The organism is Pantoea sp. SGAir0183, assembly GCF_043545505.1.
Window position 1 is genome coordinate 4,246,789 of sequence record NZ_CP028053.1, and the last position, 115,343, is coordinate 4,362,131.

The 115,343-nt window shown below is 53.1% G+C and carries 99 protein-coding genes, 5 tRNA genes and 1 other RNA gene (2 of these 105 only partly in view); 31 read left to right on the top strand and 74 right to left on the bottom strand.

Features of this window, described 5'->3' with window-relative positions; all coding sequences use genetic code 11:
• Positions 1-581, bottom strand: partial view of a 4-hydroxy-3-polyprenylbenzoate decarboxylase gene (gene ubiD, locus C1N59_RS19750; RefSeq protein WP_006121480.1) — the beginning only. The gene continues 904 nt to the left of window position 1, outside the view; 581 of the gene's 1,485 nt are visible here — the first part of the coding sequence; its start codon is at positions 579-581; its stop codon lies off the left edge, out of view.
• 303 nt (positions 582-884) lie between these two features.
• Between ubiD and rfaH the strand changes: the two genes are divergently transcribed.
• Positions 885-1,373: a transcription/translation regulatory transformer protein RfaH gene (gene rfaH, locus C1N59_RS19755; protein WP_006121479.1), complete on the top strand. Its 489-nt coding sequence runs from the start codon at positions 885-887 to the stop codon at positions 1,371-1,373.
• Here rfaH and tatD read toward each other — a convergent pair.
• The 9 genes from tatD to udp form a co-directional block, all read right to left on the bottom strand.
• Positions 1,370-2,152 carry a 3'-5' ssDNA/RNA exonuclease TatD gene (tatD, locus tag C1N59_RS19760; protein WP_006121478.1) on the bottom strand — a complete coding sequence of 261 codons (783 nt, stop codon included), beginning with the start codon at positions 2,150-2,152 and terminating at the stop codon, positions 1,370-1,372. The genes rfaH and tatD overlap by 4 nt on opposite strands.
• Positions 2,153-2,249: 97 nt before the next feature.
• A complete protein-coding gene (gene tatC, locus C1N59_RS19765; RefSeq protein WP_006121477.1) occupies positions 2,250-3,008 on the bottom strand; it encodes a Sec-independent protein translocase subunit TatC in 759 nt (252 codons plus the stop codon).
• Positions 3,008-3,643 (bottom strand): Sec-independent protein translocase protein TatB, encoded by a 636-nt coding sequence (tatB, locus tag C1N59_RS19770; protein WP_205950874.1) that lies wholly within the window; start codon positions 3,641-3,643, stop codon positions 3,008-3,010. The genes tatC and tatB overlap by 1 nt, the downstream gene beginning before the upstream one ends.
• 3 nt (positions 3,644-3,646) lie before the next feature.
• Positions 3,647-3,901: a Sec-independent protein translocase subunit TatA gene (gene tatA / locus C1N59_RS19775; protein WP_033737383.1), complete on the bottom strand. Its 255-nt coding sequence runs from the start codon at positions 3,899-3,901 to the stop codon at positions 3,647-3,649.
• A gap of 110 nt (positions 3,902-4,011) precedes the next feature.
• The gene (ubiB, locus tag C1N59_RS19780; RefSeq protein ID WP_006121474.1) at positions 4,012-5,649 is read right to left on the bottom strand and encodes a ubiquinone biosynthesis regulatory protein kinase UbiB; all 1,638 of its coding nucleotides are present in this window, start codon (positions 5,647-5,649) and stop codon (positions 4,012-4,014) included.
• Positions 5,646-6,251 carry a ubiquinone biosynthesis protein UbiJ gene (locus tag C1N59_RS19785; protein WP_006121473.1) on the bottom strand — a complete coding sequence of 202 codons (606 nt, stop codon included), beginning with the start codon at positions 6,249-6,251 and terminating at the stop codon, positions 5,646-5,648. The genes ubiB and C1N59_RS19785 overlap by 4 nt, the downstream gene beginning before the upstream one ends.
• 11 nt (positions 6,252-6,262) lie before the next feature.
• A complete protein-coding gene (gene ubiE, locus C1N59_RS19790) occupies positions 6,263-7,021 on the bottom strand; it encodes a bifunctional demethylmenaquinone methyltransferase/2-methoxy-6-polyprenyl-1,4-benzoquinol methylase UbiE (RefSeq protein WP_033737381.1) in 759 nt (252 codons plus the stop codon).
• A gap of 76 nt (positions 7,022-7,097) precedes the next feature.
• Positions 7,098-8,597: a DNA recombination protein RmuC gene (gene rmuC, locus C1N59_RS19795; RefSeq protein ID WP_033737379.1), complete on the bottom strand. Its 1,500-nt coding sequence runs from the start codon at positions 8,595-8,597 to the stop codon at positions 7,098-7,100.
• Between the two features lie 144 nt (positions 8,598-8,741).
• Complete coding sequence (gene udp / locus C1N59_RS19800) at positions 8,742-9,503, bottom strand: uridine phosphorylase (protein WP_006121470.1); 762 nt, start codon at positions 9,501-9,503, stop codon at positions 8,742-8,744.
• 302 nt (positions 9,504-9,805) lie between these two features.
• Here udp and C1N59_RS19805 point away from each other — a divergent pair, with 302 nt between their 5' ends.
• The 3 genes from C1N59_RS19805 to C1N59_RS19815 all read left to right on the top strand — a co-directional run bounded on the left by C1N59_RS19805 (position 9,806) and on the right by C1N59_RS19815 (position 12,551).
• Entirely contained in the window at positions 9,806-10,642 is an 837-nt protein-coding gene (locus tag C1N59_RS19805) for a dienelactone hydrolase family protein (protein WP_006121469.1), read from the top strand.
• Positions 10,643-11,069: 427 nt separating this feature from the next.
• A complete protein-coding gene (gene metR / locus C1N59_RS19810) occupies positions 11,070-11,987 on the top strand; it encodes an HTH-type transcriptional regulator MetR (protein ID WP_006121468.1) in 918 nt (305 codons plus the stop codon).
• An 84-nt stretch (positions 11,988-12,071) separates the two neighbouring features.
• Positions 12,072-12,551 (top strand): YehS family protein, encoded by a 480-nt coding sequence (locus C1N59_RS19815; RefSeq protein ID WP_033737377.1) that lies wholly within the window; start codon positions 12,072-12,074, stop codon positions 12,549-12,551.
• A gap of 188 nt (positions 12,552-12,739) precedes the next feature.
• Here the strand turns inward: C1N59_RS19815 and C1N59_RS19820 are convergent, their stop codons facing one another.
• Positions 12,740-13,603 carry a carboxylate/amino acid/amine transporter gene (locus C1N59_RS19820; RefSeq protein ID WP_006121466.1) on the bottom strand — a complete coding sequence of 288 codons (864 nt, stop codon included), beginning with the start codon at positions 13,601-13,603 and terminating at the stop codon, positions 12,740-12,742.
• Positions 13,604-13,960: 357 nt separating this feature from the next.
• Between C1N59_RS19820 and glpT the strand changes: the two genes are divergently transcribed.
• Entirely contained in the window at positions 13,961-15,301 is a 1,341-nt protein-coding gene (gene glpT / locus C1N59_RS19825) for a glycerol-3-phosphate transporter (RefSeq protein ID WP_058708542.1), read from the top strand.
• A gap of 41 nt (positions 15,302-15,342) precedes the next feature.
• Here glpT and yigL read toward each other — a convergent pair whose 3' ends face one another.
• Together yigL and pldB are read right to left on the bottom strand one after the other, a co-directional pair.
• Positions 15,343-16,143 (bottom strand): sugar/pyridoxal phosphate phosphatase YigL, encoded by an 801-nt coding sequence (gene yigL / locus C1N59_RS19830; RefSeq protein ID WP_033737375.1) that lies wholly within the window; start codon positions 16,141-16,143, stop codon positions 15,343-15,345.
• Positions 16,144-16,197: 54 nt separating this feature from the next.
• Positions 16,198-17,190 carry a lysophospholipase L2 gene (pldB, locus tag C1N59_RS19835; protein ID WP_006121462.1) on the bottom strand — a complete coding sequence of 331 codons (993 nt, stop codon included), beginning with the start codon at positions 17,188-17,190 and terminating at the stop codon, positions 16,198-16,200.
• 114 nt (positions 17,191-17,304) lie between these two features.
• On the opposite strand from pldB, the gene rhtB reads away from it, so the two are divergent.
• Entirely contained in the window at positions 17,305-17,928 is a 624-nt protein-coding gene (gene rhtB, locus C1N59_RS19840; RefSeq protein WP_033737374.1) for a homoserine/homoserine lactone efflux protein, read from the top strand.
• Between the two features lie 64 nt (positions 17,929-17,992).
• Here rhtB and rhtC read toward each other — a convergent pair whose 3' ends face one another.
• Genes rhtC through pldA form a run of 3 tightly spaced genes read right to left on the bottom strand, consistent with a single transcriptional unit; the run spans position 17,993 to position 21,354 of the window.
• Positions 17,993-18,616 (bottom strand): threonine export protein RhtC, encoded by a 624-nt coding sequence (gene rhtC / locus C1N59_RS19845; RefSeq protein WP_006121460.1) that lies wholly within the window; start codon positions 18,614-18,616, stop codon positions 17,993-17,995.
• A gap of 12 nt (positions 18,617-18,628) precedes the next feature.
• A complete protein-coding gene (gene recQ, locus C1N59_RS19850) occupies positions 18,629-20,455 on the bottom strand; it encodes an ATP-dependent DNA helicase RecQ (RefSeq protein WP_006121459.1) in 1,827 nt (608 codons plus the stop codon).
• A gap of 23 nt (positions 20,456-20,478) precedes the next feature.
• Positions 20,479-21,354, bottom strand: a complete 876-nt coding sequence (gene pldA / locus C1N59_RS19855) for a phospholipase A (protein ID WP_033737373.1) — start codon at positions 21,352-21,354, stop codon at positions 20,479-20,481.
• Between the two features lie 190 nt (positions 21,355-21,544).
• Between pldA and C1N59_RS19860 the strand changes: the two genes are divergently transcribed.
• The gene (locus C1N59_RS19860; protein ID WP_058708545.1) at positions 21,545-22,015 is read left to right on the top strand and encodes a thioesterase family protein; all 471 of its coding nucleotides are present in this window, start codon (positions 21,545-21,547) and stop codon (positions 22,013-22,015) included.
• 53 nt (positions 22,016-22,068) lie between these two features.
• Here C1N59_RS19860 and C1N59_RS19865 read toward each other — a convergent pair whose 3' ends face one another.
• Positions 22,069-22,542 (bottom strand): nuclear transport factor 2 family protein, encoded by a 474-nt coding sequence (locus C1N59_RS19865; protein ID WP_006121456.1) that lies wholly within the window; start codon positions 22,540-22,542, stop codon positions 22,069-22,071.
• A gap of 233 nt (positions 22,543-22,775) precedes the next feature.
• On the opposite strand from C1N59_RS19865, the gene C1N59_RS19870 reads away from it, so the two are divergent.
• Both C1N59_RS19870 and rarD read left to right on the top strand, forming a co-directional pair.
• Positions 22,776-23,153, top strand: a complete 378-nt coding sequence (locus C1N59_RS19870) for a winged helix-turn-helix transcriptional regulator (RefSeq protein WP_394550115.1) — start codon at positions 22,776-22,778, stop codon at positions 23,151-23,153.
• Between the two features lie 119 nt (positions 23,154-23,272).
• On the top strand, positions 23,273-24,172 hold the full coding sequence (gene rarD, locus C1N59_RS19875; RefSeq protein ID WP_054688544.1) for an EamA family transporter RarD: 900 nt from the start codon (positions 23,273-23,275) through the stop codon (positions 24,170-24,172).
• On the opposite strand, the gene C1N59_RS19880 is transcribed toward rarD, so the two are convergent.
• From C1N59_RS19880 to C1N59_RS19925, 10 genes are all read right to left on the bottom strand, one after another.
• A complete protein-coding gene (locus C1N59_RS19880; RefSeq protein ID WP_054688546.1) occupies positions 24,143-25,195 on the bottom strand; it encodes an AbrB family transcriptional regulator in 1,053 nt (350 codons plus the stop codon). The two genes, rarD and C1N59_RS19880, sit on opposite strands and share 30 nt — an antisense overlap.
• Positions 25,196-25,291: 96 nt before the next feature.
• Positions 25,292-26,245, bottom strand: a complete 954-nt coding sequence (corA, locus tag C1N59_RS19885; protein ID WP_006121454.1) for a magnesium/cobalt transporter CorA — start codon at positions 26,243-26,245, stop codon at positions 25,292-25,294.
• A 167-nt stretch (positions 26,246-26,412) separates the two neighbouring features.
• A complete protein-coding gene (ysgD, locus tag C1N59_RS19890) occupies positions 26,413-26,469 on the bottom strand; it encodes a YsgD/CorL family protein (protein WP_349887138.1) in 57 nt (18 codons plus the stop codon).
• 67 nt (positions 26,470-26,536) lie between these two features.
• Positions 26,537-28,699 (bottom strand): DNA helicase II, encoded by a 2,163-nt coding sequence (uvrD, locus tag C1N59_RS19895; RefSeq protein WP_039339236.1) that lies wholly within the window; start codon positions 28,697-28,699, stop codon positions 26,537-26,539.
• 54 nt (positions 28,700-28,753) lie between these two features.
• Positions 28,754-29,470, bottom strand: a complete 717-nt coding sequence (gene yigB / locus C1N59_RS19900) for a 5-amino-6-(5-phospho-D-ribitylamino)uracil phosphatase YigB (RefSeq protein ID WP_033737361.1) — start codon at positions 29,468-29,470, stop codon at positions 28,754-28,756.
• Positions 29,467-30,372 carry a tyrosine recombinase XerC gene (gene xerC / locus C1N59_RS19905; protein ID WP_033737359.1) on the bottom strand — a complete coding sequence of 302 codons (906 nt, stop codon included), beginning with the start codon at positions 30,370-30,372 and terminating at the stop codon, positions 29,467-29,469. Before xerC ends, yigB begins: the two co-directional genes overlap by 4 nt.
• Positions 30,369-31,073, bottom strand: coding sequence for a DUF484 domain-containing protein (locus C1N59_RS19910; RefSeq protein ID WP_006121450.1), 705 nt, complete (start codon positions 31,071-31,073; stop codon positions 30,369-30,371). Before C1N59_RS19910 ends, xerC begins: the two co-directional genes overlap by 4 nt.
• A complete protein-coding gene (dapF, locus tag C1N59_RS19915) occupies positions 31,070-31,894 on the bottom strand; it encodes a diaminopimelate epimerase (RefSeq protein WP_033737412.1) in 825 nt (274 codons plus the stop codon). The genes C1N59_RS19910 and dapF overlap by 4 nt, the downstream gene beginning before the upstream one ends.
• Before the next feature lie 29 nt (positions 31,895-31,923).
• A complete protein-coding gene (locus C1N59_RS19920) occupies positions 31,924-32,133 on the bottom strand; it encodes an LPS translocon maturation chaperone LptM (RefSeq protein ID WP_033737356.1) in 210 nt (69 codons plus the stop codon).
• Between the two features lie 135 nt (positions 32,134-32,268).
• Positions 32,269-34,827: a class I adenylate cyclase gene (locus C1N59_RS19925; RefSeq protein WP_033737355.1), complete on the bottom strand. Its 2,559-nt coding sequence runs from the start codon at positions 34,825-34,827 to the stop codon at positions 32,269-32,271.
• A 311-nt stretch (positions 34,828-35,138) separates the two neighbouring features.
• Between C1N59_RS19925 and hemC the strand changes: the two genes are divergently transcribed.
• The 4 genes from hemC to hemY are packed head-to-tail and all read left to right on the top strand — an operon-like array spanning position 35,139 to position 39,162.
• Positions 35,139-36,080 (top strand): hydroxymethylbilane synthase, encoded by a 942-nt coding sequence (gene hemC, locus C1N59_RS19930; protein ID WP_394550116.1) that lies wholly within the window; start codon positions 35,139-35,141, stop codon positions 36,078-36,080.
• The gene (gene hemD / locus C1N59_RS19935; RefSeq protein ID WP_394550117.1) at positions 36,077-36,805 is read left to right on the top strand and encodes a uroporphyrinogen-III synthase; all 729 of its coding nucleotides are present in this window, start codon (positions 36,077-36,079) and stop codon (positions 36,803-36,805) included. The genes hemC and hemD overlap by 4 nt, the downstream gene beginning before the upstream one ends.
• A 24-nt stretch (positions 36,806-36,829) precedes the next feature.
• Positions 36,830-37,963 (top strand): uroporphyrinogen-III C-methyltransferase, encoded by a 1,134-nt coding sequence (gene hemX, locus C1N59_RS19940; protein ID WP_375093958.1) that lies wholly within the window; start codon positions 36,830-36,832, stop codon positions 37,961-37,963.
• A 2-nt stretch (positions 37,964-37,965) separates the two neighbouring features.
• Complete coding sequence (hemY, locus tag C1N59_RS19945; RefSeq protein ID WP_033737352.1) at positions 37,966-39,162, top strand: protoheme IX biogenesis protein HemY; 1,197 nt, start codon at positions 37,966-37,968, stop codon at positions 39,160-39,162.
• Positions 39,163-39,964: 802 nt separating this feature from the next.
• Here hemY and C1N59_RS19950 read toward each other — a convergent pair.
• The 18 genes from C1N59_RS19950 to trxA form a co-directional block, all read right to left on the bottom strand.
• Positions 39,965-40,041 (bottom strand) — tRNA-Pro (locus tag C1N59_RS19950).
• 21 nt (positions 40,042-40,062) lie between these two features.
• Positions 40,063-40,149 (bottom strand) — tRNA-Leu (locus C1N59_RS19955).
• A gap of 16 nt (positions 40,150-40,165) precedes the next feature.
• Positions 40,166-40,241, bottom strand: a tRNA-His gene (locus C1N59_RS19960).
• Between the two features lie 95 nt (positions 40,242-40,336).
• Positions 40,337-40,413 (bottom strand) — tRNA-Arg (locus C1N59_RS19965).
• Positions 40,414-40,570: 157 nt separating this feature from the next.
• Complete coding sequence (wecG, locus tag C1N59_RS19970) at positions 40,571-41,311, bottom strand: lipopolysaccharide N-acetylmannosaminouronosyltransferase (protein ID WP_006121441.1); 741 nt, start codon at positions 41,309-41,311, stop codon at positions 40,571-40,573.
• 42 nt (positions 41,312-41,353) lie between these two features.
• Positions 41,354-42,697 (bottom strand): ECA oligosaccharide polymerase, encoded by a 1,344-nt coding sequence (gene wzyE, locus C1N59_RS19975; RefSeq protein ID WP_394550118.1) that lies wholly within the window; start codon positions 42,695-42,697, stop codon positions 41,354-41,356.
• Positions 42,694-43,761, bottom strand: coding sequence for a TDP-N-acetylfucosamine:lipid II N-acetylfucosaminyltransferase (locus C1N59_RS19980; protein ID WP_054634725.1), 1,068 nt, complete (start codon positions 43,759-43,761; stop codon positions 42,694-42,696). The genes wzyE and C1N59_RS19980 overlap by 4 nt, the downstream gene beginning before the upstream one ends.
• Positions 43,758-45,008, bottom strand: a complete 1,251-nt coding sequence (gene wzxE, locus C1N59_RS19985; protein WP_394550119.1) for a lipid III flippase WzxE — start codon at positions 45,006-45,008, stop codon at positions 43,758-43,760. The genes C1N59_RS19980 and wzxE overlap by 4 nt, the downstream gene beginning before the upstream one ends.
• Positions 45,008-46,138, bottom strand: a complete 1,131-nt coding sequence (rffA, locus tag C1N59_RS19990) for a dTDP-4-amino-4,6-dideoxygalactose transaminase (protein ID WP_205958934.1) — start codon at positions 46,136-46,138, stop codon at positions 45,008-45,010. Before rffA ends, wzxE begins: the two co-directional genes overlap by 1 nt.
• A complete protein-coding gene (rffC, locus tag C1N59_RS19995) occupies positions 46,125-46,832 on the bottom strand; it encodes a dTDP-4-amino-4,6-dideoxy-D-galactose acyltransferase (protein WP_039339221.1) in 708 nt (235 codons plus the stop codon). Before rffC ends, rffA begins: the two co-directional genes overlap by 14 nt.
• Positions 46,810-47,691, bottom strand: a complete 882-nt coding sequence (gene rfbA / locus C1N59_RS20000; protein WP_039339219.1) for a glucose-1-phosphate thymidylyltransferase RfbA — start codon at positions 47,689-47,691, stop codon at positions 46,810-46,812. The genes rffC and rfbA overlap by 23 nt, the downstream gene beginning before the upstream one ends.
• Positions 47,692-47,709: 18 nt before the next feature.
• On the bottom strand, positions 47,710-48,780 hold the full coding sequence (rfbB, locus tag C1N59_RS20005) for a dTDP-glucose 4,6-dehydratase (RefSeq protein ID WP_039339217.1): 1,071 nt from the start codon (positions 48,778-48,780) through the stop codon (positions 47,710-47,712).
• Complete coding sequence (wecC, locus tag C1N59_RS20010) at positions 48,777-50,036, bottom strand: UDP-N-acetyl-D-mannosamine dehydrogenase (protein ID WP_283788310.1); 1,260 nt, start codon at positions 50,034-50,036, stop codon at positions 48,777-48,779. Before wecC ends, rfbB begins: the two co-directional genes overlap by 4 nt.
• On the bottom strand, positions 50,033-51,163 hold the full coding sequence (gene wecB, locus C1N59_RS20015; protein WP_394550120.1) for a non-hydrolyzing UDP-N-acetylglucosamine 2-epimerase: 1,131 nt from the start codon (positions 51,161-51,163) through the stop codon (positions 50,033-50,035). Before wecB ends, wecC begins: the two co-directional genes overlap by 4 nt.
• A 10-nt stretch (positions 51,164-51,173) precedes the next feature.
• Complete coding sequence (wzzE, locus tag C1N59_RS20020) at positions 51,174-52,223, bottom strand: ECA polysaccharide chain length modulation protein (protein ID WP_033737408.1); 1,050 nt, start codon at positions 52,221-52,223, stop codon at positions 51,174-51,176.
• Positions 52,224-52,248: 25 nt separating this feature from the next.
• Positions 52,249-53,325 (bottom strand): UDP-N-acetylglucosamine--undecaprenyl-phosphate N-acetylglucosaminephosphotransferase, encoded by a 1,077-nt coding sequence (gene wecA / locus C1N59_RS20025; RefSeq protein WP_039339214.1) that lies wholly within the window; start codon positions 53,323-53,325, stop codon positions 52,249-52,251.
• Positions 53,326-53,604: 279 nt separating this feature from the next.
• The gene (rho, locus tag C1N59_RS20030; RefSeq protein WP_006121431.1) at positions 53,605-54,864 is read right to left on the bottom strand and encodes a transcription termination factor Rho; all 1,260 of its coding nucleotides are present in this window, start codon (positions 54,862-54,864) and stop codon (positions 53,605-53,607) included.
• A gap of 341 nt (positions 54,865-55,205) precedes the next feature.
• A complete protein-coding gene (trxA, locus tag C1N59_RS20035) occupies positions 55,206-55,538 on the bottom strand; it encodes a thioredoxin TrxA (RefSeq protein WP_006121430.1) in 333 nt (110 codons plus the stop codon).
• A 117-nt stretch (positions 55,539-55,655) separates the two neighbouring features.
• On the opposite strand from trxA, the gene rhlB reads away from it, so the two are divergent.
• Together rhlB and gppA are read left to right on the top strand one after the other, a co-directional pair.
• Positions 55,656-56,948, top strand: a complete 1,293-nt coding sequence (gene rhlB / locus C1N59_RS20040) for an ATP-dependent RNA helicase RhlB (protein WP_033737345.1) — start codon at positions 55,656-55,658, stop codon at positions 56,946-56,948.
• Positions 56,949-56,955: 7 nt separating this feature from the next.
• Positions 56,956-58,440, top strand: coding sequence for a guanosine-5'-triphosphate,3'-diphosphate diphosphatase (gene gppA / locus C1N59_RS20045; RefSeq protein ID WP_006121428.1), 1,485 nt, complete (start codon positions 56,956-56,958; stop codon positions 58,438-58,440).
• A 28-nt stretch (positions 58,441-58,468) separates the two neighbouring features.
• On the opposite strand, the gene rep is transcribed toward gppA, so the two are convergent.
• Positions 58,469-60,490 (bottom strand): DNA helicase Rep, encoded by a 2,022-nt coding sequence (rep, locus tag C1N59_RS20050; RefSeq protein WP_394550121.1) that lies wholly within the window; start codon positions 60,488-60,490, stop codon positions 58,469-58,471.
• A 141-nt stretch (positions 60,491-60,631) separates the two neighbouring features.
• Here rep and ppiC point away from each other — a divergent pair, with 141 nt between their 5' ends.
• A complete protein-coding gene (gene ppiC, locus C1N59_RS20055; RefSeq protein WP_394550122.1) occupies positions 60,632-60,913 on the top strand; it encodes a peptidylprolyl isomerase PpiC in 282 nt (93 codons plus the stop codon).
• Here ppiC and C1N59_RS20060 read toward each other — a convergent pair whose 3' ends face one another.
• The gene (locus C1N59_RS20060) at positions 60,914-62,974 is read right to left on the bottom strand and encodes an AsmA family protein (protein ID WP_394550123.1); all 2,061 of its coding nucleotides are present in this window, start codon (positions 62,972-62,974) and stop codon (positions 60,914-60,916) included.
• A 63-nt stretch (positions 62,975-63,037) separates the two neighbouring features.
• Complete coding sequence (gene pdeH / locus C1N59_RS20065; RefSeq protein WP_172913517.1) at positions 63,038-63,811, bottom strand: cyclic-guanylate-specific phosphodiesterase; 774 nt, start codon at positions 63,809-63,811, stop codon at positions 63,038-63,040.
• A 268-nt stretch (positions 63,812-64,079) separates the two neighbouring features.
• Here pdeH and C1N59_RS20070 point away from each other — a divergent pair, with 268 nt between their 5' ends.
• Positions 64,080-65,012, top strand: coding sequence for a 2-dehydro-3-deoxygluconokinase (locus C1N59_RS20070; protein WP_058701520.1), 933 nt, complete (start codon positions 64,080-64,082; stop codon positions 65,010-65,012).
• An 899-nt stretch (positions 65,013-65,911) separates the two neighbouring features.
• The gene (locus tag C1N59_RS20075; protein ID WP_394550124.1) at positions 65,912-66,784 is read left to right on the top strand and encodes an alpha/beta hydrolase; all 873 of its coding nucleotides are present in this window, start codon (positions 65,912-65,914) and stop codon (positions 66,782-66,784) included.
• Between the two features lie 4 nt (positions 66,785-66,788).
• Here the strand turns inward: C1N59_RS20075 and C1N59_RS20080 are convergent, their stop codons facing one another.
• The 20 genes from C1N59_RS20080 to C1N59_RS20175 all read right to left on the bottom strand — a co-directional run bounded on the left by C1N59_RS20080 (position 66,789) and on the right by C1N59_RS20175 (position 94,573).
• A complete protein-coding gene (locus tag C1N59_RS20080; protein WP_033737328.1) occupies positions 66,789-68,297 on the bottom strand; it encodes a M16 family metallopeptidase in 1,509 nt (502 codons plus the stop codon).
• Between the two features lie 246 nt (positions 68,298-68,543).
• Complete coding sequence (locus C1N59_RS20085; RefSeq protein WP_172677667.1) at positions 68,544-69,833, bottom strand: dicarboxylate/amino acid:cation symporter; 1,290 nt, start codon at positions 69,831-69,833, stop codon at positions 68,544-68,546.
• A 215-nt stretch (positions 69,834-70,048) separates the two neighbouring features.
• Positions 70,049-72,058, bottom strand: a complete 2,010-nt coding sequence (gene hmsP, locus C1N59_RS20090) for a biofilm formation regulator HmsP (protein WP_263757234.1) — start codon at positions 72,056-72,058, stop codon at positions 70,049-70,051.
• Between the two features lie 186 nt (positions 72,059-72,244).
• Entirely contained in the window at positions 72,245-73,252 is a 1,008-nt protein-coding gene (locus tag C1N59_RS20095; protein ID WP_283788326.1) for a glycosyl hydrolase family 8, read from the bottom strand.
• A 9-nt stretch (positions 73,253-73,261) separates the two neighbouring features.
• On the bottom strand, positions 73,262-73,708 hold the full coding sequence (bcsD, locus tag C1N59_RS20100) for a cellulose biosynthesis protein BcsD (RefSeq protein WP_394550125.1): 447 nt from the start codon (positions 73,706-73,708) through the stop codon (positions 73,262-73,264).
• Positions 73,708-77,514: a cellulose biosynthesis protein BcsC gene (locus C1N59_RS20105; protein WP_394550126.1), complete on the bottom strand. Its 3,807-nt coding sequence runs from the start codon at positions 77,512-77,514 to the stop codon at positions 73,708-73,710. The genes bcsD and C1N59_RS20105 overlap by 1 nt, the downstream gene beginning before the upstream one ends.
• 11 nt (positions 77,515-77,525) lie before the next feature.
• Positions 77,526-80,498, bottom strand: a complete 2,973-nt coding sequence (gene bcsB / locus C1N59_RS20110; RefSeq protein WP_394550127.1) for a cellulose biosynthesis cyclic di-GMP-binding regulatory protein BcsB — start codon at positions 80,496-80,498, stop codon at positions 77,526-77,528.
• Entirely contained in the window at positions 80,495-82,603 is a 2,109-nt protein-coding gene (gene bcsA, locus C1N59_RS20115; protein WP_006121414.1) for a UDP-forming cellulose synthase catalytic subunit, read from the bottom strand. The genes bcsB and bcsA overlap by 4 nt, the downstream gene beginning before the upstream one ends.
• Before the next feature lie 53 nt (positions 82,604-82,656).
• Complete coding sequence (bcsQ, locus tag C1N59_RS20120; RefSeq protein ID WP_054634734.1) at positions 82,657-83,460, bottom strand: cellulose biosynthesis protein BcsQ; 804 nt, start codon at positions 83,458-83,460, stop codon at positions 82,657-82,659.
• Entirely contained in the window at positions 83,451-84,029 is a 579-nt protein-coding gene (gene bcsO / locus C1N59_RS20125; protein ID WP_006121412.1) for a cellulose biosynthesis protein BcsO, read from the bottom strand. The genes bcsQ and bcsO overlap by 10 nt, the downstream gene beginning before the upstream one ends.
• A 594-nt stretch (positions 84,030-84,623) precedes the next feature.
• Complete coding sequence (gene dppF, locus C1N59_RS20130) at positions 84,624-85,646, bottom strand: dipeptide ABC transporter ATP-binding subunit DppF (RefSeq protein WP_033737317.1); 1,023 nt, start codon at positions 85,644-85,646, stop codon at positions 84,624-84,626.
• Positions 85,636-86,622, bottom strand: a complete 987-nt coding sequence (gene dppD / locus C1N59_RS20135; protein WP_006121410.1) for a dipeptide ABC transporter ATP-binding protein — start codon at positions 86,620-86,622, stop codon at positions 85,636-85,638. The genes dppF and dppD overlap by 11 nt, the downstream gene beginning before the upstream one ends.
• A 12-nt stretch (positions 86,623-86,634) precedes the next feature.
• Positions 86,635-87,537, bottom strand: coding sequence for a dipeptide ABC transporter permease DppC (dppC, locus tag C1N59_RS20140; protein WP_006121409.1), 903 nt, complete (start codon positions 87,535-87,537; stop codon positions 86,635-86,637).
• A gap of 9 nt (positions 87,538-87,546) precedes the next feature.
• On the bottom strand, positions 87,547-88,566 hold the full coding sequence (gene dppB / locus C1N59_RS20145) for a dipeptide ABC transporter permease DppB (RefSeq protein ID WP_033737316.1): 1,020 nt from the start codon (positions 88,564-88,566) through the stop codon (positions 87,547-87,549).
• A gap of 204 nt (positions 88,567-88,770) precedes the next feature.
• Positions 88,771-90,381, bottom strand: a complete 1,611-nt coding sequence (gene dppA, locus C1N59_RS20150) for a dipeptide ABC transporter periplasmic-binding protein DppA (RefSeq protein WP_006121407.1) — start codon at positions 90,379-90,381, stop codon at positions 88,771-88,773.
• A gap of 895 nt (positions 90,382-91,276) precedes the next feature.
• Positions 91,277-91,404: non-coding RNA, RtT sRNA (locus tag C1N59_RS20155), on the bottom strand.
• 33 nt (positions 91,405-91,437) lie between these two features.
• Positions 91,438-91,514: transfer RNA gene (locus C1N59_RS20160), tRNA-Pro, on the bottom strand.
• A gap of 125 nt (positions 91,515-91,639) precedes the next feature.
• Positions 91,640-93,331 carry a kdo(2)-lipid A phosphoethanolamine 7''-transferase gene (eptB, locus tag C1N59_RS20165; RefSeq protein ID WP_006121406.1) on the bottom strand — a complete coding sequence of 564 codons (1,692 nt, stop codon included), beginning with the start codon at positions 93,329-93,331 and terminating at the stop codon, positions 91,640-91,642.
• Between the two features lie 254 nt (positions 93,332-93,585).
• Positions 93,586-94,014 carry an organic hydroperoxide resistance protein gene (locus C1N59_RS20170; RefSeq protein WP_006121405.1) on the bottom strand — a complete coding sequence of 143 codons (429 nt, stop codon included), beginning with the start codon at positions 94,012-94,014 and terminating at the stop codon, positions 93,586-93,588.
• Between the two features lie 94 nt (positions 94,015-94,108).
• The gene (locus C1N59_RS20175) at positions 94,109-94,573 is read right to left on the bottom strand and encodes a MarR family winged helix-turn-helix transcriptional regulator (protein ID WP_033737315.1); all 465 of its coding nucleotides are present in this window, start codon (positions 94,571-94,573) and stop codon (positions 94,109-94,111) included.
• A 62-nt stretch (positions 94,574-94,635) separates the two neighbouring features.
• Here C1N59_RS20175 and C1N59_RS20180 point away from each other — a divergent pair, with 62 nt between their 5' ends.
• The 4 genes from C1N59_RS20180 to tnaB all read left to right on the top strand — a co-directional run bounded on the left by C1N59_RS20180 (position 94,636) and on the right by tnaB (position 98,708).
• Positions 94,636-95,229: an HD domain-containing protein gene (locus tag C1N59_RS20180; RefSeq protein WP_283788335.1), complete on the top strand. Its 594-nt coding sequence runs from the start codon at positions 94,636-94,638 to the stop codon at positions 95,227-95,229.
• Between the two features lie 365 nt (positions 95,230-95,594).
• Positions 95,595-95,672 carry a tryptophanase leader peptide gene (gene tnaC / locus C1N59_RS20185; protein ID WP_071988795.1) on the top strand — a complete coding sequence of 26 codons (78 nt, stop codon included), beginning with the start codon at positions 95,595-95,597 and terminating at the stop codon, positions 95,670-95,672.
• A 259-nt stretch (positions 95,673-95,931) separates the two neighbouring features.
• On the top strand, positions 95,932-97,347 hold the full coding sequence (tnaA, locus tag C1N59_RS20190; RefSeq protein ID WP_205950894.1) for a tryptophanase: 1,416 nt from the start codon (positions 95,932-95,934) through the stop codon (positions 97,345-97,347).
• Between the two features lie 113 nt (positions 97,348-97,460).
• On the top strand, positions 97,461-98,708 hold the full coding sequence (tnaB, locus tag C1N59_RS20195) for a low affinity tryptophan permease TnaB (protein ID WP_394550128.1): 1,248 nt from the start codon (positions 97,461-97,463) through the stop codon (positions 98,706-98,708).
• 101 nt (positions 98,709-98,809) lie between these two features.
• Here the strand turns inward: tnaB and C1N59_RS20200 are convergent, their stop codons facing one another.
• A complete protein-coding gene (locus C1N59_RS20200; RefSeq protein WP_006121400.1) occupies positions 98,810-99,103 on the bottom strand; it encodes an HTH-type transcriptional regulator in 294 nt (97 codons plus the stop codon).
• Positions 99,104-100,087: 984 nt separating this feature from the next.
• Between C1N59_RS20200 and C1N59_RS20205 the strand changes: the two genes are divergently transcribed.
• The 5 genes from C1N59_RS20205 to C1N59_RS20225 all read left to right on the top strand — a co-directional run bounded on the left by C1N59_RS20205 (position 100,088) and on the right by C1N59_RS20225 (position 105,494).
• A complete protein-coding gene (locus tag C1N59_RS20205) occupies positions 100,088-100,804 on the top strand; it encodes a DUF3053 domain-containing protein (RefSeq protein WP_394550129.1) in 717 nt (238 codons plus the stop codon).
• A 437-nt stretch (positions 100,805-101,241) separates the two neighbouring features.
• Positions 101,242-103,176, top strand: a complete 1,935-nt coding sequence (locus C1N59_RS20210; RefSeq protein ID WP_394550130.1) for a PTS mannitol transporter subunit IICBA — start codon at positions 101,242-101,244, stop codon at positions 103,174-103,176.
• 94 nt (positions 103,177-103,270) lie between these two features.
• The gene (mtlD, locus tag C1N59_RS20215; RefSeq protein WP_394550131.1) at positions 103,271-104,419 is read left to right on the top strand and encodes a mannitol-1-phosphate 5-dehydrogenase; all 1,149 of its coding nucleotides are present in this window, start codon (positions 103,271-103,273) and stop codon (positions 104,417-104,419) included.
• A gap of 7 nt (positions 104,420-104,426) precedes the next feature.
• Entirely contained in the window at positions 104,427-105,029 is a 603-nt protein-coding gene (locus C1N59_RS20220) for an MltR family transcriptional regulator (protein WP_394550133.1), read from the top strand.
• Between the two features lie 102 nt (positions 105,030-105,131).
• Positions 105,132-105,494, top strand: a complete 363-nt coding sequence (locus C1N59_RS20225) for a YibL family ribosome-associated protein (RefSeq protein ID WP_006121395.1) — start codon at positions 105,132-105,134, stop codon at positions 105,492-105,494.
• 9 nt (positions 105,495-105,503) lie between these two features.
• Here the strand turns inward: C1N59_RS20225 and C1N59_RS20230 are convergent, their stop codons facing one another.
• The 3 genes from C1N59_RS20230 to fdhD all read right to left on the bottom strand — a co-directional run bounded on the left by C1N59_RS20230 (position 105,504) and on the right by fdhD (position 108,398).
• Positions 105,504-106,466, bottom strand: coding sequence for a VirK/YbjX family protein (locus tag C1N59_RS20230; RefSeq protein WP_205955800.1), 963 nt, complete (start codon positions 106,464-106,466; stop codon positions 105,504-105,506).
• A 318-nt stretch (positions 106,467-106,784) separates the two neighbouring features.
• Positions 106,785-107,402 carry a superoxide dismutase [Mn] gene (gene sodA / locus C1N59_RS20235; protein WP_394550134.1) on the bottom strand — a complete coding sequence of 206 codons (618 nt, stop codon included), beginning with the start codon at positions 107,400-107,402 and terminating at the stop codon, positions 106,785-106,787.
• Between the two features lie 222 nt (positions 107,403-107,624).
• A complete protein-coding gene (gene fdhD / locus C1N59_RS20240; protein ID WP_226374606.1) occupies positions 107,625-108,398 on the bottom strand; it encodes a formate dehydrogenase accessory sulfurtransferase FdhD in 774 nt (257 codons plus the stop codon).
• Positions 108,399-108,872: 474 nt separating this feature from the next.
• Here fdhD and fdhE point away from each other — a divergent pair, with 474 nt between their 5' ends.
• The 3 genes from fdhE (at position 108,873) to C1N59_RS20255 (ending at position 111,588) form a co-directional block, all read left to right on the top strand.
• On the top strand, positions 108,873-109,796 hold the full coding sequence (fdhE, locus tag C1N59_RS20245) for a formate dehydrogenase accessory protein FdhE (protein WP_039339184.1): 924 nt from the start codon (positions 108,873-108,875) through the stop codon (positions 109,794-109,796).
• 39 nt (positions 109,797-109,835) lie between these two features.
• A complete protein-coding gene (locus C1N59_RS20250) occupies positions 109,836-110,447 on the top strand; it encodes a glutathione S-transferase (RefSeq protein ID WP_033737305.1) in 612 nt (203 codons plus the stop codon).
• 391 nt (positions 110,448-110,838) lie between these two features.
• On the top strand, positions 110,839-111,588 hold the full coding sequence (locus C1N59_RS20255; RefSeq protein ID WP_394550135.1) for a MipA/OmpV family protein: 750 nt from the start codon (positions 110,839-110,841) through the stop codon (positions 111,586-111,588).
• A gap of 210 nt (positions 111,589-111,798) precedes the next feature.
• On the opposite strand, the gene glyS is transcribed toward C1N59_RS20255, so the two are convergent.
• Positions 111,799-113,868, bottom strand: coding sequence for a glycine--tRNA ligase subunit beta (glyS, locus tag C1N59_RS20260; protein ID WP_394550136.1), 2,070 nt, complete (start codon positions 113,866-113,868; stop codon positions 111,799-111,801).
• A gap of 9 nt (positions 113,869-113,877) precedes the next feature.
• Positions 113,878-114,789, bottom strand: a complete 912-nt coding sequence (glyQ, locus tag C1N59_RS20265; protein ID WP_006121387.1) for a glycine--tRNA ligase subunit alpha — start codon at positions 114,787-114,789, stop codon at positions 113,878-113,880.
• A 281-nt stretch (positions 114,790-115,070) separates the two neighbouring features.
• Here glyQ and C1N59_RS20270 point away from each other — a divergent pair, with 281 nt between their 5' ends.
• Positions 115,071-115,343, top strand: partial view of an acyltransferase gene (locus C1N59_RS20270; RefSeq protein WP_054634747.1) — the 5' portion only. Its footprint extends 723 nt past the window's final position; 273 of the gene's 996 nt are visible here — the first part of the coding sequence; its start codon is at positions 115,071-115,073; its stop codon lies beyond the right edge, outside the window.

Genomic DNA, 115,343 nt, shown 5'->3' on the forward strand with positions numbered 1-115,343 from the left:
CGATGAGAAAGCCAGCGCATGATCAGGCGATTTTTGCCAATCACCTGCTGACGATAGATGCCTAAATTTTGTCGCTCTTTATGCGGGCCGCGCGTTACGGTTAATCCCCATGTAATCAGCGGGGCAGCGTCGCCGGGCCAGCATTTCATGACCGGGATTCGGGTCAGGTCGACCTCATCACCACTGAAAACCACCTCCTGACAGGGCGCATTGCGCAACCTTTTGGTCGGCATATTCAGTACTTGCTTAAACTGCGGCATTTTACTGAACAGATCGCGGAAACCTCTCGGTGGCTCAGGTTCTTTTAAAAAGGCCAGCAACTCACCCACTTCACGCAGTGCACTGACCTCTTCCTGGCCCATGCCCATGGCCACGCGTTTTGGCGTACCGAACAGGTTACACAGTACAGGCATGTCGTAACCTTTTGGGTTCTCAAACAGCAATGCCGGACCGCCTGCACGCAGGGTGCGATCGGCAATTTCGGTCATTTCCAGTTCGGGGTCGATCACGTGCGAGATACGCTTGAGTTCACCACGCTGTTCAAGCAGCGCAATAAAGTCTCTTAAATCCTGATATTTCATGCGGCTTCAACTTTCCGGCCAGAGTGAATTTGCCATTATAGGGCTGATTACATGAATGTGTGGAGCTTTATGCACCGCATGGCTTATCTTGCCCGTCACGGGCAACCATCAGACGAATAATGTCGCTTAGTTTTCGTGCTGAACCTTACCGCATAATGGCTATTTTTTCATTTTATGCGATGGCATTCGTCATTCAGAACAATCTTAGTTTATTTTCCAGGCAACGCCGCGTAACAGACCCCAATGCGCTATAACTCTGAGTGGAGGTTTGCTATTCTTAGCGTCCATTCATTGGGAGCAGTTATGGAATCCTGGTACTTACTCTATTGCAAACGTGGGCAGCTATTGCGTGCGAAAGAGCATCTTGAGCGGCAAGCCGTAAATTGCCTGAGCCCCATGATCGCGCTTGAGAAAATTGTGCGTGGCAAGCGAACTACCGTAAGTGAACCGCTGTTCCCAAACTACCTGTTCATTGAGTTTGACCCCGAAGCCATTCACACCACAACCATCAGCAGTACACGTGGCGTCAGCCATTTCGTGCGCTTTGGCGCGACGCCGGCCACCGTACCTGCTGTCGTTATTGATGCACTGCAGACTGATGTGCCACAAACGCTGATCGATCCTGAAACGCCGCAAAACGGCGATGAAGTCATCATCACCGAAGGGACGTTTGAAGGTCTGCGGGCTATCTTCTCAGAGCCCGATGGCGAAGCACGCTCCATCCTGTTGCTGAATCTGCTAAACAAACAGGTTGTCCGGAGCGTGGATAACCGACAATTCCGTAAAGCCTAACGCAGCCCGAACAGCGTGCGCGCATTATGATCCACCTGGGCTGCCAGCGCCTCTGGTTCCTCGCCTCGCCAGTTCGCGACCTGCTGCAGGATATGCGGTAAAAAACAGGGTTCATTGCGTCGGGAAGTTGGCCGTGGACGCATATCCCGCGGTAACAGATAGGGCGCATCCGTTTCCAGTAGCAACCGTTCGGCGGGAATCAACGGCAACATCTCACGCAGGGCAATTCCCCGGCGTTCATCGCATACCCAACCGGTAATGCCTACCGATAAGCCCATTTCCAGGCAGGCCGCTAACTCTTCCCGGGTACCGGTAAAACAGTGAATCACGGCGGCGGGTAATTTGGGCAACCAGGGCTCAAGTACCGCAGCAAAGCGTTCATGCGCTTCCCGACAGTGAAGAAACACGGGCATATTCAGTTCCGCAGCTAATGCCAGTTGCGCGTCAAACGCATATTCCTGCTGCTGATGTGCGGACAGGTTACGATTGAAATCCAGCCCGCATTCACCTATCGCCACAACCTGGGCTTTTTCCGCCAGCCGGCGCAGCGTATTCGCGACCTCTTGTGACCACTCACTGGCATGATGGGGATGCACGCCCGCGGTGGACCAGCAGTAACCCGGATGAGCCTCAGCCAGCCGCTGCGCCTGCTGACTTTCCAGCGCATTGGTACCGGTAATCAACATGCCGGTGACGCCCGCGTCACGGGCGCGCGTAATCACCTTTTTTCGATCGGAGGCGAACTGCGTGCTGGTCAGGTTTACACCGATATCAAACATATTTTTACTCTCTGTCAAAAACATCCTAAACAAAAAACCGCCTGACGGCGGTTTTTGGCTTGTGTCTCCCGCTTCTGCGGGTGTACTGAATACGACATCAGGATTCGGTGTTCTGTTCCTCATCCTCTGTCTGACGGCCTTTTCCCACATAGTACCGTGAAAAGAATACGCCGACTTCAAACAGGCAGTACATCGGAATAGCGAGCAAAGTTTGAGAAAAAACGTCCGGTGGTGTGAGCAGCATCCCGACAACAAACGCGCCGACCAGGATGTAAGGACGCTTCTTTTTTAAATCCTCAGGGCTGGTAATACCGGTCCAGCACAGCAGCACAATGGCTACCGGCACTTCAAATGCCACACCAAACGCCATAAACAAGGTCATGACAAAATCGAGATAGTTGGTGATATCTGTCGCGATAGTGACGCCCTGCGGCGCGGTTTTCGCAAAAAAGCCGAAAGCCAGTGGAAAAACAATGAAATAGGCAAAGGCCACGCCAACATAAAACAGTAGCGTACTGGAAAACAGCAGCGGCATGACCAGCTTACGTTCGTGGCGATAAAGCGCTGGCGCAATAAACGCCCAGACCTGATAAAGAATAACCGGCACGGCAAGGAACACCGACACGATCATCGTCAGCTTTATCGGCGTGAAGAAAGGTGAGGCGACATCCGTCGCGATCATGCTGGCACCCGCTGGCATCTGATTGATCAGTGGCGACGCCACGGCATGGTAGATGTCATTAGCAAAGTAGATCAGTGCCAGAAAAATAACTAACACAGCAATTATGCAGTTCAGCAGACGTTTACGCAGCTCAATCAGATGGCTGATAAGTGGTTGGGTATCTTCAACGGCCATTATCGTTCATCACTTGCAGAAGGAGGAGAAGCTGGGTTGAGCGACGGCGCGGCGTTGCCCGGTTTTTCCGCAGGCGATGCGTCTGCCCGACCCGGCGATTGCGGCGGAGCACTGGCGTAGCCGGACGCAGGCCGCGGCGGGACCGGCGTGGTCGCCGTGTTGCTGTCCTGTGCCGGTGCAACCGCAGCCTCGACATGGGGTTCAAAAGGTGCGTGTGCGGGTGACTGTGCCTGCTGCTCACTGGCCGCAGGCGTCACCTGTTTCGGCGAGTCACTCCCCGTCTGGTGTAACGGGGAATGGATGGTGTTTGCTTCGTCTTCTTCTCTTTCGATATCAATGCTCTGTTGAACCGAGCGTTTCATTGAATCCGCGGTTTTACGCAACGCTTCCATGGATTCTTTCAGCTCAGGCGACAATGTGCCGTGGCTGGCTTCCTCCACCTTTTTCAGGCTGTCCTGCAGTTCCTGCAGTTTCAGCTCTTGCGCCAGCTCACTCTGAACATTGGCCGCCAGTGAACGGACCGCCCGGATCCATCCGACAACCGTTTTAACCGCATGCGGCAAACGTTGCGGACCCAGGACAATCAGCCCGATCACGAAGACTAATAGCAACTCACCAAAACCAATATCGAACACGGTTTACACCTGCTTGTCGTTCTTAATGTCGTCTTTCTGAGCAGACGTTGGCTGTTTGTCCGCCAGCGTTTTCGCATGGAAATCCGCGTCCTGCTCTTTTGGCTGATCTTTTTTGTCGTCTTCATCACTCATGGCTTTCTTGAAACCACGGATAGACGAACCCAAATCCGACCCCAGATTACGTAACTTATTGGTACCGAACAAAAGCACCACAATCACGGCAATAATTAATAACTGCCAAATACTGATACCGCCCATGAGATAGCCTCGATTTTTTTGTTAAAAACTGCGGAATGAAGCACAACCTAAACCCTTGTTAATTCGGGTCTCAGTCAGCGACATTACCGCGTTTCAGCCGCGAGTGACAATCAGTTTGTCTTGCGCCAGCCGATTAACCAACTGACAAAACCTGCCGCCATTAATGCCGCCGGAAACAGGTCCCACTCAGGCCTGCTGAGGAGTACCGCTGTACCGCTAATCAGCAGCGTGGCACCGACGCCAAACAGGAAACGCGCCTGATGCTGACGTGTACGTTGGACACTCAAATCGTTCACGAGTTTATCGACGCTAAGACGTAACTGCTTATGCTGCTGCATGCTGTCATAGAACAACTCGGGCAGCTCGGGCAGTTTCTCTGCCCAGTAGGGCGCTTTTTCTTTCACTGCGCGAATGATCGCCGGAATACCAATCTGATCTTTAATCCAGTCTTCAAGGAACGGTTTCGCCGTTTTCCATAAGTCCAGTTGCGGATAGAGCTGCCGGCCAATCCCTTCGATATAGAGCAACGTTTTTTGCAACAGCACCAACTGTGGCTGCACCTCCATATTGAAACGTCGCGCCGTGTTAAACAGGTTTAGCAGCACATGACCAAATGAAATTTCAGCCAGCGGTTTTTCAAAGATGGGTTCGCACACCGTACGAATGGCAAACTCGAAGTCTTCCACGTTGGTATCTGCCGGTACCCAGCCAGAGTCAACATGCAGCTCTGCCACTTTGCGGTAATCCCGGTTAAAGAAGGCGATAAAGTTTTCGGCCAGATAGCGCTTATCTTCCTTGTTCAACGAGCCGACAATCCCGCAGTCGATGCCGATATATTGCGGGTCTTCTGGATGCTCATAGCTGACAAAGATATTGCCAGGGTGCATGTCTGCATGGAAGAAGCTGTCGCGGAAAACCTGTGTGAAGAACACCTGTACGCCGCGTTCGGCTAACAATTTCATGTTAACGCCATGCTGCTCCAGCGTCGCCACATCGGAGATAGGAATACCGTAGATGCGTTCCATCACCATCATGGTTTCGCTGCAGTAGTCGGAGTAAACCTCGGGAACATACAGCATGCGGCTGTTTTCGAAGTTACGCCGCAGCTGGATGGCATTGGCCGCTTCGCGCAGCAGGTTTAATTCGTCGATCAGCGTTTTTTCATAATCGCGCACCACCTCAACCGGACGCAGACGGCGACCATCCGGCAGCAGGCGCGGTACCCAACGGGCGATGCGGTAGATCAGCTTCATATCGGCTTTGATCACCGGCAGAATATCCGGGCGGATAACCTTAATGACAACCTTTTTGCCGTTGGATTTCAGTGTTGCCGTGTGAACCTGCGCAATAGAGGCAGAAGCCAGTGGGGTGATATCGAAGTCATCAAACCAGGACTCAATCGGTGCCCCCATGGAGGCTTCGATTTGTGCTTTGGCTTTCACGCCGTCGAAGGGCGCAACCCGGTCCTGCAAAATAGCCAGTTCATCGGCGATCTGCGGGGGAAACAGGTCACGCCGCGTGGACAGCATCTGACCAAACTTGATCCAGACGGGGCCCAGCTGTTCCATCGCCAGACGCAGCCGAATGCCCATCTGTTCGTGTTTGTGCTGGTTAGGAATCCAAAACACGCACCGCCGCCACAGCCGAAGCGGCAGAGTAATACGCATTTGGGGAATCAGTTCATCAAGTCCGTATGTCAGAAACACCTTGATAATGAAATATAACCGGCGGATCTCTCCAAAACTCATTTCGCCTCCAGCTGTGCCAGACGCGCATTAAGCGCATCAAGCGAACGTTCCATCGCGCTAACTTCCTCAGCGAACCAGGCAAATTCCAGCGCACCTGGCGCAACGCGCCACTCTTCCGTCAACGCCTGACCGAGATAATCCTGACGTCGCTGCGTTTCCGCTTTAAACAAGCGAAATGCGCGCTGCGCACCCTGGCTGATCCCTTGCGCGGCGATATCACCGATCCAGGGGGCCAGGTATTCGGCAGGATCCAGCTCAGCCAGATCCATCAACGCAGAGAATTGCTGCACCACCTGCAAATCCCCTTCGACCTGTAACTCACCGCTGCGTATCAGCGTCGTCAGTTGCTGGCGATCACGTAGCTTCGGCAGCGACTTAAGCTGCGTAATGACCGTGCAGTCGCTGCTGTCCTGCCAGTCACTAAGGACATCCAGCTGTTGCTCACTGAACACCAGCACCAGCGGCCAGGATAGCTCACTCAAACGCAACATCAGTACCTTGCCTGCTAAACGCTGACGTGCGCTTTTCAGACCACGATCGCGGTAGAGAATACGGTTTAGCGCCGTTTCAATACCGGCAGTGATGACGGGGGTTAAGGTCATGGCCATAATGGTTAAAATTTAAACCCACGATGAAGTGCCACGATGCCGCCCGTCATATTTGAATAGGTGGTGTTTTCAAATCCCACATCGTTCATCATCGCTTTCAGGGTTTCCTGGTCGGGATGCATGCGGATGGACTCGGCCAGATAGCGATAACTTTCTGCATCCTGAGCAACCAGTTGGCCGATGCGCGGCAGAATATGGAACGAGTAGGCATCGTAGGCTTTGCTCAGCGGCTCAATAACAGGTTTCGAGAACTCCAGCACCAGCAAGCGTCCACCCGGTTTCAGCACGCGGAACATCGACGCCAGCGCCTTCTCTTTTTCCGTAACGTTACGCAGGCCAAAAGAGATCGTAATGCAGTCGAAGTAGTTGTCAGGAAACGGCAGCGCTTCGGCGTTGGCCTGAACATAACTGACATTGCCAACGATACCGAGGTTTCGTAGCTTCTCCCGGCCCATTTTCAGCATAGAGCTGTTAATGTCAGCCAGAACAACCTGCCCGGTCTCGCCCACCAGCCGTGAAAATTTTGCGGTTAAATCACCGGTTCCACCGGCCAGATCCAGGACACGCTGACCGCGACGCACACCGCTGCTGTCGATGGTAAAACGCTTCCAGACGCGATGGACGCCAAACGACATTAAGTCGTTCATCAGGTCATATTTCGCCGCTACGGAATGAAACACGTCCGCGACTTTGTCGGCTTTCTCGCTCTTGGCGACGGTCTGAAAGCCAAAATGGGTAGTTTCCTGCTGTGATTCATCTGCCATCGGTTTTACCTGCTCCACAAACAATACTTATGGAAGTGTATCAGAGTCACGGAGGTCAGGCACGTTGGCGACCTGCTTATTCGTGGAGGTGCCGAACCCGCTCACAACTTTCGTCTGCGTTTTGGTCGTTACCGGGCATACTGTCGTGCTCATTTTCGGGCATCGCGCGTTCGACCAGATGGGGATTGATAGCGCGTTTAACCTCTACACCTAAGTCACGGAAGCCTTCCGTTTGTGCGATCAAATTACCCCGCCCTTCTGCCAGCTTCTTCATCGCTTCACGATAGCTGTTTTGGGCCTTATCAAGGCTGTGACCAATACCGCTCATATCATCAACAAACAGGCGCATTTTGTCGTAAAGCCTGGCTGCGCGCTCGGCAATCCGCTGCGCATTGCGGCTTTGATGCTCGTAGCGCCAGAGATTGTTGATGGTACGCAATGCAACCAGCAGCGTGGTCGGACTGACCAGCATGATATTTTGCTGGAGCGCTTCGCCGATCAATTCTGGCTGCCGATCGATTGCCAGTAAAAACGCCGGTTCAACCGGGATAAACATCAACACATAATCCAGTGAGCGTAAACCGGGCAATTGTTGATAATCTTTACGGCCCAGCAAACGGATATGGCCGCGTACGGCACTGATATGCGCCTGAATGGCCTGTTCACGTTCAATGTCGTCATCCGCGTTGAAATACCGCTCGTAGGCAACCAGCGTCATTTTGGCGTCGATCACCACATCTTTCCCCTGGGGAAGCCGGACGATGACATCGGGCTGCATGCGGCTTTGCTGCTCGTTCTGCATGCTGACCTGGATATCGTATTCATAGCCTTCACGCAATCCTGACGCTTCCAGTACCCGGCTCAGCACCACCTCGCCCCAGTTGCCCTGGATTTTGTTGTCGCCTTTGAGCGCTTTGGTCAGGTTGAGCGCTTCCTGGGCCATCTGCGCATTGAGTTGCTGTAGCTGACGAATCTCGTGGGTCAGTGTATGGCGTTCACGCGCTTCCGCGCCAAAGCTCTCATTAACCTGCCGCCGAAAGCCATCGAGCTGTTCACGCAACGGCCCAATCAGGCTGTTCAGACTTTGACGGTTTTGCTCATCAACGCGGCGACCGCTGTTTTCAAAAATTCGGTTAGCCAGGTTTTCAAACTGCGCGCTAAGCCGCTGCTCGCTGTTGGTCAACAGGCGCTGCTTCTCTTCCGCTGCAAAACGGGTTTCCTCAAGACGGATGGTCACTTCACGCAGCTCGGCTTCCTGCGCGCTGTTCACCTCCAGCTGATTGCGCAGCTCTCGTGTCAGTTGCTCGCTCTCATTACGCCAGTAATCCAGCTGTTGCAGGCGCTCATTGGCTCCGCTTAATGATCCATGAAGCTGTCTCAACTCCTGTTCGCGCTGTTGCAGCTGCTGCTGGAGCTGCTCGATGTGCTGTTGCTGACGTTGTTGTGCTTCGTTAAGCAGACGGCGCTCTGTGGTAAAGCTGGCTAACTGATGACTGACACGCATTTGCGCCAGTATCCAGCCAACACCCAGGCCGGCGAGCCCAAGGCAGATGCTGATAATGATGTGCTGATCCATATTCTCCCCGCTGGTCAGGCTATTGAGGAAAAAGGTAAATTCGCACTGTATGAATGTCCAGATATATTTACTGAGGGGGAAAGACGAGACGTAAAGACAAGGCCATGACAGGCCGGACAGCCGGCCTGTCTGTCAAACGAAGGGCTAGAGTAAGCGACGCGCCGCTTCAACTACTATTTTGACGGCATCGCTTTCGGTCTGCTTCATCGTCACTGCATCGGGAATCTCTTTTTGCGTGCGGTTAACAATCACGCCCGCCACCATGCCTGCGCGCAGGCCCTGACTGGCGCACATGGTTAACAGCGTCGCCGATTCCATCTCATAGTTCAGGACGCCCATCTGCTGCCACTCCTGCATAGAGCCCTGAAAACGGTTCACGACGCGGCCCGAGAAGGTGTCGTAGCGCTCCTGGCCGGGGTAGAAAGTATCAGATGAGGCGGTAATCCCGATATGAGTTTTGGCACCGCAGGCTTCTGCCGCAGCCACTAAGGCCGTTGTGCAGGTGAAATCGGCGACGGCCGGAAATTCCATTGGTGCGAAGTGCAGGCTGGCACCGTCCAGGCGTACAGACGCCGTCGTAACCAGAACGTCGCCGACATTGATATGCGGCTGGATGGCGCCCGTTGTCCCTACACGCAGGAAAGTGCGCACGCCAAGCTGAGCAAGCTCCTCGACGGCAATGGAGGTGGAAGGTCCGCCAATCCCGGTAGAACAGACCACGACGGGTTTACCGTCAAGCTTAGCCAGCCAGCTGGTGAACTCACGATGGGAAGCCAGGTGCCGGGGATCGTCCATCAGTCCGGCAATTTTTTTTACACGTTCCGGATCGCCAGGAACAATGGCCAGTGTCGCCCCCTGCAGGTCGGCTTTCGTCAGGCCAAGATGGAAAACGTCAGACTGTGTCATATCAGACTCCGGGTTAAGGAAAAACAGTACGCCACTTTACGTTACCCGACGGGTTAAATGTGTGACTGGTTTCACTCAAGAAAATGAAAGTTACATTTTCGGTGAAATTTTTAGTGATTAATATCACACGTTTATCTCAGACCTTCCGTAATGCTACATATGGTGATGTGGAAGGCAGCATGAGAATGTTAAAGAGAAGTGTATTTTAAAGGTTATAAGCTCTGTTACGCATTGCCCGGAACCAGTAATAAATGCCCAGGCTATAGTTACGTGATTGCGCATACGCTTGCACGGAGATAACGATGAAAACCGACGATAATATGACACAAAAATCAGCCGCAGGCGCGTTTGCTCCGGCAGTTCAGCCCACGGCTTCGACCACCATTATTACCGACAGCCCGGCCATCCACGCCGGTGAGACGTCTATTCCGAGTCAGGGTGAAAATCTTCCGGCTTTTTACGCGAAACCGCAGTCAGCAGACGGGCCGTTGCCTGTTGTGCTGGTCGTGCAGGAAATTTTCGGCGTTCATGAACACATTCGCGACATTTGTCGTCGTCTGGCGCTGGAAGGCTATCTGGCTGTCGCGCCAGAGCTTTACTTCCGCGAAGGCGACCCCAACGACTACAACGATATTCCTACGCTGTTTAAAGAACTGGTCAGCAAGGTGCCTGACAGCCAGGTACTGGCGGATCTCGATCATGCCGCTAACTGGGCGGCCCGCAACGGTGGCGATATCCGGCGGATGGGAATTACCGGTTTCTGTTGGGGCGGACGCATCAGTTGGCTCTATGCGGCACACAACCCGCAACTTCGCGCTGCCGTGGCCTGGTATGGTCGCCTGGTAGGGGAAAAAACCATGAAGCAGCAAAAACATCCTATCGATATTGCTGTGGATCTGAACGCGCCTGTGCTGGGTTTGTATGGTGGTCAGGATGACGGCATTCCGCTGGAAAGCGTGGAGCAGATGCGCCAGGCCTTACATGCTGCAAACGCAAAGGCAGAGATCATTGTGTATCCCGATGCCGGGCATGCTTTTAACGCCGACTATCGTCCGAGCTACCATGCCGAATCGGCAAAAGACGGCTGGGCACGTATGTTAGCCTGGTTTAAGCAGTACGGTGTCGCATCCACTGAGTGATAAAAAAGGGCGCGTAAGCGCCCAAACTCTCGCGTCGCCATCCAACACCCGCAAATCTGAGAGCTTTTCCGCGTTAAGCCTGCTCACAAGCCTGGTGGGTTTTCAGGCTGGATTGCGGAGTGTCCCATAGCCGTTCTGCAGCAACATAACGCGCCTCATTTTTTCTGCTATTTCTTGAGTGAATGTCGTCACCCTCCGGTCCGTTCCGTTTGGATAAGCAAATACTCATTTTTCAGTTCGCGCCGCACACCTGTACATGAAAAGCCGGGAGTAGGGTTATGGATTGGTATTTGCTATTCTCCAGAAATGCCTGGGTCAGTCTGATCGCCAGTCACGTTTAGCCGTCCAGATGTTTACACCGCTATATTCTGCGGGTACTGTATGTCTCTCAAGCGCAAATTATTCAGTTTCGATGTGAAGGACCCTCATGATCGAATTCAAACATCTCCGGACGCTTCAGGCTCTGCGGAATACCGGCTCGCTGGCCGCCGCGGCCGCCCAGCTTCACCAGACGCAGTCGGCGTTGTCACATCAGTTCAGCGATCTGGAACAGCGGCTCGGATTCCGCCTGTTTGTACGCAAAAGCCAGCCATTGCGCTTCACGCCGCAGGGCGAAATTCTGTTGCAGCTGGCGGAACAGATTCTGCCGCAAATTCAGCAGGCGCTTCAGGCCTGCCATGAGCCGCAACAGACTACGCTTCGTGTTGCCATTGAATGTCATAGCTGCATTCAGTGGCTTACGCCGGCACTGGATAAGTTTCGTCAGAGCTGGCCACAGGTGGTGATGGATTTTAAATCAGGTGTGACCTTCGATCCGCAACCTGCACTGCAACAGGGTGAGCTGGATATCGTTTTAACGTCCGATATTCTGCCGCGCTCGGGCCTGTTCTATTCACCGATGTTCGATTTCGAAGTGCGCCTGGTGCTGGCACCCGATCATCCTCTGGCTCAGGTCGAACATATCTCCCCTGACGCACTGGCCGACGAAGTGTTGATGATTTACCCGGTGCAGCGTCAGCGGCTGGATATCTGGCGTCATTTTCTTCAGCCCGCGGGCATCAGTCCTGCACTGAAGAATGTGGATAACACGCTGTTGATGATTCAGATGGTGTCGGCGCGCATGGGCATTGCCGCGCTGCCACACTGGGTAGTGGAGAGCTTTGAAAAACAGGGGTTAGTGATCACGAAAACACTGGGAGAGGGATTATGGAGTCGGCTTTATGCCGCCGTGCGTGACGGCGAGCAGCGTCAGCCTGTGCTGGAAGCCTTTATCCATTTTGCCCGTCAGCATGCCTGTGAACATTTGCCTTTTGTCAGGAATGCCGCGCATCCTGCAGCCGTTTAGCCGCATGAGCGACAAAGCTGCGCGGCGGCGGGCAAAATCCCCTATAATGCGCAGCCTGTTGACTGACCTTGAGACGATCTCACCATGACTAACAACGATATTTTGCGCAGCGTGCGCTATATGCTCGATCTGAACGATGCCAAAATGGTGGCGATTTTTGCCTTAGCGGAGTGCGAGGTTCCTCAGGCCGATATCACCAGTTGGCTGAAAAAAGATGAGGATGCGGCATTTCGCCCCTGCCCCGATGTCCTGATGGGCTATTTCCTGAATGGCTTAATCTTTCATCGCCGTGGGAAAAGTGAGGATGCCCCTGCGCCTTCCATCGAGCGTAAGATGAATAACAACATTTTCATGAAAAAGCTGCGTATTGCATTTGACCTGAAAACGACCGACATCCCTGATATCCTGAAAAAAGCCAACTTCACCGTGTCTCAGGCAGAGATTGGCGCGATCTTCCGTAAACCGGATCACAAAAACTATCGTGAATGCGGTGACCAGATTCTGCGTAATTTCCTCAAGGGGCTGACGATGATTCATCGCCCTGCGCCAGTTAAGCCCGCTTAAACCAGCCGCCGACTTACGCTCGTCCCGCCGGAGAAAGCGCACCGGGATAACAATGCGGTCCGCTCTGCCGGGCGAGCAGACGTCGTCTTGCTCGCCTTCTGCCGACGCGCGCCCCGTCCGCCATGGGATCGCAACAGACTGAGCGGCCTGCTACTTTTGGCGTCGATGCGCGGCGATGCCTTGTTTCTTCACTGTTGATTGTTCTTACCGACCACCCAGCGCTTATGGACCCACAAGGACGCTACTATCACGAGCGCACCGGCAATAAAGCTTGGCCAGTGTGGCTTTTGCTGCCATATCGCCAGGTTGACCAGCAAGCCTGCCGGCACATGCATGTTGTTCATGATGCCCAACGTGCCAGCATCGACCTGCGTAGCACCGTAGTTCCACATAAAGTAACCCAGTCCGGACGCCACCACGCCCAGCCAGACCAGAATGCCCCACTGCAGTGAGGTGGTCGGGAGTTTATGCGGGTTGCCCCAGACGGCCCAGGCCACCACCGCAATCAGCACCGCGCCCAGATAGAACCACGAAAAGGCCGTGTGCTGCGGCACAGGACGGGTTTCCTGCAAACGTTTGTAGCCCACCATACCTGCTGCAAAGCAAATATTGGCTAACTGTACCAGCAACAGGCCGAACCAGAAGTTATCGCTGACTTTGTCATAACGAATGATTGCCGCGCCCGCCACAGCCAGCAACGCACTGAAAATGTACCCTGCGCGCAGAGGCCGTCGACTGATCACGTCGTAGATCAACGTGACGTACAGCGGCGTCATCACGGTAAACAGCAGGAATTCAGACACGCTCAGATAGAGATAGGCTTCGAAACTCAGTAAATACATGATGCCCAGTTGCAGCATGCCTACCAGCATATACAGCAGGAGCGTAGAGGGGCGATAGCCGCGCCAGCGCAGGAAAGGCAAAAATACCACGGCCGCCAGCGCCAGGCGCATCAGCACCGAAAACCAGCTGTCAACCTGACCGGCAAGATACTCGCCAATCAGGCTGAATGAAAAAGCCCACAGAATGGTAGTAACAATCAATAAAAGCACGGTAACAACCCCGAAATAAACAGAGCGACAGTGTAAACAATGTCCGCACAGCAGGGAGATTTATCTGGTTGACATCTGTGCATTAACCAGGCAGTTACGCATTAATCTGCCGGTCAGGCTTTTTATCTTCTCATCGGGCATATCCTGTCAGCAGAAAAATGTGCGCATCAGCGCATCGGCCTGAGCTTTTTGCGCCAGATTGTCATAAATCTGTAACATATTTGTCATTCATCACAGTAAAGCCATGTATCTCTGTCTATTCTCTGCGCGAAATGGCGCATCCCGATCGCCGTTTTCTTGAGTTTTGCCCAACCTGCCGGGAATCAAAATCATAATGCGCCCTGGAGGGCCGCCGCTATGTTGAGTATTTTTAAACCTGCACCACACCAGCCCCGGGTCGAAGATCATCGTATCGATCCACGCTACCGTCGCCTGCGCTGGCAAATCTTTATCGGAATTTTCGTTGGCTATGCGGCCTACTATCTGGTTCGAAAGAATTTCGCCCTGGCGATGCCCTACCTGGTTGAACAAGGCTTCTCACGCGGCGATCTGGGTTTTGCGCTTTCAGGCATCTCCATCGCCTATGGCTTTTCCAAATTTATTATGGGTTCGGTGTCAGACCGGTCGAATCCACGGGTCTTCTTACCTGCCGGCTTAACGCTGGCGGCTGCTGTAATGCTGATTATGGGGTTTGTGCCCTGGGCAACCTCCAGCATTATGGTGATGTTCGTACTGCTGTTCATCTGTGGCTGGTTTCAGGGAATGGGCTGGCCGCCCTGCGGACGCACTATGGTCCACTGGTGGTCACAAAAGGAGCGCGGCGGCATCGTTTCTGTGTGGAACTGTGCGCATAACGTCGGCGGCGGGATTCCGCCCCTGCTGTTTCTGCTGGGGATGGCGTGGTTCAACGACTGGAAAGCCGCGCTATATATGCCCGCCTTCGGGGCGATCGCCATTGCGATTCTGGCCTTTGCCCTGATGCGCGATACGCCGCAATCTTGTGGATTACCGCCGATTGAGGCCTATAAAAACGACTATCCGGTGGATTACAACGAAAGTCATGAGGAAGAGTTCACTGCCAGACAAATCTTTATGAAGTATGTCCTGCCCAACAAACTGCTGTGGTACATCGCTCTGGCAAATGTGTTTGTCTACCTGCTGCGTTACGGCATCCTCGACTGGTCACCGACCTACCTGAAAGAAGTAAAGCATTTCACGCTTGATAAGTCCTCCTGGACCTACTTCTTTTATGAGTATGCGGGCATTCCCGGTACGCTGTTGTGCGGCTGGATGTCAGACAAGGTCTTTCGCGGCAACCGTGGTGCGACAGGGGTGTTTTTTATGACGCTGGTTACCGCTGCTACCGTCATCTACTGGCTAAATCCGCCGGGCAATCCCGGTGTGGACATGGCCTGCATGATCGCGATTGGCTTTCTGATTTATGGACCGGTAATGCTCATTGGTCTGCATGCGCTGGAGCTGGCACCCAAAAAAGCGGCTGGCACGGCTGCCGGGTTTACGGGGCTGTTCGGTTATCTGGGTGGCTCAGTCGCGGCCAGCGCCATTGTGGGTTATACCGTCGATTATTTCGGCTGGGATGGCGGATTCATCGTGATGATTGCCGGCGCCGTTATGGCGGTAGTGCTGCTGCTGTTAACCATGATCAGTGAGCACCGGCATAAGCAAAAAAGGGCATAACGGATTTGCCAGAAGGCCGGCTTACCGGCCTTCTTTTCGGATTACGACAGATAGAGTGTTCTCAGCGTCTCCGGGACGGCATCCTGGGCATTACTGCCAATCACTTCCAGTTCAGGTAAGGTGTCTTTCAGACGCTGATGGGCGTTAGCCATAATGCAGCCTTTGCCTGCCATACTCAGCATTTCGACATCATTCATACCATCACCAAACGCAATACAGTCTTTAAGCGTAAAGCCTAACTGTTTTGCCACCGCTTCCAGGGCATGGCCTTTTGACACGCCGCCTGCCATCACTTCGAGGCAGGTCGGCAGCGAAAAACTCACGTTAACCCTGTCGCCCCAGCGTGCTTCGATGGCCTGCTCCATAGGGACAAGGTGTTCCGGTTCTTCACAGGTAAAAAAGACTTTGCTGATGCCATCCGTCGGCAGCATGCCCGGCTCATAAACCTGATAGTGAAAATCGGACTCGCGAAAATAATCCTTCTCCGCCGGACTGCAGCGGCTGACAAACCACTCATCGTCGCGATAAACATGCGTCAGCACGTCCGGATGATGATACTGCAGACCAAACAGATCGTGGGCGATGTCCGCGTCCAGATTGTGGCTAAAAACCAGCTCCCCTGCCGGATTGTGAACGCGCGCGCCGTTTGACGTAATCATGTAAGCCGGAATCCCCAGCTTGTCACGCATTTGCCCGACATCGATGTGATGACGGCCTGTGGCAAAAATAAAGTGAATGCCCTGCGCGACCAGTTGCTGAAGCGTTTCGCGCGCATTGGCGGTCAGGCGATGTTCGGGAGAAAGCAGTGTGCCATCCAGATCGGACACAACAATGTGGTACATGAAAACCTCGGGTATCGGTGTCGGTTGGCCGTAGCCGGTAATGTAAATTGCGAACTAATGCTGCGATAAAAAGAAATCGACGATGGTATTGAGCGCTTCGGCGCGCATGCTGTCCTTTTCAAACAGGATCTCGTGGCGCGCGCCGCTGATAACCTGCGGTGTCCGGCCCTGACAGGGGTGACCGGCTGCCGCCATCGCGTCACAAAACAGATCCTGCGAGCGATTATCCACCACGCTGTCTTCACTGGCCTGCAGCACCAGCAACGGAGTCGTAATGTTATCCACCTGGCTCAGAATATTGCGCCCGGCATGAATCCCTTCTCTGACCCAGTGATACGTAGGTCCGCCCACGCGAATAGCCGGATCATCCGCATAAAAACGCAGACTGCGGCGGTAGCGCTCATGGCTGTGCGTTAACCGGTTGATGCCGAAAGGGTGCGCCCGCCAGCGCCCTGTGCCTAATGCATAACCCTCACGCACAGCGGGGCGCTTTTCCGCCCAGTCAAGAATCTTATGCGCCAGAAAAGCGGGTAACGGCAACGCAATCCCAAACATGGGAGCCACCAGCGCGGCGGCATGAAATGCACCGGGCTGACGCGCCAGGAAGAGCGTCAAAATCGCGCCGCCCATCGAATGAGCCAGTGCATAGCGCTGCTGATAATGACGGCTCACAATCTCTTTGAGATAAAGCGTTTCGAGGTCATCAACATAATGGCTGAACTCCACCACATGCCCGCGGTGAGAGTCATCCAGCAGACGATCCGATCGCCCCTGACCGCGATGATCGAGCACGATCACATCAAAGCCGCAGTGAAAAAGATCGTAAGCCAGTTCGGGATACTTAACGTAGCTTTCGATGCGCCCCGGCACGATAAGGATGACGCGTTTATGTTGCGGTGAAATGAACCGGACATAGCGCAATGTCAGGTTTCCAACGCCAGTGAATTCGCACTCTTCACGGCTGTGCCAGAAATCAAGCAGTGGACCAGTAGCAAAGGCGGCAAAGGCCTTTTCGCGTCGCAGCCAGCTTGCCCTGTGTTGCTTCATCCGCCCTCCTGATTGCCGGAAAAAAAGAGTCTGAACGGCCGCATGATGTCCATGGCTCTGCGCAGCATTCTGGCGTATTGTGTCACACTTCAGACGAGACCGGGAGTACAACCCATGACCATCGAATGGTGGCTGACCTACCTTCTTACCACCACAATTCTGAGCCTCTCACCCGGCTCAGGCGCGATTAACACCATGAGCACCGGCATCAGCCACGGTTATCGTGGTGCCGTCGCCTCCATCTCCGGGCTGCAGGTAGGGCTCGCGCTGCATATCGCCCTGGTAGGGGTGGGTCTTGGCGCGCTGTTTTCTCAGTCGCTGCTGGCGTTTGAGATTCTGAAATGGGCCGGTGCCGGCTATCTGGTCTGGCTGGGTATTCAACAGTGGCGGGCTGCCGGCGCCATTGATCTCAACGCGATGTCAAAAGCGATGCCGCGTCGCCGCCTGTTTAAACGGGCTGTCATGGTGAACCTCACCAATCCCAAAAGTATTGTGTTTCTGGCCGCGCTGTTTCCGCAGTTTATCCTTCCTCATCAACCCCTTATGCTGCAGTATCTGGTTCTGGGCATAACCACCGTACTGGTGGATATCGTGGTGATGATTGGTTACGCCACCTTAGCGACGCGCATTGCGGGCTGGATCAAAGGCCCTAAACAGATGAAGCTGATGAACCGTATTTTCGGGGGATTATTTATTGCGATTGGCGGACTGCTGGCCAGCGCAAGGCGAATGGCCTGATGTACACCTGCAGCCGCACGACAGAGCATACTGTCGGCGGCCGCATAAAGCCGGTCTGGCGACCTTAGCGTGACAGGATAAGATGAATGCCAAATCCGGCGAACAGTACGCCCGCCATGCCATCCACCCACTTCGCGGCACGCTGATATTTATCCCGCATCCATGGCAAAGCAAAAATTGCGGCGACCAGAGAAAACCATGCAAAGGTTTCGACGCTAATCAACACAAACAATCCCCAGCGCTCCAGCCCACCGACATCGTTACCGATAAATAATGAGAAGACGCTACCAAAATAGATCACCGCTTTGGGGTTAGAGAGATTGGTTAACAACCCTTTGATAAAGCTCATGCCTTTCTTTGGCAGATCGACGACAGGCTCCTGCTGTACCGGCTGCTTATGACGTTGACGCGCGGAACGGATCAGCTGCCATCCCATCCATAACAGGTAAAGCCCGCCACCGACCATGATGATTTGATGCAGCCAGGCCATTTTTTGCAGGATCAAATGCAGGCCCATTAACGCCACCGCTGCCCAGATCATGACCGCCAGCGTAATGCCCAACACACCCAACATCGCTTCTTTGCGCGAACGGCTGGCCGCCGTTTGCGAAACGAAAAAGAAATCCGGGCCGGGGCTCATGAGCGCAACAAGGTGGACCAACGCAATCGTGCCAAACAATATCAACATGGTAATGCCTCTTTACTCTTCATCAAGATGCTCTTTAATCATCAGCAAAAAGGGCTTACCGAAACGTTCGAGTTTACGGTGACCGACCCCATTCACGCTCAACATGTCTGACGCACTGACCGGCATCTGTTCCGCCATCTCCAGCAATGTGGCGTCGTTAAAGACCACATAGGGTGGAATGTTCTCTTCATCCGCTATCGCCTTACGCAGCTTGCGGAGTTTGGCAAACAGCTTACGGTCATAGTTACCCCCGTAGACTTTTGCCGAACTGCTACTTTTCGGTCTGGTTGTAATGAGCCGTGGTACCGCCAGCATCAGCGGGACTTCACCGCGCAGCACCGGTCGGGCCGCTTCGGTAAGTTGCAGTGCAGAATGCATGGCAATATTTTGGGTGACTAACCCCAGATGAATCAGCTGACGCAGCACACTCACCCAATGCTCATGGCTGTTCTCTTTACCCAGCCCATAAACCGGCAGCTTGTCGTGACCCTGTTCACGGATACGATGATTGTTCGCGCCGCGCAAAACTTCAACGATGTAACCCATGCCAAAGCGCTGGCCGACACGGTAAATACTCGAAAGCGCTTTCTGGGCTTCAACCAGACCGTCATAGCGCTTAGGCGGATCGAGACAGATATCGCAGTTACCACAAGGTTGCTGCCGCCCTTCACCAAAGTAGTTCAGCAGCACCAGACGGCGACAGGTCTGCGCTTCAGCAAAGGCGTTCATGGCATTCAATTTATGCCGCTCTATGTCCTGCAGCGGGCCGGGCTGTTTCTCTTCGAGACATTTACGTAACCAGGCCATATCTGCAGGATCATAAAGCATCATCGCTTCCGCAGGCAGGCCATCACGACCCGCACGGCCGGTTTCCTGATAGTAGGATTCGATATTGCGGGGAATGTCGAAATGGACCACAAACCGCACATTGGGTTTGTTAATGCCCATGCCAAACGCCACGGTGGCGACCACAATTTGCAGATCGTCGCGCTGAAACGCTTCCTGCACGCGGGCGCGCTGCGCGCTGTCGATACCGGCATGATAGGCACCCACGCTGAGACCGCGGCTCTGCAGGCGCGCGGCCGTGTCCTCAACTTTTGCCCGGCTGTTGCAGTAAATGATGCCGCACTTGCCCCGCTGATCCTGTACGTAACGCAGTAACTGTTCGGTGGGTTTGAATTTTTCCACCAGCGTATAGCGTATATTAGGTCGATCAAAACTGCTGATTTGAATCAGCGGGTCCTGCATATGCAGCAGGTTGACGATATCAAGGCGGGTGGTTTCGTCGGCGGTCGCCGTGAGCGCCATAACCGGCAGATCGGGAAAGCGCTGACGCATCTGCCCCAGTGCGCCGTACTCGGGCCGGAAATCGTGTCCCCACTGAGAAATGCAGTGCGCCTCATCCACCGCCAGCATCGCAGGCTGCCAGTGCGCCAGGCTTTCCAGGAAGTTATCCATCATCAGGCGTTCGGGCGCAATATAGAGCAACTTTACGCGTCCGTTTCGGCAGTCCGCCATGACGTTTTGCTGTTGCTCGCGGGTCATGGTCGAATTGAGACACGCCGCCGCAACACCATTTGCCAGCAGCTGATCCACCTGATCTTTCATCAGCGAGATCAAGGGCGAGACGACCAGTGTCAGCCCTTCACGCACCAGCGCGGGGATCTGATAGCAGAGTGATTTCCCGCCGCCGGTTGGCATCACCACCAGGCAGTCTCGCCCATTCAGCGCTTCATTGATAATGGCCTGCTGACCGGGACGAAACTGCTGGTAGCCGAAGGTATCCTGTAATACCTGCTGCGCCAACGCTTCCTGATTAAGAACTGCCGAGGTTGCCACTGTGATCCTGACTTGATGGTTAATTAAAATAAATCGTTGAGTGTCACGCCCACACCGACGCGTGTCTGACGATGGTTGTAGTCAATAAGGGATTCGCCATAGCCGCTAAACAGTTGCGTATAGAAACGAACGTGTTGGGTGATCGGATAACTCCAGCCCAGCGTAGCGCCGCCGTAGCCGCTATTCCAGTTATAGTTGCCTTCAACGCTGAAAATACTGTCGCCCATGGCGTAACCTAACTTCGCACGATAATAACCCATGTATTTGGTGATATCGGGGTTGTCGTCATTATTCGCGCTTTCTGAAATACGGAACCAGGGCTTGATCTCGGCCAGGAAGTTACCGTTCTGCGCCATCAGACGAGTATAAACACGGTTCCAGCTGCGTGAGGTCGGATCGCTGCGGCCGTTAGACTGATGATTCACACCGACCTCAACGTCACGCAGTGTCCAGCCGGCAAACGAGTAATCGGTCGCCCAGCCCAGGAAAATCTGTGGCTCATAGTTCGTCTCACGGAAAGGCGACGACTCTTTTTTATTGGATAACTGCCACCATGAGCGCTGAGTATAAGACGCCGCTAATACGGAGTTGTCACCGACGATGCCACGCCACAACGGAAATGCCAGGCTGAGCTGGAATTTCACTTCATCTTTACGTGCGTTTTTTGCCCAGTTGTAAGAGGAAATCGCCTCTTTATTTATGTCGCTGGTATAGGTGTAAAGCAGATAATTATTTTCGTAAGGATAAAGCACAAACGGGTTGTCGTGCTGCTCCAGCAGGTTGGCAATGATGCTGCCTCGCACCTGCGGTGCATCGTGAACATGTTTAATTGTGGCTTCGTCCGCCTGCGCCAAAGCAGGAAGTAACATTGCCGCCAGCAAGGCGCGATGCTTACGCATAGGATTCTCCGGTGAAAACTGCGTATTCATAAAAGCGAATGGGTGTTGTAAAAAGCAGGACATTCTACACACAAAAGTGGGTGAACATCAGCGCTGATTTCCTAAACTGGAAACCCTGTCGAGCGAAGCATAGAATAAACATCTTATTAACATCTACAGTTCAATTACCAGCTGTTCAGGACTAAACACCATGTCATCCGTGCTATTGACTCAGCAGGACGCTCGCCGCCTCGTCGGTGAAATTTTTATTTATCACATGCCGTTTAATCAGGCGCTGGGTCTGGAACTGGATCGCCTGGAAACCGATTACGCAGAAATCAGTTTTGCCAACAAAACCATGCTGGTGGGCAATGCCGCCCAGCACATTCTTCATGGTGGTGTAACAGCAGCGGTACTGGATGTCGCCGCGGGCATGGTGTGCGTAAGCCATGCCTTGACACGTGATGAGCAGATAAGTGAAGACGTGCTGCGCCAGCGACTGTCCCGTATGGGGACGATTGATATGCGGGTGGATTATCTCCGTCCCGGACGGGGCGAGCGCTTTATTGCCAGCAGCCGTTTACTGCGTGCCGGCAATAAAGTCTCTGTGGCGCGGGTAGAATTACATAATGAGCAGGGCCTTTACATTGCCACCGCAACCGCGACCTACCTGACCGGTTAAGCGAATCGACGCGTGGCACCGTTCAGGCCCTGCCACACAGTATCCTGACTGCCTCAGAACATCGTATTGGTATTCGCTGAGGTCGCCGGTACGGCCTGAATCACATCCCAGTGCTCGACAATTTTGCCGTTTTTCACGCGGAAAATATCCGTAACAGCCTGACCACGATCGTGTTCACCATTGGTCGAGTGAACATGCAGCCATACCAGATCACCGTCGGTTGCACTGCGAACGATGCGCGCTTTTGACTGTGGGTTTTTGCTGAAAAAATCGCTGAAAAAGTTAACCAGCGGTGCCTTGCCATTCGGCACCCCGGGATTGTGCTGGCGGTAATCGTCCGCCACGACCCGGGCCGCTTCTGTCACCTTGTGCTGATTGAAAAATTGATTATAAAAGTTGATCACCAGCGCACGATTGGCCTCTTCCACGTTAAGATCGCGGCCTTCTTTCGGTTGTACGGCGTACCCAGCGCTCGCTGTCAGGATACCTGCCGTCAGCAGCAGGGTTTTCAGAAAGGTTGCCATCATTTTTCTCCTTGCTCATTCGTTACAGCGCTAACCGCTCCGCGCCAGAGGATTACTTCATACAGGGTGCCGGGCATGGCCCGGACGCGCCATCAGGTTTTGATATCACACCAGGTCACAAAAATAGACTGTTGTCGCTGCGGATGGTACATTCGCGCAAAATGGATAACAAGACGTCACTTTGTGCTGACTCAGTCACATGAAAGTGACTATTACAACGTGCAGGAACCCTTTCCATGTCTGTGTCATCCCCTAACACATTCAGTTATGAACAGCCTTGCCCCATTCGGGATGTACTTGACCGGATTGGCGATAAATGGAGTTTGCTGATTCTTGAGGCGCTGGCCGAGCGCACGCTGCGCTTCAATGAGCTGCACCGCCATATTGGCGATGTCGCTCGTCAGGTGCTGTCACGAACGCTGAAACGGCTGGAGGTGGACGGCTATATCCTGCGGACTCTTTATCCGGAAGTGCCGCCACGGGTTGAGTACAGTCTGACAGAGTTAGGTCGTTCTTTTCTTAAACCGATGCAGCAACTGATTGCGTGGGCGGATGACAATCATCAGGCCATTTGTCTTTCCCGCCAGCTTGCCCGTGAGCAGGACAAAGCCTGACCCTGCCTGTTGCCAGATCGGGCTACAGACATGACGGGGACTGCGGTAACATTGCGGCCCTCTGTCACGCCGCTTTCTCTCAGTGACTTTTGGTACAGAACGAACTTTCAGGATGATTTATGGATACCCAGCAAACCCGTCAGGGAATAGGTTTTGCGCTTGGCGCTTATTTCATATGGGGCATTGCACCTGCCTACTTCAAATTAGTTAAAGCCGTCCCTGCGACTGAAATCATGACGCACCGGGTAATCTGGTCAGCCTTGTTTATGCTGCTGTTGATTACGCTTAGCCGCAGCTGGGGGCAGGTCAGAAGCGTCGTGCGCCAACCCAAAAAGGTCTTGCTACTGGCGCTGACCGCCGTCACGGTGGGCGGTAACTGGCTGCTGTTTATCTGGGCGGTGAATAACCAGCATATGCTAGAAGCCAGTCTGGGCTATTTTATTAACCCTTTGATTAACGTTGTGTTTGGTATGGTTTTCCTGCGCGAACGTTTTCGTCGTCTGCAGTGGCTGGCTGTGGCGCTCGCTACCGCTGGCGTCCTTTTGCAGCTGTGGCAGTTTGGTTCGGTGCCGGTGATTGCATTAGGCCTGGCCTTCAGCTTTGCGTTTTACGGCCTCATGAGGAAGAAAATTCAGGTCGATGCCCAGAGCGGTATGCTGATTGAAACGCTGTGGCTGTTTCCGCTGGCCGCGCTGTATTTATTTGGTTTTGCAGACAGCAGTACCAGCCATCTTACCGCCAATCCCGCCAGCCTGAATCTGTTGCTGATCGCCGCAGGTATTGTGACCACCATTCCGCTGATGTTCTTTGCCGCAGCCTGTGCCAGGCTGCGCCTGTCGACGGTTGGCTTCTTTCAGTATCTTGGCCCAACGCTGATGTTCTTACTGGCGGTGCTGTTTTATGGCGAGACCATCACGCCGGATAAAATGCTGACGTTTGGCTTTATCTGGCTGGCATTGCTGGTCTTCATTCTGGATGCCGTCGTGTTTTCAGCGCGGGGCCGACTGCGCAAAGCGTGAAAGAAAACGCGCCATTGCCGGGCCGGTCAGGAGAATGGTGAATAACCGCAGGGTTTGCATCGCCATCACAAACGCCATATCCACTCCGCTTCCGGCCGCAATGATCGCCACGGTGTCCAGGCCACCTGGACTGGTGGCGAGATAGGCGGTCATCAGGTCAATATGGAGTACGCGCGTCAACATCCACGCCAGTCCGCCACACAGCAGCATCAGGCCGAAAATGGACAGCAGCATTTGCGGCAGGGTACTCAGCGCCAGTTTGAAAATGGGTCGGGTGAAGCGCAGCCCCACGCTCCAGCCGATCAGCGCGTACGCCAGGGCAAGCAGCCATTCAGGCATCTGAAGCACGGCTGTTCCGGTAGCGTGCAGCGTAGCGCCAATCAGCGCAGGCACCAGCAACGCGCCGGACGGAATGCGTAACCAGGGGCCCAGCCAGGCGCTGCCGATCACCAGGCAAATCGTCAGCAGAAAACCGCTGTTCAATGCAGGAAACCAAACCAGTGATCCCGCATGAGCGCCATCGCCCAGGCCGATGCGAGCCACCATTGCTGCCGCGCCCGCCACAAACAGAACGCGCAGATACTGCATAAAGGCGACCAGACGCACATCCGCGCCGAATTCTCCCGCCATCGCCACCATGGCAGAAGCACCACCTGGTGACGATCCCCACGCGCCGGTCGGGCCGGGAAGCTGACTAAACCGAACCAGCAAAAAGCCCGACACACCGCTGGCCGCCAGAGTCAGCAGCAGTACCGCTACCACGACGGGCCAGTCCTGTAACAGCGGCGTTAAAATGGACGGTGACAGGCTCTGTGCAATCATACAGCCCAGTACCGCCTGCGACAGCAGGAACAGCCGCTTGTGGATGCGCAATGTGGCACCGGATAACCCCATCATCACGCCCACAATCATCGGGCCCAGTAACAGGGCGGCCGGAACATGAAAATACTGGAAGAGTGCGCCAAGTAATACCGATGCGACCAACAACAGTAACCACTGCACGCGCAATGAAAGAGAGGCCATAAAAGTTAATTTTTTGTGAAAATGGAGCGGGTAGATTACGCAGAATTGTGCCAGCAGGCCAGCGAAATGGGCCGGTTGACCGGCCCTGACAGACGATTACAGCCAGTTCTTGCGTTTGAAATAAAGATAAGGCGCCAGACCGGCAAGCATCATCAGGCAAATCGCACCGGGATAGCCAAAGCTCCATTTCAGTTCAGGCATAAACTCAAAGTTCATGCCGTAGCTGGAGGCCACCAGCGTTGGCGGCAGGAAAACCACGGAAACCACCGAGAAGATCTTGATGATGCGGTTCTGCTCGATATTAATAAAGCCCATCGCCGCCTGCATCAGGAAGTTGACCTTCTGGAACAGGGACTCATTGTGAGGCAGCAGCGATTCGATATCCCGCAGGATTTCGCGCGCCTGCTCCAGTTGATTGCCTGGCAAACGGGCTTTTCGTACCAGGAAGTTAAGCGCTCGCTGCGTATCCATCAGACACAGGCGCACTTTCCAGCCGATATCTTCCAGCTCAGCTAACCGCGACAGCGCCTGATCGTACTCCTCGCCCTGCTGACCTTCCATAATCACGCGGCTAAGCTTTTCCAGCGCGCTATAGATGTTTTCAATCTCATCCGCCAGCTGTTCAATTTTGGTCTCAAACAGGTCGAGTAGCAGCTCGTAAGCGTTACCGTCAATCAACGTCTGGTTGCGGGCTCGCATGCGGTAAAGACGAAAGGCAGGAAGCTCCCGCTCGCGCAGTGTATATAAGCGTCCTTCGCGAATCGTAAAGGCGACCGTCGAGTTGCCGGCATGATCTTCGGCATCTTCAAAAAAGAAAAAGGAGTGGATGTGCAGGCCATCTTCATCTTCGAAGAAACGCGCTGAGGCTTCGATATCTTCCAGCTCAGGGCGCGTGGCCAGGCTCTGCCCCAGCTCGGACTGAACACGGTCGCGCTCGCCTTCCTCAGGCTCGACCAGGTCAACCCACACTGACGTGGTCAGTTTATCGCTTTCTTCTTCCAGTTCCAGACGCGTCAGGCGACTGTTATCAAGTTTAAATGCGCTCAGCATAGCAAGACTCCCCATTGCAGACTTTATGGGACAACGTTGTAAGGCGGTCGGAACAGATAACCGCGAACCTGAACACGGAGAAACGATAAATCAGTGCTGACTCGTGCGACGGATCAAAAAGGGAGGTCGCTGATAACCGCTAAGGCTACCAGCGTAATGAGATAGCCTTAGATGTTATTCCTGAAAACCAGGTTAATGAGCCAGCATCGACTGGGCGTGTCCAAGGCATTGTCCTCTCATGATAATAGTGCGCGCATGTTACGCTGAGACGAAAAAGTCGTCAACCGGCGGCTAGACGGTTTCCAGTTTGGCGTAGGCAGCCACCAGCCACTTGATCCCCTGCCCCTGAAATGCCACCTGAAGGCGGCTGTGTTCCCCGCTACCTTCCAGATTCACGATGGTGCCTTCACCAAACTTCGCGTGACGAACGCGCTGTCCCAGAGAGAACCCCGTGTCGCTTTTGCTGATCGGTGTGCCCATGCGCTGATGGCTGACCGGCCGCGTAACGCTGGCGCGTAACCGGACTTCTTCAATACAGTCTTCGGGCAGCTCACCGATGAATCGCGAGGGGCGATGGTAAACTTCTTTTCCGTACAGACGGCGGGTTTCCGCGTACGTCAGCGTCAGTTTCATCATGGCACGTGTGACGCCAACGTAAGCCAGGCGGCGCTCTTCTTCCAGCCGTCCACCTTCGTCCAGCGCCATCTGGCTGGGGAACATGCCTTCTTCCATGCCGACGATAAATACCTGACTGAACTCCAGCCCTTTCGCAGAGTGCAGCGTCATCAGTTGCACCGCATCCTGCCATTTGTCCGCCTGCCCTTCGCCGGCTTCCAGCGCGGCATGCGACAGGAAGGCCTGAAGCGGCATCAGGTCTTCATCTTCATCCTGATAGCTAAACTGGCGCGTGGCTGTCACCAGCTCCTCAAGGTTTTCGATACGCGCCTGGCCCTTTTCACCCTTTTCCTGCTCGTACATCAGCCACAGACCGGAATCCTTGATGACCCGATCGGTCTGCACGTGCAGTGGCATTTCGGCGGTTTCGCTTGCCAGTGAATCCACCAGCTCACAGAAACGTTGCAGGGCAGAGGCGGCACGGCCGGCGAGCGCGCGTGACTGAAGGAGTTCACGCGTTGCCTGCCATAAGGTGATCTGCTGTTCGCGGGCCGTCTGACGCACCACATCCAGCGTACGATCGCCCACGCCACGTGTGGGCGTATTGACCACGCGCTCGAAGGCCGCATCGTCGTTGCGGTTGGCTATCAGACGCAGATAGGCCAGCGCATCTTTAATTTCCTGGCGCTCGAAGAAGCGCATGCCGCCGTAAATCCGGTAGGGCATACTGGCCTGCAGCAGGGCTTCTTCCAGCACGCGCGACTGGGCGTTACTGCGGTAAAGAATCGCGCAATCGGCCAGCGCATTGCCATTTTCCATCCAGGCTTTAATGCGATTGACGACAAAGCGCGACTCATCCAGCTCGTTGAAGGCGCAGTAAACCGAGACCGGTTCGCCATCGCTGCCATCGGTCCACAGCTCTTTGCCGAGTCGGCCATTATTATTGGCAATCAGGGCGTTAGCGGCTTTCAGAATCGTGTTGGTGGAGCGGTAATTCTGCTCAAGACGAATGGTATCGGCACCGGGAAAATCCGTCAGGAAGCGCTGAATATTTTCAACCTGCGCCCCGCGCCAGCCATAGATGGACTGATCGTCATCACCGACGATAATGACTTTGCTGCTGTCGCCCGCCAGCATACGAATCCAGGCATACTGAATGTTGTTCGTATCCTGAAATTCATCCACCAAAATATTGCTGAAACGCTCACGGTAGTGATTCAGGATAGGGGGCTTGTTTAACCACAGTTCATGGGCCCGCAGCAGCAACTCGGCAAAATCGACCAACCCGGCACGATCGCAGGCTTCCTGATAGGCCTGATAAATGCGCAGCCAGGTCTGTTCTACCGGGTTGCCATAGCTTTCAATGTGCTTCGGCCGTAAACCTTCATCTTTCTTGCCGTTGATGTACCACATGCCCTGACGCGCAGGCCACTGCTTCTCATCCAGATTCATCGCCTTAATCAGGCGTTTGAGCAGGCGCAGTTGATCTTCACTGTCGAGGATTTGGAAGTCCTGCGGCAGCCCCGCGTCGAGATGATGCGCACGGAGCAGACGGTGCGCAAGGCCGTGAAACGTGCCAATCCACATACCGCCCTGACTGGTGCCGATCAGGTGCTCAATACGGTGACGCATTTCTGCCGCCGCCTTGTTGGTAAAGGTCACCGCCATAATGGAATAAGGTGAACAGTTTTCAACGGACAGCAGCCAGGCGATGCGGTGCACCAGAACGCGTGTTTTTCCACTGCCCGCGCCCGCCAGCACCAGCAGGTTGCTGCGCGGTGCCGCAACGGCAGCACGCTGTTTGTCATTCAACCCGTCGAGCAGTTCAGAAACGTCCATAAGCACCAATAAGTCAGAGAATGCGAAGCATAAGACTGGATAAATTTACAGCCATTATAACAGCGAGGTCAGTGATGCCAACTGTGAAATTTCAACGTGGGGCAGAAGACGGGCATCGTCAATGTGCATCAGATTCCCCTCACGCAGGTTAATCCAGCAGGCTTGCATGCCATAACGTAACGCGCCGGCCACATCCGTAGTGAGATCGTCACCGACGTGAAGAATACTGCCCGGGGCGATATTCAGGCGTTGCGCGGCAAGGTGATACATATCCTGCCACGGCTTCGCGCGCCCGTCTGGGCCAGCACGCAGTGAAAACTGGAAGTAGGCTGACAGGCCGAGCTTTTCAGGCTGCGCGTTACCATTCGTAATCGCTACCAGCGGGACTTTTTTCGCCAGCGCTTTCAACGTGTCATGGGTTTCCGCCGGCATCGCCACCTGGCTGCGCCAGTGATGGAACACCTCCATGATCTGGGCGGCGCCCGCTGTCGCGTCTGCTGCCGTTAAGCCCGCGTCAGTCATAAGCAGCTCTATCGTACGACGGCGCCATTCTGTCACATCGTGATAAATGTCAGGTTCACGAAGTCGCAGTTGATTGCGCAGCGTCGCCACATCATCCGGCGTCACGTCACGCAGTGCAGGATGAAAAGCCTGCAGAGCGGCATGCGATGCTTCTGTGGTTTTACGTATGACCGGATAGTTGTCATACAGCGTGTCGTCTAAATCAAAGGTGATCGCTTTGATGGCACGCAGCGGGCGATAGAACTTCATTCACTCTTTCCTCGTTTGGCGCGGGGATGCGCAGCATCATACACCGAAGCCAGGTGCTGGAAATCAAGGTGGGTATAAATTTGCGTCGTCGACAGGTTGGCATGACCAAGGAGTTCCTGCACCGCGCGCAGATCGCCACTGGATTCCAGCAGATGGGTTGCAAAGGAGTGACGCAGCTTGTGCGGATGAATATGGCTGTTCACGCCCTGTTTAATGCCCCATTCGGCAAAACGTTTTTGAACATTACGGGCAGAGATGCGCTTGCCCCGGCTGGAGAGAAACAGCGCATCGTCGTCGGCGTTAAAGGCGAGACGGTGCGGCAGCCATTGCTGTATCCAGTTGACCGCCGTGCGTCCAATCGGTACGCGCCGCTCTTTATTGCCTTTTCCTGATACCCAGACTTCTCCCGCCTCAAGATCAACATGGCGGCAGTCCATATTGACCAGTTCGGACAGGCGAAGCCCTCCGCCGTACATCACTTCCAGCATGGTACGATCGCGTATTGCCAGCGGATCGTTAAGATCGATTTCCAGCAGTTGATTAACTTCATCGACGTCGATATTTTTGGGCAGATGGCGGCCATTACGCGGTGTGGCAATGCCTTTCGCCGGGTTGGCGGGCAGCATGTCCTGGCTCACCTGCCAGTCAAGAAAACTGCGTAGCGCCGAAAGCCGTAGCGCCAGACTGCTGGCGGCCAGGCCTGCCCGACGGCTGCGGGCAGCCATACTGCGTACCATGGCGGGATCGAGTTGCGACCATGCGCCGACCTTCATTTCATCGGCGATGCTCACCAACGCCTCTAGCTGGCGCGCATAGCTGCTCAGCGTTAACGGGCTGAGCTGGCGCTCAACCTTCAGGTAGCGCAGAAATCCGTCAACGGCCTCCTGCAGCACGCTGCTCATGCGCGCTCCACCCAACGTTCCAGTAATTCCGGCATCATCTGCGAAAGATGCTGTAGCAGTAAGGTTCCCATGCCCGATTGATAATGCAGGCTGTCGCGACTGCTGAACATGATGATGCCGAGTTCACCCTGTTCGCCCATCAGTGACATGGCCACCGAGCCGATGGCTTTCGCCTGGGGCAGCAGTAGCAGCAGTTCGGGGCCATTAATACTGCCGAGATAGTGCTGTTCATTACCGAAGCGCTGAATGCGCAGCGGTTCAAAGGCCTGGCGCGCCAGGCCAAGCTGCACAAAATCAGAGGGCGCGCCCAGCCGCCACTTATCGTTAAACAGGCGGATATTGGCCCCGGCCAGGCCCAGCTCACGCGCCCAGCGATGCAAGCGGTTCAGCATATCCTGCAGTGAACTCGCGGCGGCAAGATGGCTTTGCAGTGCAAGCAGGCGGGCAAAAAGTTGCTGGTTCGCCGTGGCCTGCTCCATCAGCAAGGTGATTTCTTCTTCCAGCCGTTGAATATGGTTGCGCTGGCGCGCCATGTGCCATTCCACCAGCGAAACGCTGCCGCGAACCGGATGCGGTACGGCCATCTGTTCGACCTGGCGCGCATTACGCATAAAGAAATCAGGATGCTGTCGCAGATAATCACTGACGGCCTCATCGTCCAGCAGAGGTGTGTTTTCCACCTGCTCTTCGACATTTTTCATAAGTGAATAAACCCATCGTAGACATGTGTGGCCGGGCCGGTCATAAACAGCGGCTGTCCGGCACCTTTCCAGGCGATGTGTAACGTACCGCCTGGCAAATCAACGCGCACTTTCTGGCTCAGAATCCCCTGCTGAATGCCACAGGCCACCGCTGCACAGGCACCGCTGCCGCACGCCTGCGTTTCGCCCGCACCACGTTCGTAAACACGCAACCGGATATGTTCAGGGTTGATGATTTCCATAAAGCCAACGTTGACGCGCTCAGGAAAACGCTCGTGGCTTTCCAGTATCGGTCCCAGCAGCTCGACCTGTGCGGTTTTGGTGCTTTCGACCTGAATCACGCAATGGGGATTTCCCATGGAGACGGCACCAAACATGACCGTCTGCTCCGCCACGCGAAGCAGGTACAGGTTTTCAGCCTTGTTAGCGCGGAAAGGCACCTGCTGGGGCTCAAAATTGGGCTCCCCCATATTCACGCGGACCAGCTCGTCGGGCGTAACGCTGAGCACCATTCTGCCCGCCTGGGTGCTGACGCGAATGTCGCTTTTATTGGTCAGGCCTTTCAGCTGGACAAAGCGGGCAAAACAGCGCGCCCCGTTACCGCATTGCGCCACCTCGCTTCCGTCCGCATTGAAAATACGGTAGTGGAAGTCGAGATCGGGATCATAAGGCGGTTCGACGATCAGTAGCTGATCAAAACCCACCCCTAAATGGCGATCGGCCAGCCGGCGGATCAGTTCCGGCGAGAAAAAGACGTTTTGCGTCACAGCATCCACAACCATGAAATCGTTGCCGAGACCGTGCATTTTGGAGAACTGCATTTTTTGCTCCGCCGGATACGCCATAAGAATTATTTCATTTGTGAGCTTGAATCACCGGTCACCAGACCGCCCACATCCGCTTTAGAGGCCTCGGCTTTCTGCTTTTGCGTGGGCGCTGACGTGGGCGCGGCTTGTTTTGGCGTTTCCTGCGGTGGGAAGTAGAGCGGTCCTTTCAATCCACAGCCTGCAAGGCTTGTTAATGCCAGTGTCATTGCTAACAGGCTTATCGCTTTCTTCATTCTTTATGCTCTTCATGTCCTGTGTCCTGGATGCTTATCATCGCAGTTGAAGTTGGAAAAGCAACAGGAAATCCCAGCAATTCACGCAAGCCTTGTGGCAGGCCCTGGCAGAGCGCCACAAGCCTCCGGCAGAACTCAGTGCATCTGATAGCGTGGTTGATAGTCGTTGTTGTCGTTATCGGGCTGTGAGGCGCACAGCGCCGTTAATGTCTGATTCCTGAAGGGAATCACCTGATAACGGTCGCCCACATTCACGATTTGGTAAAACTGCGGCAGGTTGAAATTGATAAAGCTTGAGCCGTAGGTAAAACGATCGTGTGACGACGAGTAAAAACGGCTGACATCCCGCACCAGCTCTTCTTTGCTGCCTTCACAGTGGTGGTAGACCTCAACGCGGTTACTTTCATCCAGGATATAGATATTGAAGCCGCGATCGTCAGTGGTGTCTTCAAAGAAGAACTGAATGATCCCTTCGCTGGCGTAGCCATTGACCACCGGCGGCAAAGGCGTCTGATTGGACTCAACCTTGATCGACAAACCGTGCAGCTTGTTATTGGATATGGCGCCATAGAACTCAACGGCGTTTTCCAGTTTCTGCACCGAAACCCCCATGCGTTCAAAGAACAGACCCCAGGTCTGGCCGGCCATGCGTAATGCCTTGAACCGGCCCGGCTCCTGACGCGTACTGGAAAGGCGCAGTTCAATACATTCAGACACCAGTTGCTGCACACGGGTACGAATCAAGCCGCGCAAATGCTGGCTATAGCAGAAAACCTCCACCGTATCTGGCGGTGAGGCATCCTGATGCATTTTACCCAGGATGGTCTTCAGCCCTTCTATCATCGCCTGCTCGCCACTAAAGTGCAGCGTACGCACTTCATTCCATGAGTTACGGTACAGCAGGTCAATGCTGCCAATTAAACATTGCTGCTGCTGGCCAAAGCTGAAGACATCGAGCTTACGGAAATCAAAATGCACCACCTGGTTACGGAACGCCGAGGTCGGATCGTGCTCAAGGTTAACGATGATCGCCAGGTGACGAATTTCGCAGGGGCTGTAGAGCGCTTTGGGCGTGGGTGCAGGCAGGCGCAGCGGGAAATGGCTGGAGACATCATCAACCAGCTCCTGCAGGCGCGCCAGATCACACAACTCGTTGCCTTTGATATGCAGACGGGTTTTGCTGGTCAGCAGACCATTGAACCATGCCCAGGCCACCAGCTTATTGAGATAGCGATTATATTCCAGCGGCTGGTGACTGATGATCGAGCTCATATCCGGCGCCTGATTATACAGATACCAGCCTGGACGATTGGCGCGGCCCGCCGGCACATGAATAAAGGTCAGGTTGGATTCGGACAGGTCGGGGGAAATCTGCGGATTAACCAGCGTCACCTTGCCCGGCAAAGCCTCAAAGGCAGCGTACAATTTACGGGTCAGCACGCCGATATCCTGCGGGCTGGCACTGACGCTTAAATTGTTGCGGCGGGCAAAGCGGATAAGATTGCGATAGCTTTGCATCATGGCATCGAGCAACTCATTATGCGCTTCGCGGACGCGTTCGATTTTCCATTCGGCACGGTTGTCCAGAATAGCGAGCTTTTCGTCGTCCCAACCCCAGGATTTCACCAGCTGCGACAGAATTTCACGACGCCAGCCGCTACGTTGCTGATGGTCATCCGTACTGAGTTTTTCGCATACTTTCAGATAGAAGCAGCGGCGTACTAAATCGAGCCGCGGCTGATCGTCGATACTGGTGAGATAATGCGTAACGCGCTCCAGCATCATGCAGTAAGGATCCAGACCGAAACAGACGATCTCGCCATCGTGCAGTCGCTGTTTGATGTCCATCGCCAGCAGTTTAGTGTCCGGGTATTCCCAGCTGTAGGCTTCAAGCAGCAGCGTTTTCAGGACTGCTTTGTAAGGTGAGTCGATACTTTTATACAACTGCCACAGGCTGGCACCAAAATACTCTTCCGCTGACAGGGTACTGAGGCCGCCTAAATCAAGCCACTCGTTGGGCGTGAGCACGCCTTTCGCGTAGAGTGACATCACATAGTCATCATAGTGATGCTCTTCTTCGCCCGGCACCATATTCCACAGGATACGTTTACCTGCCATGCGCACGGCTGTGCGGTAGAACTCGTCCAGCAGCAGTATATGCTGAGTGGAACCGCAGTCCTCACCGCCAAGATTCCCGCTTTCGTTATGGCGGAAGCGGTTTTCATCGATCAGGAAGAAGCTGACTTCGATGCCCATGGAGGCGCACCATTTTTGCAACAGCGCACATTTGCGCTGCAGATTGAGGCGCTCTTCATTATCCAGCCAGGATTGATGGCACACCCAGATATCCAGATCGGACACGCTGTTTTGTCCAACAGAGGAGGTACTGCCCATCGAGTAAATACCGGTAATGGGCAGTTCGCCTTTTGGCGCGTCAACCAGGGTAAGTTCTTGCTCGCCTGTTAACTCGGCCAGTAGCTGCAGTTGGTTTTCATCAGGCGTGAAGACGTTGATGCCATGTGGAACGTTACCTTTGAGGTAACCCGGCATCAGCGGATGTTGATAATGTAATAAGATCGGCAGCAGACTGTAGACTCGCTGAAAAGCGGGTCCCATTGCAGCCAGCGCGCGATCTACGCGCAGCTGGTTAATTGCATCCAGTCTCTGTTTCAGTGTCTCAATATAGAGGTACAAGACGTTTCGCCTGGTTGTCCTGGAGTTAAGCACCCTGCTTCCGCTCTCTGCCACTTATTATAAAGATGTCGTGCAGATTATTGCTGGAAACGTGATCAATCTATCACTCGCCGGATTGACCGTAAAGAAAGTTACGCTACCGCTATTTTAGCACGGTTTCGTCTACTTTTCGCACACCCAACGAGCGGCCTGCGATTACTGCCTGATATCTCAGGTTTAATCTGCGGGCGGTTCTTTTCAATCCGTTGAAACTGACAGCCTTCCCTCAACGATGATAGGATATTCGATGAACGATCTAAATGGTTAACGGCATGTTAAACAAAATTTTCAGAATTGCTACACGACAAAGCCCTCTTGCCATGTGGCAAGCACAATATGTACAGCAGCGTTTGATGAGCGCCCATCCGGGTTTGCAGGTTGAACTGGTGCCCATGGTGACCAAAGGCGACATCATCCTGGATACGCCGCTGGCTAAGGTGGGCGGTAAGGGGCTGTTTGTCAAAGAACTTGAGCAGGCGATGCTGGAGAACCGTGCCGATTTGGCCGTGCATTCGATGAAAGATGTGCCCGTAGCGTTCCCGGCAGGCCTGGGCCTGGTCACCATTTGCCAGCGTGATGACCCACGCGACGCCTTTGTCTCAAATCATTACGCGTCGATTGACGATCTTCCTCATGGCGCGGTGATTGGTACGTCCAGCCTGCGCCGTCAGTGTCAGATCAGTGCACGCCGTCCCGACTTGGTCATTCGCTCGCTGCGCGGCAATGTCGGCACGCGGTTAAGTAAGCTTGATAATGGCGACTATGACGCCATTATCCTTGCCGCCGCCGGCCTTAACCGCCTGGGGCTAGAAGCGCGAATTCGCCAGCTCCTGCCGGCTGAAATTTCACTGCCAGCCGTCGGCCAGGGTGCGGTGGGCATCGAATGCCGCCTGGATGACAGCACCTTAATTGGGTTACTACAGGCACTGAATCATGATGATACGGCTGTCTGTGTCAAAGCTGAGCGCGCCATGAATACCCGTCTGGAAGGCGGCTGCCAGGTGCCTATCGGCAGTTTTGCGGTGCTGAATGGTGATGAGCTCTGGCTCCGGGGGCTGGTTGGCGCGCCGGACGGCAGTACCGTTGTAAGCGGCGAGCGCCGCGGGCCACGGTCTCAGGCCGAGCAGATGGGGATCTCGCTGGCCGAAGAACTGCTTAACAACGGTGCGCGTGAAATTCTGCACGACGTTTATCAGGGACAACCCCCCGTATGACGATTCTGGTCACGCGCCCGGAACCCGCAGCGGCAGAGCTGGTCTCCCGACTGCACGCCCAGGGTAAACAGGCGTGGAGCCTGCCCCTGATCGAATTCGCGCCGGGAGCTGACCTGCCCTCATTACCGGCTTCGCTAACCACGCTGCGCCGGGGCGATATGGTCTTTCTGCTCTCGCAGCAGGTTATCCACTATACACAGCATGCTGTCAAAGCATGGCCCGCAGACCTGGACTATTATGCAATTGGTCGCAGTACCGCGTTAGCGTTTCATACAGTGAGTGGCTTACAGGTGACCTGGCCTCATGCACAGGAAAACAGCGAGGCGCTGATCAAGCTGGCCACGTTGCAGCAGGTGTCAGGTAAACGCGCGCTTATCCTGCGTGGCAATCAGGGCCGCGAACTGCTGTCAGAAACGTTGATGGCACGGGGCGCGCAGGTCTTCTATGCCGAGTGTTATCAGCGCTGCCAAAAACATTATGACGGTGCAATCGAAGGCCGCCGCTGGCGCGATCGTCATGTTTCTACGCTGGTCGTCACCAGCGGCGAAATGTTGCATCAGCTGTATTCGCTGTTCCCCGAGGTCGATCGCGAGGAATGGCTGCTCCGCTGCCGACTGATTGTCGTCAGCGAACGTTTGGCTTCTGTGGCCGCCAATCTTGGTTGGCAGGATATTCACGTAGCCGAAGGTGCCGATAACGATGCGCTACTGCGCGCGTTATGTTGAACTTAACAATGGGATGTGCCAGATATGACGGAACAAAAAGACACCTCCGCCGTGGTTGAAGAAACTACACCAGCGGTTGATCGCGATGCTTCTCTTCAGGAACAACCACCCCGCAAGCAAAAGAACGGCGGCATGATCCTGGGAGCGGTCGCGATCGTCATCGCTCTGGCGATTGGCGCAGGTTTATACCTGAACGATAAACACCAGGCCGAATTGCAGGCACAAACCAATCAGAGTCTGAGCGAACAGCTTGCCAAGCTACAGCAGCAGGCAAACAGCGATAAACAGCAGCTTTCTCAGCAGCTGAGCACCACAGAAAAAGCGTTAGAGACCGCTCAGGCACAACAGGCGGCTTCTGAGAAAGCGCTGCAGGCGTTGCGCGAAAAGTTAGCCTCCATTTCAGGAAACGACGTGCGCAGCTGGCTGGTGGCTCAGGCAGATTATCTGGTGAAACTGGCGGGTCGTAAGTTGTGGAGCGATCAGGATGTCACCACGGCCGCAGCGTTGCTGAAAAGCGCTGATGCCAGCCTGGCAGATATGAACGATCCCAGCGTCATGAATGTGCGTCGCGCGTTGACGCAGGATATCAGTACGCTTTCGGCTATCTCCCAGGTGGACTACGACGGCATTATCCTGAAGCTTAATCAGCTATCAAACAACGTGGATAATTTACGTCTGGCCGATAACGACAGCGATGACGCGCCGATGGACAGCGACAACGGTGAACTTTCTGGCTCTATTCGCGAATGGCGTCAGAACCTGGTGAAGAGCTGGCACAATTTTATGGATGACTTTATTACCATCCGTCGCCGGGACAACACTGCCCAGCCCTTACTGGCCCCGAATCAGGACGTTTACCTTCGCGAAAACATTCGTTCTCGTCTGCTGATCGCGGCCCAGGCCGTGCCGCGTCATCAGGAGGAGATCTACAAGCAGTCGCTGGAAACCGTCTCAACATGGGTGCGTGCCTGGTATGATACGAACGATGCCTCGACAAAAGCGTTTCTGGCCCAGTTGGATGAACTTAGCCAGCAAGATATCAATATGGATCTGCCAGACAGCCTGGAAAGCCAGCCGTTGCTTGAACAACTGATGCAAACGCGCGTGCGTAACCTGATGGCACAACCCTCTGCCGCCGCAAACCAGCAGGGAGGCTGATCATGCTTAAGGTATTTATCCTCTTTGTCCTGTTGATTGCAGGGATTGTGCTGGGGCCGATGATTGCCGGCCATCAGGGTTATGTGCTGATCCAGACCGACAACTGGAATGTGGAAACCAGTGTGACCGGCCTTGCCATTATCCTGATTATCAGTTTGTTAGTGATTCTGGCGGTGGAGTGGCTGCTGCGTCGCCTGTTTCGGACGGGTGCCCGCACCCGTGGCTGGTTTACCGGGCGCAAGCGCCGTCGTGCACAGCGCCAGACACAAAACGCCCTGCTTAAACTGGCAGAAGGTGATTTCAGGCAGGTAGAAAAGCTGCTGTCCAAAGACGCCGACCATGCTGATGTTCCTGTCGCAAACTATTTGCTCGCGGCAGAAGCGGCTCAGCAACGAGGCGACGAAATGCGGGCTAATCAGCATCTTGAACGGGCAGCTGAACTGGCTGGTAATGATGTTATCCCGGTCGAGATTACCCGAACCCGCATCCAGCTGGCGCGACATGAAGATCACGCTGCCCGCCACAGTATTGATCGTTTACTCGAAGTGGCTCCGCGTCATCCGGAAGTCTTGCGCCTGGCCGAGCAGGCTTATATTCGTACCAGTGCCTGGAGCGCCCTGCTTGATATCCTCCCGTCCATGGAAAAAACGCAGATTGGCAGTGAAGAGCACCGCGCTGCGCTGCAACAACAGGCCTGGCTGGGTCTGATGAATCAGGCGATGGCCGATCAGGGCAGTGAGGGATTAAAACGCTGGTGGGGAAATCTGAGCCGTAAAACACGCCATGAGACCTCGTTGCAGGTGGCGATGATTGACCATTTGATTGAGTGTGACGATCACGATACCGCTCAGGAGATTCTGCTGGATGGGCTGAAACGTCATTACGACGATCGTCTTGTCCTGTTGATGCCGCGCCTTAAAAGCGGTAACCCGGAAGCGCTGGAAAAAGCGTTACGTCAGCAAATTAAGCAGCATGGTGCCACGCCTTTACTGCACAGCACCCTGGGTCAGTTGCTGATGCGCCATGGTGAATGGCAGCAGGCAGCGGAAGCCCTGCAACAGGCGCTGGCACAGCGCCCCGACGCTTTTGACTACGCCTGGCTGGCGGATGTGTATGATCGTCTGCGCCGTCCGGAAGACGCCGCAAAAATGCGTCGTGAAGGTCTGTTACTGACGCTAAAGAACAATCCCGATGCCTGATCTGTTAAAACCGGGTTCGCCCGGTTTTTTTACGCCCACAGGTTGAGACAAAAAAAAACACCTGCCGAAAGCAGGTGTAAAATCAGGTCGGTTTGACAACCGAGAGGTACCCGACTCAACGTGGTGTCTGTTAATCCTGTAAGGCTTTCGCGATACAGGCAGGCAGACAACAGGTACCCAAAATTGGCTCTGCGTCATTCCCAGGTTTATGTAGCCGAAGCAAACATAAGAGGTGGAATGAGCATCTACGCGTTAATTATTGCATAATCCATGCCAGTTGCGCTTTTTATTTTTTTATTAAATTAAAACAAAGAATTAGCAATAAATAATTTTATCACTCTTTGCGCGCAGCCTGGGAATTGTCGGGATAATGCGACACAGCACTCGCTTTACGTCGCAAATAAGCGACACGTAAAGTAAAGGCGCGTCAACTTCATTTAAAACAATGTGTTAAGCGTCTCAATTCTGCGACAACCGCTTAATCCCTGTTTCCGCAGAACTACCGTAAGCAAATCAGGCTGGACAGACGAGCAATAGCGCCGCTTACGGCGGAAACGCAAACCAAATTTCTTTCTCACCACATCTGACCAGAAACCGCTCTCACAGATGAACATCGTCCTTTCGGCAAGACGATAAACCTGTTTGTGCAGATCGTTCTGGTGAGAGAAGACTATGCTTCCTGTGCAGGTTTTTGCGTTCGCAACGTTGCCTCGCTTCGCCCGGCACAAACCGCCTTCGGTGGTCTTCACCCTCTTTTGTACGGACGAAAAAAAACCTGTCTTCTCAGACAGGTTTCTAAAAATGGTCGGCGAGAGAGGATTCGAACCTCCGACCCACTGGTCCCAAACCAGTTGCGCTACCAAGCTGCGCTACTCGCCGATTTTTTTAATTTCTTTTGCCTGGTGCGAAGAGAGGGACTTGAACCCTCACGTCCGTTAAGACACTAACACCTGAAGCTAGCGCGTCTACCAATTCCGCCACCTTCGCGTATCCCAGCAAAATCTGGGGTGGCTAATGGGACTCGAACCCACGACAACTGGAATCACAATCCAGGGCTCTACCAACTGAGCTATAGCCACCACTGTACTGAATGTTGTAAGTCAAACCTACAGCATTTAAATCTTTCTACCTAACGCGGTACTGATACCACCGAAGCTCATACGCACAAACTAAATGGCGCGCCCGACAGGATTCGAACCTGAGACCTCTGCCTCCGGAGGGCAGCGCTCTATCCAGCTGAGCTACGGGCGCGTAGCGCCGTTGCGGATGTGCATACTAGAGATAAGCGCCCATCCTGTCTAGTGCTTTTTAAAGAAAATAGCGCGTTTGATTACGCTTTGTGCATTTCGTCGACAAATAACGCATTTACGCCTGTGCGGACGCGAAATTCTGGCATTAATCAGCGATATCACAGATCGCCACGCCAGTGATAACGCAGGTATTTCACCAGCTTTAACTGCCTGCGCAAGCGACTGGGCTGCACGAGCAAGCGATAGAGCCACTCCAGCCCCAGTTTTTGCCAGAAGACAGGCGCACGCTTTACGTGTCCCGTAAAGACATCGTAGGTGCCGCCTACGCCCATATACAGCGCCTCTGGCCACTGCCTCTGGCAATCCGCCATGAAAAGCTCCTGGCGTGGTGAGCCCATTGCTACCGTCACCAGCTTTGCGCCGCTCGCTGCAATACGGGCACACAGCGCCTCACGTTCAGACGGGACAAAGTAACCGTTCTGGGCACCGACGATGTTGACGTTCCACTGACGACGCAGCTTCGCGCACGTTTCATCCAATACCGCCTCACGGCCACCAATCAAAAACACCGGTGTCCCCTCGCGGCCAGCGCGTTGCATTAAGGCTTCCCACAGATCGGCACCCGCGATGCGCTGCACGGAGGCCTGGGGATATTTCTTTCGAATCGACCGTACAATACTGATGCCATCAGGGTAATTGAATTCGGCCTGCTGGATTTGGGCGCTCAACGCCGCATCCCGTTCAGCACTCAAAACCTTTTCCGCATTAATGGCCACCAACGTACCTGTACGGATACCGGATGGAGGCATCAAAAAATCGACAAACGCTGTCATGCTGTCGAAACCGTACAGGGTGATACCGCGAATCTCGTAGCGTGGTGTACCGGTGTGCGTACTCATATCTTTATTGTTTTTCCCTTTCATACCAGAGGTGCATCAGCGTCAGGATGGGCTATGCAGCGGACGTCCTCTACGGCTGCGAATCAGACCGACATGATTCAGTAATCCGTAAAGCAGTTTCGCTACCGCCAGGCAGGCCGCAAAAATAAGGCAAAAAAACACCACGCGGGAGCCAAATGCATCCAGCCCTTCACGCGCCAGTACAATCATGTTGAATACCGCACCAAAACAAAAACTTTGCAGAATGGCCCCCGTATAGCGATTTGACTCACTGCGTCCGCGCTTATACAAGCTATCAAAGCCTTTAATTATTAAGCCCACAGCCACAGCACCTGGCACTATCGCCCCAATACCGCCCATCACCAGCAGTGAACCGATTAAGGTAGGAGAGATCGCCAGACCTGAATGGTTATTAAGCACCTCCCATGTGAAATAGTTGGCACTGTTGAGGACGGTCAGAGGACGATCGGGCCACAGCCATGACGGGATAAATACATAGAAATCACGCCACATGGGCGCTAAACCCTGAAAATCGATTTTATGGTAATTTTCGAGCAGCAACGCCAGATTTTCCCAGGGCGAAAAAGTGTCCCGGGTCAGATAAAGAAAGGTATAAAACGCTTCTGCGCCCATTACGTCCAGGTTATAGCGTCGCAGCGCCAGCCAGAACATACCGGCAATGGCCATCACGCCAGCGACGGCCAGCATCCATAAGGTTATCCAGCCACGCGTAATTCCGATAAACAGAAACAGCGCAAAAGCGATGATGATATTGGCACGCGTCCCGCCAACCAGCGCATAGGTCAGCAAGCCAAAACTGACGGTGACAATCAGAAAGAGCAGCCAGTTACGGCGTGTAGGATGTAAAAAATACGGGATCAACATCGCCGGAATAAAGAAATAGAAAAAGCGCTTCAGAGCGACACCGGAAACCTCACTGGAAAAGATCTGGTTGTAGGCTGTGAGGCGAAATAATAAAAAGCCGTTATGGATGAAAAAAACCGTCACGGTCGCGATGGCGACCAGCGCCAGCAGGCCACAGGTCAAATGCGTCTCCACACGGTTCATCTGTAGCCAGGGCCGGGCAGGTGATGTCGCCATCGGCCTGAGACGGACCTTGTAACTGACAAAGTAAATGACATAAAACGCTGTGGCAGACAGCATCGCCTGCAGTAAAAAATCGGCCGGCACCACCTGAGTGTCAAAACGAAACACCAGAATGCTGGTAAGCGGAAACCCAAAATAAAAGGTCAGCAGAAACAGCAAGGTAAAAAACAGGTGAAAGTTAAATCGTTCCTGTTTCATCTCGCGTACATTCAGCGTGACGATGATCATGAGTGACAGCACGTAGACTAACAGCAGACCACTAAACGCCAGTAGACTCATGAAGGCTCTCCTTCGCAAAGGCGCAACGCCGCCTGCCAACCCACGAGATAGCCCGGCGCCAGAAACGCAACGTGCTGCTTGTCGCATCCCATGAGCTGTCGGCGCGCTTCTGCAACGATAGCAGGCGTCAGCGCATCATCGCTGAACAGGACCGGAAGCTGTTGCGCGGTGACATCACGCCAGAAAGGATTTTTACGCGTCAGCACGAAGGGGATATTGGCTTGAATCAACAAACACAACGTGCCTACGCCCTGCTGCCGCTCGAACATAAAATAGCCTAAATGGCAGCGCGCCAACAATGCCAGATAATCATCGAAGGCCAAATTTTCACGCAGTAACGTTACCTGCCCCTGAGGAAAAAGCCTGTCAGCGGCATTCTGAATCCGGGCAATATACTCATCGTTATTGGGCGGATAGCCAAGCGGCACCGCAATACGCACATTCTGGCCAAACTGCGCCCGAATCGCCTCCAGCCCTTCTGTATGACGATTACTGGCATCGCCTGAATTCCCCAGCAGCACCGTCAGGATGTCATCCGGGCGGGGCGTTATCGCCGCGGTGGGTAAACGGGTTGGAAAGTAAAGTAAGGTGCGCGGTACCGAAGGATGGCGTTGCTGATAATGATACAGATCGCCTTCAGTCGCGAAGACACGTGCAATTCGCCCCTGCGCAATACGACGCAGAAAATAAAACAGGCGGAATTTGAGGCTGCGCGAGTCTTCATATAAATCGGCGCCCCAGACGTGCCAGTACACCTGAGACCGGTGCAGCCTGCCACTCAGTAACGCCAGCCACAGCCAGGGATTAAACTGTCCATGGCAAAAGAAGCGCTGCTCGCGCTGTTTAGCCCGGCGTAAAAGTGCTTCAGAGAGCGCTTTCTTGCTGCTAAACGTTTCAATGCGCAATGCATCAAAGCCACTAAGGCTTTCCGGCTGCCTGGTGACCACCATAAAGTGACGCGCCACAGGCGCAGGCAGTTCGGTGCTCAGCACGTCATTAAAAAAACGCAACACCGTGAGATTGTGATGGGGAATATCCGATCCCAAAACGTGAATCAAAGTCATTTTCTTCGGCAGTAGAGAGTAAAGGCGCCACAGCAGAGCGCGAAATAGGTAATGTACGTGAACATATAGGCTTGCGCTGCGCCACTGGCACCGTGTAACGGAATCAGCCAACGGGAAAACAGGGTCAGTAACGCAAACTGACTGATTTCCGTCAGCACATAAAAACGTAACGATGCTTTCGCGATGACCAGATAGCCAAAAACATAAGCCCCCACTTTAAAAACATCCCCACACAACTGCCAGACGAACAGATCCCGCATATCATGGAATGCGGCAGAAAACAGCAGGCGGATAGCGATATCCCGCATTACCCACACGATCAGGCTGGCCGCCGCGACAGCCGGCAACACAAAGCGCAATGCCCGTCCGATCTCTCGTGCAATCTCTGTTTTGTTTTCTAACCTGGCCAGCGTGGGCAGCAGCCAGACGCTAAAGGTTGCGGTAATAAACTGCAGGTAAGCATCGGAAATACTGGTTACGCCCTGCCATAAACCGACCTGAGCCCAGCCGTTGTGAGCGGCAAGTTGGTTTCGCATCATGACCCAGGCAACCGGAAGCGTGACGGCGGTGATCAGTGCCATCAGCGTATATTTTGCCAGCTGACGCGCCATCTCAGGCTGCCACTGCGGACGCAGCCAGCTTAAGGGCAGCGGCACACGATACCTGAATATCACCAGGGCAGGAATAACCAGTAATGCCGGCACCATCGCTAAACCGGTTAATGCGCCCGCGTACCCTCCCAGCCCCCAGCACAGCATATAACCGGCTACGCCAGTCACGCTGCCTGTCATCAGCGCCAACGCATTACCCTGTGCATCCCGGTAGCCTTTAATTAAAGCCAGAATGAGATTGGCCCAGGCAATGCCGAACTGCAAAAAAGCAACGATACGGATAACGTTTTGATAGCGATCGTGCCCAAACAAGGCGGTACTGACAGGGGCTGCAGCAAGCAAAAAAACCAGCGCCAGCAGTGTTGAAAAGCCTGTCACCATCGCCGAGGCCGTTCCAACCAGCGCGCGCAACGGCTGCGGTTGCTGGCGATATTGCGCGACAAAGGTTGTGACGCCGTTGAAAATCCCGGCCCCCGCCAGAACGCCCAGCACCGTGATCAACTGTCGAAAATTCCCCGCCTGACCAACGCCTTCCGGGCCGTAACTGATCGCCAGCAGCTTGACCACCAGCAGGCCCACGGCAATTTTGACCAGAGTTGAAGAGGCCGTCCATACAGAGGCTTTGGCTAATGACATCAGGAAAAGAAGCTCAGCAGTGAGCTGATAACCGTGCTCTGGTTATTATCTGACAGGTTAAAAAACAGCGGCAGCCGCAATAAGCGCTCACTTTCGGCCGTGGTGAAGCGGTCATCGCCCGCAAAACGGGAAAACTGCAGGCCAGCAGGTGAAGTGTGCAACGGAATATAATGGAAAACGGCCAGGATTTCGGCCTCTTTAAGCCAGTTAATCAACGCCTGACGATGTTCCTGATCGCGCAGTTTAATATAGAACATGTGCGCGTTGTGCTGACAGTCGGCCGGAACCGTGGGCAAGGTAATGTGGCCGCTTTCTGCCAGCGGTTTTAGCGCATTATAGTAGCGCTGCCATAACCGCAGCCGCTGCTGGTTAATACGCTCGGAGGCTTCCAGTTGCGCCCAAAGATAAGCCGCCTGTAGATCCGCCATCAGATAACTGGATCCCATATCGCGCCAGGTATATTTATCTACCTGACCACGAAAAAACTGGCTGCGGTTGGTGCCTTTTTCACGGATGATTTCCGCACGCTCAACCAGGCTGGCATCATTGATCAACGTTGCACCGCCTTCTCCGCCCGCCGTGTAGTTTTTGGTTTCGTGAAAACTAAAGCAGCCGATATGACCGATAGTGCCTAAGGCCCGCCCTTTATAACGTGACATCACGCCCTGCGCAGCATCTTCAATGACAAACAGCTTGTACTGGGCCGCCAGCGCCATGATCGTGTCCATCTCACAGGCAACGCCGGCATAATGTACCGGTACGATAGCACGCGTTTTATCCGTGATGGCGGCTTCGATCAGCGTTTCATCCATATTCATCGTGTCAGGGCGCACATCCACAAACACGATTTTTGCGCCCCGGAGTACAAAGGCATTCGCAGTGGACACAAAGGTGTAACTCGGCATGATGACCTCATCGCCGGGTTGAATATCGATCAGCAATGCCGCCATTTCCAGTGATGCGGTACAGGAAGGCGTCAGTAACACTTTTGCACTGCCGAAACGCTGTTCCATCCACTGCTGGCAACGGCGCGTAAAACCACCATCGCCGCAGAGCTTGCCGCTGCTCATGGCCGACTGCATATAGTCGATTTCGCTGCCCACAACCGGGGGCGCATTAAAGGGAATCATGACCTCTCCTGTAAAACCAGTACGCCGTGCTTTCCAGTCGTGCACCACTGCGTAAATAAAGACGCATCGCCGTGAGATTGCTGATTTGTGTTGCGACGCGCAGCCGATCGAGCTGGCGTACACGTCCCCAGTCAGCTGCCGCCAGCATCAGGCGCTGACCAATGCTTTGCCCCTGCGCCGCAGGCACGACAGCCAGTAAGCCAATGCGGGCATCGCCATCTACCTCACGCAAAGACACGAATCCCTGCAGCGCACCGCTGTCATCGCAGGCCACCAGACACTGATGATCAAAGGTGCCAAGTACCGCATTTTCAATCCACTGCGCGTAAAAACGTCCGCTCTCTTCTGGCGCAAACCACGGCGAACGAAACCGACTCTGGCGGAAGGCCTGAGAAGCCGCCTCACGCAGTGCGGGGATCTGGCCTTGACGGGCAATACGAACCCCCGTTTGCCGCTCGGTTCGTTTAATCGTGAGGGACAACTCCGCCTCGCCCTCCACCAACTGGAACTGATGTTGATTCAGGGCGTCAATAGTGGCGGTCTGATCAGCGGGCACTTTAATTTGAAACAACGCACAAGGATGCTGAAGCGCGCTTTCCAGCGGCAATGTTCCACCCGTTTCCAGTCTGACAGACTGGATGCCGAAAAACTGGCTCTCCCAGTCGAGGGGATTAATATTGACGAGGACGGACATGCAATAAATCCAACAAATATTGACCGTAACCTGTCTTCACTAATGCTTCACCTGCTGAGGCCAGTTGATCATCACTCAGCCAACCATTTCTCCAGGCGATCTCTTCCAGACAGGCAATTTTGAAACCTTGCCTTTTTTCCACCGTTTGAACAAACATACTGGCTTCAATCAGGCTGTCATGTGTCCCGGTATCAAGCCAGGCAAAGCCCCTTCCCAGTAATTCAACCGCTAATGCGCCACGTTCCAGATACATTTGATTGATGGCGGTGATTTCCAACTCTCCCCGTGAAGAAGGCTCAACCTTTTTGGCAAATTCCACCACCCGGTGATCATAAAAATAGAGACCCGTAACTGCCCATCTCGACTTCGGCTGTGAGGGTTTTTCTTCGATCGACAGTGCATTGAAGTTTTCATCAAACTCCACCACACCAAAACGCTCTGGATCCATCACCTGATAACCAAAGATCGTTGCGCCTTTGTTGTTCATCACCACTTTCTTTAGCTTGGGACTAAATCCCTGACCAAAATAAAGATTATCGCCCAGCACAAGACAGCAGGCTTCTCCCGCGATAAATGACTCGGCAATAATAAAGGCCTGGGCAAGCCCATCTGGATTAGGCTGCACAGCATAATTCAGACGTAAGCCAAATTCGCTGCCGTCCCCAAGTAAACGCTCGAATTGTGGACGATCCTCAGGTGTAGTAATTAACAGAATGTCACGAATACCGGCCAACATGAGTACCGATAAGGGATAGTAGATCATCGGTTTATCGTAAACCGGCAGAAGTTGCTTTGATACAGCACGAGTAATTGGATGTAGCCGCGTACCCGAGCCGCCTGCGAGAATGATGCCCTTCATCTCTGCTCCCTTCGTTGACTACGGTTTCAGTCCGAGACGCTCACCGCCATAGCGCCCATCCAAAATAGCTTGCCACCATTGCGGATTATCCAGAAACCATGCGACGGTTTTACGCATGCCGCTTTCAAACGTTTCTTCAGGTATCCACCCTAATTCGCGAGCAATTTTGCTGGCATCAATCGCATAGCGCTGATCATGGCCGGGGCGATCGGTAACAAATGTAATCAAATCCCTGTAGTTTTTCAGACCTGACAACTTACGTTCTGGTGCCAACTCTTCTAATAACGCACAAATAGTTTCAACCACATCGATGTTTTTCCGCTCATTGTGGCCACCAATATTATACGTTTCTCCCACAAGCCCCTTGCTGATGACGGTATAGAGCGCACGCGCATGATCCTCAACGTATAACCAGTCACGTATCTGTTGACCATTCCCATAAACCGGCAACGGTTTGCCAGCAAGCGCATTAATAATGGTAAGAGGGATCAGCTTTTCTGGAAAATGGTAGGGACCATAGTTATTTGAACAATTCGTCACAATAACGGGCAAACCATAGGTCCGTGACCAGGCTCTTACCAGATGATCGCTGCTGGCTTTCGTCGCTGAATAAGGGCTACTGGGCGCGTAAGGCGTGTTCTCAGTGAAAAAAGCCGTGTTGTCATGGAGATCGCCAAAAACTTCATCCGTTGAAATGTGATGGAAAAGAAAGTTTTTCTTTCGTTCATCTGCTGAGGCACTCCAGTAATGGCGTGCCGCTTCAAGTAACTGATACGTGCCAATAATGTTGGTTTCAATAAACGCCATTGGCCCATCAATAGAGCGATCTACATGGCTTTCAGCTGCCAGATGCATGACACAATCAGGTTGATACTCGCCAAAGATTCGGTCCAGGGCAGGACGATCACAGATATCGACATGCTCAAATTTAAAGCGAGGGCTATCTGCAACACAAGCCAGTGAGGACAAATTGCCCGCATAGCTCAACTTGTCGACGACGACGACATGATGATCAGTTTCATTGATCAGGAACCGCACTAACGCTGAACCAATAAAACCTGCGCCGCCAGTAATTAAAAAATGCTTCATCGCCAGACACCTTTCGTATCAACGACCCATTGCTGGGTCACGTGCGCCGCATCAATGGCGCGGAACGCCTGATGATCGACCAGCATCACCAGAATATCGGCCTGTTGCAGCGCCTGCTCTGTTGACACCAGCGTGGCCTGCGTTTCCAGACGTTCGGGAATCTGCTCAATATGCGGTTCAGTCACCCAGGTACGGCCCTGATGCCAGTCTGCAATCAAATGGGCGACTTCCATCGCCGGGCTTTCACGCAGGTCATCAATATTTGGCTTAAACGCCAGGCCAAAACAGGCAATCGTCAGATCGCTGGCGCGCTTATCGGTTTGCGTCAGACAGTCTGCCAGTGCTTTTTTTACCTGCTCCAGTACCCAGTGTGGCTTGGCATCATTCACTTCGCGGGCGGTACGGATCAGTCGCGCTAAGTCAGGGTTCTGCGCCACGATAAACCAGGGGTCGACGGCAATGCAGTGTCCGCCTACGCCGGGACCGGGTTGCAGAATATTCACACGAGGATGACGGTTTGCCAGCGCAATAAGCTCCCAGACATTAATCTGCTGCTCAGCACAGATCAGGGACAGCTCATTGGCAAACGCAATGTTTACGTCCCGGAAGCTGTTTTCGGTCAGCTTGCACATTTCGGCGGTACGGGCATGAGTTTCCACGCACTCGCCCTGGAGAAAAATACGATATAACGCGCTGGCACGGGCAGAACAGGCTGGCGTCATGCCGCCAATAACACGATCGTTTTTAATCAGCTCGACCATGATCTGGCCGGGCAAAACACGCTCAGGGCAGTAGGCAATAAAAACGTCCGGTTCATCGCCCTGCTGGGGGAAACGTAAATCAGGCCGCGCGGCAGCCAGCCACTCCGCCATCTGCTCGGTACTGCCTACCGGAGACGTCGACTCCAGAATCACCAGATCGCCTTTTTTCAAAACCGGTGCGATGGATATTGCGGCCGCCTGCACAAAACGTAAGTCGGGCTGGCGATCGGCCTGGAAGGGCGTAGGGACGGCAATCAAAAAGGCATCCGCCGCTTCCGGTTGCGTGGTGGCACGTAAATCGCCACGCGCAACGGCTGCCTGCACCACCTGTTCCAGATCGGGTTCGACGATATGAATGGCACCGCGGTTGATGGTGTCAACAGCCCGGGCATTGATATCAACGCCCACCACTTTTTTTCCCTTTGAGGCAAAAACGGCTGCGGTAGGCAGCCCAATGTAACCCAGTCCAATGACGGAAATGGTTTCAAAACTCATAAGTTGGCTCTGTTATCTTTTAAGGCTTGTAAGATTCGCCCGCAGGCATTGCCATCCCCATAGGGATTATGGGCGCGGCTCATGGTCTGCCAGGCCTCGTCGTCATTCAGTAATGCGCTGACTTCGGCAACAATCTTCGCCGTATCCGTTCCCACCAGTTTTACCGTCCCCGCGTCAACCGCCTCTGGCCGTTCCGTGGTTTCACGCATTACCAAAACGGGTTTACCCAGCGAAGGCGCTTCTTCCTGAATTCCGCCAGAATCGGTGAGAATGAGCCAGGCACGATTCATGAGCCAGACAAACGGCAGATACTCCTGCGGCTCAATCAGTACAATGTTCTTGATGTCACGCAGAATGCGGTTAACGGGCTCATGGACATTCGGGTTGAGATGCACAGGATAAACGATCTGCGCCTCAGGGTGCTGACGCGCAATTTCGGCTAAAGCGCTACAAATACGCTCAAACCCCTCGCCAAAACTTTCCCGCCGATGGCCCGTTACCAGTACCAGCTTTTTGTTTTCATCCAGAAACGGATAACGTGCAGCCAGTTGCGCATTAATGGCGTTATCATCCAGTACCCGATCGCGCACCCACAGCAGGGCATCAATCACCGTATTGCCGGTAATCACAATGCTGTCATCGGGCAGATTTTCATCCAGCAGGTTCTGTCGGGAACGGGAGGTTGGCGTGAAATGCAGCCGTGCCAGATGGCCTGTCAGTTTACGATTGCCCTCTTCAGGCCACGGCGATGCCAGATCGCCTGTCCTTAAACCCGCTTCAACATGGCCGACAGGTATTTGTTGATAGAACGCAGCCAGACTGGCCGCCAGCGTGGTTGTGGTGTCACCGTGAACCAGAACAATGTCGGGTTTGAAATCGAGAAGGACGGTGTGCATGCCTTGCAGGATACGGCAGGTTATTTCCGTTAATCCTTGTTCAGGCCGCATAATATTGAGGTCGTAGTCAGGCTGAAGCTGAAATAAGCTCAGCACCTGATCGAGCATTTCACGGTGCTGTGCGGTTACGCACAGCCGTGATTCAAAAGCTGGATCCTGTGCCAGGGCCTGAACGAGTGGTGCCATCTTAATGGCTTCAGGTCGGGTGCCAAAAATTGTCAGAACTTTCACACTGTTTCTCTCAATCTTGTGTATCTGACATGGGTCGCCGACGACGTGCCAGTGCCACACCGGCGCCAACCAGTGCCCCTACCGCGCCCCACATCACCATCATAAATACCCGGCGTGGGCTGTCACGTGACACCGGCTCTTCCGGTGTACGTAAATAACGGTAGGTCTGAAATTTATTGGTTAACGCAGGTCCTGCATCAAGTGTCGTCAGCATCGCTTTATTTTGATCGTAGCTTATATCAAAGCTCGGTCCCGTCGCACGCAGGGTGTCGAGTTGCCCCTGCAATAGCGGCTGACCGATTAAAAACAGATCGCTGTCAGCAAGACTCTCACTGACTTCATTCGTCTGTTTTTCAGTAATTCCTTTTTGGCTGGCCACCTTCAGCGCCTGTTCCAGACGATGAATGCGACGCTGGAAGACGGCATTCGCCACAGCTTCCTGACGCCTGACCTGTGCCTGAAGTTGCGCATCTCGTGCCTGCCACGCACCTTTTAGCTCCGCGTTGAGATGACGTGCTGCGCGCTCACTGGCATAGGCAATGTACTGACGCAACAGGTTGTTGGCATCGCTCGCCGTTTCCGCTTTCAGTTTGACGCTGTCGAACGTGTTACGCGCGGTATCCGCTGGCGTAAACTGGATGTTATCAATCAGCTCATCTAACAGGACCGCATCATTGTGCGCATTGCCGCTTTTCCGACTTTTGTAATAGTCGGTTTGCAGCCAGAACTCGCGACGAGTATCCCAGGAGGAAAGCTGCACCAGAAACTCATGATAAACCTCATCCATCACGTTGGGAGACGCGCTGGTTAACGTCACGGCGTCATTGCGTACATCCAGGTTATTGAGAAACTGCTGCTGTGAATAGTACGAGCCCAGCATATTCACTGTTGGACGTCCTGTAATCGCTGTTGTGCTCCATACCTGTTTCATCAGCAACGTCGCCAGCCAGGCTGCCACTGCAAACAGCACTGCGCAACCGACTATCCAGTGCTTTCCGCGCCACAAACGGCAGCACAGGCCGCGAATATCCAGTTCGTTCTCCACAACGTTTGCAGGCATCACAGCGTCATCCTTTTTAAGTCTTTTATTTGTCAGTATCAGCAGGGACATTCATACGACGCTTAAAACGCCGGATTCGTCTTGCTATGCGCCAGGAGTGCTTGAGGCAATAGCCGTAAGCCATAAACGCCAGCAGAAAAAGAACCAACATTACCCATTCAGGTACAAAGGCGAGGTATTCGCCTAATACGCCAATACCTGCGAGCAAGGCCGCAGCAAGCGTAATCAGCACGAATGCCTGACGTGAGGTAAACCCCGCACGCATTAACAGATGGTGGATATGCTGACGGTCAGCTGAAAAAGGACTCATGCCTTTACGCAGACGCCGATACATGATGGCAACCATATCCATTAATGGAATGGCGATTAACCATAATGCAGTGACCGGTGAAATGGGATGACTTAATCCCTGAGTGGTTTCCAGCAAAATCCAGATGATGGTGAAGCCAATCATCGTACTGCCGGCATCACCCATAAAAACTTTATAGCGTCTTCCCAGCAAACCAAGATTGAGAATGATATACGGGAGAATGGCGACAATCATTGCAAAACACCACATCGCCAGGCTGTACTGTCCGTCCAGTAAGAGAATAATTCCCATTGCACCAAAGGTGACGGAGGAAAGCCCCCCCAGCAGACCATCAATACCGTCCACCATATTGAAAGCATTAATCGCTGCCCAGACGGCAAAAAGGGTCAACACATAGCCGAACGGCCCGACGATCAACTCCACCGGACCGATGATAAAACCCAGACTCAGTAGATAAAGTTTTGCGCCCGCCATCATCACAATGGCCACCGCAGCTTGTATCACCGCACGGATTTTAACGCTGATGTCAAACCGGTCGTCGAGTGCGCCGACAATGACTAAGATTGCCGAGCAACTTAAATAGAGCGTGGCATGGGGCAGATAATAGTTCGTAATGGCAAAGGCAAACGTAATGCCTGCAAAAACAGAAATACCACCGACTAAGGGGATATCGCCATGGTGGCGTTTACGCGAGTTGGGTGAGTCAACCAGCCCTACCTTTTTGGCTGCTTTACGAGCAAGGAAAAGAAACGCCAGGGAAAAGACAAAAACTAAACCAAGCTCAGTACTCATAGTGAGTAAATTCACGTTAAACGCTCTCAGCTATCATCCTGGATACACACAATACGCGAAAGAAGGCGCATATTACCGTCCCAGATTCCGAATTCGGCATTAAGCGGTGTACGAACGGTCAACCGTCCACCACTTCCACCGTCATTATTATTACGCCTGCCAGACCACAATCCTATAGCCCGTAAATGAAAAACGCCACGTCAGAACGTGGCGTCAGAGCTATTTTATGATCTTTTAAAGTAAAAAAACGTCATCCTGTTCAGATGACGCTTAAAAGAATCAGGAACGCTTCATCATATCGAAGAATTCATCGTTGGTTTTGGTCATGGCCAACTTGTTGATCAGGAACTCCATCGCGTCGATTTCGCCCATTGGGTGAATAATTTTACGCAGGATCCACATTTTCTGCAGTTCTTCCTGAGAGGTTAACAGCTCTTCTTTACGTGTACCGGAACGGTTGTAATCAATGGCCGGGAAGACGCGTTTTTCCGCAATCTTACGTGAGAGATGAAGCTCCATGTTACCGGTGCCTTTAAACTCTTCGTAAATCACTTCGTCCATTTTCGAACCGGTATCCACCAGCGCAGTCGCGATAATGGTCAGGCTGCCGCCCTCTTCCACGTTACGCGCCGCACCAAAGAAACGCTTAGGACGATGCAGGGCGTTAGCATCCACACCACCTGTCAGCACTTTACCGGAGGCCGGCACCACGGTGTTATAGGCACGGGCCAGACGCGTAATGGAGTCGAGAAGAATGATGACGTCTTTTTTATGCTCAACCAGGCGCTTAGCCTTTTCGATCACCATCTCTGCAACCTGAACGTGACGCGAAGCCGGCTCATCGAAGGTTGAGGCAATCACTTCGCCTTTGACCAGGCGTTGCATCTCTGTCACTTCTTCCGGACGCTCATCGATCAGCAACACCATCAGCACGCAGTCAGGATGGTTATAGGCAATGCTCTGTGCGATGTTCTGCAGCAGCATGGTTTTACCGGCTTTTGGCGGAGCAACAATCAGGCCACGCTGACCGCGGCCAATGGGCGACGCCAGGTCCAGTACGCGCGCCGTTAAGTCTTCGGTTGATCCATTACCGCGCTCCATACGCAGACGGCTGTTAGCGTGCAGCGGCGTAAGGTTTTCAAACAGAATTTTGTTGCGCGAGTTTTCAGGCTTGTCGTAGTTGACTTCATTAACTTTCAGCAGCGCAAAATAGCGTTCACCTTCTTTTGGTGGGCGAATTTTGCCGGCGATGGTGTCACCAGTGCGGAGGTTAAAGCGGCGAATTTGGCTGGGAGAAACGTAGATATCATCAGGACCGGCGAGGTAGGAGCTGTCTCCAGAGCGGAGGAATCCAAATCCATCCTGCAATATCTCCAGCACACCATCACCGAAGATGTCCTCGCCGCTTTTCGCGTGCTGCTTCAGGATTGAGAAAATAATGTCCTGCTTGCGCATACGAGCCTGATTTTCCAGCCCCATATTCTCGCCGAGGGTAATCAGCTCAGAAACCGGCGTATTTTTTAATTCGGTAAGATTCATAGTGATGGGTTCTTAAACTCGGGGTAATACTCGAAATGTTTGTCGTGAATGGTATGGCAGTTAATCCATGCCTGTTCTGTTAATGACTTTTCAACTCTTCTCAACGATCGTTGTCTTGAATGATGACTGGAAGCGAGGAGTCGGTCGATTTAAGTCAGAGTAGAGCTAGTCGTTAGATTGCTAAACCGCTGGTAGGTACAGTGCGACAGGGTTTAACAAGGGAAAACTTTGAATGCTAACTACAAGGTATGATCATAGTGCAGTGAAAATAAGTTAGCACGCTTAAAAGCGAACGTCCAGCAGGAGGAAAAAATTTAACCACTGCCGAACGTTCAGCCCGATTACGCCAGGTTGGCGTTCAGGAACTCTTTTAATTGACCTTTGGACAATGCGCCCACTTTCGTTGCAGCGACTTCACCGTTTTTAAACAGCAGCAGCGTCGGGATGCCACGAATGCCGTATTTCGGTGCGGTACCTGGGTTATCGTCAATATTCAGCTTAGCGATGGTCAGCTTGCCATCATACTCTTCTGCAACTTCATCAAGGATTGGGGCGATCATTTTACAAGGACCACACCATTCAGCCCAGAAATCTACCAGTATAACGCCGTCGGCTTTCAGCACGTCGGTGTCGAAACTGTCATCGGTCAGATGAACGATTTTATCGCTGCTCATGTTTTACTCCACAAGATTATGCCTGGCGAATTGGCGTAATATAAACCAATGTTGGTTGACTTTATTTCATCGGATACGCTTTCGTAAAGCGATAGTAAGCTGATATTCTACCACACTATGAGCAAAACACACTTAACTGAACAGAAGTTTTCCGACTTCGCCCTGCACCCACAGGTAGTGGAAGCCCTTGATAAAAAAGGGTTTCATAACTGCACGCCTATTCAGGCGTTAGCACTGCCATTTACGCTTTCAGGGCGTGATGTCGCAGGTCAGGCGCAAACCGGTACCGGCAAAACGATGGCGTTTTTAACGTCAACGTTTCATCATCTTCTTTCTCACCCTGCACCAGAGGGACGCCAGGTTAACCAACCTCGCGCGTTAATTCTGGCACCTACGCGTGAACTTGCCGTGCAAATTCATGCGGATGCAGAACCGCTGGCGGCATCGACCGGCCTGAAACTAGGCCTGGCTTACGGTGGCGACGGCTATGACAAGCAGTTAAAAGTTCTGGAAAACGGTGTCGATATTCTGGTCGGCACCACGGGTCGCTTAATTGATTATGCGAAGCAGAATCACGTCAACCTCAGCGCCATACAGGTCATGGTGCTGGACGAAGCCGATCGCATGTTCGATCTCGGCTTTATTAAAGATATTCGCTGGTTGTTCCGCCGCATGCCACCCGCAACTCAACGCCTGAGCATGCTGTTTTCGGCCACGCTCTCTTATCGCGTGCGTGAACTGGCCTTTGAGCACATGAACAGCGCCGAATACGTTGAAGTCGAGCCGGAACAAAAAACGGGCCACCGCATTAAAGAAGAGCTTTTCTATCCTTCCAACGAAGAGAAAATGCGTTTGCTGCAAACGCTGGTGGAAGAAGAATGGCCCGATCGCGCGATTATTTTCGCCAATACAAAACATCGCTGTGAAGATATCTGGGGCCATCTGGCTGCGGACGGTCACCGTGTCGGCTTGCTGACCGGCGATGTGGCTCAGAAGAAGCGTTTACGCATTCTGGATGACTTTACCAAAGGTGACATCGATATCCTGGTGGCGACCGATGTTGCGGCACGTGGCCTGCACATTCCCGCAGTGACACATGTCTTTAACTACGATCTGCCTGATGACCGCGAGGACTACGTTCATCGCATTGGCCGTACAGGACGCGCAGGGGCAAGCGGCCACTCAATCAGCCTGGCATGCGAAGAGTACGCGTTAAATCTGCCGGGTATTGAAGAGTACATTGGTCACAGTATTCCGGTGAGCAAATACAACAGCGATGCGCTGTTAAGTGAACTCCCGCCGCCGAAACGTCTGACGCGTAATCGTACAGGCAACGGTCAGCGTCGTGGCGGAAATAACGCCAGTCGTCGCGGTGCTCCACGTCATAACAACCGTAAACGTTCGGGTTAAGTTCACCATGCTAAGCGCATCGACACTCTATGCTGCGATTGATTTAGGATCTAACAGCTTCCACATGCTGGTAGTCAGCGAAGTGTCTGGCAGTATTCAGACTATCGCCAAAATCAAACGCAAGGTGCGCCTGGCTGCTGGCCTGGACAGCGCCAATCATTTGTCAGCTGAAGCGATGGCGCGGGGCTGGCAATGTTTGCGGCTTTTCTCGGAACAACTTCAGGATATTCCGCCTGACCAGATTCGGGTGGTGGCGACGGCTACGCTGCGTATTGCAGCAAATGCACAGGTCTTTCTGGATAAGGCTCAACAGATTCTGGGCTGCGCCGTCAATGTGATTAGCGGTGAAGAAGAAGCCCGTCTGATTTATCAAGGCGTGGCGCACACCACCGGCGGCTCCGATCAACGTCTGGTTGTCGATATCGGCGGTGGCAGTACTGAGTTAGCCACCGGTGACGGCTCCCATGCCAGCGTGCTGTTTAGTTTGCAGATGGGCTGTGTCACCTGGCTGGAACGCTTCTTTGGCGATCGTCACCTGGCGCAGGAAAATTTTGACCAGGCAGAACAGGCCGCCAAAGCCATGCTGCAGCCCATTTCGGCAGAACTGCGCAAACAGAGCTGGCAGGTTTGCGTCGGTGCATCCGGCACCGTGCAGGCGTTACAGGAAATCATGGTGGCACAGGGCATGGATGAGCGCATCACCCTGAGCAAACTCCAGCAGTTAAAGCAGCGCGCTATTCAATGTGGCAAGCTGGAAGAGCTTGAAATCGAAGGACTGACGCTGGAACGTGCGCTTGTGTTCCCCAGTGGGCTCTCAATCCTGATCGCCATTTTTCAGGAACTCAATATCGACAGCATGACGCTGGCCGGTGGCGCACTGCGCGAAGGGCTGGTGTACGGAATGCTGCACTTACCTGTTGATCGTGATATTCGCAGCCGTACGCTGCAAAATGTTCAGCGCAGGTTCAACATCGATGTGTGCCAGGCCGATCGGGTACGTCAGCTGGCTGAAAGTTTTTTTCGCCAGGTCAGCGTGGTCTGGAAACTGGATCAGCGCTGTCGGGAATTACTGCTGAGCGCCTGTGCTATCCACGAAATCGGGCTGAGCGTCGATTTCCGTCAGGCACCTCAGCATGCTGCCTACCTGGTTCGCCATCTTGATCTGCCGGGTTTTACGCCCGCGCAAAAAAAGCTGATCGCCTGCTTACTGCAAAACCAAAGCGGCAGCATCGATCTTGCGTTACTGACCCAACAAAATGCCGTACCGCCGCGTCTGGCAGAGCGCCTGTGTCGCCTGCTGCGCCTGTCGATTATCTTTTCCAGTCGCCGTCGCGATGACACCCTGCCTGCCGTACGTATGCAGGCCGATGATGAAGCGCTGAATGTCACATTGCCGGCGGGCTGGCTGGATGTACATCCGCTTCGGGCGGAACTGCTTGAACAGGAAAGTCATTACCAGTCCTATGTACACTGGCAGTTATCGCTGACCTGAGTACTTGCGGTTACGCCCGATCGGCGCATTAACCCTTTTTCGCCTTTTCCAGCATCGCCCGTAATCCGGCCACCCGACTCTGGCCGGTTTTCATTCGCTCTTCAGCACTGACCACCTTACGCTCGGTTTCCCACACCACATCATCCTGCGGCAGCTCCAGCAAAAAGCGGCTGGGCTCGGGGCGAACCAGTTCACCGTACTGACGGCGCTCACGGCATAAGGTGAACGTCAGCTCTTTCTGCGCACGGGTGATACCGACATAGGCCAGACGGCGCTCTTCTTCAACGTTATTTTCATCAATACTGCTCTGATGCGGGAGCAATCCTTCTTCCATGCCAACCAGGAAAACATAGGGGAATTCCAGCCCTTTAGACGCATGCAACGTCATCAGCTGCACCTGGTCTGACTCGTCGTCACTTTCGCCGCGCTCCATCATGTCGCGCAACGTAAACCGCGTGACGACCTGGGCCAGCGTCATCGGCTCATCCAGATCGCTCCCTTCCAGCATTTCCGTCATCCATTGAAACAGCGTATTGACGTTTTTCATGCGCATTTCAGCGGCTTTAGGGCTACCGGAGGTTTCAAACAGCCAGCTTTCATAATCGATGCCGCGAATCAAATCACGGACAGCGTTCACGGGTTCCCGCTCACTGAGCTGGATAATCTCATTGAGCCAGTGAGTGAAGCGCTGCAGAAGCTCAAGACCGCGGCCGGTCAGGGTCTGCCCCAGTCCCACATCGAAGCTGGCGTTAAAAAGACTTTTACTGCGGATAGTGGCCCATTCACCCAGTTTTTGCAGCGTCGCCGGGCCAATTTCACGCCGGGGAGTATTCACAATCCGTAAAAAGGCGCTGTCATCGTCGGGGTTAGTGAGTACGCGTAAATACGCTAACAGATCTTTTATTTCTGGCCGTGAGAAAAAGGAGGTGCCACCTGAAATCCGGTAAGGGATACGGTTCTGCATCAAGAATTTTTCGAATACCCGGGACTGGTGATTCCCCCGGTACAGAATGGCGTAATCTTTATATTGCGTTTTATTGATAAAGTGATGAGCAATCAGTTCACCCGTTACCCGCTCGGCTTCGTGTTCTTCACTGTTTGCGCTCAACACTTTCAGTTCACTACCGATACCCAGTTCAGAAAACAGGCGCTTCTCGAACACGTGCGGATTGTTGGCAATCAGGATATTGGCAGCTTTAAGGATACGCTGTGAAGATCGGTAATTCTGCTCAAGCTTCACCACTTCCAGCGTCGGGAAATCCTCATTCAGCAGGACCAGATTTTGCGGCCGCGCTCCGCGCCAGGAATAAATCGACTGATCGTCATCGCCAACGACAGTAAAACGCGCTCTGGCACCCACCAGCAATTTAACCAGTTCGTACTGGCTGGTATTGGTATCCTGATATTCATCGACCAGCAGATAGCGAATACGTTGCTGCCAGCGCTCGCGCACTTCCTGATTACGCTGTAGCAGAAGGGTCGGCAACAAGATCAGGTCGTCAAAATCCAGCACATTACAGGCTTTAAGGTGCTGATCATACAGGGCATAGCAGTGCGCGAAAACGTTATCGCGCTCCGAACGGGCTAATGCCGCCGCCTTGGGCGGATCAACCAAATCATTTTTCCAGTTGGAAAGGGTGGAAATCAACTGCTGCAGTAAGGTCTTGTCCTCTTCCAGCCACTGGCTGGTCAGGTCTTTAAGCAGGGCCAGTTGATCCTGGTCGTCGAACAGGGAAAAGTTAGACTTCATTCCCAGCGCTGCATATTCGCGCTTAATAATCTCCAGTCCCAGGGTATGGAATGTCGAGATCATCAGGCCGCGCGCCTCTTTACGCCCCAGCGTTTGCGCGACGCGCTCTTTCATTTCACGTGAGGCTTTATTCGTGAACGTCACGGCCGCAATGTGGCGCGCCTGGTAACCGCACTCCCGAATCAGATGTGCGATCTTATTGGTGATCACGCGGGTTTTACCCGAGCCAGCCCCCGCCAGCACCAGACAGGGACCGGTGACAAATTCGACGGCACGTTGTTGGCTGGAGTTTAAACGCATAGGGAATCGCTCTGTTGAAATAAGATACCCGCTTCGCCTCACTCGCGTGCCAACGGCATGAACGCGGTGCCGTTAACGTCTCTGCGATTTGAAAAGACGGGTTTATAATGGAGGGCAATTATACACAACAGAGACACCATCATGGCGAAAACTGCCGCGGCTTTACATATTCTGGTGAAACAGGAGGCAGAGGCGAAAGTCTTGCTGGCGAAGCTGAAAAAAGGGGAGAATTTCCAGCAGCTTGCTAAAAAACACTCCATCTGCCCTTCAGGCCGAAACGGCGGCGATCTGGGTGAATTCCGGCGGGGAAAGATGGTAGCTGCATTTGATAAAGCGGCCTTCACCTGCCCACTGTTACAACCCTTTGGGCCGGTGAAAACCGCGTTTGGTTACCACATCATCAAAGTGCTCTATCGCAACTGATTATTTTTTGCTTTTCATCTGCTGCAATACCCGGCTGCACTGATTTTCATCATTATCGCTGGGGGAAATCAGTGCCAGTAAGGCCGCCGCCGGTGCTACCACGGCACCCAGGGCAACGGCTGCCGCACCACGCGCCAGTAGTGGCCCGGTCTTCACACCGGCATCCGGATTTTTAAACGTACCACGGACGTAAAGCGGTGAGCGCAGGGTCACGATACGAATGCCTTTACTCTCTGGATTCACAGACAGGTCCAGACGTTCAGTGGCGAAATTCGCATTTCCCGTCACGTTGATGACCGCATTTTCCGTATCGAACACAAACAGGTTTGGCGTGGCCAGACCGTTTTGCAATTTCAGATCCGTTGCCGCACAGTTGATGCGCACCTCATCATCACCGAACAGCTTACCAACCAGATAGTTACCGACATTTAATCCGGCAATCTCCATCAGGTTGCGGCTAATCAGTCCGTCGTTCATTAGCAGCTTGAGTTGGCCGTTACTGGTTGCGAGCAGGTCAGCCACAGAATTGCCCGTGCCCGTCAAGCTGGCATCACCGTTAAGCTGTCCCAGACTGTTTTGCATTGCCTGTACATTGGGAAACAACTGGCGCAGGCGAAGTTTACGCGCATGAATATCCGCGCGGCCTCGCATGGGAGAGCGATCGCCTTCTAAACGAATAGTGCTGTTCAGGTTGCCCTCGGCCATGCCAAAACGCAGCGGATCGAGCAGTAGATTACCGTTATCAAGCTGCAAATGCGTGTAAAGATCGCTTAACGGCAAGGAATTACTGTGTTCGATACGTTTACCACTGAACTTCACGTCAGCATCCATCACCGACCAGTTTTTCGTATCGAATTGATCATGAGGCAAAACACGATCGGCAGGCTGTGTCGATTTTTCGCCGCGCTTTGCCTTAGCCTGTTGCGTTTTCTCACTGCCTTTGCCGGAGTCAACGCCAATAAGCGGCCCCAAATCTGCCATGCGCAATTGGTCAGATCGCAGTTCCCCCACCAGTTTAGGGCGAGGTTTGCCCTGGCTGTAGGTCAGGGAGCCATGAATATCGCTATCGCCAATGTGCCCATTGAATGCCTGATAGCGGAAAACAGACCCATCTTTACCAGTGAATTTAGCAATAAGGCGACCATCTGTTTCATAGGGCGGCGTATCCGGTAATAACACTCCCGTCAGGCCATACAGATTCGCCAGCGTGTCGCCAGAAAAACGCAAACGCACATCCAGTCCGCCCAGATTTAACGGATCCTGCACACCGCCAGAAAGCTGTACCCGTGTAGTACCGTTACGGACATCCGCCTGCACCGGGAACGGTGTCGTCTGGCTTCGCAGTGATAACATGCCGCCGAGCTTACCCTGGCCCGTGAGTTTTTCATTGTTATAGCGCCCTTCAGCCTGCCAGCCGAAAACAAAGTCGCCCGCCCCTTTTTGGCTGTCGTCTCCACCCGCGATTTGCGCGAAAGGCACAGGTTTGCCAAGCGAATTGAGTTTTACAGTGACATCAGCCTTGTTAACCGCATCGCGATAAAGCAGAGTTCCCTGATCGAACAGAATATTGTCCAGCCGAAATGACCAGGCGGAAGGCGGTGCATTGTCGTCTTTGCTGTCACTCTCAGCGAGCGTAAACGTCCAGTTGTTTTTCTTGTCGGCGGTTTGAATCAATCGGGCATCCGGCTGCTGTAGCTTTATCCAGGGGATAAAGACTTGTTTGTGCAGCAGTGCCAGCGGCGCAAGCGTTGCGTCGACGCGCTGGAGATGAATCATAGTGACATCGGGAATATCAGGCGGATTGCCCAGCATGATGTCTTCGGCATGCAGATGCGGCCAGGGGATAAAACTGCGCCATCCCGGTTCGTCGCGTTGTCGTTGCCACGCGATACCCAAATCACCACGAATGGCAAAAGGTCGGTTCAGTTCTGCTGAGACTTTTTTGTTGATGGTCGGCTTCAAGCGATTCCAGTCGAATGTGGCAATGACAATGACCACGACGACGATCACCAGGACTAAAATTCCCGCTATCCAACTGACTATTTTTCCAGCGCGTGACATTAGGCATCCTCCCTGCTCTTTCACGGTCTCCGTTAAAGATAGTCGAGAGCGAGCCGGAAGGGATCAATCAAGCTGGACAGGCAGGTACACCAGTTCCGAAAAAGGGGCGGGGCGTGAGAAAAAATATCCCTGCGCCGCAATGGCCGGAGAGGCTTTTACCTGCTCCCATTCATCCTGCGTTTCCACGCCTTCAACAATAACGCCGTTACAGTAGCGGTTAATCAGCGACAACAGCATAGGAAAGAGTGTTCGCCCTTCCCCCGATGCACACAACAAAATAAACAATTCGCGCGACAACTTGATGTAGTCGTATTTCAGCTCCGTCAGGGCAGAAAAATTTGCCATCCCTGAGCCGAAATCATCCAGCCAGAGCGGCCCCAACTCCGGCATTTGCGCCACCATCTCTTCCTGAGGCAAAACGTGGTGCTCGGTCAGTTCAAAGCGCACCCAGGGCAATCGGGTGATAAGGCTGCGAATCGGCAGATGATGTTGTATTAATGACAGAGAGGGGCCGTCAATATTGACTGATGCCATGACCTCATTATCGGCAAAGAAAGCTTCCCACTGGCTGAGCAACGTTAACTGCTCCTGCACAACGTCAAGGCGCTCTGCTATCTCCAGCTCAGCAAAATATGCTTCCGGGGAGAGTTTTTTTTCAGGTTCAGACGGATGCATGACCGCCGTCAGCAACTCAATCGCCAACAGCCGCCCAGAGACTTTGTAGATAGGCTGAAAGGTATACTGGCGTTGACACTGTCGCCAGAAGAGGCGCTTTTTCTGCTGGGGAGTGATGTCAACTGAAGAAGGTAGCCATTGACTAATATTCTCCATAACCATGGTCTTTTCCTGGTTGATAGTAAGCGCCTTCATTTGGGCGGCTTAGCGGCAATTATCGTTTGTATTTCGATACATAGTGAAAATCTGGCCACATAGGAGCCACGAGTCTACGCGAGTTTTGACACGACAATCGCCGAAACAGGGCGCGTTATCGGGTTAATTATCATGTTTTAGCGCCCTAAATTAAATTAAAACACTGTTTTAAAAAGTTGACGACAGGCCTCACAAACGCGAGACTGAAGCGAACTTTTACTACAGGCCTGAAACCATGACGCAGATAAAGATCGCTATTATTGGTGAGTGCATGATTGAGTTGTCCGAGAAGGGTGAGAACCTCAAACGCGGCTTTGGCGGTGACACGCTGAATACTGCGGTTTATCTGGCCCGGCAGGTCAGTCAACAGGATGTACGGGTTGATTACGTCACCGCACTGGGCATTGATCCCTTTAGCGCAGAGATGATGACTCGCTGGCAGGCGGAAAACGTCAATACTGCACTGATCCAGCGCCTTGAAAACAAAATGCCGGGTTTGTACATGATCCAAACCGACGATCAGGGCGAACGCTCCTTTTGGTACTGGCGCAGTGATGCGGCAGCCCGTTACTGGCTTGATGGCCCGGGTGCCGACGACATTTGCCAACAGCTTAAACATTACGACTATCTTTATCTGAGCGGAATCAGCCTGGCTATCCTGCCTGACGACAGTCGCGCCCGGCTCATGCAACTGCTCGCAGACTGTCGGGCAAACGGGGGGAAAGTGATATTTGATAATAATTACCGCCCGCGCTTGTGGAAAGATAAGGTCACTACTCGCCAGGCTTACCAGACAATGCTCGAAAACACGGATATGGCGTTCCTGACGCTGGATGACGAGCACCAGTTATGGGGCGAACAGTCTGTTGAGGACGTCATTGCCCGCGCACGTGATGCGGGCGTAAAAGAAGTCGTCATCAAACGCGGGGCGGAATCGTGCCTGATTGCGTTTGAAGACCAGCCATTGGCCGAGGTACCTTCCGTCGCGCTGCCAAAAGAAAAGATTGTCGATACCACGGCCGCCGGGGATTCATTCAGTGCGGGCTACCTCGCCAGGCGACTTGTCGGCGCGACGACAGAAGAAGCGGCACGGCGCGGTCATCTCACCGCCAGCACAGTGATTCAGTACCGCGGTGCGATCATTCCGCGTTCGGCAATGCCGGAATGATTGCCAGTCGCTCATCACGGGAACACCGGTACAGGCAGCATGTCTGTGCCTGAAGGAAAACGGGGGTGGATACGAAGCACATTAATCTGGTCTGTCTGGTATACGCGACAGGGAAAAAGCGTCAGGCTTTTACAAAGCGAGTGGGTGTAAGACGCAGATTATTGAGCCAAATCCCCCCATCCTGTTTTTCAAAAACCGCGGTACGAAGCCCAGACGTTATCCGCAGGCAAAGGATATTCAACGATACGGTACCGCCTGCGCTCGCTGAAGGGCGCTTCGATGGCATGGCTTTTGCCATCAACGCAAAGGCGCAGAATGACGTCGATGCGCTAACAGCCTTGGCAGACAACCGTGGGACACCGTAGTAAAGCCGCCAAAACTGTTCACGAAGGTAAATCAAGGGGACAGTTCCGTGAGCCGGAGGGCTGTTACTGAAACGCCACCTGAACGCCTTCTGGAGAGTTGACGGTCAGGATACACTGACGATTAATAAGCCCCCATGAAGCGGGACGATATATTGAGCCGCAATGGCATCGTACCGTCCGGCATCCAGACATTATGTTTCCTGAAACATCACAGGGGAATAAATTCCTGCTATTTCCGTTAGGACAACATGAAAAACCGTTCATTTAGCTTAAGTCAGCTCAGCCGTTTTAACGCCGTCGCCTCTGGTCCTCATCTGTTAACAGTTTCTAATCTTAATGCGTTTTTATTCCTTTTAAATTATCAAGTTAGCCAGGCAGCTTCAACGCCAGGCATAGTCCGAATCTCATGTATAAACCGCTTTTAGGTTGGACGATTACATTAAAACAGGCCATCTTTTAAACAGCGACAGCAGGATGCTGTTCTCACGGCCGCGAACAAAACAACGACAACATCTCTCGCATCAGGACACTGCTATGAATACAGAAATTATTAATATCTGGCCAAATGGTGATGCGCCAGGCGCCAGCGATTCTCGTGCTCAGCCCCAGATTGTGGATACCGCAAAAGAGTATGAACCCTACGACCGCGTAGCAACCGGTGTACGCTGCCCGGAAATGGCTATCTGGCATCCTGTTGAATCCAATGGCATCACCTTGCTGGTTGCGCCAGGGGGCGGCTACCAGCGCATCATGATTGATCGTGAAGGCAGTGCGCTGGCAACGTTCTTTACTTCGATGGGTTATACCCTGGCGGTAATGACTTATCGCCTGCCCTATGATGGACATCACGAAGGACCAGATGCACCGCTGGCCGACGCACAGCGCGCCGTGCGCGTACTACGTGAACGGGCACAGCGCGGGCTAAACGGAAAATATATTGTGATGATGGGCTTTTCTGCTGGCGGCCACGTCACCGCGAGCCTGGGTACGCGTTTCGGCGAAAAAATTTATCCCGTTCAGGACAGTGCAGAAAACCTGTCGCCTCGGCCGGATGCAATGGTTCTGGTTTATCCGGTCATCAGTATGCGCGATGGTCTGGCCCATGAAGGATCACGCACACGCTTATTAGGTGCCTGGCCCGATCAAAAAACTATTGATGCTTATTCACTCGAGACCCGGGTTCACAGTCAGGTGCCGCCTACGTTGCTGATTCATGCCGCCGATGATGATGACGTGCCAGTGAATAACAGCATGGTATTTTTTAGCGCGTTACGGGAACATAACGTCCCCGTGGAAGTGCATTTTTATCAGAAAGGCGGGCACGGCTTCGGCATTCGTGGTGTAGCGGATTTGCCCCTTGCCAGTTGGCCGATGCTGGTGACCGAATGGCTCAGGGCAAAAACCTGATCAATCAGGAGGCTGGTGGGGCAGCGTCACCTGCGGGGCTGCTCTCCGGCTGGCTGACGTCAGTGCCGCCTGACTGCGCTGCGGACGGAGCAGGTTCCCCCATCAGTTTGTCCCAGTCAGCTTTAAGGCTTTTCACATTGGTTTCTGTTTCGCCTTCCGGCTGAATCAGCACCATCATGAGTTCCTGACTGAGCTGCTGCCGTAATTCCTGATTCATCTGATCACGTGTCAAACCTGCCAGGAAATCCTGCCGCAACTTTTGATACTGTTCCGGCGCGATATCCACCACGGAATTACGTTGCGAGCGCAGGCGCTGACTGATCAGCACGTCCGTATCAGTGCGGGCATAAGTGGTAAACAGCTTATTCAGTTCCAGCAGCTTCTGAGCCATCAGCGCGTCAAACTCTTCCTGAGGCAAACCGTTATCGCGTACGGCGGCCAGCTCACGTGCCACCAGATTCATATTCTGTTCCAGGCTGTCGTTGCGCGTGTCCATATTAATGGAACACTGGGCGCGTTGATAAAGCACCCGGCAATCAAAGCCAACCTGAACGCCCTGCGCTTTGCTGTTGCTCAACGCACGTTGAACGTGCCAGAACAGCGCCTCACGCGCCAGGTCGCCCCGCCAGTAACGCTGGAGGTTTTGTGAATCACGGATAGGCTGCCAGGGTGTATCCCACACCAGAGAAAGGCGGTCCTGCGCACCGCTGCCGCTTACCAGATTCACTGGATCATGCGGTAACGGGGACAAGGTCGGCACCGGCGCAGCCGAACTGCGCTTGCCTTCCAGCGAGGAGAACGCTTTATTGATCTGCTCAGAAAAACTACGGCTGTCGACATTGCCGACCACATACAGAGTGATGGCATCCGGCGTGTACCACTGCTGATAAAAGCTTTTTAGCTGTGCGATATCCACCGGCGCGCGCGGTTTCTCTGCCGGATCGTGTGCTAATAGCGCGGACCCTTTCAGTCTGTAGCGCCACCAGACATCCTGCGTATCCGTTGGCCAGGTTTTAACCGGATCGGAAGCAGATAACGCGGTGTCCACCACCTGATTAGTGATCGCCATATCGCCAGCCGTCGCAGCCAGCCAGTTCAGGGCTTCCTTTAACAGGTCTGGACGGTTATTGGGTAAGCTTAAGTTATACTGCGTGTAATCATACGATGTGATGACGGGCGGTAACGGGCGCTGTGGATCGATGCCCTGCTGCCATAAAGCACGCTGCTGATTTGTATCCAGTGCGGTGTTATGAACCAGCGCCAGACGTGACAAAAGGTGGCTAAAACCGGTTTGCTGCGCACTTTCTACCAGTGAGCCTGTGTTAACCACCATACGCAATTCAATGCGGTCGCTTGGCCGTTGCGGTGTTGCCAACAGTTGCCAGCTAAATCCGTTGTCCAGTTTTCCCTGTTGCCAGGCTGGATCAGGTTGCAGCGTTTCAGCGGATGCACCGTAACTGGTCGCTGCCAGCACTAGTCCACCAACCAAAAGCCGAATTCTGGTGCCCTGCATGTGAACCCCTACTCAAACAATTCAAAAAATCGTTATCACTGGCACGTTTAGCCGCGTTTATAAGCGAACCGGTCATTGCCGATTCGCGCTGCCGATCATTAACAACAGGTTTGACCACAGGAAGACCGGGATGTCACGCAACGAAGTGAAAAACGTTGAAAAAAAACAAGTGGGGTTATTATCCAAATGCCCGCTGTCAGGGCAAGTGACAGCGGGCATTTGAGAGGATTAAATCACATTCAAGGATTAAATCGTGGATTCAGACGGGTCTTTTGCGCCATTTTTGCCCGCTAATGTCTCACCCAACTGTTTTTTATCCAGTTGATCAACCCATTTCGCGACCACAACGGTTGCTACGCCATTACCTACCAGGTTCGTCAGCGCACGGGCTTCTGACATAAATCGGTCGATACCCAAAATCAGCGCCAGGCCGGCAACGGGTAAATGTCCCACTGCCGACAGTGTTGCAGCCAGAACAATAAAGCCGCTGCCTGTAACGCCCGCCGCCCCTTTAGAAGAGAGCAGTAATACCACCAGCAGGGTAACCTGATGGAAGATATCCATATGCGCATTTGTTGCCTGAGCAATGAAAACGGCCGCCATCGTCAGGTAGATAGAGGTACCGTCCAGGTTAAAGGAGTAACCTGTGGGAATGACCAGTCCCACCACGGATTTCTTACAACCCAGCCGCTCCATCTTATCCAGCATACGCGGCAGCGCCGATTCGGATGAGGACGTTCCCAGAACAATCAGCAGTTCTTCTTTAATGTAGGCAATGAATTTGAAGATGCTAAAGCCACCGAAGAGGCGGGCAATCAGCCCCAGCACAACGACGACAAACAGCACACAGGTAATATAGAAACAGATAATGAGCTGGCCAAGCTGCACCAGTGAACCTACGCCATATTTACCAATGGTAAAGGCCATGGCACCAAAGGCCCCGATAGGCGCCAGGCGCATAATCATATTGATAATGCCGAAAATGACCTTTGAGAAGCTCTCGATCACATTGAAAATCAATGTGCCCGTGTTGCCCAGACGATGCAATGCGAAGCCAAACAGCACGGCAAACAGTAATACCTGCAGGATATTGCCACTGGCGAAGGCGCCAATCACGCTACCCGGAATCACATCCAGTAAAAAGGCCACAATGCCTTGCTGCTCAGCCTGTTGCGCATAGATGGCAACCGCTTTGGCATCCAGCGTCGCAGGATCAACGTTCATTCCCGCGCCAGGTTGCACAACGTTAACGACGATCAGGCCGATAATCAGCGCAAGGGTACTGACGATTTCAAAGTAAAGCAGCGCAACCGCACCGGTGCGACCCACGGCTTTCATGCTTTCCATTCCGGCAATACCGGTAACGACTGTGCAGAAAATCACGGGGGCGATGATCATCTTGATCAGTTTAACAAAGCCATCCCCTAGCGGCTTCATCTGCGTCCCTAAATCAGGATAGAAATGGCCCAGAAGCACGCCGATGGCGATGGCGACCAGAACCTGGAAATAAAGGCTTTTAAATAGTTTCATAAACAGGTATCCACTAACGAGAGGTAATGTTGTCGGATTTTTTATTGTGACTGTCTGACAGGGCTGGCAGGTCAGGCAGCGGACAGAAAATAACACTCTGTTTACGTGATTAATACAGGGCTGCAAAGTCAGGGGAAATGATAGGCGCGTAATTCTGAACTGAAACGCTTCAGCAAGGAGTTTTGTAACTAAATTTCTCGCAAAATCAAGGAATCAGGTCGTTATTCCTCCTCCAGGGCATTATCCAGCCATTGATGAGTAAATTGCGCCAGCGGCACGGCTTCAGAATAAAGATAGCCCTGACCAATCGTGATACCGCGGGCCAGCAGCCAGTCACGCTGTTCACTGGTTTCTACCCCTTCAGCAATGACATCCAGGTCAATAATGTCAGCAATGGCCGCCACGATACGCACCATCGTGTCGTCCTCAGGCAACGCGGCAACAAAGCTGCGATCCATTTTCAGTTTGTTAACCGGTAAGGCTTTAAACTGATGCAGGTAGTTAAGATTGGAATAGCCCATCCCAAAGTCATCCAGTGCAACGGCAACGCCGGTTTTTTGCAACATCCGCAGCAGGGAAATAGCCTGCTCAGCATCGCCCATTTGCGCGGTTTCGGTAATCTCCAGCACTAATGTGCCTGGCGCAATTGAATGGCGCACCAGCAAGGATTGCAGATGATTCACAATGCTGACATCGCGTAACTGAACGGCAGAAATATTGATACTCAGCGGGACCCTCACCCCATGGCGCTGCCAGCCAGCCAGAATGCGGCATGCTTCTTCAAATACCCAGCGGCCAATCGCTGAAATCACCCCGATTTCTTCCGCGCTGGCGATGAACTCTTCGGGTAATCCGTACCGGCCGTCCGCCTGACGCATACGCAGTAGTGCCTCCGCACCCGCCAGCCTGCCGGTGCGCATATCAATCTGGGGTTGCAAATAGAGGGCAAACTGCTCGTCGTGCAAGCCCTGTAAGATATCGTGTTCCTGAGTTAAGCGCTTTTGAGCCCGTTCGGTGAGGGCGGCATCAAAAAACAGGATCTGATTTTTGCCCTGACGACGGGCTGACATCATTGCGGAGGTCGCACGATCCAGCATCTCATTAGCCCCCGTCGTTTCATCTTCTTCGCTTAACGCCAGACCGATACTGGCATTGGGTCGCAGTTGTAGCTGATGCAGAGTGACAGGCTGATTAAGGCGAATCATCAGATTGCGGGCCAGCCGCATCGCGCGAAAGGGGTTGCTGGCTGATTTCATCAGTAAGACAAAATCACTGGTAGCAGTCTGTGCCAGCAATGTCTGATCATCAATGGTGCTGCGAATTTTCTCGGCCAGCGTCAGCATCAACGTATCGCGCTGTTCATCACTGAGTACACCATTCGCTTCCTGCAGGGTTTCGATGCGTATCACCATCACACTAAAAGCATGGCGACGAGCGCGGATAAACTGTTCCAGTAAAGCTAAAAACAGCGCCCGATTCGGCAGATCGGTGACGTCGAAATGCGTTGTTAACCGACTCATCTGATCATGAATGGACTCAAGCACCTGCTGGTTGCGGTTATAGCTGCGAATCAACATACCGATTTCATCGTCACGGTGATCGGCTGGCACAGACAGTTTGTGGGTCAGAATCGCCTGCGGTGGCAGTTCCTGTATTTCACGGGAGATACGGCGCAGCGGATGCACCACCAACCGGTTTATACACCAGCTAATTGAAACGGACAGGATGAGTGCCAGCAGCAAATAGGTGATGATCATCGTGGAGAACGTGCTCAGAATAAACTGGTAAACACGAAATGAATTCGCCTGCAGTACCAGATAAGCCAGCGGCTTCGGTAAACCGGTATGCTCAACAGAGTAGAGCGGTAAGGTGATTTGCACCGGCAGTTCAAAGATTCTGGCGATCAGTCTGGGAACGGGTTTCTCGTTTTCGAAGTTCGCATGCAGCGCCTGGAACGCATTCGGCAGCACCACATCAGCACGCGACAAAATCCCGGCGGGTTTTAACGAATTAAGAATGCGTTCAGCCTGAGGGATGTCCGCTTTCAGCACCGCTTCAGACAGCGGCTGACGCACGGTATGCGCGATATTCTCCATCTGCTGGGCGTAGTCGATTCTGCGCTGTTGCACAAAATGAAACAGTTGGATAACGATAAAAATGCTGATGGTCACTGTCGCAATCAGCGAGACTGTCGCCATCTGTTTTATCGTCAGCGATCGGCTTACGCGCAAAAATTCACTCCCGGCTCGTGACGAGCGTAGACATCAGAAAAGAAAAGCGCGTCAAGTATATCCTATCGCAAGATGTATTTGTGGCTTAAGGGGGCGGAAGCAGACGAATCGGAATTGCGGTCACGTCAGTGACCATAAGAAAAGCGGCATGCCGGAACAGCATGCCGCAGAGCGGGCATCAGGCGCTTAGTGCTTCTCCTGCCAGGCTGTCCAGGTCAGCAACTGGAGGCTGGCAGAAAAGTAGTTCTGCCCGGGCGACAGCTTGTCGCTCAGGTAGCCGGTTTGGTTCAGCACCAAATCCCGTACCGCCAGTAAGCCGCCGTCCATATTATAAGGGGCCGCCGTATTGGCCAGAACATCAAACCAGGCTGGCGTATTCGTGCGACTATAACCTTGCCAGAGGCGCTGAAAGGGGCCCAGCGCCAGGCTTTGCGGATCGTACCACCAGATGTTGAGCGGGACGCGAATCGCGTCATAACTGAATCGGTTTGAATAGCCCACCGCTGGCGCAACGGAACCATCCGCATTCAGCGCTACCCAGTCCAGCGGCAGGTCGCTGTTGCCGAAATGCATTTTGCCCAGCAAGGCCATTCCACCGTCAATCAGCTTATTCCATACCTGTAGATGGCTGCGCTGGCCAAACTCCTGCCAGGCAACAAACAGAAAATAAGACGGGTTCAGCACCACATAGCTGTTTTTGTTGAAACCCTGCGCACCGGGCATCAACACGGTGTAACCGCCGAAATTCGCCACATCCAGTTTTACAATGGCACGCTGAATGCGGTCTGATTCCTGTTGGTAATCTGCGACGTTCCACTTTTGCGCCGCACGCTGTAACGCCCAGGCAATTAACACATCGCCATCAGAAGCATTGTTTTTATCCGCTACCGGATCCTGTGCTCCGGGAATATAGCGCCAGTAGAACAGATCGTTTTGCGGATTTCGCAACGTGGTGCGCGTCCATTTCCAGAGCCGGTCAAAAGCCGCGCGGTCATCGTAGGCGACCGCCAGCAACATGCCGTAACCCTGCCCTTCGGTATGGCTGACATTATTATTTCCCGTATCAATAATGCGCCCGTCTGACTGCAGGAAGCGGCTTTTGTAGGTATCCCACCCGTTGGCCATCGCCTGAGCACTAAAAAATATCACCATAAAACAGACCAGAATTCCTGACCACACTGACTTAAGTCTCATCAGAGCACCTTATTGATATCGGAAATGCAACGTATTGCCGTCATTAAGCTCCAGCGTCACCGGTACGGCTTTACTGCCGCCCTGTCCCTGAAGCCAGCCGGAGAAAAGCCCCGCGAGAATGGCAGCAAATGCCGTCTGCCAGTCGGCGGCAGGCTGATAACTGTCGCCTGCGGGTGCAGCGTGGTGCTTAATTAAGATGGCACTATCCTGCGGCTGTAACTGAACAAACCCCCAGTTGAAGCGGGCCAGTTGCAGGTTACATTCACGCTCCAGATCCTGCACGGTACGGGCTGCGGGCAACGCATAACGTGCCGCAATTGATTCACCCATGTTATATAAAAAAGCCGTGGCCTGCTCCTGGCCCGCGTTGGCAATCATGCCTTCGACCAGAACGCTGACCAGATCAAACCAGCCAGGCTGATGTGGGTGGCTCGGCCCACTCAAAGCTTCACTCATTAGTTGTCTCCGAACAGGTAGCGGAAGTAGAGCTGCGCGCTGCTTTCGTTATAATCACCAAAGGTGTCATAACCCAGTTGCCCGCCAATCGTGACATCTTTATCGATTTTATAATCGGCACCTGCATGCAGGTTGTAACCTACACCGTTTTTACTGTTGCCCTCGTAGAAGGCGCTTTTGACATGCCCGTTGGCGGCCAGCGCTTCCAGCTGTGCCTGACGGGACGGATCGTTCGGGAAGTACGCACTCTTATCCTGGCTGTAACTCTGGTAACCCAACGCGCCGCCAATATTCACCTTCAGGTCATCGAAGGTGCGCGTGAAGTCGATCGGGAAGGAGATGGACGCATAATCCTGCGGGCTAAAATAGCCACCCTGTCCGTAGCTGAAGTAGCTGAGATTTTTCGAGAAATCCATCCACGATAAACTCATACCGACTTTAAGTTCACGATCGTCAGCATGGAATGGACGAACATAGACGCCCGCGTTGGCTTGCAGGTTGTTGTTACTGGCTACGTTTTCACCTACATAGCTGTAAGCGCCAGCTCCGACATACATGCCGGCGTCGCCATTATCGTAGCTCAGTAAGGCATTACCGCCGTTTTTGGTGACGTTCCCCCAACGCTTGCCGCTGGATTTATCTTCAGTCCCGACATAGGACAGCAGACTGTCAGTAATCGCACGCCGTTCCCCGGTCAGGATAAGCGTCAGGAAGTCCGTGATTTTGGGCGACCACTGCACACCACCGACCAGCGTATTCAGGTCCTGGCCCAGCGGCGTACTGCCTAAATCCACTTTGTAGCTGTCGCCCTTAAGCGCCAGGCTTAGCTCAACCCCAGAGGCCGTTTGCGAATTGGTCGAGGCCGTCGGCACGTCGTCCACTTTTGCGCCATTGGCCGCCACCACTTTGCCTTGTTCCAGTGCGTTGGTGCCGAAACGCCGCCATGCATCGCCCGCAGCGCTGCCCGCCGTCAGTGACACTGGCGTCATGGTAAAGTCGAACCGTGCGTCGCCGAACGGCACAGTTGAGAAAGTGAGTGGAGCTTTCGCTTCCGTCAGCTGACTCAGGCCCGACTCACCGTCACGTCCGCGTACCTGTACCGTGCCCTGTGCCCAGGTGCCCGTTTTTTCCTGGAGGGTTTCCATCATGGCATCAATATCATGTAACGTCTGAGCCTGCTGAGAGGGAACATTCGTCGTACTGGCCACGGTGGCATCCGGCGATGTGCCTGATGAGGCCGGCGCAACCTGCCAGGGCAATACCGTGCCATACGTCGACGGCGTGCGCCCAACAGGCGAGGTGCTGCGGTTCACAAATGGGTTGTCGGCGAGTGCCAGTCCGCCGATGGTTGGCGTGGTGCCGGGCTGCGCACCTTGCAGACCGATAATTTGTCCCCGCGCCGTTCGCAGATAACGCATGGCCTGGCTATGGTCGCCATTGGCTTCTGCCACCTGCGCGAGCAGCAACTGACGCTGCGGCGTCGGGTCGGGCGTCAGGCCACGGGCCAGTTCATTGGCACGCTGCACATCGTTTTGCGCCAGGGCAACATTGATCGCGCCAACGCGCGCGTCCTGCGACGGCGTATCCTGCGTCATTAAGTAGTCATAGACGACGCCCGCGTCTTTATTCATTTTGCCGTCCTGATAGAGACGGGCCATGGCAAACATTAAATCGCGGTTCTGTGGATCGCGCTGCAGCGCGCCAATTAACTTATCGTACGCGGCGGCGTACTGTTTCTGCTGACGCAGACGATCCACCTCGTTAATCAAATAGCCTTCACGCAAGTCGGCCAGTTGCTTAGGCGTACTGCGCGCCTGCAGCGCAGGCGTGCTCAGAAAACGTTGTGCTTCACTCTCAAGTCCGGCCTGGTTCAGCACGGCCACCTGTGCAGCATAGTCACCGGCATTGCCCTGAACACCCCGTTGCATATTGCCACGCACGACCGCTACGGCACCGGCAAGATCGCCGGCTTTTGCCAGTTTCTGTGCCAGATTGCCCGCATCAACCGGATTATCCGGCGGGTTGACGGCAAGGGCTTTTAACGTATTCGCCGCTGCCGCATCAGATCCTTGAGCCAGATACTGATCGGCTGTGGCCATTTGCAGATTAAAATTTACCCGCTGTGCCAGTTCCCGCATATCACGCGTTTGTGCACTGGCGGGAATACGGGCCAGCAATGCGCTTGCCTGCTGCCAGGCACCACTTTCGCTGGCGTTTAACGCACCGGCATAAAGCTCAGCCGTGCTGGCGCCGTCGCGCATCACTGGTTGCATCACGCTCGCCGCCTGGATTGAATCACCTTGCTGCCGATAAAGTCGCGCCAAATCAAGGCGTAACCAGCCATCCTGTGGATAGCGCTGAATGCCCTGCTGCAAGGTGGCGATAGCCGCACTGATGTTGCCCGCTGCTACCTGCCGCTTCGCCAACTGGCGAACAGGATCGACGCTGCTGCCACGCGGCACCACACTTTGTCTGACGCTTTCTGGCAGCGAAGCCAGTAATGTATTGGCCTCCGCAGTGCGATTCTGCTGGCGTAACACATAGAACAGCCCTTCGCGAGCATTGCGGTTATCCGGATCGTTTTTTAAGATCGTGCGATAAGCCTGCTCAGCCTGCTCAGGTTGATTGCTTCGACGTAACACATCAGCGCGGAATAAGCCTGCTGCCACGCCTTTTTCGCCTTCCGCCTGAGTAAGGGGGGCGCTGAGTGCCAGTGCCTGCGCACTGTCACCGTTTTTAAAAGCCTGTTGGGCGTTGGCTAACTGGGCATAAAAACGCGCATCAGCAGCCTGCTTCTGCCGATCGGCGCTCTGATCGCCGCCCAGTTGTGCCGCGCGCTGCAAGTAGTCCGCCGCCTCCTGATAACGGCCTTCTCGTTGAGCCACATAACCCATGCCAGCCAGCGCATCCGCATCCTGGGGGTTCGCCTGCAGTACTTTGCCAAAACTGGTTTCTGCGCTGTTCACATCACCGCTGTTCAGCGCGCTAAACCCTGCCCCCTTCTCCGCGCCGCCGACATTTTTACGGTAATAGTCCATCACCGCAGTATCCTGGGGATGACGCTGCTGCCAGGTTTGGTAAAGCGGCGCATCTGAAGCCTGGGGCCCCAGCCATAAAAGTGCCTGGCGAAGAGAGCGATCGGCATCCTGATTGCCGCTGGCCAGTGTACTGAGCAGCTCAATCCCTTCACGTCGGGTTGAATCCTGATATGTCAGTGCTTTTCCCAGCGCCAGTCTGGCCCCCATATCCTGCGGATGCTGAGCCGAAAACTGGCGCAATGCTTCAATCGCCTGCGGCAGCAGGGCACGGTCACCCGCCATGGTCAGGTAATATTCCGCAGCAACGCTGGGGGGCGGCTCATTGCCGCTAAAGGTATTGCGCCAGGTTTGCAAGGCCGCCGCGATATTGCCACTCCGCGCCTGCTGGCGAGCCAGGGAGAGCTGTGCCTGAGGAATGCTTTGCAGCTGGCGAGCGTTATCCAGTTCAGCCAGATGCGGATCGTTGGGCGAAACCTGGCTGAGGCGCGCGCGATACTGCATCGCGCCCGCATTATCGCCACTTTGCTGAGAATAGAGCGCCAGCAGGTAAAGTGCCTGGGTGTTATCAGGCTCCACCATTAACACTTTCTGCAGGGAGGCCTTCGCCAGATCATCGTGCGCTTTTTGATGCCAGTAGGTTGCCTGATCAAATAACGCCTGCAGCGCAGGATTGCTGCTCCCCGCTGCCTGAAGCGGCAGAGATAAGGCGATTGTCCCGCCCAGCACTAACGCGCGACAGATCCCGGCACTGATTTGGTTTTTATTCATTATTATGGCCCTTACTTCTTACCGGCATCGCGATTATCATTTGCCTGCAGTCGACGCGAGGCATGTCGTTTCAACATGGCCCACGCGGCACTGCCCACCACGGCGGAAAACAGCAGTGCAGCCAGCGCCATTAATACCGAGTGCTGGTTGGCATACCATACCACCATCATGTACCACGGCATTTCCCCACTGGGAAACTGCGGCCCAACCCGGAAACTTCGGATGCCATTCTCATCGGTAATAATGGCAGTATCGCCTCTTACCGCCGCATTAATGCGGGCAGAGCTGAGGTCACCATGTAATCTCAGCAACTGGTCGTCACTGGTAGCAACCGCCATCACGACCAGACGATCCGGGTTCCATGTCGAGCGGTAACTCAGAAAACCACGCCAGGACTCATTCGAAGAGAAATAGCGATCGGCATCCAGTGGTTGACGATACCAGTCACCCATCAGCCAGCTACGCAGTTTTTCAAGCGTGGTCGGTTCTTTCACACCCAGCGCGCTGCCGTTAGCGTCATAAGGCGAGTTTTCGAGCATTGCCTGATTGAATGCGCTGTTTCCGGTCGTGCTCACGGCCAGTAAATCCGTTTGCTGAACCCGTGCCAGGTTATTGCCGCCGTTTGGCAGACCAAACAACACCTGATTCTGTGCCAGGACAACACCCGTCGCATTTCCCGCGCGAGCGGACAGATTTAACAGCGTGGAAATTTCCGCATCGCTGGGCTGCCCGGGCAGCAGTAGTGTGGTTTGTGAAAAGTCCGCCAGACGGGAAAACGGAAACGAAGCGCCCACAAAGTAGGACAGATTAGGCAACATGCTAAAGTGCCGCGTGTAACTCAGATCGATCCAGGAGTCCTCTTCAATTCGGCTCTTAATATTGTTGTTGAGTAACACGCCGCAGGGCGCATCCGCCTTGGGCTTAATATTAAAATAGAGCGCCAGCTGGTTATCGCCGTAAATCAGATACGGATCGAGGTTAATCTGGTAATGCTCCTGACGCGCATCGCCACCCAGGCGGTGCCAGACGCTTTCCAGAAGCCCCTCTTTATTGACGGTCAGATTACGCAGGAAGGTTCCGTTCAGGGTGACATTAAGCAGTGAGTTTTTCTCATCAATCCAGGTCTCTGACGGAAAGCGGTAATGCAAATGGAGCGGAACCGTATCCCCATCCCACAAAAACAGATCGGGCGCTGCGCGGAAATTAACCCGCATCGCATCGTGCCAGATACCGGTCGCGGTAAGGCTTTGATCTTTGCGCAACAGCTGACCCAGACGGACAGGATGGAGCGTATTGATCCAGCGAGGCGCATCGTAAGGACTGCGACTGGCAATGGATTGCGGCTTAACCTGTAACATGCTGCCATCGGTAGTCAGGGGCTGGGTTGTCAGACGATTCGCGGCCTGCCGCAACTGATTTTCGTCTGCGCCACTCACCAGCAGCAGCTTATACACCGGATTGCCTGGATTATCGACCATTTGCAGGGTGGGCCCTGAACTGGCAGGAAAGGTCAGTGTGCCAATCTTGTCACCGGGATGACCAAACAAGATGCCGTTTTTTTCCGGCAGCGTACCGCGGACGACCGGGAAGCTGATGCCGCGGTAATCACTTTGAATGCCCAACCAGGATGCCACCAGCACTGCCGCAGTGACCGTGTCGGGTGAAACGCTGTTGGTAAAGGCAAACGTGACATCCGCTGCGGTCATACGTTGCGGGTCAATAAATGGCCGCGGGAAGTTACGCAGGCTGGTGCCAATATTTAACTGCTGGCCTTCAAGGCTCAACATCGTTTTGGGCAGAATAGTCACCTGATACTGTTCCGCACTGTCTTTTTCGCACAACAGCTTATCGGCGTCGTTAATTTTAAAACTCAGGTTGTTGTTGGACACGATCATGGCCGCCGGAATGTCCAGCTGGTAATCGCTTTCATCACTGTCGCCCGAACCTAACGGCAGCGTACCGAGCGGTTGGCCGTTTAACATTAACTGCAGAGAAGTATTACGTGCCGCCAGCGCCTGGGAAACGCGCAGCGACAGGTTAAGGCGTGCGTTGGTCACTACCTCATCGCCTGGCAACGTAAACAGGATACCCGATTGCAGTTGACCACCGGTCAGCGTAATCCCCTGCCGCTGCCCCATTTGCGCCACGCTCAGCGTGCTGCTGACGGGCTGATTGAGCATGCTGCTGGCCATCGCGGTCGCCGTAGCCTGACCCGGTGCATAAGGGGTTGCACCCGCCGCCGCTTCCAGGGCCGGTTCTGCGTTATCAAGCCCCGCCGGTGGCGGTACGCTCGACAGCGCGCTGCTGTCATGGGTGACGGTAGCAGGGCTGCTGGCAGACGGCGCAGCGGCTGTCCCGCCATTCGGCATCGCCGATCCGGAAGCCGCCTCATGAGTTGAGGTTGATACCGCAGGGTTCTCTGCCCCGGTGCTGGCTGCTGGGGCTGCGCTGTTATTCAGCCCGGCATTGCTGTCTGGCGCTGGGCTGTTGTTTGGTGTGGTATTGCTATCCGGTGCAGTCCTCATGATCGGGGCAGCACTGCTATCTGGCACAGAGCTGTTGTTGATTACTGCGTTGCTGCCAGGTGCGGCGCTGTTGTTGAGGGTGGTATCGCCATCCGTTGCAGTCCTCATGATCGGGGCAGCACTACTACCTGTCGCAGGGCTGTTGTTGATTACTGCGTTGCTGCCAGGTGCGGCGCTGTTGTTGAGGGTGGTATTACCATCCGCTGCAGTCCTCATGATCGGGGCAGCACTGCTACCTGTCGCAGGGCTGTTGTTGATTACTGCGCTGTTATTCGGCACCGCGCCACTTTCCGGTGCCGCGCTGTTGTTTAACACCGCATTGCTGTCCGTGGTCTGGCCGTTATTTACCGCAGTAAGGCTGGCGTTATTACCGGCAACGGGCGCCTCTGCCGACGCCGGCAGAGCCCACAATGCAGCCGAAAGCGACCCTGCAAGCATCGACTGTATCAACATTCTCATACTGCACTGTCCTCTTTCACCGCCACGTTTTGCGCTCCGCCTTTACGTTTCTCACGGCGATCTAACCAGGTCAGCCAGAACAGTTCGAAAACAGTACGAATAATGGTACCCAAAGAAGTAAGGGGGTTATCTTGCTTATATTCAGGCTGAATCCATGCATCCGCTCGCGCCAGCACCACACGCACCAGTTCGCGACGACGCGACAGCGGCATTGCGCCAAAGCTGAGACGAATGCTCTCTTCATCGCCGGAAATTTTGCTTGCCGGGATAGTAATCGTGCCGGATTTCAGCAACAGATCGATCTCTTCAATCGTGTCATGCTCATGACGGTTATCCGGTGCGTCCAGATGCGCGCCTCCCATTGAGAGATCGCTGGTCATAGTGCGCGAGGAAATACCGCTGGCGTAATGAATAATGGCCGGAATTTGCACCTCGATACGAATCGTTTTTCGTACCTGCTTGGTTTCACGCGCGACCGCAATCGCGGCCATTAAAATAATTAAGCTGAAGATCGCCCAGCCTACGTTAAGGGCAATCACGTAAGGATCGACACCAAAATAGTCATGCATCGTCGCACGCACGATACCCGCTACGATGCCAATGCTGAGCAATAGCGCAACGATGACGTGCGGGCGAACAATATGGAAATCGAAGAAGCCCTGATCCAGTACGCCGCCTTTGTCCGTTACGTTAAATTTGCCATGCTTAGGTGACAGCAATGTCAAAATCGTCGGAATCACCAGGTGGAAACACATGACGGTTTCATAAATTTCCCCCCAGAAGGTGTAGCGGAAACGGCCATTCATACGCGAGTTTACCGACAACGACAGCACCAGATGAGGCAGGACATAAGCAAAAATCAGCGATGCTGACGAATGGATAATATTCAGATTGAACAACAGATAAGCCAGCGGCGCGGTCAGGAAGATGACGCGCGGCAGACCAAACTGGAAATGCAGCATGGCATTGAGATAGCAAAGCCGCTGTTGCCACTTTAAGCCACGACCCAAAAGTGGGTTATCGACGCGGAAAATCTGCGTCATTCCGCGGGCCCAGCGGGTACGTTGTATTACGTGCAGGCCCAGACGTTCAGTCGCCAGACCTGCAGCCAGAGGAATGGCCAGAAAGGCCGATCCCCACCCACGACGTTGCATTTTCAACGCCGTATGGGCATCTTCGGTCACCGTTTCGACGGCGAAACCGCCAATCTCTTCCAGCGCAGAACGACGAATGACGGCACAGGAACCGCAGAAGAAAGTCGCGTTCCAGTTGTCATTACCCTGCTGCACCGGACCATAGAACAGCGCACCCTCATTAGGAATACTGCGCGCTGCGCGCAGATTGCGTTCAAAAGGATCGGGCGAATAAAAATAGTGCGGCGTCTGTAACAGCGCCAGCTTAGGATCTTTCAGGAACGGGCCCACCGTTGCCTGTAAAAATGTGCGGGTCGCTACGTGGTCGCAGTCAAACACGCAAATCAGTTCACCTTTTGTGATCTTCATTGCGTGATTAAGATTACCGGCTTTGGCATGGCTGTTATCGTCGCGCGTGATGTAGCCCACACCCACGTCGGCCGCGAATACAGCAAACTCCCGGCGTTTTCCATCGTCAAGCAGGTAAACCTTTATCTTGTCACGCGGATAGTCAATGCACTGTGCGGCCAGAACAGTGTCACGTACGACATCAAGACTTTCATTATACGTGGGGATATAGACATCAACCGTTGGCCACAGGCTGGTGTCCTCCGGCAGGGGTTCAATCGTTCGCTTTAATGGCCATGTGGTTTGCAGGAAGCCGAGTATAAGGATCAGCCAGACATACAGTTCCGCAATATATAAGCCAATGCCAAGAATCGCTTCGATTTCAGAATTAAAATACAGTGTTTCCGTCGTCCGCCACCATATATAGCGGGATGACATCAGGGCAGAAAGAATAACCATCACTACCGTTATTTTACGGCTTTTACTGAACCCCAATAAAAACACCATACCAATGCTAATCAAGCCAAAAATATACTGTTTTTGACTATCCATCGGCGTGATAATAATCACCGCAGCAACAGGTGCAAGCACCAGCAGCAGCAGGTAAAACCCAAGTTTACCCATGACCCACCCTGAAAGAGCTGTTTTTTTTAACCTGCCGGAGCAGGTCATTACATTTAGTAGTTACCGGTGTTAATTTGCGCCTGAACTTCGCCATTCCCCACCGTGATATTCAGAATGCTGGCGACACGCCTGGTGATCAGTTCGATATCAAAGGCAGCAGCAGAGGCAGGGCTGAAATCATAAACGGATTGCTGCGAGGCGTTGGCCTCACCCACACTTTCATCACGATGAATCTGCCCCAGGAGCGTATCGCCCAGCCGTTGCTGAAGAAAAGCGGTCACATCGCGATTGATATTCCGGCGATTGTCGCACTGGTTGAGGACAAAATAGTGACCGTGCCGGCTGTTCAGCGGCTGCCCAATCAGGCGGTTTTCTTCAATATGGGGTAACAGTGACACGGAGGCGGTATCCGCCAACATAACGACCAAATGCATATCGGCTAACGCCCTGATGGCTTTAAGCGCAGGTCCGGGTCCGGGAGGAAAGTCCGCTACCATCACCAGGCCGGGATAGTTCAGTAACGTATCAAGGCCTCGCTTGAGAAAATGCGGGTCTTTAGTCAGATTCTCTTCGAACCGCTCACGCTGGGCTTCGGTAACATTGCCGTAAGGCAGAACAAAAATGTTCCCTCCGGTCGTCAAAATAGACTGGCTCCAGTCAGCCTGCTCTTCTGAGCGAGCAACGAAACCCCGTCCGTCATTCAGGGGAACGCCGAAATGAAGACGCAATGCATTCTGTACATCAAAATCAATTGCCAATACCTTGCTACCCGATCGGGCCAGACTCCAGGCCAGATTGGCTGCCAACGTAGTTTTTCCCACCCCACCTTTGGGCGAGCACACACAAACTAACGGCATAAGGCAATCTTCTCCAGTAACGGTTTTAATAACGTTTCTTTAGGTAAATTCTCTGACGCGCTGTTACGCGCACGGAACAGATCGCTGAAGCGACCGTTCTCTGCTTCAGGACGTGCCGGGATTGAGGGGGCAGTGTCAGGTGCCGTTACCGGCGCATGCGTCTTCTGCACGGCGACCCCGGCCTGAGGCGTTGCTGAGGATGTCGGGAACAGGGAAGAGGAAGCGTGTGAAGCAGGCTCAGTCACGTCAGGAAGCGGCTCGCTGGCTGACAGGCTGTTTATGAGGGAACGGGAAGAGGCAGATGCAGGCGTCGACACCTGCGCGCTCTGAGTTAACGCTGAACCCATGTCCAGACTAAACTCATCACCCTGAATCGGTTGTGGCTGGGGTAAATCAATACGCTGGCCACCACTAAACGGCATTTGCTGATCGTCACTCGCCAGTTGACGAATGAGAGACCATTTACTTTTCTCCGCCGCTTCCTGCGATTGGCCTGACATATCCTGAAAGGCGATATCGAGCGTTTTTGTCTTTTCCTTAAAACGCTGTAAGTCGTCGTAATTCTTCATACACCACAACCTAAAACATAGGGAGGATTTTTCCAGGAATATATCATAATAATTTGAACACAGTGAGATAATTCTGATTACAAAACCAACAGATTCAATAAGAAAGCTTAATGCTAATTAGTTGTGTTTAGCAAAAAATGAGCACTAACTCACATATATTTCGTAAAATTATTGAGACAGCCTTAAGTAAAATATCAGCCTCAATGATTAACATCTAAGTATCTACTAACCCGGGGAGCATGGCTAACACAACTCCTTGTATTGGAAAGCAAAAAAAAAGCTGTCTCGTGTACTGTCGTTTTTACAGCATTCAGACGTTGGTGCTTAAGGGTTGTGAGAATATTGAATTATGGTTGGTAAAGTATTACTACGCGAATGCGTGGCCAACAAAACCTGTATTCTTCAAATCCGGCGGCACGTCACATCCCAGGATTTATGAATGCCGCGAACGGGCAGGGGAAGAACATGCCACTAACCAGCGGTGCATTTTGGCGATGAGTGATGCCAGGAAGGTAACGACAGCGTTGCGGGCTTCTACAGTCAAGCGGAATCACCTGTCGTTTACCTACAAGGATTCCGCCTGACAGGACATCTCTAGCGCGTCACATCACCTGACGCAATCAGTTGGTTTTCATCCTGATCAACCGCAAAACAGGCTATCTGCTGCTCACCGTACTGTTTCAGTTTCGGCTGCAACTGAACACAGGTGCCAAAACGGCGACGGCAGCGCGCATTGAACGCGCAACCCGGAGGCGGATTGAGCGGGCTGGGGAGTTCACCGGTCAGCTTGATACGTTCACGACGATCGTCAGGATTCAGACGTGGCGTGGCCGACAGAAGCGCCTGGGTGTAAGGATGGCGGGGATGAGCAAAAATCGCCTCTTTACTGCCCTTTTCAACGCAGCGTCCCAGGTACATCACCATCACGTCATCTGCAATGTGTTCAACCACCGACAGATCGTGAGAGATGAAGACATAAGACAGCCCCATGTCTTGCTGCAGATCCATCATCAGGTTAAGCACCTGCGCACGCACTGACACGTCCAATGCCGAAACCGGTTCATCTGCGATTAAGACATCCGGATCGAGCATCAGGCCACGCGCAATCGCAATACGCTGACGTTGTCCTCCGGAAAACATATGGGGATAACGGTCATAGTGCTCGGTTTTCAGACCGACTTTGGCCATCATTTCCAGCGTTTTTTCACGCCGCTCGGCTTTAGTGAGCGAAGTGTTAATGATCAGCGGCTCTTCCAGAATCTGGCTGACTTTTTTACGCGGGTTTAGCGAACCATAGGGATTTTGAAACACGATCTGAATTTTCTGTCGACGCAGCTTTTGCGCCTGCGGATCGTGTTTTAATAAATCCTGACCATGCCAGTAAAGCTGCCCTTCCGTCGGCGTTTCAATCATAGTCAGTAAACGGCCTAACGTGGATTTGCCGCAGCCTGACTCCCCCACCACGGCCAGTGTTTTTCCGCGCTCCAGGTTAAAAGAGACACCATCCAGCGCTTTGACCAGCCGCTCCTGACCAAATAAGCCTTTTTTCACCGGATAGTGTTTTTTCAGGTCAATAGCCTGCAGCAGATAGTCGTGCTTCGTTTTCTCAGGACTCATAGGTTGGTCTCCCGGCATCGTCCAGCGGATAGTGACATTTGGACTGACGTCCCGGAATCGTCCGCAGTTCAGGTTCTTCTTTACGGCAGCGATCGTTAGCATAAGGGCAGCGTGGATTCAGCAGACAGCCCATTGGACGATCGTATTTGCCTGGCACTACCCCCGGCAATGAGGCCAGGCGTGCTTTATCGGCCGCGAATTCTGGCAGCGCACGCAATAACGCCTGCGTGTAAGGATGACGGGGGGCTTTAAAGATATCGGACGCCTTGCCGCTCTCTACTACCTGGCCGGCATACATCACAATGATATGGTGGGCCGCTTCTGCCACCAGTGCCAGGTCGTGTGTGATCAGTATCAGCGCCATGTTTTCCTGCTTTTGCAGGTCCAGCAGCAGTTCAATGATCTGCGCCTGAATCGTCACGTCCAGCGCGGTCGTCGGTTCATCGGCAATCAGCAGCTTTGGACGACAGGCGATCGCCATCGCGATCATCACGCGCTGGCTCATCCCACCAGACAGTTGATGCGGATACACATCCAGCCGCGAGGCCGGATCGGGAATCCCCACCTGATTCAGTAGATCAATCGCCCGCTGGCGGCGGGTACTTTTATTACCGCCCTGATGGACCTTAATGGCTTCCATGATTTGGTAACCCACGGTATAGCAGGGGTTCAGGCTGGTCATCGGATCCTGAAAAATCATGGCCACTTCGGCGCCCACCAGCTGACGGCGCTCTTTTTCAGAGATACGCTTTAGATCGCGTTGGTTGAATTCGAGTTTTTCCGCCATCACCTTACCGGGGAAATCGATCAACCCCATGATAGCCAGAGAACTGACGGATTTACCCGAACCCGACTCACCGACAATGCCCACCACCTGGCCCTGTTCAACCTGATAACTGATGCGGTCTACTGCGCGGAACGGTGCCTTATCGTCGCCGAAATGCACCGATAACTTATCTACATTTAATAACGCCATCTCGGTGCCTCTTTACTGCTTGAGTTTCGGGTCGAGTGCATCACGCAAACCATCGCCCATCAGGTTAAATGCCAGCACGGTCAGCAGAATGACTAATCCGGGGAACGTCACCACCCACCAGGCACTTTGCGCGTACTGCAATACGTCGGAGAGCATAGTGCCCCACTCCGGCGTTGGCGGTTGCGCACCCATACCGAGAAAGCCCAACGCCGCCATATCAAGAATGGCGTTGGAAAACCCTAACGAGGCCTGAACAATTAACGGGGCCAGGCAGTTAGGCAGAATGTTCACAAACATCTGACGCAGCATACCGGCACCGGCGACACCTGAGGCCGTCACATAGTCACGATTGACCTCAACCAGTACCGCCGCGCGTGTCAGACGGATATAGTGCGGCAGCGCGACAAAGGTCAGAGCAATAGAAGCATTGACGATCGACGGACCAAAAATGGCGACCAGAACAAGGGCTAACAGCAGGCTAGGCAGCGCCAGCATAATGTCGACCAGACGCATAATCGTGGCATCAACCGCTCCACCGATATAGCCCGCCAGCAGGCCAAAAATCACGCCAAAAATCAGCGACAACACAACGACCATGCAGCCCACCAGCAAGGAAAGGCGTGCGCCGTACATCAAACGCGAGAGGATATCGCGCCCCACATCGTCGGTGCCCAGGATATAGCTCCAGCTTCCTCCCTCCTGCCACACAGGTGGATGCAGCAGGGCATCACGGAACTGCTCCGCCGGGCCGTGCGGTGCCAGCACCTCGGCAAAAATGGCAATCAACAGCATCAGAATGATGTAAACCAGCCCGATAACCGCGCCTTTGTTACGTTTAAAGTAGTGCCAGAACTCCTGAATCGGGGTCATCGGCTTAGGTGCGACATTCACACTCGCGGGATCAACGACAGACATGATGCCCCCTTATTTCTTATGACGTATGCGCGGGTTCACCACGCCATACAGCAGATCAACCAACAGGTTGACCAGGATAATCAGGATAGCCGTCAGTAGCACACCGCCCTGCACGACCGGATAATCACGGCGTTGCAGCGCTTCGATCAGCCAGCGCCCCAAACCCGGCCAGGAGAAGATGGTTTCGGTCAGGATGGCCCCTGCCAGCAAGGTGCCCACCTGCAAACCGATGACCGTCACAACCGGCAACATCGCATTACGCAGAGCGTGAACGACGATAACGCGCATACGCGTCAGGCCTTTCGCCCGGGCGGTGCGGATATAGTCTTCACCCAGCACTTCCAGCATAGAAGAGCGCGTCATGCGCACGATGACGGCAAGCGGAATGGTGCCCAGCACAATCGCGGGCAGAATCATATGCATGACGGCATCTTTGAAGTCGCCAGGCTCTCCCCAGATGAACGTGTCAATCAGCATAAAACCGGTCAACGGATGGCTGTCGTCCAGAAACACCGTATCTGCCACGCGACCTGAAACCGGTGTGAGATTGAGCTGGACCGACACCAGCATAATCAACATGATGCCCCACCAGAAAATCGGCATCGAGTAGCCGGTCAGGGAAATCCCGACCGCGGTGTGATCGAATACAGAACCACGTTTTACTGCGGCCAGAACGCCAACCGGAATCCCCACGGCGACGGCAAACATCATGGCGCAGATCCCCAGTTCCAGGGTGGCTTTAAAGCGCGGGACGAATTCAGTCCATACAGGAATGCGGCTCTTCAGTGAAATACCTAAATCACCGTGCAGCACACCGTTGATATAGTGCAGATACTGTTTCCACAGCGGCTGATCGAGCCCCATCATCGCCATTAACTCAGCATGGCGCTCGGGGGAGATACCGCGCTCACCTGCCATGATCAGCACCGGATCGCCCGGGATCATATGCACAAACGCGAAGGTCAATAATGTAATACCGATGAACGTTGGGATGACAAGCCCCAGACGCCGGAGTATGAACTGCAGCATAGGCGTAATTCTCAGTCGTTTTCCTCTGGCCCTGGCCAGAGATAACATTGCTCATTAACCGCATCCCGCGACAGCAGAACACGACGCAGGAAGCGCTTCTTTTTGTAAAAGTAATTAGCCGGAAAAAAAGAGCAGATAACAGGCGACCTGACACGGTCGCCTGAGGGCCGGTAAAACCGGCCCTGACTGCAGTAATCCGAAAGGTTATTCCTGAATATCGACGGTATCGAAGTGATGTTTACCTAATGGATCAACGACATAACCAGTAACTTTCTTGCTTACAGGCTCATAAACGGTTGAGTGAGCGATGATCAGCGCAGGCGCCTGGTCATGCATGACAACCTGAGCCTGCTTGTAGTACTCAATACGTTTGTTGTGATCGGATTCCGCACGTGCTGGCTGAATCAAATCTTCAAACGGCTTGTAGCACCAGCGCGAATAGTTAGAGCCGTCTTTCGCCGCCGCACAGCTGAACAGCGTTGCGAAGAAGTTATCGGGATCCCCATTATCGCCAGTCCAGCCCATCATGACCGTCTGGTGCTCACCCGCTTTGGCACGTTTCAGGTACTCGCCCCATTCATAGGTGACAATCTTGGCTTTCACGCCAATTTTCGCCCAGTCAGCCTGAATCATCTCTGCCATACGGCGCGCGTTCGGGTTATAAGGACGCTGAACCGGCATTGCCCACAGATCGATAGAGAAACCATCCGGCATACCGGCTTCTTTCAGCAACGCTTTGGCTTTCTCTGGATCGTAGGCATAGTCTTTAACATCGTTGTTATAGCTCCACATTGTCGGTGGAATCAGGTTCTTCGCTGGCTGGCCGGCGCCCTGATAAACCGCATCAATGATGGCTTTCTTGTTTACCGCCATGGTCAGTGCCTGACGCACTTTCACGTTATCCAGCGGTTTTTTCTCGGTGTTGAATGACAGGTAACCGACGTTCAGACCTGGCTGCTCCATCAGGTTAATTTTGCTGTCTTTCTTCATGCTGGCGATATCAGCCGGATTCGGATACGGCATGATCTGACATTCGCCTTTCTGCAGCTTGGCGTAACGTACTGACGCATCGGGGGTAATCGAGAAAACCAGACGATCGATTTTTGGCTTGGTTCCCCAGTAATCCGGGTTGGCTTTGTACAGGATACGTGAGTCTTTCTGGTACTGCTGAAGCACAAACGGCCCGGTGCCCACTGGATTCAGGTCAATTTTTTCAGGCGTGCCGGCTTTCAGCATGTTGTCAGCGTATTCTTTGGACATGATGGAGGCGAAATCCATGCCCAGATCAGCCAGGAAAGGCGCTTCAGGACGCGTCAGCACAAAGCGAACGGTATGATCGTCTACTTTTTCGATTTTGCTGATCAGCTTTGGCATATCCATACCTTCAAAGTACTCGTAGCTGCCGCCAGAGACGTTGTGGTACTTGTTGTTTTTGTCTAACTGACGCTCAAAAGAAAACACGACGTCATCCGCGTTAAATTCACGCGTAGGTTTGAAATCTTTAGTCGTTTGCCATTTCACGCCGTTGCGTAAATGGAAGGTATACGTTTTGCCATCAGCGCTGACGTCCCACTTTTCAGCCAGTCCGGGTACCAGTTCGGTCGTACCCGTTTTGAATTCAACCAGACGGTTATAGATTGGAACAGAGCTGGCATCGTATGTCGTACCCGACGTAAAGAGTTGCGGGTTAAACCCTTCCGGAGAACCTTCAGAACAATAAACCAGGGTTTTCGCCTGAACACCTGCGGCTACGGTCATGGCGACGAGGCTCAGACCGACCTTCAGCATCCTGGATTTGGCCAGGGAGTTGATCATGCTTTTGCTCCATTGTGATGTGTTGTTGTGTGCATTGCCCGACCTCTGGTTTTTTTATGCGGTTCAGGCGGTCCACCCTGAGCGGGTGATAAGAGTGAGATATTTTGTTTTGATAATGCTGATTGATAAGTACCCATCAGAAAAATCTGTATCTGCACCGTTATTGACGCATCAATTTGTCAACAGTTGCAAAGAACGTCAATACAACGGTTAGTTATTTACACAGAGTGTGAGGAATAGCAAGCAACGATAAAAAAAACCCTGCGCGCGCTAACGCCCTATATTGCACAGTGGCGTGGCTTTATTTCCGCGCATTCTGCTACCACAGTCATCGTTAAGCAGTCATTACCACTAAATAAAATCGTACATCATTTAGCGCCAAATGTTGGATATCTGAACGATTCCCTGTGCGTTATGACGTTCATACAGCGGAAAATGCTGATATTTTCTCGCAAAAATTTAACATTTTGCTTTTTTACAGCATAACCAAAACTTATATTTCGCCTGCCAGCATCCCTCAGACAACAAGGCCTGCATCGCCTTGAGACGGCAAAATAGCGGTCTGCCATGAAATTGCGCGGCAAGGATGTGTTATTGGTTTTTCACAAAATTACTGACATGAGATTTTCTAATAACAAACCCATAAAGGCTTGCTGTGATGACGTAATTTTCACAACACGTCATAAGCTCCGTCACAAACACAGATGACGATGACTATGTCAGGCCGCAGCAAAAAAGCTGTTTTATCATTGGGTTAAAAACTAAACAGAAAGAGTAAAGACGGCCCCTTTATTAACGAAACCCTGCGCATGCACGGCGCAAGCTGCCTTCGGCGGTTCTCCCCCGCTTTTATTGAGGCGAAAAAACCTGTCTTTGCAGACAGGTTGCTTAAACAGGGTCGGCGAGAGAGGATTAGGCTTACTGCGTAAGCCCTCTTCAGGCCGTTGCGTTCGCAACGTTGTCTCGCTTCGCCCGGCGCAAACCGCCTCCGGAGGTTCTCATCCTCTTTTATTCAGGCGAAAAAAAACCTGTCTTTGCAGACAGGTTTCTTAAATATGGTCGGCGAGAGAGGATTCGAACCTCCGACCCACTGGTCCCAAACCAGTTGCGCTACCAAGCTGCGCTACTCGCCGATGGGGGCGCATGTTACTGCTCCCCCTGATAAGCGTCAACCGCTTTTTGCGCTTTTAAGGCCAATCGCCTGGAAAGCAGGCGGTCAGCGGCTTCTCGGCGTTATCAATCCAAAATCCCTGTGTGATTACAGCGCTTTAGTCGCCGTTCTGGCTGGCGCCTGACACCAGTTGTTCGCCTGCTTAATTCCACCATCGGGCGAGGTATAACCCAGGCAGCCCAGAATCGTATCAAACAGCTCAACATGACGATGGGTTTTGCCCGTACGCTGTTGCGCCTGCAGTCGTTCAAAGTTTTCGCGATTCGTAGAGTCCGCCAGGTATTTGTCCGATGCCCAGACCATCATCGGCACGCGGAACTGCTCTGGTGGTGCCATCTCACGCGGCGTGCCGTGCAAATGCATATTGTCGCTAATCGATTCACCATGATCAGAGGCATAGAAAACAATCGCTTTCTTATCACGCAGCTGATCCAATACGCTGTCCAGCATGCTGTCGACGTAGAGTACCGAATTATCATAGGCATTAATCAACTGCGCTTTGCTACAGGTTTCATCCACGCCCATGCATTCAGGCTGGTAACGCGCAAAACTGCGCGGATACCGTTGCGAATAGAGGTAATGGGAACCTTTGGTATGCAACACAACCAGATGCTTACCTTTTGGATAACGCTGCAATGATGCCTGCAGCTCAGGTACAAGCAGCATATCATCCACTGACTTGCCCTGATTGCGTGGTTCTGAACCGATCTGCTCACGGAAAGAGAAGTTATTAGCGTTGATGTTATCGTAGAACCAGACTTCACTCTGCATCGCAAACAGCTCTGAGGTGAAGCCTAGCTCTTTCATTACCGCGAAAACATTTTGCTCTTTTAACGTCCGGCCAGGATTATCCATGGTGCCGCCTTCACGTACAAACATACAACGTAAAGACAGCTTGGTCGCGGTATCACAGGATTCACCGCGGAATGCGACCAGATTCTTCTCCTGAGAAAGCTTCGGCGTGGTATTACGCTCGTAGCCCAGCAACCCCATATGGTCCCAGCGCGTGGTTTCGCCGATAACAAACACAACGTAAGTATCATCTAAGCCCGGCGGCGCAACATAGGTAAACTTTTGGGCAGGATCCAGCAGTTCATGGTTTTCCAGCGTTTCGTCGACTTTCGTCCAGGTAAACAGGCCCAGCGCGGCCAGCCAGTTAGAGGGTAAATAAGAGTGCGCAACTACGCCGCCATAACTGGGCAGATCGATATTGGTCACTTCCTCATTGTTTTTTTGCAACTTATCAAGGTAGCGGATGGGCAGCCAGACGAGGGCGACGCAAGCCAGCAGGATAAGCGTCGGCTTAAGACGCTGTCCTGGTGTGCGCAGTTGCTCATTGAGTGTCATGCTAAGACTGTTACGCCAGATGAAGAACAACGGCAGCGCACTGGCCAGGACCATCCACAAAATGAAGTGATAGCCCACGACCTCTTTAGACAAATCGGTATCGGTTGTCATCACGGATGCAACAATGCCATAGCCGATAACCACATTAAAAAAGGCCATGTAATAGGCGGCGGCGACAGAAATCAGCACGATCAACGTGGCCAGAATACGGTAAAACACTCTTCCACCCAGCGATAACAGCCGCATCAGGAAAAACGTTAACAGTACGATAGCCACAACCTCTGTAAGCGCGGTGAGCCAGGCTGTCACAGTTGAGGTTGTCAACAGTCCCGCAAAGCGGCGATAAAAAATCGGCAAATTCAGCAGGATACCGAGATACAAAGCCAGCAAGAGCGACAGCTTTTGCTGTGTTAATGATTTTATATAATTCATGAAAAATGGAGTTTCCCCGGACTAAGCGCTTAACCAAACGTTAATCTGACTGCCATATTTCTGCAGAGTTCGCGAATTAAGCAAGCCGGTTAAATAAGAAGAGAATTCTGAGCGTTTTGACATGCCCTGATATAAAGCGGCACAGTTAAGCACGCGGCCACGCTATAAACCAGAAAATAATCCTGTTCAGCACGATCCGGGAAGTGGGCCAGAAGAGAAAGTAAGGAAGGGCCTGGAACCAGGCCCTTGATCGCTTAGCGAATAATGTTCAGTGTTACGTCAATATTGTTACGTGTGGCATTTGAGTAAGGACACACGATGTGCGCGGCATCAACCAGCTTCTGTGCTTCTGCTTCATCCATGTCAGGCAAGTGGATATTCAGCGTCGCTTCGATACCAAAACCATTTGGGATTGGACCAATTCCGACTTCACCTTCAATCCATGCATCTTTTGGCATCGCAATCTTGTCGCGGCCAGCAACAAATTTCATCGCACCCAGGAAGCAAGCTGAGTATCCCGCTGCAAAAAGCTGCTCTGGGTTAGTGACTTCGCCACCTGCGCCGCCCATCTCTTTTGGCACACCCAGTTTGACATCCAGCACGCCGTCAGAAGACGTTGCGCGGCCATCACGACCACCGGTAGCTTTAGCTTTTGCACGGTAAACCACTTGTTCTAAAGACATCGCTTTTCTCCATTGCACTATTTAATCGCTCGCTACTCATCACAACGTAGTCGAACAGTGAAGGTTAATTTACTGCCTGTACTCATTAGAAAATTTAGCGCGGAGCCATCAGTTTGTCACGTAACTGGTTGAGCTGTAGCTTAAGCGCATACATCTCGTCCTCGCTACAGTCTGACGCACACTGAATGTCATCAGGAATACTTTCAGCCTGCTGACGTAAAGCCCACCCGGCATCCGTTAAGCTGACCACCACCTGACGTTCATCCTGACGGGAACGCTGACGGTTGATTAAGCCCGCATTTTCCAGACGTTTCAACAGCGGCGTCAGCGTCGCTGAATCCAGAAAAAGCCGTTCGCCTATTTCTGACACCGTGAGTGAATCCTGTTGCCACAGCACCAGCATGACCAGATATTGCGGATAGGTAATATCCATCTGGCTAAGTAACTTGCGATAGACTTTATGCATCGCCAGATTGGCGGAATAAAGTGCGAAGCAAAGTTGCTGATCGAGCAACAGTGGCGCTGCTTTCACTTTTTTGTCATCTTGATAACTGTTCATGGAAGTAATATAGATAGCACACTAGTTAATTGCAAGCAATTTATGACAGCCGGGGGTAGTGCATGCAGGATTCTTTGGAAGAACAGGCACGACGCTATGCCACGCAGGTCCATGCTGAATCAGGACAGCGGCGTAAATATACCGATGAGCCCTATATTGTTCATCCGACAGCCGTGGTGGAGTTGGTCAGAAGCGTAACCGATGACCCGGTTATGCTGGCCGCTGCCTGGCTGCACGATACTGTAGAAGATACGGCGACGACACTCAACGATATTGAAAATCATTTCGGCCCGGAAGTGGTCCGACTGGTTGAAATGCTGACCGATACCGCGCCCACGCAGGCAAAAAATCGGGCTGCCAGAAAAATGGCGCATTTCCGTCATACTGCCCAGGCCAGTCCTGAAGCGCAAACTATTAAGCTGGCCGATATTATTGATAACACACGGGCCATCGTCCGCTTCGATCCGCACTTCGCCCGCGTTTACCTGATTGAAAAGAAAATTCAGATTGGCCTGCTCAAAGAAGGCAGTGAAGTACTCTGGCATCAGGCCTCGACAAATATTGAAAAGGGCATTGCACAGCTAAGTCAGGCACCGTACAGCGTGCCCGAGAACTGGTTTATAAAGCAGGCAGCGCGGTACGGCGGGTTACGTTGACGCTGACTGAGTATCTTTCTCACAGCAGGTAAACGCCAGCCATAGTCGAATCTGAACGCAGCGCTGGCTGTTCCGGTTCCCGAAATGTGTCACCGGGCCTGTCATCCGAATCCCTGTGCTGCGAGTACGCCGCTGTTTTTTCCTGATGGCAGACGCCGTGGAAACGTAACGGTGTAATAATAACGACGACAGGGCCAGCAATAGGCTTTTGAAAGAGATCCAAATCCAGGTTAAATCAGTAATAATTTACCTTTAACGAGCACACTTTTATTACTGTGATAATAATCACGATAGCCTACAAAAACGATGGACTTATAAAGATAATAGAATAGGGTAATATGATGTTTAATGAGAGTTGAAACATTATGATTATCTTAAACAATCCTGCCCTGTTATCTAAATGGTTTAACCTTGACAATATTATCGTCAATCATCGCCCTTAATCCTTTCCTTTTACCGTTCTGAGCACTCGCTGGCTTATACCTCCGGTGTCGCGGGTGCACGCACGCGCATCCTGATTTCATTAAGACTGCATAAATAGTGTCGTCCTGTTGCATCGCTTTTCTCGCTCTTTTTACAGGCTACGTACCCTGCCGTCTCAGCGAAATTCATGGACATTTAAATTTAAAAGAATGGCCACGCCTGATTTTTATTTATTTGCAAAAGTCACGGCACCGGCATGCCTGAATAAAAGGAAGAGCAATGAATAACTTTAAACATTTACCGGAACCTTTTCGCATTCGTGTTATTGAACCCGTTAAACGGACGACCCGCGAATATCGCGAGGCGGCAATAATAAAAGCGGGTATGAATCCCTTTTTACTGGACAGTGAAGACGTTTTTATTGATCTCCTCACGGACAGCGGCACCGGCGCAGTGACACAAAACATGCAGGCCGCCATGATGCGGGGCGACGAATCATACAGTGGAAGCCGCAGTTACTATGCATTAGCCGATGCCGTGAAAGCCATCTTTGGGTATGAATATACCATTCCGACTCATCAGGGCCGTGGTGCAGAGCAAATTTATATCCCGGTATTAATTAAAAAACGTGAAAAGGAAAAAGGCCTCGACAGAACCAAAATGGTGGCTTTTTCTAACTACTTCTTCGACACCACGCAAGGACATAGCCAGATTAACGGCTGCACTGTCCGAAACGTTTATATCAAAGAGGCTTTCGATACCGCAGTACGTCATGATTTTAAAGGCAATTTCGACCTGCAACGTCTGGAAGACGGTATAAAGGAAGTGGGTGCCCGTCACGTGCCTTACATTGTGGCGACGATCACCTGCAACTCTGCTGGAGGGCAACCTGTCTCCCTGGCCAACTTAAAAGCCATGTACCAAATCGCAAAGCAATATGACATTCCTGTGGTCATGGATTCAGCCCGTTTCGCTGAAAATGCCTACTTCATCCAGCAACGTGAAAAAGAGTACCAGGGCTGGACAATCGACGCGATTACCCGGGAAAGCTATCAATATGCCGACATGCTGGCGATGTCGGCCAAAAAAGATGCCATGGTGCCAATGGGCGGCTTGCTCTCCTTCAAGGACGACCGCTTCTTTGACGTCTATACAGATTGCCGAACACTGTGCGTCGTGCAGGAAGGTTTTCCCACCTATGGCGGCTTAGAAGGCGGTGCGATGGAACGGCTGTCAGTAGGGCTTTACGACGGGATGCGTCAGGACTGGCTGGCCTATCGCATCAGCCAGATTCAGTACCTGGTAGACGGGCTGGAATCCACAGGTGTGACCTGTCAGCAGGCTGGAGGGCACGCTGCTTTTGTCGACGCCGGTAAATTATTGCCTCATATTCCCGCCGATCAGTTTCCGGCTCAGGCCCTGGCCTGTGAGCTGTATAAGGTGGCAGGCATTCGGGCGGTAGAGATTGGATCATTTTTGTTAGGTCGCGATCCGAAAACGGGTAAACAGTTGCCCTGCCCGGCTGAATTGCTGCGTCTGACCCTTCCCAGGGCCACCTACACGCAAACGCACATGGATTTCATCATTGAAGCATTCGGACATGTGAAAGAGAATGCGGCCAACATAAAAGGCTTAACCTTCATCTATGAGCCTGAGGTATTGCGCCACTTCACTGCAAAACTTAAAGAGATTTAACCGTCATACCTGTAAAGTGAGCGGCTGTCAGCGACAGCCGCTCTGCCGCATCGCTCTGTTAACCTCACAACAATAAAAATGATAAACATGAGATACCGTATTGAGAGGACACCATGGACGATCATCCACATCAAAAACATTCCGCTTTTTGGGGCGTGATGGTTATTGCCGGCACGGTCATCGGTGGCGGCATGTTTGCACTGCCCGTCGATCTGGCTGGCGCCTGGTTTTTCTGGGGCACTTTTATCCTGGTGATCGCCTGGTTTTCCATGCTGCATTCCGGTCTGTTATTGCTGGAGGCCAATTTAAATTACCCACCAGGCTCAAGCTTTAATACATTAACCAAAGATCTGCTGGGTCAAAAATGGAATGTAGTTAGCGGCATTACCGTTGCGTTTGTGCTGTATATTCTGACGTACGCCTATATCTCAGCCAATGGTGCGATTATCAGCGAAACGCTGTCCGCTCACACGGGCCTGACTTTGCCTGCCCGCGTCGTTGGCATCGGCACCGCGGCAGGTGTTGCTGGCGTGCTGTGGATAAGCTCACTGGCAACAAGCCGGATTACATCCCTCTTTCTCGGCGTTAAAATCCTCGCCTTTATCATTGTTTTCGGTTCATTATTTTTTGACGTTGACTATGCCATTCTCAGCGATGCCAGCAGCCTCAGTGACACGCATTCTTACTTCGCCTGTATCTTTATGGCTATCCCTGTCTGCCTTGCTTCATTTGGTTTTCATGGCAATATTCCCAGCCTGATAATTTGTTATGGCAAGCAGAAAGACAAGCTGGTGAAAAGCCTGGTTCTGGGCTCCTTACTGGCGCTGTTTGTCTATCTTTTCTGGTTGTATTGCACTATGGGCAATATCCCGCGCGAAAGTTTTAAAGGCATTATTGCGTCGGGGGGCAATGTTGACGCCCTGGTGAAGTCGTTTATGGGCACCCATCCCGACAGAGTTATTGCCTTTTTCCTGCTGGTTTTTTCTAATCTTGCCGTTGCCAGCTCTTTTTTTGGCGTCACGTTGGGGTTATTCGATTATCTGGCGGACTTGTTTAACATAGAAAATACCGCCGTTGGGCGAGGCAAAACGGTGCTGCTCACCTTTCTTCCCCCCAGCCTTTTGTACCTGATCTTTCCAAATGGCTTTCTCTATGGCATTGGCGGCGCAGGCTTATGCGCAACGGTGTGGGCCGTCATTGTGCCTGCCCTACTGGCAATACAGTCCCGGAGACGCTTTCCCGACCAAATTTTTACCGTGTGGGGTGGCAGAATCATTCCCGCCATGGTCATCATTTTTGGTGTCGTTGTGATTGTCTGCTGGGTAGGTAACGTACTGGACGTGTTACCGAAGCTTGCCTGATAAGACACTGGCAGGAAATACGGATGGCGTTGTGTGCTGGAGGCTAAACAGCCGGCCACCCTTGTGACCGGCCTCACCTGTAAACGGGTGGGTTTTAAAACTTAATCAAGCAGCTGACGTCCAAGATACGGATTGGCGTGAAGTAATTTCATCAATTTCTGTGCCGTTGCTGAAGGGCGCGTACGCTGTGCTTCCCAACTTTTAACCGAAGAAACGCTAACACCCATGATTTTTGCAAACTCATCGACCTGCATTCCCGCCATTTCGCGCAGACGTTGCGGCTCTGGCATTGCAGGTTGACGCTGAGTTTGCAGCGCAACAGGGCTGTTATCACGTGTCAAAACAATCTGCTCAAGGCTGCTGAGCAATTCAAACATAGGATCTTTTAACTCCATAGAGAACTCCTTAAAACTCACTATGAATCACGTGAAAGAAGGTACACGAACCTGAAATCAGGTTCAGAAACCGGACTAAGCAAGCTGCATCCCATAAGAGTTTGTATTTATGATGAAAATCTTATGGGACACAGCCTGTACTGCACCGCTGCTTAAACATGACAACGCAATGCAACATATGCCGGGAGACTAAGTATGGATAGAGACCTGACAATTTGCAGTGCAAATTAAACATTTTTTTTAACTTTACAATTCTGAAAAAAGGCTAAAAACCCTAACCGTTTGATGCAATTGATTTTGTTGATACGGCATCCACTTCGCGTTCCGATCTTTTTTTCTTCACCCTTTTCGGTGAATAAATCGTCAGAACCCCGCACGCGCTTACAACAAAAGAATTTGCAAAATATGCGCCAGATCTTTCGATTTTCTACAACAAAACGGTCAGTACCAGCAATTTATCAAGCTACGCACTGGCGATGCCGTGGCTGTCGTGCCGCCAGCGCCCAAAGACATAACGGTTATCAGGCAATCACCAGTACGATTAATCCTGCTCTGTCATTTGGACAGGCCCTTCCCATAGCGAGCCAGAGCAACGGGTTGCACTACTTTAAGGCAACTGAACAATGAAAGGGCATTTAGAGGATAGTTGTTAATACAGCCTGCACCCGGTACGGGATGCTCAGGCAGTGAGCGCGGTCCGGGCAGGCTTAACAAAGGGCGTCTGAACAGGCCCCGATCCGGGTTTATTCTTACTGCCTTTACAGCACGAGCCGCCCCTTATCGGGTATGGAAAAAAGCCTTTTCACTGCTCTTTAACAGGCTTTGTAAACGGATGAGGCCCTGATTTTACGTTTAACCTCTTTTTTCTTACCCATAATGGCCTGACAGCGCGCTTTCACATTGTGTGGCCATTAACGTTTGTTCTATTCTTTAGGCCACTGCTTACCCGGACATCAGCCAGTTTTACTGACAGGAGTTGAACCCATGGCTTCAGGAATTTCCCGCGTCCTGGCACGCAGCGGCATTATGCTGGCTGGCGTGCTTATCGTTCTGCAACTCACCGCGTGTGGTGATAAAGAAGGCGAACAACGCAAAGCGTTTATCGATTTCATGCAAAATACCGTTATGCGTAGCGGTGAACATCTGCCGAGTCTGAGTGAAAACCAGAAACAGAGTTTTGGTCCCTTTGCTGGGGATTACGCGATTTTGTATGGTTTCTCACAACAGGTGAATAAGACGGTCGATCAGGGCATGCGCCCGGTCGTGGATGAGCTTTCTGCTATTCGCGTGCCGCAGGACTACCTGAGTCGCCGGGATTCTCTGGCTCAGGCCACCAGCGCCCTGACCGTCGCCACCCAACAACTCGAAAGCGCCAAAATGCAGGCGGATAAGAGCAAAGCCGGTCTGAAACAGTCTGACGATCTGAAAAAGGTTTTCGATACCGCCTATGACAAGGTCGTCACTCAGCCTGCCGCTCAGTTGATCCCATTGTTACCTAAACTCCAGGCGCTTAGTCAGGATGCGGTTAAAACTGGTGAATTTCTTCAGGCACAGGGGACACGCGTCAGTTTTAATAATGGCGGAGTCCAGTTCCCTACTCAGGAACAGGCTACCCAGTACAACAGCCTGATGACCAGTTTATCAGCGAATGTCCAGGCACTGACTCAGGCCAAGAATGCCGTTCAGGGCACGGAACAATAAATTTCACACGGACAGATTAGCGACTGTCCACCTCATAATCACTTCACCACGCGCTTACGCTTCATAAAAACGGGCCAGATCAAAATGTGATCTGGCCCGTTTTTTATTAAATTAAGTTGTGACTTTAATCACATTTTATAAACAAAGCAGTATGATAAAAGTGTGATAAATATCACTTAAAGTAAAAAGAAACGGTCAGAAAGTGGTCATAACTTTCCTGTATGACCCTTATTTTGTGATATAAATCACTTAAAACGCCCCTGTCACCCCGTCATAAATGTGACCTGCATCACTCATGGGGCCACCCACTACGCAGGCCAATATTCGCGTGATAAAGTCCGCCTGCATACAGTAATACTGACGGCGCATCGCCGTAGTGGCTAAACAAAAACAAACGCGCGCTCCTGTTGCAGCGCGTCTCAACAAGGGGTGGGCTTATGTCCTCATCAGTAAAGGTCAAAGTTCAAAGCTTTGGTCGCTTTTTGAGTAATATGGTGATGCCTAACATCGGCGCGTTTATCGCCTGGGGTATTATCACCGCGCTGTTTATTCCAACGGGCTGGATTCCAAACGCAACACTGGCGAAACTTGTCGCCCCGATGATCACTTACCTGCTGCCATTGCTAATTGGCTTTACAGGTGGACGTCTGGTGGGAGGCGATCGCGGCGGTGTGGTGGGTGCCATCACGACAATGGGCGTGATTGTCGGTGCTGATATGCCGATGTTCCTCGGCTCGATGATCGCAGGCCCGCTTGGTGGCTGGGCAATCAAGTCATTTGACCGCATGGTTGACGGCAAAATCAAAAGCGGCTTCGAAATGCTGGTTAACAACTTCTCTGCCGGGATCATCGGCATGTTGTTGGCGTTGCTGGCCTTCCTGGCGATTGGTCCCCTTGTCGAAGGTTTGTCACATATCCTGTCCGCTGGCGTCAATTTGATGGTGCAAAATAACCTGCTGCCATTGACGTCTGTCTTTGTCGAACCGGCAAAAATCCTGTTTCTTAATAATGCTATTAACCACGGCATCTTCTCACCGTTGGGGATTCAACAGGCAAGCGAAGCCGGTAAGTCAATCTTCTTCCTGATTGAAGCCAACCCAGGCCCGGGTATGGGCGTACTGATGGCCTATATGTTCTTTGGTCGTGGTAGTGCGAAGCAGTCTGCCGGCGGTGCGGCTATCATCCACTTCCTGGGCGGTATTCACGAAATCTACTTCCCTTATGTCCTGATGGCACCACGCCTGCTGCTGGCCGTGATCCTCGGCGGTATGACCGGCGTGTTTACTCTGACGGTTCTGCATGGCGGCCTGGTTTCCCCTGCCTCACCGGGATCTATCCTGGCGGTATTAGCCATGACGCCAAAAGGCGCTTATTTTGCGAATATTGCCGCCGTCTTCGCTGCTTTTGCTGTTTCCTTCGTGGTCTCTGCTATTTTGCTCAAAACCAGCAAAGTGAAAGAAGACGATGATATCAAAGCGGCTACGCAGCGCATGCATGATATGAAAGCCGAGTCAAAAGGGCAGGCGGTGTCAGGTGCCGCGGTTGCCAGCGATGCGATGAGCGTTGACCTGAACCATGTGCGTAAAATCATCGTGGCTTGTGATGCCGGCATGGGGTCAAGCGCTATGGGGGCAGGCGTACTGCGTAAGAAAGTTCAGGATGCAGGCTTAACGCATGTGTCGGTAACCAACAGCTCCATTAACGCGCTGCCGGGTGATGTTGACTTAGTCATTACGCATCGCGATTTGACCGAACGCGCCATTCGTCAGGCTCCTCATGCCCAACACATTTCACTGAATAACTTTCTGGACAGTGCTCTGTACAGCACGCTGACCCAGCGCCTGGCGGCGGCAAACCGGAGTGAAGCGAACCGGGAAGTCGTACAGAAAACATTGGGTGACAGCTATGATGACGGCAGTGCCAACCTGTTTAAACTGGGGGCGAGCAATGTGTTCCTGGGACTGAATGCCAGTAATAAAGAGCAGGCCATCCGCTTTGCGGGTGAGCAGTTGGTGAAAGGGGGTTATGTTCAGCCCGAGTACGTTGATGCGATGCTGGAGCGGGAAAAGCTGACGCCGACATACCTTGGCGAATCGATCGCGGTCCCGCACGGCACGGTTGAGGCTAAAGACCGGGTGCTGAAAACCGGTGTGGTTTTCTGCCAGTACCCTGCTGGCGTGCAGTTTGGTGATGAACCCGATGAGGTGGCGCGCCTGGTCATTGGTATCGCCGCCCGCAATAACGAGCATATTCAGGTGATCACCAGCCTGACCAACGCACTTGACGATGAGCAGGTCATTGAAAAACTGGCTCATACCAACAGCGTTCAAGATGTGCTGAATCTGTTATCAGGCAAGCCAGCGTTAGACTGATTCGGTCCGACATTTTCCCTGGGGCGGTTATGCCCGTCCCACTTTGTTGGGGCGGACATGCCCGCCCCGTTGTCATTTGATATGGGTAAAAATTATGAAAGCGTTACATTTTGGAGCGGGTAATATTGGTCGCGGTTTTATTGGTAAACTGCTGGCAGACGCAGGTATTGAGCTGGTTTTCGCAGATGTGAATCAGACGGTACTGGATGCCCTGAATGCACGTCATGAATATCCTGTGCATGTCGTCGGTGAACAGGCCAACGTCGACATCGTTACAGGCGTCAGCGCCGTTAACAGTACCAGCGACGATATTATCCCTCTGATCGCTGAAGTTGATCTCGTTACCACTGCGGTTGGCCCGCAAATCCTGGAACGCATCGCCACCAGCGTCGCCAAAGGTCTGGCCAAACGCAGTGATAACGGCAATGTTCAGCCGCTAAATATTATCGCCTGTGAAAATATGGTTCGCGGTACCAGTCAGCTCAAACAGCATGTGCTCCAGGCACTACCGTCCCAGTATCACGCCTGGCTTGAGGCGCATGTTGGCTTTGTCGATTCTGCGGTTGATCGTATTGTACCGCCTTCTGAAGCCGGCAGTGAGGATCCGCTGGAAGTCACCGTGGAAACCTTCAGCGAATGGATTGTGGATAAGACCCAGTTTAAGGGCGATCTGCCCACCATGCCGGGCATGGAACTGACTGACAACCTGATGGCCTTTGTTGAGCGTAAGCTTTTTACACTCAACACCGGCCACGCGATTACGGCCTACCTGGGACAACGGGCTGGCCACCAGACCATCCGCGATGCCATTCTTGATGAGGGTATTCGCGCCGTCGTTCAGGGCGCCATGGAAGAGAGTGGCGCGGTGCTCATCAAACGTTATGGGTTCGACGCCGATAAACATGCTGCCTATATCCAGAAAATCCTGGGCCGCTTTGAAAATCCTTACTTAAAAGATGATGTTGAACGCGTGGGTCGGCAGCCACTTCGTAAGTTAAGTGCGGGCGATCGCCTGATTAAACCAACGCTGGGCACACTGGAATACGGATTGCCGCATGCCAATTTGGTGAAAGGGATTGCGGCCGCCATGCACTACCACAGCGACCAGGATCCGCAGGCGCAAGAGCTGGCTGCACTGCTGGCGGAAAAAGGGCCACAGGCAACCCTGGCTCAGGTATCTGGCCTGGAGGCTGACAGTGAGATTGTAAAAGAAGCCGTTAGCGCCTGGCACGCCATGGCATAATAACGCCATGTTAGCAATCCAGATCGGGGGCGATGACGTCGCCTCCGACAGCAGTACGACATTGACGCAGGCCATAATGGAAGAAAAGCAGGCTTTTGAAAATCGTGTGCTTGAACGTCTGAACGCGGGGCGATCGGTGCGGAGCTTTCTGTTCGCCGCAGTTGAACTGCTGGCCGAAGCCGTTAATGTGCTGGTGTTACAAGTATTCCGTAAAGATGACTACGCCGTGAAATACGCCGTGGAGCCCCTGTTGCTGGGCGACGGCCCGCTCGGCGAGCTGTCGGTCAGGCTTAAGCTGATTTATGGCCTTGGGGTGATTAGTCGTCATGAATATGAAGATTGTGAACTGCTGCTGGCCCTGCGCGAAGAGCTGAATCACGACGCGGGCGATTATCGTTTTACCGATGATGAAATCCTGGGTCCTTTCGGTGAATTGCATTGCGTCTCAGCCTGGCCGCCGGTTCCCACCTTACAGACAGACGATCCCGCCTTACAGGCGATGCAGCAGCAACGCTACCTGCAAATGGTGCGCTCCACGATGGTCCTGTCTCTGACAGAACTCATTTCCCGTATCAGCCTGAAACAGGCGTTTAAGAAGGCATCCAGCTAAATCCTGCGGGGAGCCTGAACCGCTCCCTCTTTCACCCTTCTCCCGAGAATCTGTCGTGAATTTGGTGTATCCTTAGCCTGTTTTCCTCAACGAGTTGTTGTCATGAAAGAGCAAGAAAAGAACGAAATTAAACGCCTCAGCGATCAACTGGACGCGCTGAACCGTAAAGAGCCTCAGCTACTGGAAGCGGGTGATGCTGAAAAGCTGGGCGCGCTTTTAAAAGAGAAAGAAACGCTGGTGACGGAAATTGAACGTCTGCGCAATCAGCGCGACGCCAAATTGAGCCAGGAAGCGCAAAAACTGCAGAAACTGCCGTTCAGCCGCGAAATTACCAAAAAAGAACAGGCCAATCTGGGTGCCTTAAAGAAAAGTGTACGCGGCCTGGTTGTCGTGCACCCTATGACCGCGCTGGGACGAGAAATGAACCTGCAGGTCATGACAGGCTTTGCCAAAAGCGCCTTTTGATGTGTGCGATCAGGCAGCCGCCTGATCCACCGCATGCTGGCCAGTAGCCATATTCACCTGCTCTGCCAGCGTATCCAGCAGCGTATAACGACGGCGGTATTCGGCCCGCTTCTTGCTGGCAATTTCCTCAAGCGTTTTTCGTGGCAACATCAGCGGCAGTGCAAACATGCCATCAGCGCGGGCCTGACCATTCAGCGTCAGCCAGAATTCACTATAGCTGGCGAAAAACTTATCACCTTTGCTGTGACGATAACGCAGGCTACGAAAAACATGGGTTTCGTCGCCAACCGCCGCAATTTTCTTAACGCCGCATTGCTGAGCCAAAATAAATACAACTTCCATTAACAGGCGTTTAGGAAATAAGCCGTGTGCGGCTTTCGTTGCATCACGAATAACATCATTTGAGATATGTTTACGTGGTCCCTGCAAACCACCAATCAGCAAAGTTCGCTGTTTTTCGTCATTCATAATGGTAAATGACAGAGAAGCCAGCGCCTCATTTTCATAACGTAAAACAACCGTGACTTCCCCTTCACGATCGAAATATCCGGAGCGACAAGTAATATTGAACGCTTCATTATTTTTACCTTCAAACCTGGCAAGGACTGTCTCCTCTCCGCTTTGCAGAATCTGGCGAAGCTGACTGTTCTCCAGACTTCCCATCAACGCATAATGATCAAGAATCGCCTGCGCCCGTTGCGCGACGCTCATCCCCGCACGCAGATAGGGGCGATGAAGTTTTGCAGGTAACAGCCCCTGTACGTGCAACAACTGGGTGATTCTTGGTAACGCAGAAAGTTGCTGTAAATAACGCAAAGTCGTAACAGGCGCAATAAGCGTTCTTAAAGCAAATTTAAGCCGGAAAAGACGGCTACGCCAGAGTTTGTTAGGGACGTACTTTCCGCTAAGTAACTGGAAAAATAAACCGGCGCAGGAATCCGCCGTCACATCATGTGTAGTATAAATAGACATAGCCTACGTTCTTATTAGTCTGATAGTGACACTGATGATAAAACGACCGGCATCAACGGCAGGTTAATGACTCAAATTGTTAAAAATTTAGCGGGATAAACTCACGCTTCGTTTAATGATTGTTTAGAATGCTAAGCCTGTCTGGCTGTTGCAGGTAAGAACGGCGGTTTCAGAATTGTAAAATGCGGGGCGGCAGCATCGCTAAGCAAGCGTTACTATTGCGTCAACGAGGATTATCAGGGGTAAGGAACATCCTGCGGGCGTAAAAAAACCGGCAGAGCCACTCTGCCGGTTGAAAGTACCTGTGGCGCTTAGCGCTTACTTAGCGGATGCGAAGCGCGCTGCCGCCTCGTCCCAGTTAACCACGTTCCAGAAAGCTTTGATGTAATCCGGACGTTTGTTTTGATACTTCAGGTAGTAGGCGTGTTCCCACACATCCAGACCGATGATAGGGTAACCCGATACGCCAGCGATCGCTTCGCCCATCAGGGGGTTGTCCTGGTTAGCGGTTGAAACCACGGCCAGTTTGTCACCTTTCTTAACCAGCCAGGCCCAACCGGAGCCGAAACGGGTCGCTGCCGCTTTTTCAAACTCTTCCTGGAATTTTTCTACGCTGCCGAAATCTTTTTCAATCGCGGCTTTCAGCTCGCCCTGCAGCGTGGTGTCGGTTTTCAGGCCTTTCCAGAACAGGCTGTGGTTAGCGTGACCACCCGCGTTATTGCGCAGCGGGCCTTTTTTATCTGCTGGCAGCTGATCCAGTTTGGTGATCAGTTCATCGACAGGCAGATCGGCAAATTCAGTCCCTTCCAGCGCCGCATTGGCGTTGTTGACATAAGTCTGGTGGTGTTTGGTGTGATGGATTTCCATCGTCTGCTTGTCAAAATGCGGTTCCAGAGCGTCGTAAGCGTAAGGCAGGGATGGCAGTGAATAACTCATGTTCTTCCTCTCCATTTAGTGTTTGAGCAGCACGACAATGTCGGCACGTGCCGCGTAAGCAGTCGTATCATTATAGTTAAATTCATGATCGGTAAAAGCGTAATCAATGCCCTATTAAACATAAGGTTTTGAAAAAGCATGCAAAGCAGCCAGATTTTTCGGTGGCGGAAAGCCTGGGTGCGTAAAGAGGATTACCTGCAAAGCGCCCCGAACACGCAGACGTTATCTCAGCCGCTGCGGATGACTATAGATGGTGGCACGGCCCGGTTTACTGAATCCTACCAGGGTAAGATGACAGCGTTCGGCCACCTCCACCGCTAACTGGGTTGCGGCAGACACGGCAAACAGAATTTCAACGCCGCACATTGCCGATTTCTGCACCATTTCATAGCTGGCCCGGCTGGAGACCAGTACGGCACCATTGCCCCATTCGGCCTGACTGCGATAGCCCAGCAGTTTGTCCAGTGCCACATGGCGGCCGACATCCTCACAGCCATGAATCAGTCCACCCTCAGGATGTATCCAGGCGGCCGCGTGCGTGCAGCCTGTTTTTTGCCCGACGGGCTGGACGTCCTTGAGCTGCGCCAGCGCGCTGTCCAGCTGCGCCAGGGGAAAAGTCTGCGTAAACGGCAACGGCGTCAGCGGCTTTCCGATCTGCTCCAGTTGCTCCACGCCACATACGCCGCAACCCGTCCGGCCGGCCAGCGCTCGCCGTTGGGCTTTCAGCGCCATAAAACGTCGGCTGGATAATTCAATCTGCACCTCAATGCCGTGACAACCGGTCACCACATCCATTCCGAAAATATCGGCCGGAGAATCGATGATGCCTTCTGAGAGTGAAAAACCGACAGCAAACGCCTCCAGGTCCTTGGGCGTTGTCATCATCACAACGTGAGAAATACCGTTATACACCAACGCCACGGGCACTTCTTCGGCTAACCAGTCGGCCTGAGCATGGTGCAGGTCGTCACGTTGCCAGACATGGATTTCACGCAAGCCTGCTCGCTCACTCGCACCGGTTTCCTCTTTCACTTCGTTGTTCTTCACGTTGTTCTGACCCTGAGCTGTTGCGGATGGCGTAAAGGTAACCCTGTTGCGCCATGCTGAATAGCTTCTATTCTGTACCCTGCGCCGTGCTGCAACAAGTCTGTGGGGGGCAGACAGCATAAAGCGTGAAAGGCCCACAGATTTGCCGTTATTCACAATGCGTTATGCCTGTTGTCGCCGGCGAAAAATGTATTTCATACTGAAGATAAAGGACTGGACTGCTATGCTCAGCCTGGTGGGACCAGTTTTGCACTGTGGTTTCCTGACGCGGTTTTCCGCCTGCTTTGCTCGCTGAGAACCGCTCACGAGGGAAAATGGCGAGAGATCCGGCCCATAACGGCTATTCGTAGCCGATACAGACAACCTCATTTTTGCTGGTGTCGTGAGTAGCGTAATCAGCCAACAAACAGGAAAATGCCTTTTATGCGCATCCGCATTATCCCGAAAGACCCGTTGGAGAAGAGCGAAAAAAACCCAGCGGAAATGATCCCGCCGTTACTCTTCCCCCGGCTGAAAAATTTATACAGCCGTCGGGCGGCGCGTTTGCGTGATCTGGCGGCAAAAAATCCTTTGGGTGACTATTTACGCTTTGCCGCCGTCATCGCCCAGGCGCAGGAAATCGTTCTGTACGATCATCCTCTGCAGATGAACCTTCACGCACATCTGCTCAGGAGCGCTCAGGAAGATAAAGCGCCGCTGGATATTCATACTCTTTCGCGCGATCCACACTGGCATCGCCTGCTGCACTCGTTAGTTGCGGAGCTAAAGCCCGAAATGAGCGGTCAGGCGCTGGCGGTGTTAGAGAACCTGGAGAAAGCGTCAGCGACCGAGCTGGAAACGCTGGCCAGTGCCCTGTTTGCGGGTGAGTACGCGCAGGTGAGCAGTGATAAAGCCCCTTTTATCTGGGCTGCGCTGTCGATCTACTGGGCACAAATGGCGGCATTGATTCCCGGTACGGCTCAGGCGGAGATGGGCGCACAACGCCAGCACTGCCCGGTATGTCACAGCCTGCCGGTCGCCAGCATCGTACATATGGGTTCGCATGAAAGTGCGCGCTACCTGCACTGCAACCTGTGCGAAAGTGAATGGCACGTCGTGCAGAACACCTGCTCTCATTGCGACCAAAACCGCGATCTGCATTACTGGTCACTGGACAGCGAGCACGCGGCCGTCAAAGCAGAAAGCTGCGGCGACTGTGGCAGCTACATGAAAATGCTTTATCAGGAAAAAAATCCGGCCATTGAACCGGTCGCCGACGATCTCGCCTCTTTAGTGCTGGATGCACGTATGGAGCAGGAAGGTTTTGTACGCAGTGGCCTGAATCCTTTTATGTTTCCCGGTGAATAGTTTTTTGCTGATGAAACCTCGCTAAACGGGAGTAACGCAATGAAACTGATTGGCAGCTATACCAGCCCCTTTGTCCGCAAGATTTCTGTCATCATGCTGGAAAAAGGCATGATGTTCGAATTTGTTAATGCGTCGCCCTACAGCGAAGACAGCCATGTTCCGCAATATAACCCGCTGGGGAAAGTGCCCGCGCTGGTCGCGGAGGATCAGCAGGTCTGGTTCGATTCCAGCATCATTGCGGAGTACCTCGAACTGCGTGGTCAGGCACCGGCTTTATTGCCCGCTGATCCGCTGGCGTCTTTAAAGGTTCGTCAGCTTGAAAAGCTGGCCGATGGCATCAGCGATGCGGCACTGGTGATCGTACGTGAGCAAATGCGGCCAGGTAACGCCCAGTCAGAAGAAGTGCTGTTACGCCATCGCGACAAGATTCAGCGCGGGCTGGACAGCCTGGAAAAAGAAGTAAGTGAAGGAAAGTGGATCGATAATGGCGAACTGAATCTGGCCGACATTGCCACAGGCTGCATGATTGGCTATCTGAATTTCCGTCGCGTTGTCCCTAACTGGTGCGTTCAGCGGCCCGCACTGGTCAGGCTGGCCGAAACACTCTTTCAACGGGAAAGTTTTGCCCGAACTACGCCGCCGGCATCCTGATCGGCGAGGCTGTCAGCGCTGATGCCGGTAGCGGTGCTGACAGCCTGTTTCCTTAGCGCATTTCAGTCTGCAATCCTTGCTTTCCCACGTAAAGGGCTGTCGACGTCTCCGTTATTCCCCTTACCCATCATCATGGAGTGGCGCATTCGCGCAGTAGCCTGCACCTGTCCGTCGTGACCAGTATAAACAGGGGATGAACTCCGTGAGAATAAGCGTAGCCATCTCTTGCATTGCTGCAGCGGGTCCGATATACCTTTCGGGCAGCCCTGTTCTGAGGCAACCCGCGCGCTCAGGATGAAAAGGCGGCACAAATTTTTATGTATGCTCACGCCCCGTTTCGGGCTGTGAGGCCTGACAGCTCACTGCCTCAGCCAGACGATAACCGGACAAAATGACGACCATCCCATTACGCTTCAGAACGGCATTATGTTGCCTCCTGCTCGGTAATATTACGCATGCCTGGGCTGAGGGGCTGACCCTGGGTGCGCAGGGGGAAGCGAACTTTACGCCCTATCACGCGTATAAAACTCAGTTTTCTGGCCTGCCCTATGTGGGCTATGACAATGATCATGTCTATATTGATGGCACAGAAGTGGGCGCCTATCTTATCAAAGATGACACCACACAACTGAAAGCGCGCTGGTGGTATCTGGATAACGAATTTGATCCGGGCCAGACCTCTGATTCGGCACTCCGCCAGTTACGCATCCGCCACAGCACCATGATGGGCGGCATGAGTTACCAGAAGATCACGCCCCTTGGTGCGTTTCGAACCGAATTGTCTGGCGATACGCTGAACGAAAGCCGGGGATGGCTGGGTACAGTTGCCTGGGCAGGGCAGGTCTCTCTGATGCAACTTGACGTTTATCCTCAGGCCGGTGTGGACTGGCTCAGTAAACAGCAGGCAAGCTATTACTACGGGGTAAGCGAAGAGGAATCTGCCCGCAGTGGTTTACCGACCTGGAACCATCAGGGCGTAACGCCATGGCTTGCCGTGGCGTTTGACTGGCACCCTGTAAAATCTTTCCATGTCTACCTGCAACCCAAAGTCACCTTCCTTACAGGGGCCCTCCGCGACAGCCCGATGACGGATCAACAGTATTTCTGGACGCTGTCTTCAGGCGTGACCTGGACATTCTGAAGCTGCACGCCGCGCAGTGCCGCAGCCCATTACAGGGTTCGTGGCCGTCCGGCTTTAATAACAGCCCCTGCGCTGCCAGGACGCCTTCGCAACCACAGGTGTTGTCAGTTTTTTATTGCGACGGCAAAAAGATAAAGTGCCACCAGCAGGTCGGGTGGCGGCATAAAAAAAGGGACGATATCTCGTCCCTTTTATCTGTATCAGAACCGATTACTGCAGCAGCGAGATATCGGCCACCTGCAGGAACAGCTCACGCAGTTTCGACAGCAGCGTCAGTCGGTTAATTCGCACCGCCGGGTCTTCTGCATTCACCATCACTTTATCGAAGAAGTTGTCTACCGCTTCACGCAGCTGCGCCAGTTCAATTAACGCATCCTGATAACGTCCTTCTGCAAAGTAAGGCTGCAGTTTGCTGCTCAGGGCGGTCACAAACGTGGCCAGTTGGATCTCTTCATTTTCTTTCAACAGTGATGCCTGAACGCTGTCATTCAGCGGTTCTGTTGATTTTGCCAGAATATTCGAGACACGCTTGTTGGCCGCCGCCAGCGCGGCCGCTTCATCAAGCGTACGGAAATGCGAAACCGCCTTCATACGTGCATCAAAGTCCGCCGGACGGGTTGGACGACGTGCCAGCACCGCCTGCAAGGTATCGATGCTGTGGCCTTCTTCCTGATACCAGGTACGGAAACGGCCCAGCATAAAGTCGATGACGTCATCAACCACGTTCGCATTGCTCAGCTTGCTGCCATACAGACGTACGGCCTCTTCGGTGAGCGTTTGCAGATCAAGCGGCAGATTTTTTTCCACGATGATGCGCAAAACGCCCAGCGCGGCACGACGCAGAGCAAAGGGATCTTTATCGCCTTTAGGATGTTGACCGATGCCGAAAATACCGGCCAGCGTATCCATCTTATCAGCAATGGCCAGCGCACAGGCTACCGGGCTGGACGGCAAATCATCACCTGCGAAACGCGGCTGATATTGCTCGTTCAGCGCCACAGCGACATCTTCGGCTTCACCGTCATGACGCGCATAGTGCATGCCCATAACGCCCTGGGTGTCGGTAAACTCAAACACCATGTTAGTCATCAGATCGCATTTTGACAGCAGGCCTGCGCGTGTGGCGTGATTCACATCTGCGCCCGTTTGTGCCGCAATCCAGCCCGCCAGCGCCTGAATACGATCCGTTTTATCACGCAGCGAACCGAGTTCCTTCTGGAACAATACGGTTTCAAGACGCGGCAGATGATCTTCAAGACGTTTTTTACGATCGGTATTAAAGAAGAATTCAGCATCCGCCAGACGCGGGCGCACCACCTTCTCATTACCAGAAATAATCTGCTGCGGCTCGCTCGACTCAATGTTGGTGACGAAAATAAAGTTTGGCAGCAGTTTGCCTTCCGCGTCATAAACCGGGAAATACTTCTGATCGCCTTTCATGGTGTAAACCAGCGCTTCAGCCGGCACCTTAAGGAATTTTTCCTCGAAGGTGGCGGTCAATACCACCGGCCATTCCACCAGCGATGTTACCTCTTCCAGCAGGCTGTCACTCAGGTCGGCTACGCCACCTAAACGCCGTGCTGCGGCTTCCGCATCGGCTTTGATCATGGCTTTGCGGACCTGATAGTCGGCAATCACCTGACCGCGCTTTTCCAGCACATCCGGATACTGATCGGCGTTCTCAAGCGTGATTTCACTTTCGCCCATGAAGCGGTGACCACGGATAACGCGATCGGACTTGATGCCAAGAATCGTGCCGGGGATCAGTTCATCGCCCAGCAGCATCGTAACGGTGTGCACCGGACGCACAAACTGCACGTCGCTGTCGCCCCAGCGCATCAGTTTCGGTACCGGCAGTTTGCTCAGCGCCGTGGCAATCATGCCCGGCAGCAATGCCTGCGCCGCTTCGCCTTTCACCTGAGCGCGATAGGCCAGCCATTCGCCTTTATCGGTGCTCAGACGTTCAGCCTGATCGACCGTGATACCGTTACCCCGTGCCCAGCCTTCTGCCGCTTTGGTGGCATTGCCCGCTGCATCAAAGGCGGCGGCAACGGCAGGTCCACGCTTTTCTACTTCACGATCGGGCTGGGAGGCGCTCAAATGGGCGACTTTCAGCGCCAGGCGACGCGGTGCAGCAAACCAGCTCACTTCGCCATGGTTCAGATTCGCGGCATCCAGCTCGGCCGTCACCTGGGCAGCAAAGGCTTCTGCCAGGCTACGTAATGCTTTCGGTGGCAGCTCTTCGGTGCCGATCTCCACCAGGAAGGTTTTCTCAGTCATGGCTGCCTCTTACTTTTTGTTATTGCACATCGGGAAGCCCAGCGCTTCACGAGAAGCGTAATAGGCTTCAGCCACGGCTTTGGTCAGGGTGCGAATACGCAGAATATAACGCTGACGTTCGGTCACCGAGATCGCCTTGCGCGCGTCCAGCAGGTTAAAGCTGTGTGCGGCTTTCAGAATGCGCTCGTAAGCGGGCAAAGGCAGCGGTTTTTCCAGCGCCAGCAACTTCTGCGCTTCCTTCTCATACTGTTCGAAACAGGTGAAAAGAAAATCGACGTCGGCATATTCGAAGTTATACGTCGACTGCTCCACTTCATTCTGATGGAACACATCACCGTAGGTAGTTTTGCCTAACGGACCGTCGCTCCAGACCAGATCGTAAACGCTGTCCACGCCCTGGATATACATGGCCAGACGTTCCAGACCATAGGTGATCTCGCCGGTAACCGGTTTACACTCCAGGCCACCGACCTGCTGGAAATAAGTAAACTGCGTCACTTCCATACCGTTAAGCCAGACTTCCCAGCCCAGTCCCCAGGCACCCAGCGTCGGGTTTTCCCAGTTATCTTCAACAAAGCGAATGTCGTGTACGGTAGGATCCATACCCAGCGCTTTCAGCGACCCGAGGTACAGCTCCTGAATATTGTCCGGCGACGGCTTGATGATCACCTGGAACTGATAGTAATGCTGCAAGCGGTTCGGGTTTTCGCCATAGCGGCCGTCGGTAGGACGACGGGATGGCTGCACATAGGCCGCAGCAATCGGCTCCGGGCCAAGTGCGCGCAGGCAGGTCATTGGGTGTGAAGTACCAGCGCCCACTTCCATGTCCAGTGGTTGAACAATGGTGCAGCCCTGGCGCGCCCAGTAATCCTGCAATGTCAGGATCAGGCCCTGAAAGGTCTTGGTATCAAACTTTTGCATGATGAGTTCGCACGCGGTTCGGCTAGATAAAAAAAGAGTGCGACAGTATACCCTTTGACCGCGTGATATGCAGCCGGAAATCCGGCGGCGCAGCCGCGAGAGTGGATTTTTGGTGTCAGATTTAGCCTGCTGGCGGCCTGTCATCGCCTGATTAACCGATACGGTTATGCGTTTTCATGCGATCCTGTGCACAGAGGGTTCTGAATCCCCGCTATTGCGCTTGTTGACGTCGACGCGACTGGCTACGCTTTGCACCGGGACGCACTGCGCCAGAGGACACCATGTCGCAAAAGATTTACTGGATTGATAATTTGCGGGCGATTGCCTGCCTGATGGTCATCGTCATTCACACCACAACGTGGTATCTGACCGGGCCGATGGCCATAAAAGGTCACTGGTGGGATATTGCTAACCTGTTCAATTCAGCGTCACGCATCTGTGTGCCGCTGTTTTTTATGATTTCAGGCTATCTGTTCTTTGGTGAACGCAGTACGCAGCCGCGCCACCTGTGGCGACTGCTGGGATGTCTGGTTTTTTACAGTGCCGTGTCACTG

What these genes read in the sequence shown, in the direction of transcription:
- C1N59_RS19865 (WP_006121456.1), bottom strand. Translation starts at nt 22,542, where the DNA reads ATGATGGCAACCTTTCTGAAAACCCTGCTGCTGACGGCAGGTATCCTG.
- trxA (WP_006121430.1), bottom strand. Translation starts at nt 55,538, where the DNA reads ATGAGCAGCGATAAAATCGTTCATCTGACCGATGACAGTTTCGACACC.
- glpT (WP_058708542.1), top strand. Translation starts at nt 13,961, where the DNA reads ATGTTGAGTATTTTTAAACCTGCACCACACCAGCCCCGGGTCGAAGAT.
- bcsO (WP_006121412.1), bottom strand. Translation starts at nt 84,029, where the DNA reads ATGAAGAATTACGACGACTTACAGCGTTTTAAGGAAAAGACAAAAACG.
- C1N59_RS20220 (WP_394550133.1), top strand. Translation starts at nt 104,427, where the DNA reads ATGTTAGCAATCCAGATCGGGGGCGATGACGTCGCCTCCGACAGCAGT.
- rho (WP_006121431.1), bottom strand. Translation starts at nt 54,864, where the DNA reads ATGAATCTTACCGAATTAAAAAATACGCCGGTTTCTGAGCTGATTACC.
- wecA (WP_039339214.1), bottom strand. Translation starts at nt 53,325, where the DNA reads ATGAGTACTGAGCTTGGTTTAGTTTTTGTCTTTTCCCTGGCGTTTCTT.
- sodA (WP_394550134.1), bottom strand. Translation starts at nt 107,402, where the DNA reads ATGAGTTATTCACTGCCATCCCTGCCTTACGCTTACGACGCTCTGGAA.
- C1N59_RS20075 (WP_394550124.1), top strand. Translation starts at nt 65,912, where the DNA reads ATGAATACAGAAATTATTAATATCTGGCCAAATGGTGATGCGCCAGGC.
- udp (WP_006121470.1), bottom strand. Translation starts at nt 9,503, where the DNA reads ATGACACAGTCTGACGTTTTCCATCTTGGCCTGACGAAAGCCGACCTG.
- hemC (WP_394550116.1), top strand. Translation starts at nt 35,139, where the DNA reads ATGTTAAACAAAATTTTCAGAATTGCTACACGACAAAGCCCTCTTGCC.
- pdeH (WP_172913517.1), bottom strand. Translation starts at nt 63,811, where the DNA reads ATGGTTATGGAGAATATTAGTCAATGGCTACCTTCTTCAGTTGACATC.
- C1N59_RS19785 (WP_006121473.1), bottom strand. Translation starts at nt 6,251, where the DNA reads ATGACCTTAACCCCCGTCATCACTGCCGGTATTGAAACGGCGCTAAAC.
- ppiC (WP_394550122.1), top strand. Translation starts at nt 60,632, where the DNA reads ATGGCGAAAACTGCCGCGGCTTTACATATTCTGGTGAAACAGGAGGCA.
- C1N59_RS20200 (WP_006121400.1), bottom strand. Translation starts at nt 99,103, where the DNA reads ATGGAGTTAAAAGATCCTATGTTTGAATTGCTCAGCAGCCTTGAGCAG.
- C1N59_RS19805 (WP_006121469.1), top strand. Translation starts at nt 9,806, where the DNA reads ATGAAAACCGACGATAATATGACACAAAAATCAGCCGCAGGCGCGTTT.
- C1N59_RS19920 (WP_033737356.1), bottom strand. Translation starts at nt 32,133, where the DNA reads ATGAAGAAAGCGATAAGCCTGTTAGCAATGACACTGGCATTAACAAGC.
- rfaH (WP_006121479.1), top strand. Translation starts at nt 885, where the DNA reads ATGGAATCCTGGTACTTACTCTATTGCAAACGTGGGCAGCTATTGCGT.
- hemX (WP_375093958.1), top strand. Translation starts at nt 36,830, where the DNA reads ATGACGGAACAAAAAGACACCTCCGCCGTGGTTGAAGAAACTACACCA.
- yigB (WP_033737361.1), bottom strand. Translation starts at nt 29,470, where the DNA reads ATGAAGTTCTATCGCCCGCTGCGTGCCATCAAAGCGATCACCTTTGAT.
- yigL (WP_033737375.1), bottom strand. Translation starts at nt 16,143, where the DNA reads ATGTACCACATTGTTGTGTCCGATCTGGATGGCACACTGCTTTCTCCC.
- dppA (WP_006121407.1), bottom strand. Translation starts at nt 90,381, where the DNA reads ATGATCAACTCCCTGGCCAAATCCAGGATGCTGAAGGTCGGTCTGAGC.
- C1N59_RS20205 (WP_394550129.1), top strand. Translation starts at nt 100,088, where the DNA reads ATGGCTTCAGGAATTTCCCGCGTCCTGGCACGCAGCGGCATTATGCTG.
- uvrD (WP_039339236.1), bottom strand. Translation starts at nt 28,699, where the DNA reads ATGGACGTTTCTGAACTGCTCGACGGGTTGAATGACAAACAGCGTGCT.
- eptB (WP_006121406.1), bottom strand. Translation starts at nt 93,331, where the DNA reads ATGAATTATATAAAATCATTAACACAGCAAAAGCTGTCGCTCTTGCTG.
- C1N59_RS20225 (WP_006121395.1), top strand. Translation starts at nt 105,132, where the DNA reads ATGAAAGAGCAAGAAAAGAACGAAATTAAACGCCTCAGCGATCAACTG.
- tatD (WP_006121478.1), bottom strand. Translation starts at nt 2,152, where the DNA reads ATGTTTGATATCGGTGTAAACCTGACCAGCACGCAGTTCGCCTCCGAT.
- tnaA (WP_205950894.1), top strand. Translation starts at nt 95,932, where the DNA reads ATGAATAACTTTAAACATTTACCGGAACCTTTTCGCATTCGTGTTATT.
- wecG (WP_006121441.1), bottom strand. Translation starts at nt 41,311, where the DNA reads ATGAGTACGCACACCGGTACACCACGCTACGAGATTCGCGGTATCACC.
- C1N59_RS20170 (WP_006121405.1), bottom strand. Translation starts at nt 94,014, where the DNA reads ATGTCTTTAGAACAAGTGGTTTACCGTGCAAAAGCTAAAGCTACCGGT.
- ubiE (WP_033737381.1), bottom strand. Translation starts at nt 7,021, where the DNA reads ATGGCAGATGAATCACAGCAGGAAACTACCCATTTTGGCTTTCAGACC.
- rhtB (WP_033737374.1), top strand. Translation starts at nt 17,305, where the DNA reads ATGACCATCGAATGGTGGCTGACCTACCTTCTTACCACCACAATTCTG.
- wzyE (WP_394550118.1), bottom strand. Translation starts at nt 42,697, where the DNA reads ATGAGTCTACTGGCGTTTAGTGGTCTGCTGTTAGTCTACGTGCTGTCA.
- xerC (WP_033737359.1), bottom strand. Translation starts at nt 30,372, where the DNA reads ATGAGCAGCGTGCTGCAGGAGGCCGTTGACGGATTTCTGCGCTACCTG.
- glyS (WP_394550136.1), bottom strand. Translation starts at nt 113,868, where the DNA reads ATGACTGAGAAAACCTTCCTGGTGGAGATCGGCACCGAAGAGCTGCCA.
- C1N59_RS19910 (WP_006121450.1), bottom strand. Translation starts at nt 31,073, where the DNA reads ATGAAAAATGTCGAAGAGCAGGTGGAAAACACACCTCTGCTGGACGAT.
- rarD (WP_054688544.1), top strand. Translation starts at nt 23,273, where the DNA reads ATGGATACCCAGCAAACCCGTCAGGGAATAGGTTTTGCGCTTGGCGCT.
- C1N59_RS20180 (WP_283788335.1), top strand. Translation starts at nt 94,636, where the DNA reads ATGCAGGATTCTTTGGAAGAACAGGCACGACGCTATGCCACGCAGGTC.
- C1N59_RS20250 (WP_033737305.1), top strand. Translation starts at nt 109,836, where the DNA reads ATGAAACTGATTGGCAGCTATACCAGCCCCTTTGTCCGCAAGATTTCT.
- rfbB (WP_039339217.1), bottom strand. Translation starts at nt 48,780, where the DNA reads ATGAAGCATTTTTTAATTACTGGCGGCGCAGGTTTTATTGGTTCAGCG.
- glyQ (WP_006121387.1), bottom strand. Translation starts at nt 114,789, where the DNA reads ATGCAAAAGTTTGATACCAAGACCTTTCAGGGCCTGATCCTGACATTG.
- bcsQ (WP_054634734.1), bottom strand. Translation starts at nt 83,460, where the DNA reads ATGCCGTTAGTTTGTGTGTGCTCGCCCAAAGGTGGGGTGGGAAAAACT.
- C1N59_RS19815 (WP_033737377.1), top strand. Translation starts at nt 12,072, where the DNA reads ATGACTAACAACGATATTTTGCGCAGCGTGCGCTATATGCTCGATCTG.
- C1N59_RS19860 (WP_058708545.1), top strand. Translation starts at nt 21,545, where the DNA reads ATGTCATCCGTGCTATTGACTCAGCAGGACGCTCGCCGCCTCGTCGGT.
- rffC (WP_039339221.1), bottom strand. Translation starts at nt 46,832, where the DNA reads ATGTCCGTCCTCGTCAATATTAATCCCCTCGACTGGGAGAGCCAGTTT.
- rhlB (WP_033737345.1), top strand. Translation starts at nt 55,656, where the DNA reads ATGAGCAAAACACACTTAACTGAACAGAAGTTTTCCGACTTCGCCCTG.
- dapF (WP_033737412.1), bottom strand. Translation starts at nt 31,894, where the DNA reads ATGCAGTTCTCCAAAATGCACGGTCTCGGCAACGATTTCATGGTTGTG.
- C1N59_RS20080 (WP_033737328.1), bottom strand. Translation starts at nt 68,297, where the DNA reads ATGCAGGGCACCAGAATTCGGCTTTTGGTTGGTGGACTAGTGCTGGCA.
- wzxE (WP_394550119.1), bottom strand. Translation starts at nt 45,008, where the DNA reads ATGTCATTAGCCAAAGCCTCTGTATGGACGGCCTCTTCAACTCTGGTC.
- bcsB (WP_394550127.1), bottom strand. Translation starts at nt 80,498, where the DNA reads ATGAGAATGTTGATACAGTCGATGCTTGCAGGGTCGCTTTCGGCTGCA.
- bcsA (WP_006121414.1), bottom strand. Translation starts at nt 82,603, where the DNA reads ATGGGTAAACTTGGGTTTTACCTGCTGCTGCTGGTGCTTGCACCTGTT.
- wecC (WP_283788310.1), bottom strand. Translation starts at nt 50,036, where the DNA reads ATGAGTTTTGAAACCATTTCCGTCATTGGACTGGGTTACATTGGGCTG.
- ubiB (WP_006121474.1), bottom strand. Translation starts at nt 5,649, where the DNA reads ATGAGTTTTGGAGAGATCCGCCGGTTATATTTCATTATCAAGGTGTTT.
- bcsD (WP_394550125.1), bottom strand. Translation starts at nt 73,708, where the DNA reads ATGAGTGAAGCTTTGAGTGGGCCGAGCCACCCACATCAGCCTGGCTGG.
- rep (WP_394550121.1), bottom strand. Translation starts at nt 60,490, where the DNA reads ATGCGTTTAAACTCCAGCCAACAACGTGCCGTCGAATTTGTCACCGGT.
- C1N59_RS20255 (WP_394550135.1), top strand. Translation starts at nt 110,839, where the DNA reads ATGACGACCATCCCATTACGCTTCAGAACGGCATTATGTTGCCTCCTG.
- dppF (WP_033737317.1), bottom strand. Translation starts at nt 85,646, where the DNA reads ATGAGTCCTGAGAAAACGAAGCACGACTATCTGCTGCAGGCTATTGAC.
- tatC (WP_006121477.1), bottom strand. Translation starts at nt 3,008, where the DNA reads ATGGCCGTTGAAGATACCCAACCACTTATCAGCCATCTGATTGAGCTG.
- wzzE (WP_033737408.1), bottom strand. Translation starts at nt 52,223, where the DNA reads ATGCCTGCAAACGTTGTGGAGAACGAACTGGATATTCGCGGCCTGTGC.
- fdhE (WP_039339184.1), top strand. Translation starts at nt 108,873, where the DNA reads ATGCGCATCCGCATTATCCCGAAAGACCCGTTGGAGAAGAGCGAAAAA.
- C1N59_RS19870 (WP_394550115.1), top strand. Translation starts at nt 22,776, where the DNA reads ATGTCTGTGTCATCCCCTAACACATTCAGTTATGAACAGCCTTGCCCC.
- dppC (WP_006121409.1), bottom strand. Translation starts at nt 87,537, where the DNA reads ATGTCTGTCGTTGATCCCGCGAGTGTGAATGTCGCACCTAAGCCGATG.
- tatA (WP_033737383.1), bottom strand. Translation starts at nt 3,901, where the DNA reads ATGGGCGGTATCAGTATTTGGCAGTTATTAATTATTGCCGTGATTGTG.
- rffA (WP_205958934.1), bottom strand. Translation starts at nt 46,138, where the DNA reads ATGATTCCCTTTAATGCGCCCCCGGTTGTGGGCAGCGAAATCGACTAT.
- C1N59_RS19880 (WP_054688546.1), bottom strand. Translation starts at nt 25,195, where the DNA reads ATGGCCTCTCTTTCATTGCGCGTGCAGTGGTTACTGTTGTTGGTCGCA.
- C1N59_RS20095 (WP_283788326.1), bottom strand. Translation starts at nt 73,252, where the DNA reads ATGAGACTTAAGTCAGTGTGGTCAGGAATTCTGGTCTGTTTTATGGTG.
- C1N59_RS20175 (WP_033737315.1), bottom strand. Translation starts at nt 94,573, where the DNA reads ATGAACAGTTATCAAGATGACAAAAAAGTGAAAGCAGCGCCACTGTTG.
- tnaB (WP_394550128.1), top strand. Translation starts at nt 97,461, where the DNA reads ATGGACGATCATCCACATCAAAAACATTCCGCTTTTTGGGGCGTGATG.
- tnaC (WP_071988795.1), top strand. Translation starts at nt 95,595, where the DNA reads ATGATTATCTTAAACAATCCTGCCCTGTTATCTAAATGGTTTAACCTT.
- C1N59_RS20060 (WP_394550123.1), bottom strand. Translation starts at nt 62,974, where the DNA reads ATGTCACGCGCTGGAAAAATAGTCAGTTGGATAGCGGGAATTTTAGTC.
- dppB (WP_033737316.1), bottom strand. Translation starts at nt 88,566, where the DNA reads ATGCTGCAGTTCATACTCCGGCGTCTGGGGCTTGTCATCCCAACGTTC.
- rhtC (WP_006121460.1), bottom strand. Translation starts at nt 18,616, where the DNA reads ATGTTGATATTGTTTGGCACGATTGCGTTGGTCCACCTTGTTGCGCTC.
- C1N59_RS20105 (WP_394550126.1), bottom strand. Translation starts at nt 77,514, where the DNA reads ATGAATAAAAACCAAATCAGTGCCGGGATCTGTCGCGCGTTAGTGCTG.
- corA (WP_006121454.1), bottom strand. Translation starts at nt 26,245, where the DNA reads ATGCTGAGCGCATTTAAACTTGATAACAGTCGCCTGACGCGTCTGGAA.
- hemD (WP_394550117.1), top strand. Translation starts at nt 36,077, where the DNA reads ATGACGATTCTGGTCACGCGCCCGGAACCCGCAGCGGCAGAGCTGGTC.
- pldB (WP_006121462.1), bottom strand. Translation starts at nt 17,190, where the DNA reads ATGAAGCAACACAGGGCAAGCTGGCTGCGACGCGAAAAGGCCTTTGCC.
- rfbA (WP_039339219.1), bottom strand. Translation starts at nt 47,691, where the DNA reads ATGAAGGGCATCATTCTCGCAGGCGGCTCGGGTACGCGGCTACATCCA.
- gppA (WP_006121428.1), top strand. Translation starts at nt 56,956, where the DNA reads ATGCTAAGCGCATCGACACTCTATGCTGCGATTGATTTAGGATCTAAC.
- pldA (WP_033737373.1), bottom strand. Translation starts at nt 21,354, where the DNA reads ATGCGTAAGCATCGCGCCTTGCTGGCGGCAATGTTACTTCCTGCTTTG.
- C1N59_RS20230 (WP_205955800.1), bottom strand. Translation starts at nt 106,466, where the DNA reads ATGTCTATTTATACTACACATGATGTGACGGCGGATTCCTGCGCCGGT.
- hemY (WP_033737352.1), top strand. Translation starts at nt 37,966, where the DNA reads ATGCTTAAGGTATTTATCCTCTTTGTCCTGTTGATTGCAGGGATTGTG.
- C1N59_RS20070 (WP_058701520.1), top strand. Translation starts at nt 64,080, where the DNA reads ATGACGCAGATAAAGATCGCTATTATTGGTGAGTGCATGATTGAGTTG.
- mtlD (WP_394550131.1), top strand. Translation starts at nt 103,271, where the DNA reads ATGAAAGCGTTACATTTTGGAGCGGGTAATATTGGTCGCGGTTTTATT.
- rmuC (WP_033737379.1), bottom strand. Translation starts at nt 8,597, where the DNA reads ATGGATCAGCACATCATTATCAGCATCTGCCTTGGGCTCGCCGGCCTG.
- C1N59_RS19980 (WP_054634725.1), bottom strand. Translation starts at nt 43,761, where the DNA reads ATGACTTTGATTCACGTTTTGGGATCGGATATTCCCCATCACAATCTC.
- metR (WP_006121468.1), top strand. Translation starts at nt 11,070, where the DNA reads ATGATCGAATTCAAACATCTCCGGACGCTTCAGGCTCTGCGGAATACC.
- C1N59_RS20210 (WP_394550130.1), top strand. Translation starts at nt 101,242, where the DNA reads ATGTCCTCATCAGTAAAGGTCAAAGTTCAAAGCTTTGGTCGCTTTTTG.
- dppD (WP_006121410.1), bottom strand. Translation starts at nt 86,622, where the DNA reads ATGGCGTTATTAAATGTAGATAAGTTATCGGTGCATTTCGGCGACGAT.